The following is a 115,343-nucleotide window of genomic DNA, read 5'->3' on the forward strand; positions in this document are numbered from 1 at the left end:
CTAAATCCTATTTATTTAATTCTCTTGCTAAATAAGAACCTGATGCCCAGCCAACTGTTCCATTAGCTAACTTAACCTTATACCATCCGCTACTAGTAACTGGATTATTGCTTGAGTCTACCACAAGCTCGACATATTGATGGTTTTTTAAAGTTCCTACTGTAGCGGCTGTTGTACTAGCTGATGCACGGACATTCAGCGTGCTGGTACCATTTACACGGGCTAAATTTTTCACAGTCATATATTTATTATAAGTACTTAGGTTAACCGTATTTGTATAATACGTTTTGCCTTTATAACTGATTGTTAGCCAATAATCATTCCATTTTTCCAGTAGATTAAAGGTCTCACCCTTCTTAATCGTTGCGGCCACAGTCGCTGAACTGCTTTTTGAGTTTCTTAGACTAATAGATGAATTGGCAACAGCGATTGTACCTGTCGGGAACACATCCTTGCCGCTTGGATAGCTAGGTTTGGCTGGAACCATTGTATTTGGACTTTGGCTGACTGCCCCCTCATTCCCATAAGCCAGGATGTTAGACATATGTTTGGCAATCTTATTTCCCCAATCGGAATCACTGGCATAGTAAAAATTCATTCCTTTACTTAAATCAGTAATTCGATTTCCATTCGCATCTTTAATTGTATAGCCAAGTGTTGCACCTTTGTATTTCCAGTTAGATGGATTTAAATAGGTGGCTTTCATTTCCTGTGCAATAAAAGCTATATTCTCTTCAATAGAAGAAAATTTAACGGAACCTACAAATGGCGTAATGTCATAGGATCCAAAGCCAAACAAGTTATTTTTTGCTAACGCAATTGTAGATTTTCCATAGTTACTTTCATGAATCGCATGTGCTGCTAAATAGAGGGCATTCACACCATATTTATTAGCCGCTGTAATAAATGCCGAGCCTTTATTGTAGAGAACGCTATTAGCTGATGTTGCATGCTTAGCAATATAAGCATTAATTTGTGCAGCTGTTACAGAGGATTTTTTGCGTAAATCCAAATGCATATAGGAATTCTTATTTGCCTCATAAGAATTCATTTTATCGTAATTCACTTTTGTGATTAAATACTCTCCCGATACAAAACCTGTTACTCCACCATATGTCACTCGGTACCAGCCCTTACTTGTTTTATAGGTAGATTTCACCTGTGTATATTTAGGGATTGAACCAACTTTAGCTGATGAAGTTGAATCGGAAGCACGGATATTCAATTCACTGATTGGCACATACGTTGTTTCAGTTATAGCAGAACCGCTCGGTAAATTTGTTTGATCACCGGCGTTATTACCGGGGTTACTCGTGTACTTTGTCAAATATGCACCGCTTACCCAGCCCTCATGGCCATTGTAGGTAACTTGATACCAATCGCCTGATTGTGCTGTAGCGGTGACAACCGTATTAACGGGCACTGTATCCAGTATTCCACCGGTTGTAGAAGGTGTCTCACGTAAATTCACATTAGCCGTTGTTTTAAACTCCGTAGCCGTAAAAGACGGTGTCGTTGAAGTGACTGTTTTTGTGAATTTAGTCAAATCTATGTAACCTGTTTTTCCGCCATAGGATGTTTTATACCAATCACCAATTCGATAATCAGTGGTTATTTTAGCTCCCTCTGGAATAGTAACCAAAGTTCCGTGCGATGCTCCAGCAAAGGAATACAAGTAAGTATTTTCTTTTGCCGTATAAGATGTACTCGTAACGTTCGCCGCTGTCACCTTACTTACTGAACCGGATTGAATATAATAGTTATTTCCTTTATAGGAAACTCGATACCAGGTTTCTCCTATACTATTCACGACCTGTTGGGTAGAAGTGAACACATTATTCTTTGGTATAGAATAAACAGCTGCCTTATTTGTATTAGGAGCACTATACAAGGAGCTTGCTGCCTTTGTATTATAGTAAGTTGTGCTTGTCGTCGTTGTTTGATTATATTCTTGCAAATAAGAACCACTTACCCAACCGGTCTGACCACTGTAAGAAACCTTGTACCATGAGCCAGATTTTGCAGTAGCTGTGACAATAGTATTCGCAGGAATAGTATTTAATTTCGCACCGGAATCGGAAGCTGTCTTACGTAAAACCAAATTAGTCGTTACCTTAAATTTTGTAGCCTTAATCGATGTTTCCGAAGTAGCAACTGTTTTTGTGAATTTAGTCAAATCAATGTAACCTGTTTTTCCGCCATAGGATGCTTTATACCAATCCCCAATTCGATAATTGGTAGTTATTTTAGCTCCCTTTGGAATGGCAACTAAAGTACCGTGTGTTGCTCCTGCAAAGGAATATAAATAAGTTGCTTCCTTTGCCGTATAGGAGGTGCTCGTAATACTCGCTGCTGTCACCTTATTTACTGAGCTGGATTGAATATAATAGTTTTTCCCTTTATAAGAAACTCGATACCAGGTTTCTCCTATACTGTTCACGACCTTTTGCGTAGAAGTGAATACATTATTCTTTGGTATGGAATAAACAGCTTTTTTATTTGTATTAGGAGCACTATATAAGGAGCTTGCAGCCTTCGTATTATAGTAAGTTGTACTTGTAGTCGTAGTTTGATTGTATTCCTTTAAATATGATCCGCTTACCCAGCCGGTCTTACCACCGTAGGAAACCTTGTACCAAGAACCCGATTTTGCGTTAGCAGTGACAACTTTATTCTTTGGTATAGTCAGCAATAGCTTACCGCTCGTTGATGCTTTGGATCTCATGTTTAATTTATCTGTCGTTTTGTATTTAGTTGCCTTCATCGTTGCAGATGTAGATGTAGACGTAGATGTTGAGGAACTTGTTTTTTTAGTAACTTTTATATATTTGGAGCTAACATATCCTGTTTTTGATGCATATTTCACCTTATACCAGCTTCCACTTTTAGATATATACGTGACTGTTTTCCCTTTTGGAATGGTCAATAACGTGGCTGAACTAGTTGAAGCTTTTTCCCTCAAACGCAACTTGTCCGTTGTTGTATATACAGAAGTACTTGTACTAGATACAGAAGATGATACATTTGAACTCGTCACTTTTTTCAAATACTTAGAACTGACAAATCCCGTTTTTATTCCGTATTTCACCTTATACCAGCTTCCACTTTTAGATATGTACGTGACCTGTTTTCCTTTTGGTATTGTTGTGATTTTTTGTGCCTTCGCACTAGCCGACTTTCTCATATTCAAATTGTCGGTCGTTTTATAATATGTTTCAGCCGCTTCAACTACATGTATACCCGCAATACTATCTGCTGGCCCAATACCGCTTCCCAAAACCAAGCTAGTAGATAAAAGAACGGATGTTGCCATGACCTTGAATGGCAGCGTTTTTCTTTTATTCATTAAGATTCTCCTTTTGTAACGAAATATCGCACATATATATTATTTTTATAAAATTATATTCCGTTTTATTTCTAGAATTATAAATAAATGACATTTAAATTAAACAGTTATTTATTATTTTAAACTAATATTTTAATATAATAAAATGTGTTTTGATGGTAATTTTAAATGTTCGTCCTTAAAGCCAGATAGATAGAAAGATAAACCATTTCACATAATCCCTAACAAGTTTCCAAAGCGACTAAAATCAAACAGGCACGTGACGGATATTAATATATCGATTCCAATCAAAAAAAGATGATTACTGTATAACCCAGTAACCATCTTCATAACAATGCTTTATCGCTTACACCCACCACTATAAGCAGAGTGAGTAAATGCTCTCTATTTTTGTCCATTTTAAATATATCAATATTTTCATAACAAAAGAAGCTATCATCGAGGATGATAGCTTCTTTACGAAATATAACTGTGTCTCTGTTTCTTATTTTGATGTGGTAGTCATGCTGCTTTGTTTTTGAATAGCAGCTTCTCTAAATGCTTTTTGTTGAGCTGGAGTCATAGCTCTGTATTCTTTTAAGAATTTCTCATATTTGGGCACAACATCTTCAACTGTACCAAAGTCTTTTATTTCTCCATACTCAAGCCATAATGCTTTATTACAGAAATCCTTAATTTGTCCAATTGCATGGCTAACAAAGAAAATCGTTTTTCCTTGATCCCTAAAGCTGTACATTTTCTTTTTGGATTTCTCAGCAAAAGCCTGGTCACCCACAGACAAAGCTTCATCAATAATCAAAATATCAGGATCTACAGTAACAGAAATTGCAAATCCAAGTCTTGACTTCATTCCGCTGGAATACTTCTTAACAGGTTGATCAATAAATTTGCCGATATCAGCAAATTCAATGATTTCCGGCTCCAATTCCTTAATCTGCTTCTTATTGAACCCAAGCATTAGGCATTTTAACTCAATATTTTCCCGACCTGTCAGCTGATTATTCAAACCGGAAGCAATTGCAATCAAGGAGGTTTGTCCAACTGTTTTAACTGATCCCATTGTAGGGGGTACAACCCCCGCAATAATATTGGATAATGTTGATTTTCCTGACCCATTAACTCCAATCAGTCCAATAACATCACCCTTACTTGCTGTAAAACTAATATCCTGAAGTGCATAGAAATCATCTCCATATCCTCCCGGAAGAAGAATATCCAATAATTTATCGGAGGTTTTGCTATGCATTTTGTATCTTTTATAAACATTTTTTACAATAACTGTTTCCATAGTAGACCTCACTCCATTTTACAAATAATCCACAAAATGATTTCTAAATTTCAAATGAAGCGCTGATCCAATCATGAGTAACACAATCGTTACTCCCCAAAAGTATAACGTATAGTCTGCATGCTCAATAAAGTACCAGGACTGGCCTAACATCGCTGCACGATACCCTTCCACTAGATACGTAAGTGGATTAAATTTAATAATCATTTGTAAAAATCCTGGCAAACTATCTGAAACCCACAATATAGGCGTTAAATAAATCAACATCCTCATTATAGCTTGGACAATCATCGTTACATCTCGAACAATGGTAGCCAGTGTGGATGTGACAAGTGCGACGGCAAATAGCAATACAATCGCCGCACCCATAAAATAAGGCAACTGTAAATAATAAACGGATATCGGAAATCCGGCAAACTGCAAAATAATAGAAATAAGGATTACGATGACAATATGCTGATAAAATTTCGACATAATGACATACGAGGGTATAGCACTCATAGGGAAACTCATTTTAGAGATAAAGTTAATCCTTGTATAAATTGATTTTGTCCCATCCATAATGGCAGGATTGGCAAAGAACCACAATGATATTCCGGATAGCATCCAAAAGATAAACGGTACATCTCCAATTTCTCTGCCTCCCCGGATTCCCATACCGAAAACTATCCAATATACTCCTATTTGTATCAAGGGATTTAAGAATTCCCATAATATACCTAAATAATTATTGTTATTAGCACTTTTTAATTCAAATACAGACAATCGTTTAATTAAATAAAATGAATGTATTTGTTCTTGTATGACCGTAAACATAGACTTCATAAATTTCGAATATCCTTCCCCACTATTTTACAACAGATACATGTATTGCAAAGAGTCTTTATAGCGCTCTCTGTTTGGATAGTATTGTTTTTTCATCAAACAAATATGAAATTAAGTTTTCACTGGAATGTCCTTTTGAATACTTGTTCCATTTATTTGCATACTCTTCAATCATGTCCATATCAAAACTGTTCTCTTTAATGAGGTCAATAATAGCCTCTGTATTGTTTACTACTGGTCCTGGAACCATTTTTTCATATTGTTCCCAAAGTCCTCTATCTTTTGTGTATTCAACTAAATCATAGGCAAAGAAAATCATTGGTTTCTTTAATAAAGAGAACTCGAATGATATAGAGGAGTAGTCTGTTATTAAAACGTCCGCAACTACCAGTAATTCATTAATATCATACTCTGGTTTAGAATAATTCAGGACAAAATCCGGATAGATTTTAGTATAGTCCGGAATATTCTTTATTGCTGGATGTAAGCGTAACATAACGACATAATCATCATGCAATTCATCATATAGTTTTTTCAAGTCTAATTCTAACTGAAATTCATTCAGTTCGTTATCACGATAAGTTGGCGCATATAATATAACTTTTTTTTCCCAAAGTAATCTGTTTTCCTTAGTCAACTGATTGAATACTCTTTCCTTTTCAGTCTGATTATAAAAAAAGTCAGTTCGGGGGATACCAGTTCTAAGGATATTTTCTCCCTTTAAATTAAATGCATTCATGAAATAAGTGCTCATGATGTCAGAACCCACAACCACTTGATTAAACCGTTTATAAACATCCATGAATCGTTTTACTGCTTGATCAGATCTGTTTTGAACAGAAGCATCCTCCAAGCCAAATTTCTTAATGGCTCCCGAGGCATGCCAAAGTTGAACACACTCCACTTCTGGTCTGAAGTCAGTAGCTGCCAAAAAACCATAATAATTATCAACAAATACATAACTAGATGTGGCCAAATGAAAAATAGATTGAATGAAATCAATCGGGTTTTTATTTTCAATCAAAGCTATAGTGGCATCCTCATATTGCTGAAATCTTTTATAGCTTGTACCCTTACATAAAAAAACCACGTCAAAAGCAATATGTTTTCGACGCATTTCTTCATATACATACTGAGTGTTATCACCAAAAGATACAACAAATGCCACCTTGTTTTTGAGAGGGAATAAATTAAAAATATTAAATACGATTTTAAAAATCAACAAATACAACTGAATAACAAGTTCTTTAACCATTTTTCACCTTAAATAAATCTTTTTTTATTTGAGATGTTGAAATCCCGATTGTTCTTGGCAGGTAAACGACCTGGCAGTGCTCTTTCAGAAAGTCAAAATGGCCTTCCCAATCATCTCCCATGACAAAAACATCTATATCATGTTCCTTAATATCTTTAATCTTTTGTTCCCAATTTTCCTCCGGAATCACTTCATCAACAAATTCAATTGATTCCAAAATCAGTTTTCTATTTTCATAGCTATGATAAGCCTTTTTATTTTTCGCCTTATTAAACTCATCAGTGGATAAGCCCACTACTAAATAATCGCCCATTTCTTTGGCTCTTCGTAAAATATTAATATGACCGACATGTAATAAGTCAAAGGTGCCATACGTAATAATCTTTTTCATTTCTACATCTCCTTACCTAGTTCATTAGCAAACTGGTAACTGACCAAAAAACGGAGCAACGTACAGTGACATCAAAAACATATTCTTAATTATATAACTCATACATAAAACTTTCAAACCTGTGTCGAATACAATCTAAATTATAACGTAATCGTGTATTATTTGTAACATAAAGTTTGCAGTGCTTGATGGTATATATGTTTATAACATGCCAGAGGAGTGAATTCATCTCACAAAAAAAGGAAATCATGATCAAATTGATCATGATTTTTTAATTGGTTTTATTAATGTTTCTACAAAGCGTTTGGACGCTTGTCCATCAAAGACTTCAAAGAATCGTTCTTTAAAAGCTTTTACTTTCTGAATATCAAAGGCATTTTGCTGAATCAAAGAGATAACTTGTTCGGTTTTATCTGCAAGAGGTCCTGGAATAAAGTCCTTATATTCATAATAGAATCCCCTATCCTGCAAATATTCTTCTAAATCATACGCATAGAAGATCATCGGTCTTTCAAGCAGTGCATATTCAAAAATAACGGATGAATAATCACTGATCAGTATATCTGTAATAGAAAGAACATTATTGATATCATTCTTACTTAAATTTAGTACGAAATCCTTTGCTTCTTTCGGTATATTAACACCTTTTGTAACAGATGGATGAAGTTTCAAGATCAATACATATTCATCAGAAAGCTCTTCAGCCATTTTCTTTAAATCAAGCTGGATATTGAAGCTGGAGCGCTTTCCCGGACCTCCTCTGAAGGTTGGGGCATACGTAATAATTTTTTTATTACGCATAGCTGGATAAACCGCCTCATATTTTTTCCTTAAATATTCTATTCCTTCTTGATCAAAAAACACATCGGTTCTCGGTAGACCTACCGAGTATACATTCTTCTCAGAAATATTAAAGGCTTCCGCATAATGTGGAATAATTTCTTTACTTGTAACGGCCACTTTGGTATAGGATCCATGAGCTTGGTTTTCAAATTCTTTTGTGTTACTTTCGCGATACCCAACCGCACTGTGACCAAATTTTTTAAAAGCCCCAGCAGCATGCCAGGTTTGGATCACTTCTGTTCCTTTTCTCGCCTTCAATTTATATAACGGGCGATAGTAATCTTCAACTATAACATATTTTGACGTGGCAATATCATAATATAATTTAACATAATCTTTAAACGATCTTTCCTTTTTAAAATGTCCCACCACTTTATAGTCAGGTCTTGATTTTTCAATTTCATCATAAAGACATTCAAAAGAATCCTGTAGGCTTGCCACTTTACTTGACGCAAATGTAATTTTATCCTGAAGCGGAAGAAGTTTGCATAAAGGAAATACAATGCGTCTAATCACTGCAGTATTAACTTTGGAGTTAAACCTTATGTATTTTCGCTTGTACACATACATCTGGATAGGGAGGAAGCTGTTCTTCTCTCCTGATTTTCGGGCTGCTTTAAATGTTGATTCAAATGCGGGAGATTCCAATAATCTAATTTCAGTTTTAAAAGAAATCTTTTTTAATGCAATATCCAAACACTCTTGATAGCTTTTTCTTCCTGAAGAATCCAATAAATCAAATCGATTTACCAAGTTTTTAAAGATAACCGTATGAAGTGAGTGAATTTCATTAAAAAAATGTTTATCCAAACCTCTTATCCATTCATTGAAAATTCCAAAAGTTTGTACAGTAATATCTCTATTCCTGCTATCCACAGCATTACGTAATGCCGGCCATATATCAGCTGTAACCAAACGATTGTAATAATACCTCTTTACTTGAAAACGCGCCACTTCATTGTCAATGTATTTGTCCCATAAAGAGTCGGAAATAGACATACTCTTCATGATGTCTTTTAATACACTGACTGAATTAACACGAACAGTTTGTGATAAAGAAAGATTATCTTCATTTTCTCTTGAACGGTAATTATAAATCACTTTATCAATTGTATAAATATCACCGCCCGCTCTCAGATATGCTTCAATAACAAACGGCTGATCTTCTGTTACTTTTATTCCCAGGGGGAAAGTAATATCCTTAACTATGTCACGGCGATAAAGTTTGTTGCATGGACCTAAAGAATATAATAATTCTTGATTTGCAATTAAATTCTTCTCACCTTTTTCATACACTTTATTATTGTAATGACTTCCGATAAACCAAGTCTCTGTTTTGTTAAAGCTCAGTGATGCTCCCAACACAATAGCTGATTTTTTAGAAAGAGCAGCTGTATACATACTCTCCAAAGCATCGCGAGGCAAAATATCATCTGAGTCCACAAAACTGATATACTCTCCCCGAGCTATTTTTAATCCGTTATTACGAGCCGCACCGGGACCTGAATTCTCCTGTTTGACAGAAATAATATTAGGATATCTACGGCTATATTCTTTAATAATATCCGGGCTGCGATCGGTCGAACCATCGTCTATCATAATGATCTCTATAGGCGCTAGGGTTTGATTGACTAATGAATCCAGCGTTTCTTCCAAATATTCTTCTACGTTGTATACCGGTGTAATGACACTCACTTTAACCATTTCCATTATTACACCTCCTGGTTAATTTATTGTCCATGAACATCGTCTACATAAGATTGTTCATTTTAACAAACGGACAACTCTCTCACTGGATTTTCCATCAAGCTCATCGAAAAAATACTTTCTAAATTCATTAAGCTTATTCACTTCAAAATGACCATTTTTTATAGTCTTAATCAGCTCCTCCTCAGTAGTAACCATAGGACCAGGAATAAAGGATTCATAGTCATAATAAAAATCTCTTTCTGAAGTATATTCTTCCATGTCCGGTGCATAAAAAATCATAGGTTTATCCAACAATGCAAATTCAAAACATACAGATGAGTAGTCTGTAATCAAGAGGTCGGTAATTAACAACAGGTCATTGATTTCACTATAAAAAGAAAAATCATAAAAAAAAGAGCGATATTCAGGTGGTATTTTCCATTTCACTTTAACAAATGGATGAATCTTAAACAAGAAAAGATATTTTTCATGAAATGCTTGATAAATTTTATCTAAATTAAGGTATTCCAATGGGTAATATGCTGATTGTTGCCCAGGACCACGAAAGGTTGGGGCAAATAAGATAACTTTCTTGTCTTTAAGAAATGGGTATTGCTCATAAAGTTGATTACTCTTATTAGTCTTATAATCCTGATTAAAGAATAAATCTGTTCTTGGAATACCTGTAGCGATTACCTTACTTTCTTCAATTCCAAAACCTTCAGCGTAATGCTTCGCGACATTTTTAGAACTGACAATCGCTTTCGTATAGTTTTTATGATTTAATGAATCAGGTTCAGGACCACCAGGCAACCCTACACGACTAAATCCAAATTTTTTAAACGCTCCAACTGCATGCCAAAGCTGAATTAGTTCAGCGCCCTCTCTAATTTTCAAAGGGTACACCATTGGGTAAAAATCATCAAGTAAGATGTATTTCGATGTTGCTAAATGATAGGATAACTCTAGAATTTCCTTGCAGGTTTTCTTTGCTGCTGTGCCCTCTTTTAACATATATCTATAAGTGAAATCTTTATTTTGCCTTTGTAATTCATCAAATACAAAACGAAAATTCCCCTCCATTTTTGTACGACTATCTGAGGCAAATAAGATTTTCTTTCCATTAATTGGCAAGATAGTAAATACCCGATAACAAAATCTAAATACATAGGTAGAGAAAAATCGATTGAAAATTCTCCCCTTATTCTCTTTGAATTTTGATGTTATTCTTAGAAGTAAATTTGATTTCTCCAAATAGATCACTCACTTTTGTCTATAAAACTAACTTATACACGCATTATTTTTCTTTACTTGCTCAATAAGTGTTTTACAATTCTTTCGCTGGCTCTTCCATCTGTATAATCAAAGAACTCCTGCTGAAATTCCTCAATTTTAGTAATATTATAGCCCTTTTCTTTAATCCAATTAGCTAACGACAAAGTTTCTGTAAAAAATGGGCCTGGTATAAAGTCAAGATACGGATAATAAAAATCCCTCTCTTTTAAATACTCTTCCAAATCATCCGCTATAAAAGCGATAGGACGCTTCAACAGACTATAATCAAAAATAACAGAAGAATAATCCGTAACTAATATGTCCGCTAAAACTAATAACTCTTGAATATTATAACCCTTTTTCATGTGGATTACGAAATCCTCATATTGCTCAATACCACTTAGATGTAATATCATATATGGATGTAAATGAATGATTAAAGCATATTCATCACTTAGCTTTTTTTTCATTAACTCCAAATCCAGAGGAATATCAAATTCTTCCTGATAATGACTTTTACCACGAAAAGTAGGCGCATATAAAACAATTTTCTTCCCACGGAGTTGTGGATATTGTTGATAGAACCGGTCCTTTAAGTTCTTATGCTCCTCTTTGTTATAAAAATAATCCGTTCTCGGTACTCCTAAAGGGAATATTTGCTCTTTATCCATATTAAAGGCTTCAGCATAAGCTGGAATAACTTTCTCAGAACTAACGTACACTCTAGAATAATTGGAGTGTACCTTGACTGTTTTTAAATAATCCTCACTGGGACCAAAATCCTTGCCAACTGTACTCCAACCAAACTTTTTAAAAGCCCCGGCAGCATGCCATAGCTGTACAAATTCAGAACCACAACGTGGTTTAACTACATAAATAGGAAAATAAAAATCATCTACAATAAAAAAACGAGATGTAGCTAAATGATAACTAGCCCTAATAAGATGGAAGAAATAAGTTACTTTTCCCTTAAAGGAGCTATCAAATTTTTTCGCCAGGACAAAATAATTTTTTGTTGAATCAATTGTGTTAATCTCATTAGCTATGTATGATAAATTTCCTTCCAGTTCATTAGAGCGGTATGTAGCAATGGTTATTTTATTTGGGTCAACCTTAAAAAAAAGAGAAGACAAAGCATAAGCAAATTGAATACTATACTTTGTTAATAACGTAGGTATCATCTTCAATTGCTTCATACTTTATCTTCCTGCCTTCCGATATTCAATACTTATATTTTCCACTCCATTACAGTCTTACCCCAAGAGGACGTCAAATCTTTTTCAAACGCAGATAATATATCGCTGATTGTCTTAACCTCTTGTACTTCACCAACTAATGTTCCCAGATACTCAACAACATCCGGGTTTTCTTTTAGGAAGTTAACTGTTCTCACAAAATCTTCACGTCCGCTGCGACTGCTTCCAATTAGTGTGATTCCTTTTTCCAAAATCATTCTTGTATTAACCTCAACAGGGAATTCTGATACCCCCATTAGAGCTATAGAACCTTCTGGATGAAGATGATCGATCATCTGATCAATCGCATATTGGCTTCCTTTCCCACCAACACATTCAAATGCATGATCAATTCTCAAATCCTCTGGGATTTCATCAATTGTATAAACTTCATCTACGAAGGAGAAGTTGTCCAATTTATATCCGGTTTTACCGAAGATAATAACTTTGCAGTCTTTGTACATTTTTTTTAGGAATAGAGTCGTAATGAACCCAAGGTTTCCATCTCCCCATACGCCAAATACATTGCGGCGTTTATGAGACCGACTCTCAAATCTGGATAAAACATGAGTTGTAATGGTCATCAATTCCGTAAATGCAACAACATACGGGTCAATTCCTTCCGGTAATTCGACAATGCGGTCCCGTCCCATAAAGACATAATCCTGCATGAATCCATCATAGCCACTTGAACGGAATTTGCTGGAACGCAAGTAGTTCTCACCAATTACTTCATCTTTCTCTGTCGGTGTGTTAGGTATCATAACGACCATTGTACCATTCTTAATTTCACCCTTAGGATCGTAGACGACCTTACCTATAGCTTCGTGGATTAAAGCCATTGGCAGCTTTTTCGCCATTGCTTCTTTCCCTCGAGATCCAGTATAGTATCGTTGGTCAGCAGCACAAATAGATAGATGCGTTGGTCTAACTACAACAAAATCTTCATGGTACTGTAGTGAACGATCATTATAAGCTACTTCAAATTGCCTAGGAGATACAAGTCTATATACCTGATTAATCATTGTTTATTCGCCCCTGTATAATAGCATTCGCCACTTTCAAGTCATAAGGCGTTGTGACTTTAATATTAAAAACCTCACCACGAACAAGTTTAACTTTTTCTCCTTTTAACGCACAAATTTTACATGCATCTGTTAGGATTTCTTTTTGTTCTTCAGTCAAGGAGTTGTAATGAGTTATTAATGTCTTAATGTTAAAACTTTGGGGAGTTTGCCCTTGGTACATAGTATCCCGTACAGGAATATCAGAAATGACTTCTCCATCCTCTGATTGGATAATAGTATCAATTGCCTCAATTACAGTGTCTACCGCGCCATATTTTATACTCATATCAATATTCTCTTCAATTATTCGATGAGTTAAGAATGGTCTTACTGAGTCATGTGTAACAATAACATCATCATCATTAATTCCTACAGTACGTTCTAAATAACGAATTCCGCTCATAATTGAATCATTTCGGTCTTTTCCACCCTCAACTACTATGAGACGATCATTTATTCCTATGAACTTTTTGATAATATCCTTTGTATGATTAATCCATTCTTTAGGAGTTACCACCAAAATTTTGTCGAATCTGTCATTCAATATAAACTTTTCAATAGTATGAATAATAATTGGCTTTTTATTTAGCGGTAAATATTGTTTAGGCATATTGGTATTTCCCATACGTGTACCTTTGCCACCCGCAAGAATTTCTGCATAAATCATCTTATATACCTACCTCTTTTCTTTTGTAATTGAAATTACCTAATATATTTAAAAAGATAGCATGCTCAAGCATTAAAAAAACTAGAAAATTCCATGTAAAACTATACACTCTTTTATAAATCATTTCAAGTTAGCGTGAGTTTCATCATTTTATAATACATATAATAATCTAAGAAAAGCCTGCAAACACATTAATTAATATTTGCAGGCCTCCAATTAATTATTGTTTTCTTCTAGTTTAATCAATTCGTCATATAATCTTTTCACATGATTTCCTCTATCGACAAAAAAGTTTTCCATTCTTTTTTGATACTTATCTTCAGAACGGTAACCAGATTTAACAATTTTAGTTATTTCTTCAACTAAATCTCTTTCATCAGTGACAAGATTTCCAAAACCATCTTCAAATTTCAGATCAAGTTTTCTATAGGTGTGGTTACCACTTTTGAAAAAGTCTAAATCGGGAACAAAATAAATGATTGGTCGGTTTAATAAGGCAAAATCAAAAACAAATGACGAGAAATCTGTTATAAAAATTTTATATTCATCCAAATTAACTGAATCCTCTTTGATTCTAATTAAATCCCCTGATGGAAGTTCAAACATATCGCTTACACTCTTAAAAATAGGATGCAAATTAAAATCTAATTTTATATTATATTCTTTCAATATCTTTTGTAATTCTTCTGATTTAAGCAAACCATTGATTCGTTTAAAATACTGTGATTTTTCAAAACTATTTCTATCCACTATCCATCTATTGTCTACATGCGCTGCTATTAGGGAGTTTCTCCAAGTGGGTGCAAATAAAATTTTATTTTCAGATGGAATATCATTTTTAATATAGTCCAATCTTGGCATACCAGTTAATATAATATCTTCATCTTTATAGTTATAATTCGTAATTAAATTATTTTTTTCAAATTCACTGGATACCACAAACTTATCAATCCGACTTCTCTCTTTTGAATAAATCCAAGGAGTATGTGCATGTAAAATACCATGTTGTAAATAAATAAGTTTATAATTGAGCATATCACTGAAATTATTTAAGCCTTTAATAGTAAAAGGACAGTATTCATTAAATCCCTGGAATGATGTTAGAATCTGAGTAGAATTAATAAACAGATATTTATGTTTTGCTGAGCCATATTGTATTAACGATTTACTTTCTTCTTCAGTAAAGTATTTCAAAATATCCTGTTTGTCTCCATCAAACACATAATACCTATCAATACCATCCGCTTGCTGTATATCATGTTTGAATTGATAATACGCATTATCGATTACGCCATTCCTGTCATTATATAGCCAAATAGGGTTCTTTACTTCTTTATCCATCAATCTAATTAGAGCTAACTTTTTATTCTTCTTATAGTAGCGTATTAGTGTTTTTGTCTTTAATTTTTTCTTTTCCTTTTTTGTGAGTCTTGTTACAACAAATTCCTTATTTTTACCGTCGAATCTAATTCGATAGTCATTTTTTATTATATCGTAATTTTTCAAATACTTATTAAATATAACATTGTCCATAAAATAATATTTGGATTTATACTCGTACTCGCCTGCACTAACATAAAACTTTATTGTCTCTTCGTCCTGGATATCTTTTAATTTCAAAGTATAATCAAAAGCCAAGAATCTATTAGTACGCATCCTTGTTTTATAATAACCAAAATTCGATAGATAGAGTTTAAGAGGAGTTTTTTCATCATTTATTTCTATATACAATTTAATATCAGTAAAATCTAATATAGGCGCTTTTACAAATCCCGAAATAATTAATTCTTCATTCCTGACATTAAAATTCGTCATAGCAATTTCGAATTCAGTTTGTTTAAGCAAAAGTTGACTGTTTCGATACAAGTATATACCTTTGCTATCATATTTTATATCGACAGGTTGCTCCTTATATTTCAAAAAATAATATTTATGGAATATATCCATATGTTTTTGAGACAATATAACTTTATCATCCATTTTCTTAATAATACTCTTAAATCTGGAAAGCCACTCTTCCTTTTCATCACCCTCTAGATGATCTGGAAATAGAGCTCCTCCTTTAAAGCGCCAATTCATCTCATACAAAACATTACTTTGCACATAAGGATGCGGTTCAGAATTAATTTGATGCTTTTCAAACATTCTTTCGTAGTACTCCAATAACATAGAAGCAGAATTAACAGGGTTTGTAAATCTTCCCACCGCTGATCCAGCTATCTTTCTATATAGATAACTTCCCTTAGAACAAATACCAAGCTTACCTTTTCTCATTATATAGCTTGTGTTAAAAGTTGCATCCTCAGCATATTTAAGATCGGTATCAAATAAGATTGGATTAGGATTTAGATTTTTCACACAGACATTCATTGTTGTTTGATTTAAGTATGGATGAACAAACACATCATATACTCCTGAAACCTTATAATTGCTTGTTCTCGCATGTTTCTTTATTTCTCCATCCACTAATAAATAAAGTGGATAAGCTACAATATCAACATGCTCTTCATTTTGCTCAAAGAACTCAAACACGGAAAGAATCGTATCTTCTTTCAGTAAATCATCTGAGTCCAAGAAGAAAATATACTTACCTGATGAATGTTGTATACCGTTATTTCTAGCTACTGACACTCCGCTATTTATTTGGCTTAGAAAAGTAACATTATTGTATTGTTCATTATATAAAGAACATATATCGGCACTCTTATCAGATGATCCATCATCTACCAATATTATTTCAATATTTAAATCACCTTTTTGATTCAACACAGATAATATAGATTCTTCAAGATATTCTTCAGCATTGTATACAGGTATTACAACACTCACATCGTACTTGTACATCTGTTTCACTCCATTGTCCAAAATGTTGTCAATTTCCTACAGCTACTTAAACATTCAATTATAATATTTATCAACTCAGCTTTAAGCTGAGTATATCCTTCATCATTATGTCAGGTTATACAATTCTAATCAACTATACAAAGATAATGCCAATGAATATAACAGGATTCTTTATAATCCTTGAAAATTTTCTTGTATTTTTTATATTCACCTGTATTTTCTCCCATAACATCCCCAATATATATATAAATATTCACTTACTGGAACACTTAATATCAGGTTCACACCCCCTCATAGTAAAAGGTTTAATTTATTTTCAATTAGCAAATGTGTGTTTTATAGGATAATTCTCTGTAATAATTGTGCTCTATTTCAGCCATGAAAATAGCTGTCAACTTTGTCGACAGCTTGAGGTCGTTATTAATAAGCCCTTTACATGTTAATATAATTCTCGAATAATATGTTTTTTTGATACCCAGCCTTGCTTTCCATTGGATAAAATCACTTTGTACCAATTACCACTACTAACCGGATTTTTTTTCGAGTCAATTGCTAGCTCAACATATTGATATTTTTTTAATTTCACAATTGGTGTTTTCATAGTATTCGGTGTTGGCATTATATTTAGCAAATCGACATCTACTCTTGCCAGGTTTTTTACCGAAAAATATTTGTTATAAGCACTTAAACTATAATTATTCGTATTATAAACTTTCCCTTTAAATATAACGGTTAATTGATAATCATTAGACTTCTCTATAAGGTTAAAACTTTCACCCTTCTTTATTACAGCTTGTGCTTGTTTATTTGATATTTTAATAGCGGTTTTAGCAATTGCATAGGTGTTTTTAGAAAAAATATCTTTGCCAGAAGGATAATTCGGTCTAGAGTATACCGTTGTGTTAGGGTTGCTGTTTTTACCTTCTTCATTTTCATAAGATAATATCTTATTCATATGGGCAGCTATTTTCTCCCCCCACTTAGAATCACTTGCATAGTAGAAATTCATTCCCTCACTTAAATCATCCACACGATTTCCCACGACATTTTTAATCGTATATCCCAAATAGGCCCCGTTATATTTCCAGTTTTCTTCATTTAAGTATGTAGCTTTCATTTCCCTGGCTATATATTTGATATTCTCATCAATTGAACTGAATTTCACAGAACCGATAAAGGGTGTAATATCATAGGACCCAAAACCAAACAAGTTATTTTTCCCATTCGAAATAGCAGATTTACCAAACCCGCTTTCATGTATAGCATGGGCTGCCAAATATAAAGCATTTACTCCATATATATTTGCGGCATTGATAAAGATCTGGCCTTTTCCATATAGCACACTATTACCCTTTGTGGCACCTTTTGACGAAATATAATTATTAATTTGTTCGGCTGTTACGGATGACTTCTTTCTTAAGTCCAGAAAGAGATATGGATTTTGTTTTTTTTCAAAATTTTTAAGGAGATTCAAGTTATCTTCGTCTATTAAATACTCACCAGAAACATACCCTGTTTTTCCCTTATAGTTAATCTCATACCAACCATTATTCGTTTTGTAACTTGTTTTGGTGCTAGTTCTGTTTGGTAGTTTTCCAAGAGATTCAGAAGAAGCCGTATCTGATTGTCGATAATTCAAGTCCTGTGTGATCGTTGTAATGACTCTAGGTGATATTGCCTGACCAATTGGTTTTTTAATTTCGCTAACTTTTGAGAAGTTAGAAATATCAATATACCCTGTTTTTCCTGCATAAGATGTTTTATACCAATTACCTATTCTTGATACAGCTATAACTTGTTTGCCTTTTGGAATTGGAGATAATACACCATGTACAGACCCAGTCAATTTATATAGAGAAGTAGCCGATTTCGCTTGATAAATCGTTTTGCTGATATTTACCTCATTAATCTTACTAACATTCTTTGAGAATATGAAATAGTTTTTCCCTTTATAAGATACTCGGTACCATGTTTCTCCTTTGCTATTGACCACCTTCTGAGTGGAAGCAAAAATATTATTAACTGCTATAGTGTAACTTCTTGCTTTTTTTGTATCAGGTGTTGTATGGAGGTTACTAGCTTTTTTAAAGGAATAATAGGTAGTATTGGTACTCTTATAGCTATAATATTCCTTTAAATAAAATCCACTTACCCATCCATTTTTATTACCATATTTTATTTTGTACCAATCACCAGACTTAGCGGTAGCACTTACAATTTTCCCTTTCGGAATAGTAGTAACAACCTTACCTACAGAAGATGCTGAAGTTCTCATATTTAAGCCAGCAGTTGTCTGATATTTCGTAGTAACTATATTTATTGTCTTAACAGGATTAGTTGGAGTTTTCACTTTGGCAGTTACTTTTTTTACATATTTAGAACTTAAATAACCCGTTTTTGTCCCATATTTCACTTTATACCATGTTCCGCTTTTAGAAAGGTAACTCACCGTTTTCCCTTTAGGTATAGTAGCAAGAATCTTACCCTTAATGGATGCCTTGGAACGTAAATTCAAATTAGATGTTGTTTGATAGGTAACGACGGTTTTAGTAGATGCCGCAGCCTGCTTAGCGACTGATATTTTTTTTAAATAACTCGAACTTATATAGCCTGTTTTAGTACCGTATTTAACCTTATACCATTTACCGCTCCTTGAGATATATGTTACTTGTTTTCCTTTTGAAATAGTTAAAACAACAGCTTTTTTTGTGCTCGCACCAGTTCGCATGTTTACGTTTTCTGTAGTTTGATAATAAGTCACTGCAGCCGCCTCAGTAAGATTAGATTCAAATTGATAAAACGAGGCTAATCCACTCATCAATAAAATCACTGTTGCCAATAAAGATGACTTTACTGCTAAACTCGTTTTCTTTAGTTCGTTCATTTATTATAGTTCATCCTTTCCTTTTTAAGGATTAATTAAATCCCGTGACAAAGGTATAAAGTTCTGTTTTATATAATATCGACATTCTATTTCAATAGTTTAGAATAAAAAAAGAAGTAATAATCAGAAGCTAATTCCATAAGTAACGGTTTCTGATTATTACTTTCAGATGGTTTTCCCGCTCTCTTTTTACCGTTGACCGGAACAACCCCACCCTGCAATTGAATCATAAAACATTGTTCCAACCAATATTAAATAGATTAGTGTTAGTATTTATTATGAGCTTTATAAATTCGAACTTCATAATATGTGATGGTCACTTTTAAATGGTTAAATAAAAACTATAAAGGTATACAAGCTCCAAAAATCAGTCATATAACTAAGGAATTTCCTTTTTAATCTTTAATAAAGTAAAATATAGAAAGAATTATTTTAAGAAGGGCAGACTAGAGGAACATGAAGAACAATGTTGTTTATATAGAGGGAATACCTTTTTATTCATCGACCATGGAAGATTTTGTCCATAACGAGATTAAAAAAAGAATTGATGCAGAGGATAAAACCTTTATCGTTACTGCTAATCCAGAGATTGTCGAATATGCACGCAACCATCATGATTACCGCAATCTCATTATGCAGGCTGACTATATCACACCGGATGGAGTTGGCATTATTATAGCTTCAAAAATTCTCAATAAACCATTAAAAGAGAGAATAACTGGCTATGATATGATGCTTGAATTTTTAAAAATGAATACAACGCGGCCATTACGCATATATATGCTTGGAGCTGAAGCTGAAGTAATCAAAAATTGTGCTGAAAAAATCAAAGCATCCTACCCCAATGTTGAACTGGTTGGATACCATCATGGTTTTATCGATATAGATGATAGTCAATTTGCCGAGAAAATTAGTGCATTAGAACCTGATCTCGTTCTACTTGGCATGGGTTTTCCACGTCAGGAAAACTGGATTACCAAACATTATGATAAGTTTAACAAGGGGGTTTTCATTGGTATTGGCGGCAGCTTTGATGTTTTTTCCGGCAAGCTGAAAAGAGCACCCGAATTTTGGATTAAGCTAAATCTCGAATGGCTGTATAGATTGCTAAAGCAGCCAAGTCGTTGGAAACGGATGCTGGTTCTTCCCTTATTTCTTCTAAGAGTTTTAAAACATAAATTGCTTAAATGAGCTGAAAGGAAATCTTTTCTCTTTCAGCTCATTTTGTTAATTTTTCACATCCCTCTATCCTAGTTCTATAGAGTTAAACTAAAAATAGATATTTATAAGTTACATATTTTGTAAGAACACTGGGGAAAAATCAATTTTTAGTAGAGGTTTTGACATAAACCGTATATAATTGATAGTTGAGGTAGATATATTTATACAACTATTTCAATCTACTATTATATTTACTGCAATTTGGTTTAAAAATAATCATATTGGGTATTTATATTCAGACTTATAAGATAGAGGGTGGACAATTTGTTAATTGCAGCTTTTTTAGTTGCCATATGCCTAACCATACTCATCACCCCATTTGTAATTAAATTAGCGCATAAAATAGGAGCAACCGATGCTCCCAATAATAGAAAAGTGCACAAAAAAGTGATGCCAAGCATGGGAGGATTAGCAATTTTCCTCAGCTTTATTATAACGCTTCCGATTTTTTCACCGGAAATTGCCCGTTCAGACACATTTTCAGCCATGTTTTTTGGTGCAGCCGTCATCTTAATTCTTGGTATATTTGATGACAAATATGAATTGGATGCAAAAGTGAAGTTAATCGGGCAAATTGCTGCCGCTTTAATTATTGTTATTGTCGGCGATATCCAGGTTAACTATATTAATACACCGTTTGGGGAAACGATTGAATTTGGATTTATGGCGATCCCAATCACCGTTATTTGGATTGTGGGCATTACAAATGCTATTAACCTAATTGACGGATTGGATGGATTGGCAGCAGGTGTTTCAACAATAGCTTTATTAACCATCTCCGCGATGGCGGTATTTAGAATTGGCGATATATTCGTTGCCATGATTGCTTTGATTCTTGCTGGAAGTACATTAGGATTCTTGAAATTCAATTTCTTCCCAGCCAAAATATTCATGGGCGATACAGGAGCTATGTTCCTTGGATTCATGATATCCGTACTATCCCTGTTAGGATTTAAAAATATTACGGTAATTTCCTTAATCATACCGATTATAATATTAGGTGTACCAATTTCTGATACGTTCTTTGCAATGGTACGGAGGTTCCTGCAGAAGAAACCATTACATGCACCGGATAAGTCTCATTTGCATCACTGCTTATTGCGATTAGGCTATTCCCACAGAACCACTGTACTGATGATTTATGCAATGGCTGCTGTCTTTGGACTGGCTGCTTTCATCTTTAGTATGGCCACACTATGGGGCGGAATATTCTTCAGTTTTATTCTGCTTATAGCACTTGAATTGATGGTTGAACGAATTGGCCTTCTTGGCGAAAATCATAAACCTTTGCACAAACTTTTAGCATTACGTTCAGCTGATTCAAAAGAAAGATTTTAATAATAATTGTTATAGCTGCCATAAAAATATATGGCAGCTTTTTAATGAGATTTTAATTATTGGACCTGGAAACTGTCGCTTCCTCTTCATTTCATTAATGCACATTAAAAATACCATACGCTTGCTATTCTTTTGAGCTTGCGCATAATGAATACAGTCTTGTACCTACCAATATCTCTTTAAATGCTAAAAACCCCTAATTCTATTTAAGAATTAGGGGTTGATGTTTATTAATCTTTATTCAACTATAACTGAATCATTAGGAATGGAATCTGTTTCCGCATCCTTTTTATAATCAAGATGAGCTTGGAGCTCCTGTTTAATATTTTCCAGGGATTGCTCATCTAATTGATAATAATACGTACCGCCAATGTAAGAATCCTTCCCTTCCAGACTAATGGATTCGATTTGAAGGTTGGATGCTGCCAGTACATAGCTAGAGAAACTCTTCATCTCTTTGAAGGTCATATTGGTTTTCATATTTTTACCGATACCTTCAATGACATCAGCATATTTCGTAATCGATTTAGCTGAAGCTGCCTTGTCAATAATAGCTGTCAGAATCTCCTGCTGGCGTTTACCACGCTCAATATCACTGTCTTTCTTTCTTGTTCTGGCCAATGCCAAAGCTTCTTCACCGTTTAATGTTTGCAAACCTTCTTCAAGGGTGATTGCACCTTGCTCATCATTTGAGTTCTGCTCTGAGAATGTATAAGGTACATTAACTTCGATGCCTTCCAATGCATCAACTACATCAACAAAGGCATTAAAGTTCATTTTCACATAGTAGTCAACTGGAACATCCAGTAATTCTTCGACTGTATCGATTGTATATTTTACCCCGCCATATGCATGGGCATGAGTGATTTTTGAATAGTTATCTTTCCCAGGGATGTATACATATGAGTCACGCGGTATACTTAACAATTTAACTGTTTTTTCTTTATCATTGAATGTAGCAAGCATAAGCGCATCTGTTCTGGAACCTTTTTCATTATTGCGCACACTGCTATCATCTACTCCCATAAATAATACGGATACATTATCTTTAGCAGGATTTACTCCCCGTCCATCGTTTGCAAAATTTTCATCATATGATTCAGAGAGTACATTTTGAGCCTTCACATATAAGTAACCTGCATAACCACCAGCAACTAAAATAACAATAAGAATAGGAAATAAGATGACCGCTGCAATGCGTTTCTTATTTTTCCGTCTACGCCTTACCTTGCGCATATTTTGCCTATTTTGCATTGGTTTTCTCCTTTTATATATATTAAAAAACATAGAAGTCATTTTCAGTCTTACATCATTGTACCCTTTTTCTTATATTGCGTAAATTAATTTTTTCTCCCAAAAAAAGGGTATTATTCTAAATCTCATCAATATAATTCAAAAAAAGACACTAGAATAAACCACTCTAGTGTCTTTCCATTTTTATCAAATTGGCTGACAGTATATAACGCTGCGGCGCATCCCCTATATAATCAAACGGATAACACGTAGTGACTGTCAGAACAGGACGTGACTTAGGCACAATAACGGTCCGATCATCTGCATCTACAATTCGGACGCCAAATACTTTATAGGTAAAAGTCCCCGCCTTTGTTTGAACAATCAATTCATCGCCTTTACCAACCTGCCCGAGTTTACGAAATACTGTATCACGATGGCCAGATAGAACTGAATTATCTTTCATTCCAGGTAGTACACTGTCTGAATAGTGTCCTACACCCTTTTCCAGTTCATCTTCATCTGTTCCTTCAATGATCGGGAGGTGAGCCGATATCTTCGGGATAATTAATTCACCGAATTCTTCACCCTTTTTTGGATAAACTTTATATAAATCATCCGATTGATTCGTAACTTGCGCCTCTGAAACAGGTTCAGGCTCGGCAGTTTCTTCGACTTTTACCTGATCAGGTGATTGAGCTGTCAAAAGTGGCAGGCCATACTTCACAATCATGCCAGCACCTATGATGATGAGAATGCCGGCCAAAAGCACCATTATTCTCGCTTTAGAAATCATGCGGCTTCCTTATTTTTTCGACGGAAAAATAATAGTCCAGCTCCTGCTGCAAGGATTCCTATACCTATCCAAACACCTTCAGCATAATTACCAGCTGTATTTGGCAATTTTCCACCATTAATTGTTTTATTAATAATTTTTCCTGCCTTATTCTCAACTTGTGGCTTTGGAACAGTCTTGACTGGTTCAGTAACCTTATCAATTAAATCCGACCCAAACATGTCAGCTGTAATAATCATATCTGCAAGTAATTCACCTTGTTTATTATAAAGCTCGATTAGCAGATCTGCACCGTCAGTTGATTCAAGTATCATAAGTTCATCAATGGAAATCGCCTTTTTGCTGCCATCTTTCGTTAAATAAAATTTAGCTTCCATTTGGTAAATGTCCAAAACTTCATTAAATAAATCTACAATTTCTTGAATTTGTGCCTCAGTTAATTCAGTTGAGCTTTCAAACTCAGGTAAATTATCAGCACGCTTTTCTAATTCTAGAAGTTTTTCCTCAAGTGCTGGATCTTCAAAATCTAAGGATGAGATATGTTTCGCTAAATTATCCAATTCTTGCCTATCAATACCAAATTCAGCAAGACCTTCTAGTATTGCATCCATAAACATATAACCCAAAATAGCTTCTTCAAGATCCTCAAGGTATTGATAGTTGGATAAGCTATCACTGTGGCTGGTTAGCAATTCATTTAATTCCTCTAAAGTCATTTCGTAATCCCCAAGCCATTGTTTTAAGGATTCATCTGTTATTTCAGTGCCCTCAAACTCTTCCCAGCTTAATGCATGTTTTAAAATATTTATAAAAATATAGGTGTCTTCAATTGAGTTAGATTTGTCATAACCATCCTGGTATTCCAATTCAACCATCAATTCATCCCTGCTGGAAAATCCGTATGTTTCCATAAGCTCATTCAAATTTTCTTCAGTTATTTTTTCACCCAATTCTTCTTTCAAATCATCAATTGAGTTATATTCTGTATATTCTTTACCGAGGTATGTAAGTATGAGTTCTTCTAATGTATCTGGTGAAATCCCCTCTGCTTCAGCAAAATCCCCAAAATCTCCTTCATTAATTTCAGCCAAACCGACCACTGGCTTTATTACTGTAAATAACAGCATAAAAGCAACTAAAGACATAACTATCCGTTTCATCTTTTCCCCCCATAAAGTAATGTTACAAAAATATTACACTCCAAATTTAGTATAGTACTAATTAGAAAATATTACCACACGTTTTTTTTATTAAATGACACATTCGTATATATTATTCTGACATTTAAGGTTAAAATAACCATATAATACGTTATAATTTGTAATATTATATTTTTCAAGGAGGAATCTAGTTTTGCTGGGTACAAGAAGACAGATCTATTCGCCCCTACATGTGAATAAAAGAACGAGGTTCTCTATTTGGCTTTCCATTATTACTATATGTTTTGTATTTCTCCTACCGTTAGCACTCATGATTGTCTGTGAAACTTTAGTCAGAAAAGACCTAAATTTATACACACTCGGTCAATTTTTTGATTTAAAGACGAAAGCTTTCCTATTAAACTATCTAATTTATTTTTCTGTCATTAATCTATTCTATATACTTCCACGTAAATTGTATTACATTACTTCTCTAGTCATAAGCGGTTTATTTATTCTCTTTACGATTGCCAATCAAATGAAACTTGAATTGCGAAATAGCCCCATTATGTTATCCGATATAAGTCTTATTAAGGAATTGCAGGGGTTAGATAATCTAGAATTACCAATGAAACCTATTATATTGGGACTTGTAATTTTAATTGTCGGTATACTGATCATCTACTTCTTACCAAAAGGGAAAGAATTTTGGATTCCCAAGACTCTACTGTTTACTGGTTCATTCGTTTTTCTCCTTATATTATGGAATGAGAAACCGATATCTCCAATGGCCCAGGCTAATCTTTGGTATACACGCTGGCGACCGGAACTGGGCATCAGCGAAAACGGTTTAATAGGCAATTTCACTCTCTTTGCAAAAAAGGCACAAATTCAGTCGCCAGTGGGGTATTCTGAAGCTAAGATTAAAGAGCTTGCTGAAAAATATCAACCTGACACGAAGCAGCAAACTGTCGAAGAAAACGAAAGACCAAATGTGATTTACATCATGAGTGAAGCATTTGTTGATCCATATACTTGGGGAAAGCAATATTTCATAAAGGATCCCACCCCTAATTTCAGAAAAGCCTTCCAGGAATCTATGCACGGATTTATGTATTCACCTGAGTATGGCGGAGGAACGGCAAATGTCGAATTTGAAGCGGTAACGGGGTTAAGCAGACAATTCCTCCCTGGAGATGATGTGGCTTATAATCAATATTTAAATCAACCAGTTCCATCAGTTGCAAGAGCATTTAACAAAGCAGGATATCACACTACGGCGATTCACGCTTTCAAGAACTGGTATTATCAGCGTTCCACCGCTTATAAAAACCTGGGTTTCGATAGGTTTATACCTGGTGATTTTATGAATCTTGATTTTCCATTCAATAGCGGGAAAGGCTACCCCTCCGATCGACATATGACTGATTCTATTTTAAAAATTGTAAAGGAAAATAAAAATCCTTCCTTTATACATGCTGTTGGACTTGAAGGCCATATGCCATATCCAAGAGCAAAAAACGGCTCACCTTTTCTTGATAAATCGAGAATGAAAATGAGCACTTATGAAACCTTTGGTACATATGTGAATAAATTAAACAGTGTGGACAAAGATTTGGGCAGACTGTTGGGGGAACTAAAAAAACTGGAACGACCAACCATTATTGTCTTTTGGGGTGACCACTTCCCTGGGTTCACACCCTTTCAAACAGTGTACGGAAAAGAAGGATTAAATTACACACTCAGTCTAAATGGAAGCTTCGAGGACTTTATGAAGCTTCATAAAGTCCCATACTTCGTTTGGAATAGTAAGGATAATAAGCCGTTGGAACGAGATGTAACACCAAACATGTTCAGCCAAATTGTTACAGAAATGGCCAATATCGAAGGTAATGCTGTAACAAACTTGTTGACTCAGGTCGCGGAAAGCGGAAACTCCTATTTCCCATATAAGCAATTCACAAAAGAAATGGGAGACTTTACAAGTGAAATGAAGGATTTGCAAATGCTTCAATACGATATGCTTCACGGCAAAAGGTACTTCACCAAGACCTCCTTAGCTACAAATTTTTCTTCCGACTCTGACTACATCGTTGGATGGACAGAAAATCCAAAAGTTAATATAACTAAGAGTAATGGGGAAATTCTGATTCATGCAGAAGGAATACCTAAATACGCCAAACTATTTGATGAATCTGATGAAAAGCTAGAGATTACTTGGGTAAAATCAGAAGAGGGTAGCTCAACTTTTAAGGTCCAAGGAAAACCGAAAAAGGTTTATTTTGAGGTACAGGATGATCGTAAAACAACTCTACTAAAAACAAAGAAATATTCTGTTGACTAATGACCGAATTGAACCCCCTCATTATTTCAGAGGGGGTTCATTTAAAAGCAATTATATGCCACTTTTCACTTTTACTCTCAATTTTCTTTTTAAAAAGGTAATAATCGATTCTTTTTTATATTTTTCAAGCTCTTTTTGGTTTTCTTCCTTAGTCATATTAATTATTTCCTGTAATTCCCCTGAAATTTTCATTTCATTTAATAAATTTTGAGATAGCTGTTCATTTTTCAAATTATCATAATGCTTAAAGATATCTACCAAGATTTTATTCACAGCCTGATCTTTAATATGGTTGACGCACACAATCCGATGCAATTTTAATAAAAAGTTATGATAATAATCCTCTGTGTAGTGAACATAAAAAGGTCCCCATGGATGTTCTTTATATGTATGATATTCTTTATCATTTATTTCGATAACTGATACATGATAATGATCAATTACATATTGATCAAGCTCATCCCAGTACCGGTTTAAGAGCTGTACATTTTCTTTTTTGACATGTCCGCTCGTTGCTAAATCGACTAATGTACCATCATCATTGAAAATATTAACATTCCTAGCCTTATGTATTATGACATGACAATTAGGCAATTTCTCCTTTAAAAAAGCGAACAACTTATCCACACTCTGTTTCCACTTCAGGAAATATTCTTCCGTATGATCTATTATCGCTAACCTCTCGATGGCCCCTTTCTCAATTAGGCTTTTATAGTAAGGAGTTTTCCATAACTTCCAGCGATTATCCGTAATACATTGATTGGTCGCCAAAGAAATTACCCCAAAGTGAATATCAGCAAAAAAATCAATAATCAGATAGGATGGTTCCAGCTTAATTAAATCGGTAAGGAAACTCTTCGAGAAGTCCGTCTCTACATTCCATCGATCATATTCGGTTAAATCACCAATGTCATTCTCGGTATAATTCAACGGAGAAGACATCAAACTAATTAGAGATGTTTGATTTTGTGTTAAAATACACTCATAAAACTCTTTATAGTTTGGATTGAACTTTGAGTTAAAATTATCTCTCGTCGCACAGCTACCTAAAACCGCTAATTTTATATTATTCATAATCGACTCCTTTTGTATGTCTCGATAAATGAATTTCATCATAAAAAAATTGCCTATAATAATTATAGACAATTTTGTGTGTTTATCTAATTTCAACCATGCCAATTCCTAAAAATCCCCCAAAATAACTACTCTCCTTACTTCCTTACCGTCAATCGGTAGGAGCTTGTGTTTCCAGCAGCATCAGACAGGTAAACGCTCATGTATCTTTTTATTCGTATTTGCCACGATATCAAATGGCCTAATAATATTTGGAGAAAGATCCGGATGCTTTAAATCAATTCCATTATCAATCACCGCAACGATTGTTTTCTGGGAACCTTTTGTCGTATCCCAAGCTTGCCCTGATTGAATGGCATTATGATGCCATTGTTTATTAAGTAAAGGGTCATTAGACATTCCATCCAGAGTTACTTTATAATCAGGCTCGGCATAGAGAACCCCAGGATTTTTCTTTAACTCCTTCAAAAATGCAGCCATTGATTTACTATTTGGCTTTTGAAGCGTCATGAGGTTAGTCTTCTTTTATAGTATCGAACTTCCGTATTGAAGAAATCGGTTCAAAAGCTTCGAATGGCTGACCTTCACAATAACCCTATCAGTCGTTTCTTTACTATTTTTCGAGTTTTGTATAGCTGCTTCGACAGGAGTTAAAGGCGCCAACACCAAAGCGATAATGCTTAGCGCCACTATCATTCTTTTCATTCTACTGCTCCTCTTTTCACTTATATAAATATATAATTCGACCAATTTCACCATTATATCCTATAAACTCACATAGTTCTTTTTTATCATAAAAATAGAAAAAGTTCCCAAAACCCCTTCCTTGTGTTACCATATTATAGGAGATACTTTCAAAGGGGGAGTCCAAAATGAAATCAAAAGCTGTCGCATTCGCTGCCGTCGCCATACTTTCTGCAACATATGCAGGATCTGCATCTGCCGATTCCAATTCATATACAATAAAAAAAGGAGATACCTTGTCGGCTATTGCCAATAAAAGCGGAACAACTGTAGCTGCTCTTAAACAAGCAAACCAACTAAAATCCGACTTGATTTATCCCAACCAAGTATTAAAGATTATATCTACTAGTCCTACCAAACCGGCAACAACTAAAAAGACCGCCCAAGCCAAAATTCCTTCCCAGACAAGCTCTGCTAAAACATATAAAGTTGTATCAGGAGACAGCCTCTCAAAGATTGCAGCCAAGTATAAAGTCTCCATTAACAATCTAATAGAGTGGAATAATCTAAAAAGTACCATCATTTATCCAAATCAGGTGCTTAAAGTTTCAAGGACTACAGCGGTTATTAATCAACCAGTCACTACATCCCCTAAGTCCCCCTCTACCTCAAAAACTACAGTGTATGTCGTGAAGAGTGGCGATAGCCTAAGCCAAATTGGAAAAAAGTACGGATTAACGGTAGCCAAGCTAAAAACCCTTAACAATCTTAAGTCCGATTTAATTTATGTTGGGCAGAAACTAAAGGTGGCAGTTCTGACTACAACCAATCCACCCAAACAGCCAACTGTACCTAAAACTCCAACTCCATCAACCAATACAACATACTCTGTAAGGGGCGGAGATACGTTGGGCAGAATCAGTCAGCAATATGGAATGACAGTGGCACAGTTAAAATCATTAAATAACCTTAAATCAGATATGATTTATGTAGGACAAACACTAAAGTTATCAGGTAACTCTGCAAGCAAACCAGCTCCTAAACAAGATGAAATTGTACGAGATGATTCAGATAGTCAAATCGGCAATTCCACTTTCACTTCTAGGCTAATCGATGAAAGTAAAAAGGTTATTGGAACCAAATATGTCTTTGGCGGCACCAGCACATCAGGCTTTGACTGCAGTGGTTTTATCTATTATGTATTTAATAAGGCTGGATATGATATTAATCGCTACTCAGCAGCAGGCTATTATGACCGTTCTTATTATGTAGATAATCCGAAGCCGGGCGATTTAGTATTCTTCGAAAATACCTATAAAAAAGGCATTTCACATTTAGGCATTTATATAGGAAATAATCAGTTCATTAACGCAGACAATAGCGGCGTTAGAATTGTAAGCTTAAGTAATTCATATTATAAGAAGCACTTTTCTAGTTTCAAGAGATTCTATTAAACTCAGGATCCAGCCTAATTGTTAGGCTGGATTTTTTTATTACATTATAGGTACTCTTAAATTAATATTAATTAATAAAAGTACTATATGTAATTTCTTCGTTTCAATCATATATAAATATTATATAATATAAATAGATTGTTATATTTTGTAGAAAACGGGGAGCTATATGAGAACAGATAGAACAAAAAAGAAAAAGATGAAAACGTGGAAGAAAATCGTTTTGGGAATTATAGGGCTATTTGTTTTAGTTGGCAGTGTATTTGCCTTTACGGTGTATCGTTCCTTCGACAATGCGTTAGACGCAATGCATGATCCTATCGATCGGGATGGTTCTAAAAAGAGGGTAGAAAAGGTCAGCTTGAAGGATAAGACACCTTTTTCTGTACTTTTATTAGGTGTAGATGAAAGAGAAGGCGATAAGGGACGCTCCGATACGATGATTGTTCTGACGGTAAATCCAATCCTCGAATCAGTCAAAATGGTAAGTATCCCACGTGATACAAGAACGGAAATTATCGGAAAAGGGGTAGATGATAAAATCAACCATGCGTTTGCATTTGGTGGTGTGGAAATGTCTATGGATACAGTAGAGAACCTCCTTGATATTCCGATTGATTATTATGCACAGGTTAACATGGAAGGATTTAAAGATATCGTCGATGCTGTTGGTGGTGTTACTGTTGTAAATGATCTTGATTTTACAGCTGATGGTCATCACTTCGCAGAAGGAACCCTTAATTTGAATGGCGAGAAGGCCCTGGCATATTCACGAATGAGATATGAGGATCCACGCGGTGATTTCGGGCGCCAAATGAGACAAAGGCAAGTGATCCAGGCAGTCCTTAACAAAGGCGCCAGCCTTTCTTCTCTAACCCGCTTTGATGGGATTTTTGAGGCACTCGGTGATAATGTAAAAACAGATATCAGCTTCTCCCAAATGGTCAGCATTCAGCAAAACTACAAGGAAGCAGCAAAGTCATTAGAACAGCTGCAGCTTGAGGGGCAAGGAACAAAAATAAATAAAATTTATTATTATATTCCTTCCGATGAATCTCTGACTAACCTTCAGGATACGTTAAAGAAACATTTACAAATCAATAAGTAAATAAAAGAAACGGATTATGTACTGCACCCTAAAAGTTAGAGTTTGAATCTAAACTTTTGGGGTGTTTATTTATGGCCAAATATAGTGAAAAATTCAAATTAATGATCGTAAAAGAATACCAGGAAGGAAAACTGTCATATAAACTCCTGGCTCAGAAATATAGATTACCTTCCCAATCTCCGATTTTAAGATGGGTTAAACTCTATGAGAAATTTGGACATGAAGGATTAAGAAGAAAGACTCAAAAGGACGTTTATCCTGTTCAATTCAAGATGGATGTATTAAGCTTTATGAAAAGAACAGGTTCTTCAGAAATAGATACTGCCCTGCAATTCGGGATCACGAATCCTCCAATGATTAATTTGTGGAAGAAGGCTTTTCATGAGGGTGGAACTGAAGCACTGGATAAACCGAAAGGACGGCCACCCATGTCTGATAAAGCGAAGAATAAGAGGATAAATAAAAACAAAGAACAAAAAGATATGACGTACGAACAAAAATTGGAGCGAGAAAATGAACTCCTTCGCTTGGAGAATGATTACTTAAAAAAGTTGAGAGCTTTTCGGATGGATCCGGAAGGCTATCTCGAAAAGCACAGGCAGCGTTATCATTCGAACTCAAAGAAAACTACCGATTAATGGATGTATTATGTATAGTAGGCCTGCCAGAGTCCACCTATCATTATCATATAAAAATGATGGAGAAAGAAAATCCAAATCAGGAGCTTGAAGATTGTATCCAAGCTATTTTTGAAGAGAATCATGGCAACTATGGATACCATCGAATCCACCTGGAATTGAGGAACAGGGGGATTCAAGTGAATCATAAGAAAGTGCAGCGCATCATGAAAAAACTTGGGCTCAAAGGAGATAAATTCAGAAGGAAATCACGTCGGTACAGCTCTTATAAAGGGAACGTTGGGACCGTGGCGAAGAACCGCATTCAACGTCGTTTTCACACAAATATTTACCATCAAAAATTAGCCACAGACATCACAGAATTTAAATGCAAAGACGGCGTAAAACTTTACCTAAATCCCATCATGGATTTATTCAATGGTGAAATTCTTTCATATGGTATCAACTTCAGCCCGACTTTAGATTTTGCCCTTCGACCTCTGGAAGAAGCGCTAGAAATTGTGAAAGACTCTCCCTTTAGGACAACAGTTCACTCTGATCAGGGATGGCACTATCAACATATTAAATGGGTGAAAACTCTTAAGAAAAATAAGGTATTCCAAAGTATGTCCCGGAAAGGAAACTGTTTAGATAACTCACCTATGGAGAACTTCTTTGGTTTATTAAAACAAGAAATGTATTATGGGGTAGCGTTATGTACCTATGAGGAACTCAAAATGAAGATTGAAGAATATATTCATTACTATAATTACAAACGTATTAAAGTAAAATTAGCTGGCATGAGCCCGGTTGAATACCGTCTCCACACCAGCCAATTAGCTGCATAATAAAAACTCTAACTTTTTGGGGTCACATCATTAAGCAGTGCGCTTAATCCGTTTTATCATTTATAGATATTTTTGATTTCCGATTTAATTTCTTCGATGAATTCCTTTGTAGTCAATGTTTCATCCGTTGTTCCACGAGTGTAGGCATTTCTGATTAGGTCCATAAATGCTCTTGTCTGAGTATCTTCAGTCTCTCTGTATTTTAGTTCATTTGCCATCATACTTTTCTCCTCCAAAAAACCATTACCTAATTATACAAATTAATCTATATGTTGTAAATATATGAAAGATTTTGACACATAATAGTAATGCTGCTGAAACAACCATCTACTTAGATGACAAAAAATCTACCGGTCTTTTGTTTCTTTCCCTTTTATAATAGAGAATGGCCTCGACAATACGCCTGGATGCTTCCCCATCTCCATAGGGATTGGATGCTTTCGCCATTTCGGCATGCGCCCCTTCATCTGATAAAAGCTCATTTGCCATATTGAATATAACATCCTCATCTGTACCTGCGAGCCTCAATGTACCGGCTTCTATTCCTTCCGGCCGCTCTGTTGTGTCTCTTAAAACCAATACCGGGACTCCAAGAGATGGAGCTTCTTCCTGAACACCGCCTGAATCAGTCAGGATTAAATACGATCTGGATGCAAAGTTATGAAAATCAATCACATCCAACGGTTCAATTAAATGAATTCGTGGATTTTCACCCAAAATTTCAGCTGCCAGTTCTCTAACGACAGGATTTAAGTGGACAGGATAGACCACTTGAATATTCTCGTGAACTTCAGTCAAATGCTGAATGGCTTTAAACATATTACGCATTGGCTGTCCCTGGTTCTCCCGGCGATGTGCGGTCATTAAAACAAGACGGTCTTCGCCCACAGCATCTAAAATAGGATGGGAATAGGATTCTTTTACGGTTGTTTTCAATGCATCAATCGCTGTGTTTCCGGTGATAAAGATTGAATCCTCCGGTTTATTTTCATTTAACAAATTGAGTTTGGATTGATAGGTAGGTGAAAAATGTAAATCACTTAAGACTCCAGTAAGCTGACGATTCATTTCCTCAGGATACGGAGAATATTTATTATGTGTCCGTAAACCTGCTTCGACATGCCCAACCGGGATGGAATGATAAAATGCTGCAAGGCTTGCTACGAAGGTTGTTGTCGTATCACCATGTACAAGCACCATATCCGGTTTAACCTCACCCATTACCTCGTGAAGCCCTTCAAGTGCACGGGTCGTAATTCCTGCCAATGTTTGTTTATCTCTCATAATATTCAAATCATAATCCGGTTTAATATCAAATATATCAAGTACCTGATCAAGCATTTGACGATGCTGAGCTGTTACCGTAACAATCGTTTCAATTTGCTCTGGATACTTTTCTAACTCTTTAACCAAGGGAGCCATTTTAATCGCTTCCGGCCTTGTACCAAAAACAGTCATTACCTTTATTTTTTGAGCCATGGGAATCTCCTTTATCTACGTAAAACGACTTTAACTCTTAACTAATATTTGTTCCTATAACTTATATTATCAAGTAAGCTCATTAGAGACAAAGAAAGTATTGAACTTTATTGATATATCCTAATTCCACTAAATAAATTGGCCTAATTCTGCTCACTCATTAGTCAATTTAATATAACAAAAAGTTAATTAATAAACATTTAAGGAGATATCTTCATGAAACCAAACCTGCATTTCGTATTCTTAATAAAATTATCCTCTGGATTATTGCAATGTAGTTAGCTATTCTATTGAAATAGAAACTTAACAGGACCTATCCAACCATCTAATGATATTTAAATTCCTATATCTTTTGTCTTCATTCATTCAAATGGTAATATAAAGCGCCTACCAAATTAGCTCGATTTTTTAAAGGTGAAATGCAAATTGCTGATGCATCATTATATCCATAAAGTTTCAAGTGAGATGTCAACATAGGTAAGAAGGTTTCACTCAGGGTAATGCCTCCGTTGATAATAATTCTTTCTGGATTAATGATAAAATGTAAATTTGATATAAAGAGGGCAAGGCCGCTGTAAAAATCTGAAACAATTCGGTCAAGTCCGTAATCCCCTTGCCCATACTTATAAAATATTTCTTCTCCTGATACCTCTTCCATTTCTATTCCCAAATAAGCAGCATACCTCCGGCGCACACCTTTTATACCAGAAATTGAATTTAATTTAGAAGTTCCACTCATTGATTGAGTATAGATAGATCCAAATTCTCCTGTCATTAACTCGCTTCCTCTATATAATTTACCATTGAGAAAAATGCCTCCACCCACTCCTGTACCGATCGATATACTGATAAAGTTATCTAACTCTTTAGCTTCTCCCAGCCACTTTTCCGCGTAAACTGCGCAATTCCCATCGTTTTCAATAGTTACTTTCAATTCTGGAACAATATCACCCATCCAGTTTTTAATATGCTTATCTTGAAGATCCTGAAACGCTCCACTCTTTATGATTTTTCCTTCAGTTGAGTCAATAATACCTGCGCTGCTTATGGCAACTCCACTTACTTTATCTTTATTTTGTAAAATAAGCTCTTTTATACTTTCTAATATAGAAGAACCATCTTTCCCTTCAGAAGAAAAATTATTAAATGCAGATATCTGTCCTATTTCATTCATCCAGCAATATTTAACACTTGTTGCCCCTATATCAAACACAAGATACCATGCCATGGTTTTTCACCACCTGATCATAAAATGTAAAGTAATGGTCCAGTATTCATATACTACGAGAAGAAGCTCCCAATATGTCTTACTATATTCTTCCACAATTTTCATTCTATATTTAACCGTTATAAATAAAAACCCCAGAAGTAAGATATATAGTCTAACTTTTAGGCGCAGCAAATTTTACGTATAAATGCTCATTAACTTTAATTTAATCTCTCTTCGGCAAATTCCTGGTTTGTAAAGAGGGACTGTTGTACCCTTTTCATAAGCTGATTTGATTACATCGATAAATGCTATCACATGTCGGTTATCGTGGTCTTTACATTTTCTTTCCTTCTCCATAACTAAAATCTCCCTTTCTGATTACACAAAATTCAGTGTCTTGGTAAATAATTAATTTGGCTATATTGAAAGCTTAACTAATATCTCAAAATTTATTTATGCTTAAGAAAATAACCCATTTCTTATACCCTTATACTGCTTCCAAACCCCTAGAAATATATGGATAATATTTTTTTTATCGCACAACGAGCCAACTTTTAACCAACGACTAAAAAGTTAATACAGGACCATATAACCACTAGTAAATAATTCGTGGCAACTTAGACCTGTTCATAAAATGAGGATTTCGGGGACTCAATAGGACAATGCCTCCCTAAAAAGATTAAAAGATCATATTGCAAAAAATAGATTATAGTATTGGTGCAGTTTTAAAAAAATATAATCACTTTTTTTAAACAGATTTCTACCCTTTCAAAACAACCCTTCCTTAAATAATCTATCCATTTAAAATTCCTATCCTATCAAAATAATTTTCTCGCAGACCAAAACAACTATATCGAACAGGCTATTTCAGACGCTAAAAAACTTACTGAAATAGCCTATTCAGACGGAAACCAACGTGTTAATATTCGGAAAAGAAAGAGGTGAACTATGAAGCGAATATGGATTACTGGTGTAACAGCTCTACTGTGTATTGGATTTTTAGTCTATGGGAATAACCATTATCATGCGGAAATTCAGGAGACCCGTGCAAAAGCGTACAAGCAATACACGGAGGATCAGGCAAACCAGAGCTTAGAAGAAGCACAACTCGAAAAGGAAAGAAAATCAATTAATGGCCAGCAGCAAAAAAAGCTAGTAGAAGCACAAAAAGTGATTAAAAAAGTGTACGATGACTCAAAGTATCAAAGTACTGAATTAAAAGGAGTACTACAGGACCTATCTCCTCTGATTAAACAAAAAGGAGACTGAACTGACTAGACTTTAGAGTGTTCAGTCTTTTTTTCGTAAAAAGAATCCGTCCTTTTACCTATTTTCGGAACGAAAGGATTATTTTAGAATTAGAAAGGAATATACATTTTATATACTGAACAAAATGAGGTGCTAAAATGATAATCCTAAAACATATTTGGTATAAATACAAACTAAAATATCTTATCAATAAAACAGATTCCTGCAATAACCCCAAATTGAAAAAAGAATTAAACAAAAAAATATATAATTTACATTTAAAGCTTAATGAAATCGAGAAATTTTACATTTCAGGCGAACAATACAATAGATGATTCCTTCATTTAAATGGAGTAGAATTCAGGACGCTCTGACCATTCTACTCCATATAACAAACTTACCTTCTCTCCATTTCAATCAACCGAGTAATATATTTAAGAACATCCTCTCTTAACTCTTCATTTTTCAAAGCAAAATCAATTGTTGTCTTAATAAAACCAAGTTTCTCGCCTACATCATACCGTTCCCCTTCAAATTCATAGGCATAGACACGCTGAATTTGATTGAGCTTTTGAATGGCATCTGTCAACTGAATTTCACCGCCCGCTCCTATTTCCATTTCACCGAGAAAATCAAATATCTCTGCCTTAAAAATATAACGCCCAATGATAGCAAGGTTAGAAGGTGCAGTTCCTCTCGCCGGTTTTTCTACAAAGCTGCCTACCAGATGGCAACGCCCATCCATTTGAATAGAATCGATAATCCCATAACGGTGGGTTTCATTTTCAGGTACAGCTTTAATGCCAATAACTGATGAATCAAGTACCTCATACTGTTCAATCAATTGTTGTAAGCACGGCTTACCATGGACAACAATATCATCACCGAGCAATACAGCGAATGACTCATCTCCGATAAAATTTCGCGCACACCAGATGGCATGGCCGAGACCTTTTGGTTCCTTTTGACGGATATAATGGATATTCGCAAGCTCAGAGGGTCTTTGGACCTCCTCCAACAAATCAAATTTGCGCTTTTCCTTCAGATTATGTTCCAATTCAATAGCATGATCAAAATGATCCTCAATGGCTCTTTTGCCCTTACCTGTCACGATGATAATATCTTCAATCCCAGATGCAACGGCTTCTTCGACTATGTATTGAATCGTCGGTTTATTTACAATTGGCAACATCTCTTTTGGCATCGCCTTTGTGGCCGGTAAAAATCTAGTTCCAAGACCTGCTGCAGGTATGATTGCTTTCTTGATTTTTTTCATATGAATCCCCTTTATCATCAGTTTAATCATTCATTCTATAAGATTAATACTCCACATACCGATATATTCCTATATAAATAAAAAAACATTCTGCCTTGATCAGTTTGTTTCGAAGCAAGCAGGATGGTACCGTTATTAAATAGTAATGATAACTCCTGGTACAGTTTGGCGTGATTGAATCTTGTCCTTCACTTAGATCATTTGCAACTCTCTTTTATTTCCATATTATATTGAGATGCAATGTTTTACAGATTTGATTCCTTATATTTGTTATAGGAGCTTATTGGGTAATTAGAAGGGTAAAGTCATGCAAAAAGAATACTGGAATCCGACAGGTACATAATATGAAAAATGTAATATTAACCATCACAAAAACTACATTGACAGTAACTTTAATATATTGATATCGTTAAATTTGAAATAATAAATAAAAATATTTTTTCCTACATTTTGACAAAATGCGACTTTGGTCCCTGTTTTATATTTAATACATTTTGTACCATTATATTAAACGTCGAAATAGCAAAACCAGCGAAAACTGGTGACGCAAAACTTAAGGGACTAAAGCTTATCCATGCTAAGTCAGCCAGTTACCGAAACGAGGAGGCACGAAATTGAATTACTATCAAACTCCTGAGGAAATGTACAGAAAAAGAAAACTAAAAAAGACTGCAACCTATGCAGGCCTAATTGTAGTAGCTGTCGGAATCATTTTAGGATTACAGGTGCTGCTATACAATATGTAAGAAGAATGGAGCATAAATTCCATTCTTTTTTCATTCACCTTACCATTTAATAGCAAACATTCTTCCAATATGACTTGCTTAGTAATTATGTAGTAAAACAGCGGAGAAATCTTAATCAATTTCTCCGCTGTTTTTTTAAAGAATAAAATATATGAACTTTATCCGCTTTACTTCACCACTATTTTCGTACTCTTACTTACATTCCCAGCCTTATCCTTTACTGATACATACAAGGCTTTATTTTTCTTTTGTTTTGGAATTTTTATTTTATATTTACCATATTTGTTGGTGGTTGCTGTTCCAATTACCTTTTTTCCGGCTTTGACCGTAACCGTTGAATGCTTTTCTGCAGTACCGGTTACAGTTGTGTGCGTCCTCTTGACTGTATTTACCTTCGGCTTAGCTGGTGCTGTTTTGTCGATTGTAAATTTGACTTTGGTTTTATTTCCAGCTGAGTCTGTCACAGTCAATGTATATGTCTTTGCATGTTTAACTGTAGACCCACTTTTAAATGCCACTTTATTTAATGTTGCTTTTCCTTCATTAAAAGTAATTTTGACATTTTTTCTATAATGAGCATTATTTTTAACCCCTGATATCTTCGGGGCTGTTTTATCAATTGTGAACTTCACGGTTGTTTTGTTTCCGGCTGTGTCTGTCACTATTAAAGTGTATCTTCCAGCAGCTTTAATGAACGTTCCACTCTTAAATGCTTTTCCATTCAGGCTTGCTTTTCCTTCATTAAATACGACTTTAACATTTTTATTATAGAACGCATTGTTCTTAACTCCTGTTACCTTTGGAGCCGTTTTATCAATTGTGAACTTCACGGTTGTTTTGTTTCCGGCTATGTCGGTCACTGTTAAAGTGTATTTTCCAGCAGCTTTAATGAACGTTCCACTCTTAAATGCTTTTCCATTCAGACTTGCTTTGCCTTCATTAAATACAACTTTAACATTTTTATTATAGGACGCATTGTTCTTAACTCCTGTTATCTTTGGAGCCGTCTTATCTATCGTAAATTTCACGGTTGTTTTGTTTCCGGCTGTATCAGTTACAATCAGTGTATATACACCTGCCGCTTTGACAACAGTCCCGTCCTTAAATGCTTTTCCATTCAGCATTGCGGCGCCTTCATTAAAAGTAATCGTCACATCTTTATTATAATAACCATTATTTGATATACCATTTACTTGTGGGGGACTTTGATCAGCTGGTATAACCGTAACAGTAAAGTCGATTGAACGATTTCCATATGAAACGGATAAGGTTTGTTCACCCAGATTGTAAGGGAAAAATTTTCTCGTAAGCATTTCAGGAGTTACCTGAACCTCATATGTCCTTAGGAAATTTGAATCAACCTCAAGTACAGCACCCGTTAAGTCAAGCTGTTCACCTTCCACATAAACTTGCTTCAATGGGAGACTTTTAAACTTAATGTTTTCTGTTTTTTCAAGAGCTGCAAACTCTGGATCTACCAGAACTGGAAATGGATAATGATCATTCGCCCCCATTTTCCATACCCTATTAAAATCGAAACCTTCGAAGGTGGAAGGATCTTTTAACTCTTCAGCTTCGCGGAAATATGGATCTCCTGTTACTTTGTTTTGTAAACTATTGTAATAATAACTGGATGATAGATCTGTATCAGATACACTGTCTATTAATCCACCAGCCCTAGGACCACTCAATGAGCTTTTCTCTACCTTACCAATACTATAGGCTCTTAAAATCTCAGAGGATGTTGCTGTACTTGATAAAGCACCGGCACTCGGTGGACCGCTCCAACTACCAGCATAAATGTTTCCTAAATTGTAGGCATCAATGAGCTGACTCCTTATTAGCAATCCACTTACTCCTCCAGAGCACGCCTCATAAAAATTAGATTTGGCTTTAACTTTTCCACTGTTATATACTTTTTTAATACTTGAATCTATAGCAGTACCGAGTAATCCTCCAGTATAACTCTCATAGTCTAGTGATTCGGCGTATATGTCACCTATATTTCCACTATTTGATAGGTCACTATTAGAAATTTGTCCAGCTATTCCGCCAGTATAAATGATATATCTCGATCTCAAAGAAATGTTATTGTTAACAGTGATTCCTGATATTTTTGAATCGGTAATAACTCCGGCTAATCCACCGGCATAGACCATCTTCTTAACATTGCTTCTGCTAATCTTAATCTTACTATCAAGTACCTTAACATCCTTTATATTTGAAAAGGCAACATATCCAAATAATCCAGCTGTTATTTCCTTATCAGCAATCATATCAATATTCATACCGGATATGGTGTACCCATTACCATTCAGTGAACCTGCAAATGGAACAGCGGCTGTTCCGATTGGCTCATATGCCGAGATAGGCGATAGATTAATATCATTCACAAGCTCAAAAAAGGAATTTTCCTTTCCTCTAATCGCTTGTAAATGTTCCGGTTTTGAAATTTTATAAGGACTAAACGCAGTTCCCATCCCACCGGCAAAATCTGTGGTGTTCTCACTAAGTTGTAATTGAGTTGATCTGAGTTTTGGAAAGGGATACATAGACTCCTCATCCATTATCCAAACATTTTCAAAATCAAATCCTTGATAGGTTGATTGTTCTTTCAATTGCTCAACAGTTCTGGATAGCTCATCACTGGATGACTCGGAGAGATGATCCTTATGATAATAACTATTTACTACCTTTGGATTTCCCTTCGAAAGAACACCGGTCGTACTATCACACACTTTACCAAAAATAACCAATCTGCCAATACTATAACTATTTATAATTGAGGAAGAGCTATTCGCAATACCAGATAGAGTCCCTGCTGTTAGGTACCCATTCATTTTAGGTTTATTTGCCGTTATATTTCCATAGCTAAAACTATTCTTGATCGTAGAGTTCGTCATATGCCCTGCCAGACCGCCAACAAAGATATTACTTCTCTTGGTTGTTATAGTTACTCCACTATAAGCATTTTCAATATAAGAGTCCGTAATCTTACCTACAAGGCCGCCATAATACGCGTTATCGTAGGCTGTGCTATCCACGTTAATCGCACTTTCAATAATTCCAATATTTTCAAAGACCGCTTGCTTCGCAGCTCCAAAGAGTCCTACATAACCATTACGGTCCTTAATCTGAAGCCCCGATATATTAAAACCATTTCCATCAAGTATTCCTGTAAAAGGATTCCCCTCGTTCCCAATTGGCTCCCAACCAGCTCCGTTATGGTAATACTCCCCATCTTTAGATACAATCTGCGTGAGGTCTATATCATTCATTAAAATATAATGACCACTTAAATCATTACGGATATTATGTAAATCTTCCGGATTATAAATACCAATAAACCCTTCAGGTACTTTTTGTTGAATTGCGGAAGCCTCTGATTTTCCAACGATCAACAAAAAGCTCACTAAGAAAAGAATAAAGATCATTTTGAAATTCTTCACGTACAGCCACTCCTATAAAACCAAAATTGCATACACCTTTTAGTAATACATAAAATAATTTTAAAAACGTCTATATTATACTACAAAATTAACGCCATCATTATTTAACTATATATTTCTACTTTTGTTTACAAATACACTACGAATTTCAATAATGTTTACATTAATTAACCCAAAAATAAATCCTCCATAATAAATGGAAGATTTAAATTGTACCAGGCTTATAAAATGTTGAATTGATTACTGATAAAAAGGGCTTCTCTCCATAAATATGTAAGTTAGTCACAACAATCACCAAGACTTATATATGATTTGCTATTTCAACACAGCAATTCTTTCACGGTATTTTTCAACTAACTGCTCGTTATGTTGATCTGCTCCATCAATGTTTCCACTCAGGAAGATTGGCGGATCAAAGTTATTATCAGCCTTTATTTTAACTGATTCTGCTAGGATCGCATTAATAATAACTACGCCAACTACAGTTGATGTGGGACCAAAAGGGATGTCAACCTTTTCATACGTAAGAACAGCATCTCCCTTTGTTGAGTAATTATCAATGACTAAATCTACAGAATTAAATAAATGGCTGCCGCTTTTATGACTTGAAGGCTGGCTCTTTGAAAATTCCATAGATGTAATTCCAATAACAAAGTCGCCTTTTGCTTTTGCCTCTCTTGCCACATCGACTGGAACCGGATTACGTCCAGAATTAGAAATCACAAACATTACATCGTCTTTACAAATATCTTGATCCTTCATAAATTGGGTAGCCAAGTCATTTTTCTGTTCTAATTGAGAAGAGCCAAGAGCACCTTCATGAAGCATTCGTGGCTCGGGACAAGTCCTCCGGCTCTGTAGCAAACTTCTTCAGTGATAATGTGTGAGTGGCCACAAACAAAAAAGCTGAACAATTCCATTATTTTGTATTGCTTCGGCTACTCTTACAGCTGCTTCTCTCATTTTTATCATTTCATTCTTTTGAACAAGCTCAATCTTTTCCTTAGCCTTTTCAAAATATTGTATTAACATATTTCATTACCCCTTATCATGTAGATAATTTTCTGTCTCATCAAAAATTGTTCTTCAATATTTGATTGTATAAATTATGAAACTCAATCATATTAAAGCTTTCCTAAATATAAACTACCTGGTTTAGAAAAATCTGTTCCCAGTCCAAACTTAATACAATGAATAATGAAAAGAGCTTGTCTCAGTTAACATAAATCACCAGGTTATGATTCTCTTAACAAGCTTGGAATTTCTCTGTAGATTAGTCTATTTCTTCCTTTATTTTAACTATTCTGGAACTTTTTTTGATATATTAAATGAAGAAAGAAGATCGTAAAAAAATGGTGAAAGTAATCCTAACGCAGAATTTCCAGAATTTTAATGCTGATTCTGTTGGGACGCAGGTAAAGACCCAGGATTTATAGATCTTCAGCAAATCTGAAATATATTTTAGTTGAAAGTGGGAAATGAGTATATGTGGTTCGCAAAGTTGAAGAAATATCTCTTTCAAAAGTTATATAAATTTTTCTCCGAAACTCTAATCGAAGTATTTTTTATGTTAATACTACTCCTTTTCATATTCTTTTTATTAGATTTAGATGGGCAAACCTTTTTTAATAAAATTGATATAACCGTATTTTTAGCTGTAGTAATAGCAATTATCGTTAATTCGTTTAATAATTCATTATCTAGAATACTTCGTCAAAAACTCGAAGATTGGAATAAATTGTCGGATGACTACAAACGATTAATCAAGCAATACCCTAGTCAAAAGATGGTTTCTTATAAAAATCCTCAGAAGAAATCAGTCATACATAGAATAAGGATGAAGAGCGAACAACAGAAAGTATTTCCCATTATTTTAGAAAGTATGCTGATTGATTCTAAAATCAAGATTGAAGATACCAAGAAACAATATGAATTACCAGAAATAATAAAAGAAAATTATGAAACGATTATGCAAGCCCATGAGTTTTCTGATGTGTATAATCAATTGAATATACGTTTAGATGACTACAACTATAATAAAAATTTAAATGAATTAACTTTAAAGACATCAAGAACTACATTCTTTGATTCCCTTGTAACAAATCGCGCGATGGATTTTAAATGGGGGCTAAAAAGTACAAATAGGGAATTACTAGAGTTTGGGCCATTTGTAAACCCTTTAAGTGAATCTAAGTTATCGAATCACCTAGGTTTTAATGGATTTATTGAAACCTCCGATCACAAAATAATATTTGTAAACCGCAGTAATAATGTCTCTATAGGCAAGGGCACATTAGGCAATAGTGTGGCAGCATCATTAAAAACTATGTATGCATTAAACAATGAAGAGAGAACGTTCACTCCGGAAGGATTATTAAGGAGTATGATTTTGGAAATAGATGCAGAACTAAAAATCAAAGATGACTGTTTTGAATTCTCGACAAGTAATATTATCGCTATTTATCGGGATTTAGTTGAAGGCGGTAAACCTCAATTATTATTCTATGTTAAAGTAAATAAAACCACTGAAGAGGTTAATGACAATTTCAAAAAGGCACATAAAAGGAAAGAGAAAAACCATTTACCATCCAAGCTGTCAATGGATGGAGACAAATTGGTTTTTATAGACAGAAATAAATTAACTGATCTATTTATTACTCCAGAAATGATTGTTTTTGAAGGAAAATCTTATTTAACTATGCCTAGTGCATCAGCGGCAATTGTGATTTTAATCAATTATTTAAAGGAACGAAAGAGATTACAATATGAAGATTATTGAGAAAACCATTGTAGGTAAGAGGCCTGCTCAATTGTTATGTGAAGATGGTTTGTTTATTGGAGAACATTTTATAGCGGTAATTGATGGAGTAACGTCAAAAGGAGAATTATTGTGGGAAGGGCAAACCAGCGGAGTATACGCAAAAAATCTAGTTATCGATTATTTGAAAAATGCACCCTTCGACAGTAGTGCTCAGCAATTAATAGAAGACATTAATCAGTTCTTTTATGAAGAGATAAAGAAGAAGCAAGTAGCAAATGACATAAAAGAACATTTACGTGTATCTATAATAGTGTTTAGCAAGTATCGCCAGGAGATTTGGTCTTATGGTGATTGCCAGTGTATGATCAACGGACAGTTATTTGATCACACTAAAAAAATCGATGCCCTCATTGCTAATATAAGATCGTTTACGATCCAAGCACTTCTTAAAGATGGAGTTACAATAAAAGACTTGCAAGTAAATGATATAAGCCGCCAATTAATCCTTCCATTTTTAGAGATACAGCAGCTCCTTGAGAATAGCCATGATGAATTTGGCTACCCTGTAATAAATGGAGGACGATTAATCATTGATTATTTACAAAGTTATAAAGTAAAAGCAGGCGATGAAATCGTGTTGGCTAGCGATGGGTTTCCAAGGCTGTTTTCAAGTTTAACGGAGAGTGAATCTTATTTGTCCCGAGTCATAACTGAAGATCCATTATGCTATTCACTATTTAAATCTACTAAGGGTGTATCTAAGGGGAATTACAGTTATGATGATAGGGTGTATGTAAAATTTATGTATAACTAAAGTAACTCATAAAATTGAAACTTCAAACTCTAAAACGTTATAAAACGTCATTAACATCCGACCACTGCTTTGTGCGGATTTTATGAAGATAAAAGGTGGGGAAATGAGTAAATGTTTGATTAAATAGATATATAATTTTTTTATAATGAGTATTAAAGTTATCTTTATAAAGGACCAAATGAACAATTATAATTTACCTTTGAATTTAACTACTCGCATATTCCTAGAATTACTCTCAATCAATCTTTGTTTTATGCTTTGTAGTGTTGTCTTATTTCCCCATAAAAAATGATTATGGGAAGGCTAAACAAAAGCCTTTCCATAATTATTGTTTAACATTCAAAACTTCACTATCATAACCATTCGGGTTCTTCTCTTGCCACCTCCAAGAATCCCTACACATCTCTTCAATTCCTCTTTCTGCTACCCAACCTAGTTCCTTTTTAGCTTTGGAAGGATCTGCGTAACAGATAGCTACATCTCCTGGTCTTCTATCTACGATTCGATAAGGAACTTGTCTACCTGACGCTTTCTCAAAAGCTTTTACCATTTCAAGTACACTATATCCATTACCTGTTCCTAGATTATAAGCTTCTACCCCACTACTTGACATTACCTTCTCTAGTGCTTTTAAATGTCCCATAGCCAAATCAACGACATGGATATAGTCTCTTACCCCTGTCCCATCTACAGTTGGATAATCATTTCCATATACCTGTAATTCTTTCAACTTTCCAACTGCTACTTGAGTGATATACGGCATAAGATTGTTAGGAATACCGTTTGGATCCTCTCCAATTAAACCACTTCCATGCGCCCCAATTGGATTAAAATAACGCAATAAGGCAATACTCCACGAAGGATCTGCAACGTATAAATCTCTCAAAATCTCTTCAATCATTAATTTTGTTCGACCATATGGATTCGTAGCGCTTAACGGAAATTCCTCTGAGATAGGTACTTGATCTGGCATTCCATAAACAGTTGCTGATGAACTAAATACAAGTTTCTTTACACCATACTTTTTCATCACATCACATAAAATCAATGTTCCAGAAATATTATTATGGTAGTAATGAAGTGGTATAGATACAGATTCTCCCACTGCCTTTAAACCTGCAAAATGGATAACTGCATCAATTTGGTTATTTAAAAAGACTTCCTCAACACCTTCCCTGTTAAGAAGGTCTATTTCATAAAATTTAATGTTTTCACCCGTAAGTTCTTTCACACTAGAAAGTGATTCAGGCTTGCTGTTAGAGTAGTTATCTACAATAATAATATCCTGACCAGTATTCAAAAGTTCTATACATGTATGGCTGCCGATATATCCAGCCCCTCCTGTAATTAATACCGCCACTTGGAAAAACCTCCTCTTGCTAACATTTTTTTCTTACCCGCAATATCTAAAAGAAGATATCCTTAATTATGAGTCTTGGAATCTTCTTTTTAAGCCTCACACAATGTCTCTTTTGATACTTCTCTGTTTCAATAAACCTATAAATTATTCATAGGTTAGTTATTCAAATACTTCCCTATCCGAAAAATACTTGAAATAACTTGTTTTTATTAATAATTTTTGCTTGATGTGATAGTGCATCCCATATAAACCCTAATCTATATTGAAAAGTTGTTCATTGGAAGGTCCTTTCACACTTCATTAAGCAATCATAAGTGATTTGTTAAGCCAAATTAGAGAGCTGTCTCCTTTATTGAAGACCCGATTCCTTTATAAATCTTGTTTTTTTCCGTCTCAATTCTTCCTTTTTAAATTTATGGTAGAGTTTCATCCAATTTTCACCCTTTGATATTCATGACAATCATTAATATAAACTCTCACTATTAGCCATATATAAAAACCCCAAAAGTTAGATTTTAACTCTAACATTTGAGGTCCAGTACACTATTGATATTTAATGTTCTATTTCCTTATTAATCTTAACATTTCTCTTTTTACCTTTGATAATCCCATTCTTACCTTGGAAGGGGATACTATCTTATCGTATTCACTTATAATCGGATTCATATAATTAACGAAGGCTTTAAAATCTTGGTTTTTCAACGCCGTCTTATAGGCAATAAAACTCTCCTTGTAAAGTAATTCCCTTTTCTCATAAACCTGTTTTCTCTTTGAGCTAATATTCTTGCTTGGATTCGTCCTTTTATTCGGACGCCATTCTCCCTTTTTATCCTTTAAATATAATCTATAGGCAAGACCTTCTCTTCTATGACGAATACCACTTGCCTGTGATTGATAAATTTTTTCAGTACTTATCTCGTCTAAATGAACTTTATCTAAGTTATTTTCGATAATCTTTTGTAACAATGGATTCCTAACTACTATAATATTAGTACCCAAGCTTTCCTTCACATACTCTGGTAACCAAGCATCTCCAACTGTGATATCTGCTGTCTCCCCTAATATATCATCACAAAATTCACAAGCATTATATTTAAAAAGTCCGTGTCCCCAATTTGTTGTATATAATTCTTTTGTCGGCTTACTTGCAACTACGGTATTCCCTTCTTTCAAACCCACTACTTCTACTCCGTAATCACTGGCATACCTATCCTCTAGTTTTTTTCTAAAATCAATTTCTTTCAATTGTTCAGGCTCTATCCCCAATTCCCAACCAATCGATTTTGCAAACATATCACTTTTCAAATGACCACATACAAGTGCTATGCAGAACTTGATGCTCTCTTTAATTGCTGTATCCTGATCAGCTAAAAGTCGGATTGACTTTATAAAACAAGGTATTCCAACTATGGCATATCTACCTGGATTACTTTTTACAAATTCCAATACATGTGACATTTCTACTGGATAATATCTTGACTTAGTACCTTTTAAGAGTTCTTCTTCATTATAGGAAATTTGATATTCAAATAATATATTTTTTTCTTCATTACTAGATTTAACATGAATAATTGCGTCTACTAAATCTAATTTTAATAGTTGAGCAGTGATCCACGACCCCATTCCGCCAGAACTTCCATTTTTTCTATAATTTCCTTCCGTTACATATCCTGCATAATTTTTTATAAAAAATCCAGTGAACTGATTAAATGTTGCATTATTTTCCTGATTAAATAATTCGTTACCAATTTCTGTTTCCTTTTTACTCTTATTAGAAAATGGGCAAACTGCCAAAACATCAACATCTATTTCTTCTTTTTCACTTTTCCCACCTAAAAATGGTATATATTTCCCATCTTCGTTCAATTTCATTGACAATGGGGATCCTTGCAAACTTGCACAAACGCCACACCCAATACAATAGTCATTTCTAACTACGGTATCCATTAACTCTTTTATATTTTCGTTCATAATTTCACACCCTTTAATCAAAGTTGAAACTATTCCAATAGGATCAATTATCAAAATAGAAACAGTGTCCTAATTAGCTTTCTTTAAATGTAGTCTATGGAAAATACCAACTAGTATATTAATTACTTTTCTATATATAGATAAAAAAGTTTGTTTTTCAAATTGATTAAATCCAATTACCCACATCATGCATAAATAAATAATTGAATATATAATAATCTTTAAAATTAAAATTATTATACCGTCATTTAGCATTACTCCATTTATCCAAAATCCGATTATAGTAGATAATGAAATTGGCACTGATAAGTATCCAATATTCTTCCAAAAAAGCAGCATATTAAGCCCAACTTTTTGTTGGTAATATATATTCAATAAGATTATATTTCCGATAAATAATGAAAATGCAGTAGCAACTGCAGTACCTAAACCACCAAATTTTATTGATAAAGGAATACTAATTACTATTTTAAAGATAGCAATGAATATTAAAATCATTGATCTAAATCCATGTAAATTTTTCGCCTGCAATATAGAAATCCCAATATTTTGAATCAAAGGGATTATTAGTGGTATCATTATTATCATTGTAATATAAAAGGCTTCTTTATAATCACTACCTGCCCAAAAATTGATAAAGGCTTGTCCAAAAAGAACAAACCCACTTAGAATATAAGCCATTATTATAAATTGTAATCTGCCAAATTTAATCATTATTTTTGTTAACTCTAAATTACCAATGTTATTATCCACCATTACCGAAATTCTAGGTAAAAATATTCCACTAATTGATGTAGAAAACATCATATAGAGGTTTATAAACTGCATTGCGATAGCATAAATCGCAACAGGTGCTGTCCCTGATACTATCCCTAAAATAAACTGATCAGTACTCCAATATATTTTATCAACTATTACACCTATAAAGATAAAAAAGGAATAACCAATAATTTCCTTCATTAAGGTATAATCAAATTTTGCAAAGTAAAAATTAATATTTAAATATTTAAAGCAATAATAAACATTATATATTAAACATAAAATATTTACTAGAGTACTAATAGCAACCATAGCCACAGACCCAAATCCTACTAGCAGGAAGGGGAGCGTTGATAAAGGAATTAATAATGATCGAATTATTGATACAATTTTCGTAACTACAAATCTTTCATATGCTTGCATTATTGATCCAAATATCCCCAAGGGAAAAGAAATTGCAAAGTTAAAAGTTAAAAGTAAAACCATAGTTTTTGCTTTTTCCAATTCATTTTTGTTCAAACTTAATTCAAACATATTATCCATATTGTAATAAAGCATTAAGCCAATAATAATAGTCAATATGCCGATGAAGGAATAAATTATCATGAACATTCCATTAAGTTTGGACTCTTCACCTTTATTTCCTATAGTTCTATTTCGAGCTGTATACCTAACAATTGCATTCCCTAAACCCATATCTAGAATACTAAGATATCCCACTACCGATCCTATAAGGGCGTATAACCCATATTCAGATTGGCCTAAAAGCCTGATCATTACTGGAGTATACAATAGAGCAATAGAAATTGTTATAAATATTGATAAATAAGATAACATTGCTCCAGCTTTAAGTTGATTCAAAATTCAACAACTTCCTTACTTAATTTTATTGTTTGTTTCTACTAATTTATTAATGTCTTCCATAGTTTCTACCAATCTCCTTTTGGCCATCCTATTTTTTTCTATCATTGATGCTTGAATTTCTATATATTCTTGATCTATCTTTTCGATAATTTTTTCGAATTTTCCCTTCATCTCATCATACTTTAAATATCTTATATCTATTATATAATCGCCAAGCCCATATCTATCTCCAATAATTCCCCAATATTTTGTGCTATAAGATAATGCTATAGCTGGTATTTCGCACTGAATAGAAGAAACTACAGGATGCATTCTACTGGAAATTGTAAATAAAGATTGTTGGATATAATCTCTAACCTCGAACGGATACATTTCTTCACTTTTAATGATGATTCTATCGCTATATTTATCTTTTACTAAATTATATAATTCATTTGCTATTAAACGATCATCAACATGTTCAGGCTTTATTACATGTGCAAGTAATACTAAACTCTTATTTGGATACTTATTCATTATCTTATCTATCATAAATAAGTTAAAATCTATCCAGTCTTCCCTATTACCTTCCTTTGAATATCTATAAATCAATTCACTTGGACAATAAGTGATGAATTTCTTACTTTTATCTAATTCTTGTTGTTTTGACAGAGGTAGTAAAGCAAGGTCATCAGTGATTTCTATATTTATCAAACCCAAAGTTTTAAGATAGTTTAGAGTAATAGCATCTCTTGGATATATTCGATCTATATTACTCAAAAGTTTTTTCATTATTGGCTTTCTGAAAGATTTATATGGCCCCATTGTTTGCCCCATCATTACAACTTTAAGTCCAGCCTTTTTTAAAATATTAAACTTAATTGCGTTTAATACTGGACCTTTCCACCCGTAATCTTCTGTATAATCGTCCCCACCTAAAACAACTACTAAATCAATATCTCTAGCTAAATTTGAGAGGACTTTAACTCCGTCTAAACCTGCAAGAATAGTTATATAATTATACCGTGTAATGCCTTCATTAAAAAGAGCGCCCATTTTAACAGGGAAAATCTCATCTATATCAGTAGCTTTTTTTAACCTTTTTATATTTATTTCATTATCGGTTTCTACATAGAAGTTATTTTTAGTTTTTGATATTTTGTTAAAATAACTAATAAAATTTTCTCCCATCATCATTGAGCCATAATTAAATGTGTTTGAACAATTATATATATATATATTCATTTTTTCTCCTTATTAATAATCTTTTTTATAATATAACCTTGTTGAAAAATAAAAAATTTCATAAAAGAGCTGTTAATAAATTTTAAGAATAAATTTTAAGTTAATTTCAACCCTATCTACTAACTTAAAGAAAAATAAAATAATCTATTTAAAACTTTATCATTTTAAATAGATTAAATAATGGACGTACATAAGAACGTAGCGTATTTTTAAATTTAAAGAAGCAAATGATTCCATGAGTAAATCTATATTTAATCATCAAACCAATGATACGTTTTTGAATATCACCATTTTCAAAATAATCAATATTACCACCCAAGATATCATCATTAATCATTTTATTTATCTGTGTTTTGGTTTGTTTTAAACTCATATCGCTGTTTTGGTGAAATAAATTTTCGAGACAATTTACTATACTTCCAATGTACTCATTTTCAACCATATATTTATTTTCGAAATTAAAACTATCATTCTCTATTAGAAATTTTTTCACTCTTTCAAATAACATTTTTTGATTCTCATATAAATCTTTTTGAAAACTACTGGTAAGGGAATTATTATTAATAACTAAATAGTTATAGTAATGATTATTAATAATATTTATATTATTACATACTTTGATGTACTCAAGATTAAACAAAAGATCTTCCCCCATTTTAAGATCTTCGATAAACCAAATGTCGAATTCTTTTAATAATTCGACATTAAACAATTTATTCCACAGAGGATTTATCAAATAATTATTATAAAATTCACCAAATCGGTCTATAAGCTGTTTCTTATGATACACTCCAATAATAGAAGGAGTTACCTGCTGAATATAAGAATTGTTCTTATGATTATTTATTAAATTATAACCACAGATAACTAATTGAATATCTTCGTTTATTGCTTTAACTAATTTTTCAGTCATATCAAAACTTATTGTATCATCAGAGTCCACAAACTGTATATATTTCCCAACAGCATTATTTATTCCGGTATTTCTAGCTATTGAAGGCCCACTGTTTGTCTGATGGATAACTTTTACACGAGGATCCTTTTTAGAGTATTCATCACATAAATTCCCGCTATTATCAGTTGATCCATCATTGATTAAAATTAATTCAAAACATTTAAAAGATTGATTTAAAACGCTGTTAATGCATTTTTCTAAATATTTCTCTGCATTATAAACAGGAACGATTATGCTTACGATAATATTATTAATCATATAATTTTCACATTTTCTCCGTTTAAAATTGTTAATGTAATAATAAGCATTTTTCAACTAATTATATTTACCCAGAATACCTACTTTTTTTCTTTACTAGCCTATTTAATACCCAAATCATTGTAGATACCCATATAAATTCTCTAACGCCATCTACAAAATACGCTCTTGTCCACCACAATAAACTAGGTACTAATATTAAATAAATTGATAAGGACACATATTCTTGTTTAAGAATACATTTTTGTATTTTATTAGAGATTAAAGCAATAAACATCCCAATAAAACCAACAAATATATATCCAAATTTCCCGAAACTATAGAATACTTCACCTAAATATGACCCACCCAAGAATACCTTTATATGATTAGGCCAGTTATTTACATAAACCGTTTTTGGAATTATAGAATCAAGGATTCCACCTATATTAGGGATTACAGTGAATAAACCTGCAAGATAATTTGTACCATACTGATAATCTTTTGTTACTTGAAAAATATCTATAGAATGTCCAAGAGTGATAATTGATCCACCAAACTCTGCTAATATATTAAAAAGTGAATACTCCTTAAAGGAATTACTCGCCATTTCCCCAAGCACACTGATATTATTAATTGATAACATACGAATTTGACCAATAAATGTTAGTGCAAAGCCTGATAAATAAACTAAAACAAAAATTATTATCATTTGTTTTAGTCCCATCCTCTTAATTATCTTCAAATAAATAAATAAAATTGTTATCAAATACATTGTTGGTCTTCCGCGATTTCCTGTCAGCATAAAAATAACTTGATAAATGACAATAATAAATAATATAAGATTAACCTTTTTATTATCTTTATTACCTATCAAAAGCATAATTGCTCCTATTTGAGTGAAATTCGCTATAATACCAATAAAACCATATGTGCCCACATTGTAGGTATCTAAGTAGTTACCATTTATATATAATAAAACTTTATTAATATCAATATATAGCATAGGGAAGATACCAATTAATATTAAGATGGTTCCTATAGACCTTACTACATGTAATTGATCTTTTATTTTTATAACGTCATAACTAAATTCATATTTCTTTCTTTTAAAGAGTATAAGACACATTCCAAAAGTTAAGAATGCATGACAATAAATCGAGTAGCTACTTGCATCTTTAAATGTATTTTCCGTTATGGATAGAAGTGGATTCCACGGGAGGTCTACATTAATATTAAAACCAAAAATTATTGAAATACCCAGATGGGTAATATAGGAAAAAATCATAAATAAGATTGTTAATGAGAGAAACGTTCTTTCTAATATAGCAACGGTAATAACATTGAACAAAAACTGGAATAAGACCAAGAGGGCAAACGGAAAAACCCATTCATCAAATGGGATAACATGTATATACGTAACCAATATCATTATCAATAAGTTTATAAAAACATTGAGTAAGATTAATAGCACCTTTTCGTTTGCTATATTCCTTAAACTTTTACTTTTTCTTAATATATCCATGCTGAAACCCCTAAGCGATTATTTATCTCAAAATCATACTATATCAAAAATAAGAAATTATATAATATAATTTCTTATTTGATTTCTCCTCTTTATTTTTCATCTTGATATACTTTCACATATTTACTACATACACTATCCATATCATATTCTTTATTTTTTAAGGATAACAAAATTTTATCCTTTGACACCGTTATTTGTTTATCCAATACTTTCTTTATTTCATCAGTCCATTCTTCAACCTTAAATGTATTACATCTATAAAATAATCCAGCACCTATATCATTGTTTAGTGGTACTCCTGGTGAAACAATACTTGGTACACCATTAATTTGCGCTTCTAATAAGGACATTGACATTCCTTCTGAAAAAGATGGAACTAAATAAACATCAAACATTCTCATTAATTCCATTGCATTTGTTTTGTACCCTAACATGCAAACATAATCAGACAACCCACATTTGCGAAATGATTCCTTTATTGAGATAAATTCTCTTCCATCACCAATAATAACCAAATAAGCTTTAATATCGTCTTTCTTTAAATCATTAAACAGATTAACTAAGTGTTTTGTATTCTTTTCACCTCCAATATACCCAACATACCCTAATATTTTTCCATCTTTAGGTATGCCAAAAGAGTTAATCAAATCAGCTTTATCAAAAGTCGAACAATTATCTATCTTATTAAGATTTATAAAGTTGGGAATAAATTCATAGGCCTTTCCAAAGGTAGCTCTCCCTGATTTATCTGCACATGTTAGCGTCTTAGTACATAGCAATCTATTAAATACTTTAAATATTGGCTGCAACAGTCTAGTAAGTCTGTTCGCACTCCCATCAAAACTTGATCCATGAGCATGGCCCACTCTAACATTAATGCCCTCAGTTTTAGCGGCTAAGCATGCCAACCATATAAACATTGCGGTATGAACATGTATAGCAAGGTATGGTCCATTTTTTCTAATTACTTCTTTTATACTTTTTATATATTTCAATGGATTAGAGTTAAATAATCTATTTATAACAAAATAACGACTCTCAATCGCTTTTAATTCCTCAATTACTTCTTCTGTAGGTTGCATATAGCAAATAAAATCACACTTAAAACCCCTGGTATAAATTCCCTTCGCAATATTTAAAACTACAGAAGCAATCCCTCCTGAGTTTAAGGAATCAACAACTACTAAAATCCGCTTTTCACCTTCCACATTTTCACTCCTGTAAAATTGATTTTTATCTAAATTAAATTATTAAATAACCACTATTTAGTATCTTTTAATATTTGTTTAAAAATATCAAAATGTACCTTAGCCATATTACCAATATTATATTTTTCAATTTCTTTAATACTATTTTTTGAATGTGCTTCAGACAATTCCCTATCTTTTAAGTATAAATTTATAGCATTAGCTAATTCTGTTTCATTATCAATTGAAACAATCTGTCCACATTCATTATTTTTAACAAGTTCAGTAGCTGCAATACAACCAGATGTTGATATAATTGGGAGACCACAAGCCATTGCTTCATTAATAACCAATCCCCAAATATCTTCTCGAGTAGGTAAAACAAATAAATCAGCCGCTCTATAATACTTTTTTAAGTCATCAAACTTAATAAAGTCTAATATCTCTATATTATGCAAATCTAGTTTTTTTATCTGGTTAAAATAATTACTTTTTTCTTCCCCACCACCAATCAATAACAGTTGAACATCTTTTGGAACATGAGCCCACGCATTAATTAATAAATCAAATCCCTTTCGTGGAATAAATTGCCCAACAGATATTACTACTCTATTGTTTTTAATACCAATTTCCCTTCTTAATTCTTGCTTTTCTTTTATTGAAGCTGGTTTTAAATAAATATCTTCCTTTGTTAAAGATGAAAACGGATAAATATATGTTTGATTAAGATTTGCCCCATAAAACTTTAAATAATTGTTTGTTTCTTGCCCCGAACTCAACCACCAACTTGCACTTCCAATAAAATATCTTTTTATTGCTTTTATTAACGGTTTATCTTTCTTTATCACACCACCATCACTATTTAGAATGAAGGGAATCTTTTTCATTCTAAGTGTTTGTATTGCAAGCATACCAGTAGGTGTACTATATCCCCCGACAATAAATAAGTCGAATTTTTTTTTATCAATCCATTTTATTACGGATGGATTAAGTGCTGAATCTTTACCATAGTTATATCCTTTTAAGTAAATACTCTTAAAATTCCTTTCCTTTTCATTGAACCAATCTTTATTACGGTTTGATGCATTTCTTCGCTCAAATAGTACAGTTAAATCACAGTACTTCCCTAATTCATTAAAAAAATCTACTCTATAGGGCGAAGGAACATTGGTCAAAAAAAGTATTCTCATATATCTCCAACCTTTTATATAAATAATAATTATAAAATCGAAAGTTCATACTAACTCTTACTTAACCTTTCGTACAACTCTATATATTCAATAAATTTTTTGTTCTTGTCAAAGCATTCCATAGCTTGATATATGCATTGTCGAGAATACTCTCCTTTTCCCTTACTCTGTATTTCATTAATACCATTCAGTAAACACTTTAAATTTCCTTTGGGTATGATCAGACCACAATCTGAATTAACACTCTCCACACTACCTCCAGTATCGAAAGTAATAACTGGTGTCCCGCATGCCAGGGATTCAAGGTTTGTTGTAGGAAAATTATCTTCTAGAGTAGGATTAACAAAAACATCTGCAGTGGAGTATATTTCAGCCAGCTCTTTAGTACTATTTGTTCTTGTAATCCCTACTATATTACTTGGAAGATTTTTTAATTGAGCTTCTGACAAACCTACCAAAACTATTATATTATCTGAATTAACTTTTTTTGATAGATCAATAAAGTATTGGAGTCCCTTTCTTTTTTCCCACCCACTTGAAACTCCTAATATGATAAATTTATTATTCAGATTATATTTTTCTCTAAATGTACTATTGGTATGTTTAAATGTATTTAAATCTATACCATTGTTAATTACTTCGACTGGATATTCTTTTAAAAATGATTTTTTAACCAATCCAGCAAGCCATTTAGAAGGAGTCACAATAGTCATATTCCTAACTCCACAAAAAATATTTTTTTTATCATTATAATTTTCTTTCGAACTATCCATAAAAATGCTAGCCGGATAACTATTCTTTTGTGGGCAATTATTACATTCATTTACCCACTTATCACAATTAATATAATCAAAATAAGCACAATGTCCAGTAAATGCCCAACAATCGTGTAAAGTCCAAACAACTGGCTTGTCTGCAATTTTTAGATAATCGAAGAGAATCTCAATATTTAAGTAGTACCCATGTAAATTATGCAAATGAATTATATCTGGATTCAAGTCTTCCAGTTCTTTTATAAATTTTTTAGTAGCATATGTTGAAGAAAATCCATGACGATCCAACAACCTTGTTTTAGCTACATGCATGTAATTGTCGAAATTATTCCCCACTTTAATGACAGTATCACATTCATTTACCTGCCCCCTACCAAAAGCTATATAACTTTCATGTCCTAACTTTTTAAGAATTTTATCAATATCTGTTGCAATCCTACCAGTACTTCCCACACCGTAAACTGAATTAATTTGTAAGACTCTCATTATTTACTCCAAACAACCCTATTTACATAATCAGTATATGATAAGATAATACGAACTACTTTATCCGAAACATTTGGCATACTGTAATCATTTACAAGCCTTAGGGTATTACCTTCTTGCCTATCTAATACCTCTAGCCCTTGTAAGATTCTTTCTTTTTTTAATCCTACCATCATTACAGAAGCTTCTTCCATTGCTTCAGGTCTCTCATGAGCTTGTCTAATATTCAATGCTCTAAATCTCAGAATTGAAGCTTCCTCACTAATTGTACCACTATCACTAAGTACAGCCTTAGCTAATGTTTGTAGTTTCACATAATCATTAAACCCTAAAGGTTTCAATATTTTTACTAATGGATTAAACTCTACTTTTTTAGCTTCAATCATTTTTCTTGTTCTAGGATGTGTACTTACTATCACAGGCAGGTTGTATTTATCAACGATAGAATTCAAACTATCAATCAAATCCAGAAAATTTCTTTCTGAATTTATATTTTCTTCCCTATGAGCAGAAACTACAAAGTATTTACCTTCTATTAAATCAAGCCTATCTAAAATATCCGATTTCTCAATATCAGCTTTTCTTGAATTTAAAACTTCAAACATTGGGCTTCCAGTTTTAATTATACGATCAGAAGGGAATCCTTCTCTCAGAAGATATTCTCTCGCTATATCACTATAAGTCAAATTAATATCTGCTGTATGATCAACGATTTTACGGTTCGTTTCTTCTGGTACCCTTTGATCAAAACATCTGTTTCCTGCTTCCATATGGAAAATTGGAATATGTCTTCTTTTTGCAGCAATTGCAGTTAAACAACTGTTGGTATCACCCAATACTAATAATGCTTCTGGCTTTACTTCTTCAAATATTGGGTCAATCTTAATAAGAATATTACCAATAGTCTCGACGGCAGTTCCTGTTGCTGCATTTAAAAAGTAATCAGGTTTTCTTAAATTAAAATCCTTGAAAAACACTTCATTTAATTCATAATCATAGTTTTGACCAGTATGGACAAGTACATGCTCGACGGCTTCTGATTCTTCTAATTTATGAATGACAGCAGATAATCTAATGATTTCCGGGCGCGTTCCCACTACTGTCATGACCTTTAATTTTTTCATATTTTAAACCTCCACAAAATATGTATCCGGATGTTCAGGATCAAACAATTCATTCGCCCACATCACCGTTACCATATCTGTTGTTCCTAAATTTTCAATATTATGTGTATATCCGACTGGAATATCGATTACTTCCAATTTGTTACCATCAACAAAATACTCTATTACATCATCCGTATCAATTTTTCTAAATCGAATAACACCTTCTCCACTTACCACCAAGAATTTCTCATTTTTAGTATGATGCCAATGGTTTCCTTTAGTTATACCAGGCTTAGATATATTAATAGACACTTGTCCCCGATCGGGTGTTTTAATAAATTCTGTAAAAGATCCTCGTTCATCAATATTCATCTTTAATGGGTAGGCAAACTGATCTTCTGGTAAATAGCTGAGATACGTACTATATAATTTTTTTACAAATGGATTACCTAGGTCCGGAACTAGACGTTCATCCCTACTTCTTTTGAATGTCTGAATTAAATGAACAATCGTGCCCAATAATTCTTTATGTTTTACAGGAACTTCATAGAATTGACCGTTTTTTGTTCCCTCGGTTAATGCATAGATTAACTCTTCTACTACATCGTCAATATAAACTAATTCTAACTCTACTTTTGGGTCGTTGACGGTAATAGGTAAATCACGAGAAATATTGTAACAAAACGTTGCAATAGCACTGTTATAATTTGGTCTACACCATTTTCCGAAAACATTTGGGAAACGGTAAATCTTCACTTCTGCACCTGTTTCTTTTGCATAATCAAACAAAATATCTTCTCCGGCTTTTTTGCTCTCGCCATATGGATTCGATAATCTAGCTTGAATAGAAGATGACATCATAACCGGACATGTATTTTGATATTTTCTTAGTGTCTCTAGTAGAGTAGATGTGAAACCATAATTCCCTTCCCTAAATTCCGAAATATCCATTGGCCTATTGACCCCAGCTAAGTGGAAGACAAAATCAGCTTGTTCACAGTATGTCTCAAAAATTTGTACATCAGTATCACGATCTACTTCAAAAATATTAGTGTATCCACAATTTTTTAATTCGATGACTAAGTTTCTGCCAATAAAACCTTTGGCACCAGTTACCAGTATATTCATCTTGTTTGCCATTTCTCTAGCTCCATACGAACATACTCCAATTGCATTAATTTCCTCTTAATCTGTTCTATAGATAGACGTTCAGTATTATTTGAATTATATTCTCCCTCAATTGAAAGCTGGTGATCGCCTTCAACAAAATACTTATCATAATTTAAGTCACGATTATCAGCTGGTACTCGATAATATCCACCCATATCAGTTGAAACAACTTTTTCTTCACGAGTCAGTAAAGTTTCAAATGATTTTTCACCGTGTCTAGTTCCAATTACTTTTATTTCGTTATCTACTTCAAATAATTCTTTTAATGCCTGTGCTAAGTCTCCAATTGTTGAAGCTGGAGATTTTTGAACCATAATATCTCCTGCCTGAGCATTTTGAAAAGCAAAGACAACGAGTTCAACTGCTTCTTCTAAACTCATTAAGAATCGAGTCATAGAAGGGTCTGTTACAGTCAATGGTTGTCCGTTTTTAATTTGCTCTATAAATAATGGAATAACTGAACCACGTGAAGCCATTACATTTCCATACCGAGTTCCACATATTAGTGTTTGCTCTGGATTAACCGTTTTTGCTTTTGCCACAAATACTTTTTCCATCATTGCCTTTGAAATTCCCATTGCATTTATTGGGTAAGCTGCTTTATCAGTAGATAGGCATATAACCTTTCTGACGCCATATTCGATAGCTGCTGTTACCACATTATCAGTTCCAATAATATTCGTTTTTACTGCTTCCATAGGAAAGAATTCGCATGACGGTACTTGTTTAAGTGCTGCTGCATGAAAAATGTAATCAACTCCATACATAGCATTTTTAACACTTGCTAAGTCTCTTACATCACCTATATAAAATTTAAGTTTGTCATTTTTATAGAGTTTACGCATATCATCTTGTTTTTTCTCGTCACGAGAAAAGATACGTATTTCTTTAATATCTGTGTTTAGGAACCTTTCCATTACGGCATTTCCAAAGGAACCTGTTCCTCCAGTAATTAATAAAGTTTTATTTTCAAACATGGTCATACCTCACTTTTTAAAATGACTCTCTAAAATTTCAACCGAACGCAATACATTATAATGATCCTCAATATACTTTCGACCATTGTTACCCATAATATTTAATCTATTAGATTTAGACATTTGTTTAGCTTTTTTTATAAAATCCTTTATATCACCGGACCAAGCCCACACACCATAATCCGTATTCTCTATCAAATCTTTAAGGTCTGTCACCTCATCTGTAGCTGCAATTACTGGCTTTGAGTACTCCATATAGGAAAGGATACGCGAAGGATAATTTGGAATAGTAAATCTAGGGTCTAATACGATTAATCCTATATCACACTCTTTAGTAATTTGTTCATATTCATTCCTTGGCAAGTTTTCAATTACAAGCGCATTAGTAATCTCATTTTCTCTAATAGTCTGCTCCAATTTATATCGGTCTGTTCCCCTTCCAATAAAGAGGAAGTACATATGCTTTTCATTTTTACATTCTTTTATTGTTTCACATAATAAGTCTATATACTGTGGTCTTCCCATATTTCCACCAAAAAGAAAAACCCGTGCATTATTAGGTATTCCATACCTCTTCCTCATTATGAAATCCTTTGGTTTTATATCATTTGTTAACTTTTTAGTATTAGGGAATAGCTCTACCTTTGACGAATCAATCCAAGGATTGTGTTCTAACAAATATTCCTTATTCGCGTTAGACATACAACCAATGAAATCTGCAGTTTGTAATAACTTTTTTTCCTTTCTTCTGAAAAAACGGTATAATATACTACTTTTTTTTATGATTCCTATATCTACTGCATTTTGTGGAAAAATATCTTTGAGCATTAAATAAGCCGGACAGTTAAACTGCTTCTTTGCCCATGCAACTAATGAAGCAATAGTCACTGGAGGAGATTCAAATAAGATAAAGTCGAACTCTCTTTCTCCTAAAAACTTTTTAATCCCTTGCCTCATAAGAACTGGAATCTTTAAGGTAGTAATTCCTTTTTCTATAAACCCTACATCATAATAATTTCCAGTAACTATACGAAGAACTTCGAAACCTCTTTCTTTTTTCATTTCTGTATACTGTTTATTTCTCACTTGTTCTGACACAGCCACAGTAATATCATGACCTGCTTCATGTAAAGTTTCTGCTAAATCAGTGTAAATTGTAGCTCCTTTATCTGGTTCCGGAAATGATGTTGCAATATATAAGACCTTCAAGATAACCTCTCCCCATCTTCAACCATAAAACTTTTTATACAGCCTTATTCCACAAATGAAAAACTTGGTGACAACCAACCTGCTTACATCCAACCTTATGATAAAAGTTTATTGCACCTATGTTTCTAATCTGTGTACCAACTTGAATTTCCTTTGATCCCTGTTTATAGGCTTCTGCTTCTACAGCTCTAAATAATCGCGTACCTGTACCACTATTAGTACACTTTTTAGACACTGCGATTAGCTCAACTATACATACATCATTAGAGTATGAGAATAAAAGGAAACCATTTAATTCACCTTTTTGATTCTTAGAAAGGGCAAAATATTTATCAGGCTTTTCAAAGGCGTTGAGAAGCCATTGTGAATATACTTTTTCTCCACCTCTATTCGCAAATTCAGGATCCTCGGAGAATTTTGAATACTGAAAGTCTGCCAATTCAATAATCAAGTTATTTCTTTCTAAACATGATTGGATTGAAATGTCACTTGGCCCTGTGAATTGTTCTCCTAGTTTTCTTTTGAATTGAACATTAACATCAGCTAAAAAGGCATGTGTATCCTTTCCAATTAACTGTGAGTTACCCGGCTCAGATTGTTCATTCACAATTGATATAAATTGATAGTCTTCGAACTTTACCTTTAATTCTAACCACTCATTTTGTGTAAGAGGTCTATGCAAGGTTGCTCTGGCACTAGATATCCCAAAAAAATCTGTATCCCATCTTAATTCATCAAAAGTTACTGCATTCGTTTTCAAAACAATATCCCCCTTACATTCCCTTTCCAATCTATTTATCAGAATTCGTACTGTTTTCTGTTACAAATACATCTTTTCGTTTCAAAACAGAGATTGCTGTTTTGAAAAAGATTTTCATATCCAACCACCAAGAAAGGTTATCAATGTAATAAATATCATTTTGAATTCGCTCTTTCCACGGTACAGTATTTCTGAAATAGGCCTGATTATACCCAGTAACCCCCGGTCTAATTTCTAATTTTCTTCCCTCATTACCTTCATATAATTCTTGGTGCTCAGGCAAGTCAGGTCTAGGGCCAATGATACTCATGTCACCTTTTATGATATTTAGTAACTGTGGAGTTTCATCCAAACTTGTTTTACGAATAAACTTCCCTACCCTGGTTAATCTAGGATCATCTGCTGCATTAAAAGTCGAGCCATCATCATTTCTAAGGTCAGGAGCATTCATTTTCATAGAGCGCAACTTGTACATGTTAAATACCTTTCCGTCCTTACCAAGTCTCGGTGCATTATAGAAAATAGATCCTTTATCTTGGATGTATATGATTGGTCCTAATATAACAAGGATTATGAACAAAATTGGAAGTGCTAGTAGAGCTAGTAATAAATCGAGCACCCTCTTCAAAAAAGCCTTATACATTATTCACAGTACCTACCTTCATCTCATTCAATATTTTTTTGTAATTTTCAACCACATATAATACATCCTCTTTACTTAATAAAGTATGAAGAGGGAGAGTAATCTCATTAACGTACTGCTTATATGCATTAGGATAGTCCTCAATATAGAAACCTAAATTCTTATAGGCAGTAAACATTGGTAGTGGTTTATAGTGTACATTACATGCAATGCCTGCCTCTGCCATTTTAACAATTATCTCGTTTCGTTGTTCTTCACTGATTCCTGGAATCCTTGTTAAATAAAGATGACCGGATGATGTGAAATCTTCACCGTAATGTTGTAAATGTTGAATTCCTAGCGGTAATAACTCTTTATCATACATTTCGATTATCGTTTTTCGTTTCTCTAATAAGCTCTTATATCTATTAAGTTGAATCAATCCAAACCCAGCCATAATATCGGTCATATTGCACTTATAAGCCGGGTAAATAATATCATATTCCCAAGCACCTTTTTGTGTTTTCGCTAGCGCATCTTTCGATTGTCCATGTAGACTGTATAACATATATTGCTTGTATAACCACTCATCATCTAATCCAAGGTCGTTACGCCAAACAACTGCCCCACCCTCAGCAGTCGTCAAATTCTTTACTGCATGAAAAGAGAAACATGTAAAATCAGCAACTTGACCACAATTCAATCCATTTCTTTGAGCCCCAAAAGCATGGGCGGCATCCGTCATTATAATGACTCTATTAAATAAACTCTGAATTTCATTATTAGGTTTAAATAGCTGTTTTTTGCTTTCTATGATTTCATAGACGAGATCATAGTTACACATCTTGCCTGCAATATCCACAGGTATAATTGCTTTGGTTCTTTCTGTAATTGCATCTGCTAATTTCGAATAATCCATTTCAAAAGAATCGGAAGCTGTGTCAACGAGCACAATTTTTGCCCCGATATGATCAATAACAGAAGCCGTTGCTGTATAGGTATAAGCTGAAGTTATTACCTCATCACCAGGACCAATCCCCAATATACGAAGAGTAAGTTCCATTGCCGCAGTTGCAGAATTTAGACATACAGCTTTATTAGTACCAATATACTCCGCAATTTTCTTTTCAAATTCCTTTGTTTTCGGTCCTGTTGTAATCCACCCAGATTGCATAGCCTTTATAACTTCTTCAATTTCAGCATCTGTAATATCTGGAGGGGAAAATGGGATATTTCTGAATTTAGTATTAATCATTATTATTAGTCCCTCTTTTTTTTAAAAATTTATATCAAAGTAAAAGATAGTTTTAATAGTTTAGTACCTAATTAGATCTCCAATATCCAATGAACTACTAAACCACTAAAATTCCAATATCAAGTTTAGATACCTTGTAATTACCTATAAATACATATTCGAAATGCCTCACCTAACACTCTCAGCTATGTTTCTTCCTATTATTTATTTGCTACCTCATAGAAAGTTGGTTGGCAACTTTTTTCAATCACCAACCAACATTCTGCCCCACAGATAGAAAAGACTATACTTTATCTCCATAACCTTTTCTTAGCAAGTGAGAGGTTATTTACCTTGCAAAATTAGTTTTAAATTGAATATTTGGATAGTCCACTATAAGTAGATTCAGCTTCTTTCTAACTACCAATCACTATCGACTGCTTCTCACCAAACTTTGTATTAGAGATTCCAACAAGCGTTTCTTTCAACTCAATAGAATCCTTATCAAGAAGCTTTTCCATTATTCCATAAAGTTCGTGCTTATCCATCGGCTCCGCTTTCCCAATAAAAATTTTCGGGAACACTTGTCCCTTCTGAACCTCATTTTCATTAAGCAGCTCTTCATACATCTTCTCACCAGGCCTTAAACCTGAGAATTTTATTCCAATTTCATCTACTGTATACCCTGAAAGAGTAATCAGGTTTTTAGCAAGATCTACAATTTTAACTGGTTCACCCATATCCAGAACAAATATTTCTCCTCCACGAGCCAATGCTCCTGCCTGCATCACAAGCCGTGAAGCTTCCGGAATCGTCATAAAGTACCTTGTAATGTCTGGATGTGTAACCGTTATAGGACCACCTGTTTGGATTTGTTTCTTAAATAATGGAATAACACTGCCGCGGCTACCTAACACATTTCCAAACCGTACTGCAACAAACTTCGTCTTACTTTCTTTCGCTAAATTCTGAATAATCATCTCAGCAAATCGCTTTGTTGCTCCCATTACATTAGGGGGATTCACAGCCTTGTCTGTTGAAATCATTACAAAAGTACCAATCCCAAACGTATCTGCCGCTTCTGCTACATTCCGAGTGCCTAGAATATTGTTTTTCACAGCTTCTCTCGGATTATATTCCATCAACGGGACATGCTTGTGTGCTGCCGCATGATAAATAACGTCTGGTTTATATTCGTCCATCACATCAAAAATTCGATTTCGATCCTGTATATCTGCAATAATCGGAACTATTTCAATAGATTCACCATATTGTTTTCTTAATTCCATATCGATTAAATAAATGCTGTTTTCTCCATGTCCCAACAACAGGAGTTTACCTGGAGTAAACTTGCATATTTGACGACATATTTCAGAACCAATCGAGCCTCCAGCACCTGTAACTAGAATAGTTTTTCCTTCCACATATTCAGAAATACTACTAATATCCAGCTGAATTGGTTCGCGTCCTAATAAATCCTCAACTTCTACATCCCTAAACTGTGTGACGGATACATTGCCAGACATGATTTCTTCAATCATTGGCATGATTTGAACCTTCGCCATTGTTTTTGAGCATTCCTCGTAAATACGTTTTATCTCACCCTTTGACAGGGATGGAATTGCAATAATAATGACTTCAATCTCATGTAAGGCAACAGCCATTGGAATAAAGGCCGTATCACCTATCACTGGTAACCCGTGGAATTCAAGTCTTTGTTTATTTGAATCATCATCAATAAAGGCAACAGGTAGTAAATCAGAGTCCACCTTATGAAGCAGTTGTCTTGCTACCATAGTTCCGGCTGCACCAGCTCCAATAATTAACGTACGCTTTTTTGTTGCATCAGATGTGTTGATGTAACGATCTCTGATAACTCTCCAGGAAAATCGTGATCCTCCGATCAAAAGAATATGAATCATCCAGGTGATTCCTAAAGCCCGTACGTACACATCCTGAAAAACGATTAGCTGAATGACAGAAGTCGTTAAAATTGATAACGTAACTGCTGTTACTATCGCAATTAACTCTCGTACACTCGCATATTCCCATGCCTTGTTATAAAGTTTATAGATAAATGCATATACATGATGGCAGATTAATAATGCTAGAGAGGTAATTAATAAGGTTTCCATTTTGAAAATTCCCAAATACGGATGAAGGATAAGGTAACTGCAATAAATAGCTGTCAACACGATAAGGGAGTCTAATAGGACCAATGTGGTCAGCCTTTTCCGGTATGTCACGTTCTAACATCTCTCCTCTAAAAAAGACCGATACAAAGTCCGGTCTTCTCCAAAATAGTTTATTTTTTAATTAAGTTTACTTTTTCTTCCATAAAACGTAATAAATCCGAGCGCAAAGTTTCATCCTGAAGGGCAAACTCAATCGATGTTTCAATAAATCCTAATTTCTCGCCAACATCATATCGTTTCCCATCGAAGTCATAGGCAAATACGCGCTGAATTTCATTTAGCTTTTGAATCGCATCTGTTAGCTGAATCTCTCCACCAGCCCCTATATTCTGCTCACCTAAAAACGTAAAGATTTCGGGACGCAATATGTATCTACCCATGATGGCAAGATTAGATGGAGCCGTACCTTTTTCCGGTTTTTCCACAAAGCTCTTCACCTGATAACGGCGGCCTTTTTGCTCTGTCGGATCAATGATTCCGTAGCGATTTGTTTCTTCCATTGGCACATGCTGTACACCTATAATAGAAGAAAAAGTCTTTTCATATTCATCCATTAACTGACGAAGGCATGGCTTGTCTGCCTGGACAATATCATCACCAAGTAAAACAGCAAATGGCTCATCCCCAATAAAATTCCGTGCACACCAAATTGCGTGACCGAGTCCCTTTGGCTCTTTTTGGCGGATATAATGGATATCGACCTTGGAAGGAGCCTGTACTTTTTCGAGAAGATCAAACTTGCCCTTTTCCATCAAGTTATTCTCTAAATCATACGCATGATCGAAATGGTCCTCGATAGATCTCTTTCCTTTACCGGTCACAATAATGATATCCTCAATTCCAGATTCAATCGCTTCCTCCACAATATATTGAATCGTTGGCTTATCAACAATCGGCAGCATTTCCTTCGGCATCGCTTTTGTCGCAGGCAGGAATCGTGTTCCAAGTCCGGCAGCTGGTATAATTGCTTTCCTTACTTTTTTCAAGGTGTAGCCTCCTTTTCTCAATCACTATATATAACGAATCATATATTTTACATTTACAGGAAAAACATCTAGGTATAAGTTCTTAATTACCAAAAATAACTAAAAATTATTAGACAATTACAATTACTATGTTTCATAATCAATATTAAGGGTATTTAATTTCGTATTTTTATAGTCGTTTTTATTTTTTATCACTTACATATTAATAAATATGGGCATCTAACCCACCCTCACACCATCCTACCGATGACTTGCATCTAAGGAAGTTTATCATACTTCCCACAGCATGGCCGAGTGTCTCCTTTGATAACGGCTAGGAGGCATCACCTAAATTGGTTCATCATTAAAATAACCCTAAAAACTTACGCTGTCTGACTGGCTGCGGCATTTCTCTCATGATTGTCTGCCCGCTAATGAGTAACTCTGCATTTTCTTCAAAATAATAGATTTGGTCCAAACCAAATTGTTTCTCAATTTCATCTAATGCTTGGTTCATCCAAAATTGTCTTGTTGATACATTATGTGCATCGGATGACACAAAATGAATTAAGTTAGAAGATAGTAAATCCATTGATACTTTTTTTATTTTCTTCCCAAACTTACCTGCAATACTGCCGCACGTAAGCTGAGTGCTGACGCCCTTTTGGACAAAGTCATAAAGGAGATTTGGATTTTCAACAATGGCCATATTCCGTTCCGGATGAACCAGAATTGGATTAATACCTTTTTGTTGAAGTTCAAAAAATAATGTACTTGCATACCTTGGTATATGATTTGAAGGAAATTCAATCAAGAGATAAGAGGAATGGTTTATTGTTTGAATCAAACCCTGCTCCAGATCCTCGAGCAATTCACCGTACACCCTGACCTCTTGGCCGGGGAGAACCTTTAATGGAATTTGGTTTTTCTCCAAATGTTCATTTAATTGATCAATCTCGGGTAATAGTTTTGTTCTTATATTTTCGTACGCACCATTTTTATGATGCGGGGTTGCGATGATTGTGTCGATACCTTCGCTCACAGCAAGCCTGGCCATGTCTATTGAATCCTTTAAACTCTGTGCACCATCATCTACACCTGGCAGGATATGACTATGTATGTCAATCATTTCATCAAGCAACCCCAATCGTTGTATATTTATTCCAATCAATGAATCTATCTTACTCACTTTTAATGGAAAAGTCTAGTTAATTTGCTACTTCTTACCGTAATAATAGTACGTATTATCCTTCATTTTTTTGTTATTAAGAACAGCACCTAGGATTTTAGCCCCAGTTTTCAATAATAATTCCTTCGTTTTGATAGCATCGTCTATCTGTGTTCGTCCGCTGCTTACTACTAGAACGACTCCCTGGCAAAGATTCGCAATAATTTGCGCATCGGTTACGGCAGTCACTGGCGGTGTATCAACAATAATGACATCAAAGTGCTCCTTTGCCTGATTAATTAAATCAGTCATCGCTCTTGATGATAGCAACTCTGCCGGGTTTGGCGGGAGCGGTCCGCTTGTCAGTACATGTAAGCCCAAAGGCTCAACAATTTGTAATGCTTTATCAAACTCTATTTGTCTCGTTAATACACTTGTTAATCCTACACTGTTCGTAAATGAGAACGTATAATGCGAAGAGGGTTTGCGCAGGTCGGCATCTATAAATAAAGTCCTTTTTCCCTGCTGAGCAAAAGTCACGGCGATATTGGCAGCAGTTGTCGATTTTCCCTCAGTCGGTCCTGAGGATGTAATCATAATCGTTTGCATTTCCTCGTCTACCGAAGAAAATTGAATATTTGTTCTCAGCGTACGAAACTGCTCCGAAATCGGTGATTTTTGTTCAAAATACGTGACAAGCTTCCTTTGATTGCCGTTACCGATCTGTTTACTTTTCTTACGCGCCATGCTGTTCACCTCTTCCTGATCGCTTCGCTCTTGCTCTTGACTCCATCTGTGTATTGCTTGTTTCAATGACACCAATTACACCAATTATCGGTAAATCGAGGATTCGTTCGATATCCTGCTCGGTTTTAATTGTATTATCCAAATAATCCATTAAGAAGGCTATTCCGACACCAATCATTAATCCGACTACCATCGCAATCGCGATATTAAGTAGTGGCTGCGGTTTTATTGGTGATGCATTCTCTGAAACCGTTGCCTTCGCTAGGATACTGACATTATCGACATTCATGATATCGACAATCTCTTCTTTGAAAATCTCCGCTGTTGTATTAGCTATTTTCGCCGCCATGTGCGGATCCTCGTCTGTAACGGAAACATTCACTACCTGAGAATTTTGTTCACTGGCAACGGTGATTTTATTAGTCAGTTCACCCGCTGATAAATCCAAATTTAATTTCTCAATGACTTTATCTAATATGGCTGGACTCTTCATAATGACGTTGTATGTTTCGATGAGTTGTAGATTCGTTTGAACCTCATTGTAGTTATAAGCAGTTTCTTCACCCTTCGCTTGATTGACAAGCAGCTGTGTGGAAGATTGATAGATTGGAGTTAAAATAAAAAAGCTTGTTACTCCGCTAATCAAAACTGCCAAAACGGTAATCATGATGATGAACCATGCACGTTTTTTTAAGGTTTCAAATAAATCCTTCAAGCTGATAGTTTCTTCCATTTCATCCTCCGATTGACATAATATTAAACATTATACAATAAAACAACAATAACTTATCTGTTTTTTGTTAATTTTATATATTTTTTATAATATTTGCCGTAAATATATTGTGTATCAAATGATATGTCGTTTAGTCTTAAAGCTAGTGAGTAATATCACAGTTTGTGCGAAAATAAAATTCAACGTCTCGTATACTCTACGTTCTGAAAACTTCCATTACTAAGATAATTGAAAATGCGTAATTTTTAAAGTGGAAAATAATACTTAAATTTTAGAAATATGTTTATTGTAATAATACACTTTATTCTCTAATTTTAATACTAAAGAAGACGACTTTTAATTTCTTAATTACTTATCTTTATATATTTATAGTCATTATCTAAATCTTACTTTATGTCAGACTCTTTAAAAAAATCTACGTCTGCGTTAAACTGTAATTGAGTCAACCTACTAACTCCTTTCTACTTTTTGGGTAAATGAAACAGTGATACTAATAGAGGGAATTAGACTTATTTATTCAAAACAATAAAAATCATATTTGTCAGCTGGAGGATGGAACATGAAATATGTCACAATATTTTTCCTTACAATATTCACCGTTCTTGTTATAGTTTTTGGACAGTCATACTGGAGTAATCAAATTGAACAAACTGTTGCTATGGAGAATGAAAAGAAGCAAGCTGAACCCAAAAAAGAAGAGAATCCCTCCTCTCAATTTGAAATTGTAGAAAATGAGGAACTTAAGAGCGCCCTTGAAAAAGGGGTTAGCAACCATAAAAAAGCTAACATCTTGATTGCCGGCTCCAAAGCATTAGGAGATCAGGATAGCGGTTTAGGAAAAACAATTAGCCAGGAAATAAAGGATGAATTTGAAGATAGCGTAAAGGTATCTTACATAGAGTTTGCCGGCACCTCCACCGAATTAATAGAAGAAGGCTTAATCAGTGATTATCAAGAAACGAAGCCAGATGTTCTTATTCTTGAAACTCTGACCCTGGCTGATAATGGCAATGTTGAAGTGGAGGATAATCACGATAATATTTCTACTATCATTGAAGAATTACAATCGATCAATGAGGATCTTTACGTGATTCTTATGCCTACTCATCCTATCCCAAATGCCACTATCTATCCGAAACAAGTGGACGCATTAAAGGAATATGCGGCAGAAAATGATTATACATACATAGATCACTGGGAAGCTTGGCCTGATTATACGAATGAAGCCGAGTTGATGGAATATTTGAATGAGGATAAGAGCGCTCCAAATGAAAAAGGGATAGAGATTTGGAGTAAAGAGGTCTTGAAGTTATTTGGAATATAATAAGAAGAAAGCACTGAAGATAAGATATGTATTTTCGATGTGTATTAATTAAACTTATAGAGTTACTAATTACTTAAGCACCCATTTTGGGTGTTTTTTTGTTTTGAGTCTAATCCAATACAATCACCACATCACTCTTTCCTCTCTCCACTAAAATATATTTCAGGAAATACTGCTCACTAAAAAATTTAGATATCCTATTTTCATCCTAGTTTTTTTACATTCTTTTACAAACCTCTTTAAATCTATTCGATTCATCCGATGAAAAGAAAAGAATAAATAAAAAAAGAGGTGAAAGAACTTTTGGGAAAATATTTTATTAAAGCTGCCAGTTTGCTGATTTTGCTATCATTTATCATTACTCTGTTACCAGAGAAAGCAGATGCCGCTAGCTTTACATCTAAAGTCAACGCTGATGTCCTAAATGTCCGCTCCAAGGCAACTACCAAATCCTCTGTCATCGGAAAAATCAAAAAAGGGAAAGTGGTCACAGTTCAATCTGAGCAAAATAACTGGAGCAAAATTACATACGATAAGAAGACCGGTTGGGTAATGAGCAAATATCTTACATATTCCAATTGGACAGGATATGCAAAAGTAAATAACCTGTCTATTAAGAAAACGGCCTCTTCCTCTGCCAAATCTCTTGCGACTATTAAGATAGGGACAGCCGTTTCAGTAAAAGGTCGAATGGGAAGCTGGGTTAACGTCTATTATTCCAGTAAAAAGGTGACTGGTTGGGTATCTATTTCAAGTCTAACAAAGTCAAATCCTGCGAATGGTACAGCAAACCTCGGAACCTATTATGTCACAGCTACTAGCCTGAATGTACGTGCAACAGCGAGCACAAAAGCAAAGGTCATCACAACTGTGAAGAAAGACGCTGCCCTTACGCTTCAGCAAAAAATTGGTTCTTGGGGGAAAGCAAAAACCTCTAATGGTAAAGTTGGCTGGGTGAGTCTCTCTTATCTATCTACTAAAAAACCGGTTGCGAATCTTGGTACCTATTATGTTACGGCTAGTAGCCTATCTGTTCGCGAAAAAGCCAGCACCAAATCCAAGATCATCACTACTGTAAAGAAAAATGCTGCCGTAACTCTTCAACAGAAGAGTGGTTCCTGGGGGAAAGTAGAAACCTCTAACGGTAAAATTGGGTGGGTATCCCTGACTTATATTTCTACTAAAAAAACGGTCGCGAATCTCGGAACCTATTATGTTACAGCCACTAGCTTGAATGTTCGTGAGAAAGCCAACACTAAAGCAAAGGTCATTACAACAGTAAAGAAAAACGCTACGGTTACTCTTCAGCAGAAAAGTGGTACCTGGGGGGAAGTGAAGACTTCAAACGGTAAAGTTGGCTGGGTGAGTCTCTCTTATCTATCTACTAAAAAACCTGCTGCGAATCTTGGTACCTATTATGTAACAGCTAGCAATTTGAATGTACGTCAGAAGGCGGATACTTCATCCAAAGTCATCACGACTGTGAAGAAAAATGCCGCCCTTACTCTTCAGCAAAAAAGCGGTACCTGGGGAAAGGTGAAAACCTCTAACGGCGAAATTGGCTGGGTTGCTATGAAACATATTTCAACTAAAAAACCGGTCAATACGAAAACACCACAGCCGGTATCAAATAAAACAGAGTATCTGGTTACCAACACCAACACTTCTTTGTATAAAAATGCTGACTCAAAATCTACCGTATTGGCTTCAGTTGCTAAAAACTCTAGTGTGATGAAACTGAATACAAACGGTAGCTTTACACAGGTTAAACTGGCATCCGGCCAGATTGGATGGATTACCAGCAAAACACTAATCGTTTCCAAAAGTGTGCAAGGAAAAGTTATTGTGATTGACCCTGGACATGGCGGGTCTGATACAGGAGCTATAGGGGTAAAGTTAAAAACAAAGGAAAAGACTATTAATTTAAGTACTGCCAATTATTTAGCGACGATACTGGAAAATGCTGGAGCCACTGTTATTATGACACGCAGCAATGATACCTTTATTTCATTAGCCAACAGAGCAGCAATCAGTAACTCAAAAAAAGCCGATGCGTTTGTCAGCATTCATTACAATGCAACTCCAGCCGCATCAGCATCTGGAATTGAGACTTTTTACTATCAAAATAGTAGTTTGGCAAGTGCTATACACGGTGAATTGATTAAAGCAACAGGGTTGAAAGATAGGAAAGTTAAACAAGGTAATTTTCAAGTCATAAAGAGTAATAAACAACCAGCTACCTTGCTAGAACTTGGATTTCTTACAAATGCAGCCGAAGAAAAAACCATTTCCCAATCCAGCTATCACAAGAAAGCAGCACAGGGTATTTTAAATGGCTTAAATGTATATTTCAAAAATAAATAACGTCCAGCCTGAAGCCTCCGATCATCCTCGGAGGCTTTTAATTTTCACTAAAATCCAATCCATCACTAAACCTTCGGAATACACTAAAACGATTATCCATAAATGGATGTGATAGGGTGCCAAATCAATTGAAAGAAATAGTTGGAGCCTGGCTGACGGCTATCGGAGCCATTGTTGTAGCCATCGGCTCTACTCCAAACACTGGATTACCAAACAAAATACAAAGAGAACTTAATTTAGTCGGGAATGCTCTGGAAGCAGTCGGTGCCGGCTTAGCCGCAGACGGACAAGATAATAAATCCTCACTTGAATATGCAGGGAATGTTATATCTAGTATCGGAGCCTTGGAAGTCATTACTGGAATTGCTGTTGATTTCCCTGAACCTACCAATACGAATATTGCGATTCAGGGTAATTTATTACAGGCATTAGGCAGCGGAGTCAGTGCAGCTGATGAATTAGGCGATCAAACCACTTTAGGAGAAACAGAAATCTTAATAGGTAATATTCTCCAAACCATTGGCAGTGTCATCCAAGCATTCGGCGTTAAAATTCAAGTTAATGACCAGCAGGAGGGACAATTCTATGTTGCATTGGGAAGCTGGATTCAAGCCGTTGGCGCTGTTCTATCCGCCATCGTTCAACAACTCGAGGAAGCTCATGAAAATAAACCAGGTATTAACGAATAAGATGCCCTCCTCTGGAGGAGGACATTTTTACATACAGGAATAGCTTTAAATAGTAGGGAGAAAAGCGGAGAATCCAATAGAGGTATATATCGGGACCAGCTTTCTGTGCCCTCCGCTAGATGACGAGCTGATTAGCGACAGTATATTCTGGACAACAAGATTTCCTGAAGTTTGATGGATAGTGGGAGTTGGTTTATAGAATATGTCGGAAAGAAATAGCTGCTATCGTATCACTTGAGAAGATTCCCATGATGACAATAAGTCTAATCCCCTAATAAACGTTCTTTTTTAAATTTCTTAAACTTTTTACCGACACCTTCTGCTATTCAGATAGCCGTTATACAGGTTTCCCTATCACTTTTCCACAGTTGCTGGCTAACCATTTCATTTAAAATGACTATTTGTTGGTATTTGTTTTGTTTCACTTCGTGTTTTTTACGGTATAAATAGAGTACAACCATTCCAAATTATGTATAAAAAAAGGAGGCGCGAAACTATGAGAATCCGAGCAGGCAGTTGGAGAATGCTTTCTAAACAAGAAAAGATCTTTATCCTGAATGCAGTCAGTCAGCGTCGGATATTTTAATCATCGCCAATCGGATGGTTCCTTACCTCAAGTATATTTGTAGGGCAGGAACGTAGGTTAAAGGTCTTTTCCTCTGTTCACTTCTAAAAAGATAAATATACAATCCTTCGCTTTATTTTCTTTCTCACTTTTTCCTCCATTGTTGCTTTCAAGTAACCAATCATCCGTATCTTGACGGGTGATTATTTTATTTGGGCCTATTCATTAATCGATTGATTAATTTGGTCTTCTAACTCCTCCGGGTTGAAAGTATACTATACATATAGATGGTTACTGTATTTTGTCATAAAAAATTCAATATGTATTATTTGAAATTATCTTCAATATGCCGATATAGTAGAAGTAAGTAACCGTTACTTATTACCCAATCCTAAAGGTGGTGTGAGGAAAATGGCGAATCTAAAAATATCCCCACTATTTAAAATATCCCTAATGATTATACTTACTGTCCTTTTATTCGTTAGCCTTTATTTTATAAAGGGACCGTTTCTCGATAAGGATACTCTTGTCAAAAAAGTTGAGACCGCTCTCGCCGATCAAAATGTACATCAGCTCTCCCGGATTCTAACCTCATCAAATGAAGACCTGGTTATTGACGAAGAAAATACAAAGATCTTGATGGATTACCTTCAAAAAAATCCTGATTACACCCAAAGCCTTCTGACAGTTCTCCATGAACAATCCCGATATTATGATGATGATTCATCCAAAACAGGTAAGGAACAGCCCAGGATTGAAGGATTTTTAACACTGAAAAAGAATACGAATTCCTGGCTGCCGGACAACTATTCAATTGAAATCGATCCAGTTTATCTGACGATCACCACAAATTCTAAGCATGCCACCTTAATGGTGAATGGTGAACAAGTCATTAAGGCCAACGAAGCCATTTATGAAAAGAAAGTCGGCCCCCTTCTACCGGGAGAATACAAAGTCGAGGCAAAATTGAAAACAAATGATACGGATATCAACGAAAAGAAGCAGGTTGTTTTGTGGAATAGTGATGAGAAAATCAACATGAATTTAAATGATGAGGAAGTCGGCTTGGATACAAATGAATAATGATAAGAAAGACAAAGATCGGTCTTTGTCTTTTTTTATTTCATTCTTTACAAATATATACTGAAATATCATAAGCAACAAAAAAGAAACTTAGGTCTATTCTCTTATTATATTGTTAAAACTTCTCAGTATACTTTTACAAATAGGAAGTTTGAATCAAGCACAGAAAACGAACATTCGATAATATTGTAGAAGAAAGCCCATTTTTATGATTCGTTTTTCCATATAAAAGTACTGAGAAAATCATTTCCTCAGTACAGAAAAATTATTCTGATGTAAACAGTTTCTTAATATACTGTTGGCAACTCATCCGACGTCTTATCATCTTTTTCCTTCTGTCTCACATATAAAAATTCATCAATATGGTTAGCCAATTGTATTCACTCCGTTACTCAGTTTTACATTATACATGGTTGGTAGTTCAGCTACTTGTGTGGGCTTCACATTATACATAGTCGGCAATTCTGCCACTTGTGTTGGTTTCACATTATACATAGTCGGTAACTCTGCCACTTGTGTGGGCTTCACATTATACATAGTCGGCAATTCTGCCACTTGTGTTGGTTTCACATTATACATAGTCGGTAACTCTGCCACTTGTGTGGGCTTCACATTATACATAGTCGGAAGCTCCGCTACTTGCATTGGTTTTACATTATACATAGTCGGAAGCTCTGCTACTTGCGTTGGTTTTACATTATACATAGTCGGAAGCTCCGCTACTTGTGTTGGTTTTACATTGTACATAGTCGGAAGCTCCGCTACTTGTGTTGGTTTTACATTATACATAGTCGGAAGCTCCGCTACTTGTGTTGGTTTTACATTGTACATAGTCGGAAGCTCTGCTACTTGTGTTGGTTTTACATTGTACATAGTCGGAAGCTCCGCTACTTGCGTTGGTTTTACATTGTACATAGTCGGAAGCTCCGCTACTTGTGTTGGTTTTACATTGTACATCGTTGGGAGCTCTGCAAGATCCGTTTTAGAAATAGTAATTGTCGCTGTCAAAGCACTGATACCTAACACACTAGCACCGATTAACATAATTTTCTTTTTCATACATATTCCCCTTTTCATTCATAAGTTTATAAGTATAATTGGTTTATGTTTATACTTACATTTAACCATATATTTACTTTTAAAGGTTTATTCGATACAGGGACTTTAGATTCAATTTATTCAATATAAACAAGCACATACATACTTTTTTACATATAAATATAACTATAGGAATACTATCGGAAAGGGGATACCATGAATGGATTTCTCCGCAATTGGTCAGCGAATAAGAGATTTGAGGAAATCACTTAAACTATCTCAAGATGAGCTAGCCCAAGGAATATGTACACAAGCACAGATAAGTAAAATTGAAAAAGGTGATGTATATCCTTATGCTAATACCTTATATCTCATTTCACAAAAATTAGGAGTGGATGTTAACTACTTCTTTGAAATTGGTTCTACTCCTAGAGTAGACTATGTTAATGAGGTAAGCAGACAGTTACGGCTGACGCGGCGCCATCTCCTCTACGAAGAGATGAATAGAATTGTAAAATTAGAAGAGGACAATCCGCTCTTTACGCAAAATGGGCGTAACAGACAGCTGATCTTATGGCACAAGGGTGTCTATGAGCATGCTGTAAATAATAATGTGGAAAAATCTATAGAATTGCTTAAGTCAGCAATTGACTTAACACATGTTTTGGATAAAGTTTGGAATGAAAGAGAAATAGAAGTACTCATGTCTATGGGAGCAGTCTATGTTACAGACAATCAGAATGAGATTTCTCTAAAAATATTTTTGGAAGCTAAAGAGCATTTATCACATTTAGTTTTCATTAGTGATCATTCGATTTTACCGCGGCTGTATTATAATATTGCCAGAGTGTATACTCGATTGAAACAATATGATGAATCTATTACATACTGTAAAAACGGTATAAAATATTGCTTAGAAAAAGACAATCTATTCCCATTGGCTGAATTACATTATCAAGTTAGCTACAATCTTGAAAAGCTTGGTAAGTATTCGGATTCCATATATTATTTAAATAAGGCTATTTCGATATTCGAATTAATCGAAGATAAAAAATATATGAACCTTCTGAAGGAAAAAAAGAGTTCCTTGGAATTACACTACGGAGACATAACAAAAGCTGATCATTCTAAAACATGATCAGCTTTTTCTATTATACCATAACAATATTATCACCCGTTAAAGCATCTACATAGATATTTACTTTTCCAAAGAGCTTTTCTGAATGATATATATACATCTTTTTACCGGCGCCTAAGATCAACTAGATTTTAAGAAAGGCGAAGTTGTGTGTATTCAATTCGCCTTTTCTCTTATTTGAAGCTATTATGTTCCAGCTTCTCTCCAATAAATATTACTTTCGAAATTTTCTCCATACAAAATATAAGACAATCCCTGTCAATCCACCCACTGTATCAATCATCACATCATGAAAGAGTGGCGTGCGGTCACCTGTGAATGACTGATGCCATTCATCTGAGCAGGCATATAGAAAGACAATTCCCATCGTGATTGCCGTTACCTTCACCGCTCGCTGTACCCATACTCTGACGATACTGGCCAATATAAACGCCATTACAAAGTAAACGCTAAAATGGGCACCCTTACGGATAAAAAACTCAACAAAACCCGGCAACCCTAACGCTTCCACACTAATCTCTACACCAGCATAAGTGAAGCTTATTTTTGAAAGCAAAGCCACTACCGAATCAGGAAGCTTTAAGTTCTCACTCAGCAACGGTTGAATGTTTTGTTCGGTATAAGGCTGTGAGGAGGAATAAAATACTACTCCCACAACCAACAATAAAAGGATTAAACGGTATATGATCTTTTTCCTGTCATTATTCATATTCCTATCCTAGCGGAATTCATCCGCAAGGTAAATGCCAAAGACTTGCAGAATGGAGATTTTCTCTTAATCAATCGATTGATTAATTCGTTTTGTATGTACTATGTATGCTTGCCTGTATGAAAGATATTAAAACACCATGGCTAATAATCCTATTGCTGAGCTGTTTTACGGTTTTGGCTAATCTTTTAGGGTGGTTACTTTTTAATAGGTATGAAACGGAGAGGCATTATCGGGAATTAGCTCATTTACAGTACAAATCGCTCAATAGATTGCTAATATCCCTAATTTAGTAATATAAGCCGATAAATTAACGTCTCTAGGGACATATGAACAGATCCTGTTTGTTCATTCTTCCCAAAAATCTCTTTTTATGCCTACATTTAAAGAAAGATAGTCTTTTAGTCATTGCATTCTCTCCAATAACAGTATTGCCTTAAAACACCCAGAGAGAACTTTTACCCGGTAATTGCTACTTCATCTCTTATAAATGCAAAAAGACCAAATCCCGCCTCCTAAGAGCAAAATTTGGTCTTACCTTATATGATTTATGCCATACTGGCTAGTCGATTATCTTGGTAACGAATATTTTGGATTCCAATGACGTTTAGAAATTTTTTGATTTCATTAATAGCGGCTGTTTTATGTCCGTCTATGACTGCTAGGTCCGTGACAAAGGCAATTTTCGGGTATTTTGTTTCACGTTTCTTAGGGTTTAGCATCGGCTTTTCTTCAATAAGTTGAGCGTCCATTTCCTCTTCACATGTCAGAATAACCGCTTCACCAATTTTCATGTTTTCCCAATCAAAAGAGAACGAAAATTCAATTGAACACTCACCGTCAATAAACTTTGGTTGTACTTTTACGTTTAACTCCACTATGCCCAGCCTCCTTCATTGGTTATTTGTTCCTAGTATAACAGGAGTGCCTATGAAGGTGGCCTGACCACATATGAGTAAAACACCAATATTCTTACATGTTTATTCAAAAATGCTCGCTCTGGCGCATATTTTTATAACTCCAGGAATATTCCTAGACGAATATTTTATATTCTTTATTCTACCTTTAATCCCTAAAATATTCCATATGTTTTTGTAAAATTCCTTTAATTCTTTTGACCTCTTCCGCGCGAATTACCTCATAATAGATTCCATTTATTTTTTCAGCTGTGCCTTCCATACTGATATGATCAATATGCTGAACTGCCTCCTTATAGTTATTTTTTATTTTTATCATCTCTGAAATTGTGATATTTGTTTTCACATTATTCATTAAGGTAGTAGCGATTTGATCATAGTGAGTTAAGCTTCGGATATTGGCACCTGTTCGAATTACCTCTCCAATGACCTCGTACCGGCGTTGTTGCCGCCCTTCTTCACCATTTGGCTCCAGCTGGCGCATGCGCATATAGGCCAATGCCTCTTCACCATTTAACTGGATTTTACCTTTAGCAAAATGTTGGCCATCATAAGAGAAGTCTAACTGGTTTTCAACGGTAATACCTCCGATGGCGTCCACCAGCTCCTCCACCCCATCCGTATTGATGCTCACATAATAATCAATCGGGATTCCGAAAAACTGTTCAACTGTCTCCATCGACAGTTCCGCTCCGCCTTCTTGATAGGCATCGCTGATTTTATCCCAATTCTTGCTTCTAGCAATTTTTACTCTTGTATCCTGTGGAATACCAAGCATTTTAATGTTATTGTGTTCCGGATTGACCGTTATGACCATTGTTGTATCCGGTCTGCCGTTTGTATCTATACCAAGCAGCAATAATGAAAATGGCTCTTTTTTAGTTAAATCAATCTGTTCTTCTCGATAGGGTGATTGGCGTTCTCGCAGTGGATCCTTTATTGCTTGAAAGGCCTGATAAATCGGATATCCGACAACCAGGACAATTACAATTACGAACCCGGAAATCCATAACCATCTATATTTCTTTCGTTTATCTGCACCTCGATTTACATTCATCGCATTCTCTTCTTTTTAGTTTTTATCTTTAGTCTTCTACTTTCCTCCCCCTTTTCATACGTTTTTTTGATCAGTTTTGTTACAATTAAGATTAAACTTGGTTAAACTGTCTCGTAAGGAGAATGATATATGCACGATGCACTTAAATTCTACGGGGAGCGAATTTCGGATATTCTCTCTCCTAAATCAACTAATGATGTTAATTTAGTTTCGAAGGGTCTTGTTCTTTATCGTCAAGGGACAGTGGTAAAGCTATCAATCGAATCTGATCTTATTCAAGGTGTCGTACAGGACGTGACAAAGGTTAACGTCACTTTGGATTTGAGTTTTCCAAGCAATAGCTCTTGTTCTTGTCCCGCGATTGATTTATGCCGGCATCAGCTGGCTGTATTTTTTGCTGCCTACAGTAAGGAGGCCAGCGTTACGGAATGGGTGGATCATTGGAAGAACAAAGAGGACCCCATGTTCCGTTTAAAGGAATCACTAAAAAATGGCCCAGTATATAAAGAAAAAAGCAAGCCTTCTAAACCGGAGCATACATACAGTGCCTGGAAGGAATTTTTCATCCGTTCCGCACGGGAAGAGTTAGCCATCCCTCCTTACTTTATGGCCGGGATAAACCGCTCTGCTTCTAATTATCAGCGTGCAATCCAGCGCAGCGAGCCCTCCAATCAGCAATGGGTGCCTTTATACCGCAGCATTGCCTATTATATGGGCTTGGTACATTTATTTGATCTGCAGAGCAGTACGAAGGATCACTTTCAGGAGGAACTGCTGGAATCTATGATTCACGAACTGTTCCTTGCCTTTAAGGATGAAGTTCATCGGTTTGAATCCTCTATCCGTCCATTTGATTCAGAGGAGTTTATCCATTCCTGGATTGATGAAACAAAGAATTTGCCAACCGGTGAAATGGGAAGCGGCTATTATCGCTGGGATATCTATCGCACGATTTGGACAAATATCATTACAACAAAAGAAGAACGCGGGGCTGAAATAGATCGTTTGTCAAACCAGCTCCCGGCTCTCGCCGACTCCTTGCAAATTGAGTTGGTCTTTTGGATGATGATTCACATATATATGGTCGATGGCAAGGATGAGCAGGCGTTAGAATGTTTAAATAAGCTTGGTCCGATATCCTGCTTCTTCCTTACCTTTGTGTTAGAGGAACTGCATAATGTAAAGGAACATGCACGAATGGTTCCCTTTGTTGAATTCTTCTCAAAAAATATTAAAGCTTACTTACATGATTATCAGACTCAGGAGTATAAGAGAACTCGATTTTTATATAATGCCCTGCAAATTATTCGTCCTTTTTGCTCAGCCGCCAAACGATTCGACTTGCAAGAGCGTATTCTAAGAGAAACTATCCCTTACTCCCTTATTCCATATTCACACTATTTGTATGAGAAGAAGGAGTATAAAAAATGGGTCGAGCTCCAGGTTGCTGAGCGTGTGGATGTCCTTTATGAATGGTCCAATCAAACGAAGGAAATTCAAAAGGAACAGCCTGAAGTCCTCCTTCCTATTCTGCATCTGCAGGTAGTTAATTTGATTGCGGCTAAAAATCGTTCATCCTACCGGGAAGCGGTCCGTTATTTAAAAAAGCTGAGAACTATTTATAAAAAACTTAAGCGCGTAAACGTTTGGGAATCTTATATTGAATACATCAGCGACGATAATAAACGATTACGCGCTTTTCAGGAAGAACTAAAGAAAGGAAAGTTAATTGATGCAGCTGATTGAAACTCTTCATATTCAAATTGAATTACTTGAAGGCGGACGCGTCTTTATTTATGGAACGGACGAGGGTGAGCCCGTTCCTGCCGAATTGTGGGCAACAAGCTTCTTTCTTTGGGACGCGGATAGTTTCTTTGGGACCAAATTGGATATCCAAACACTGGATGGTAAAAGCGGTGTCCTCATGAGCGCCCATAAATGGATGAAGGTGCTGGCAGAAGAGCCTTTCAATAGCTTTATTAATTGGTCCTGGTCCAATTGGGCATCCATTAGTTTAGCTTTGGCCCAATCCTTATATGAAACCGTTGAAAACGGAACGGTTATGCCTGATTTTAACGATCGGAATCAAGACGGCATTACCTTCCCGCTCCCACAGGAAATTCTCGAAGACTTTCAGGACTCCTTTTGGGAACAGGAAATGGCCAGACACGAGCATGACGGAATCCAAACCATAACGGTTCGGCGCTTTGCGGAGGAATGGTTAAATGAAGCGATTAAAGACCGTCCCGGCAATCATCGCGTAGGTGATTTGCTTGATTTGTTTGCTGAAAAAAATATCTCCACCAAGGTACTCAGCCGCTTCTTTGACGGAGACCGTTGGGAAATATGGACCGGTGCTAAAGAAGATGAATTGCCTTTTTCTATGGGAATGCGCCTGAGCGAGCCTGATTTTGCAGCGGGTGATGAGGTTGACCAATGGAAGCTAGAACCGTTTATGCGCGGCAAGCGAAATGAGGAGCAATTTTTCATATGGGCTGATCGCCATAGGATTCCTTTTGCCTGGAAAAGGCATTTAGAGATGGCTGAAAAGGAAATCGCCCGCTGGAAGGATATTTTCCCTTGGATTGATGATATTGTCACTGAGGATCAGGCCTGGGATTTCTTAACGGATGCTTCCGAGGTCCTACATATGCTTGGCGTAGAAATTCTATTGCCATCATGGTGGCAGGCAATTAAGGATGCGAAAATCGCCATGAAGGCTAAAGTGAAAAATTCGCCAAGCCGCCGAAAATCATTTGTGGGTATGAATGCCTTGCTCGATTATAATTGGCGTTTCTCCGTCAATGGCGCTGAGGTTTCCGAGGAGGAATTTAACAAGCTTGTTGAGGAAAAACGGAAGCTTGTCTATATTAGAGGACGCTGGGTGAAACTGGATCCTGCCTTAATGAGGCGCATGCAGGAATTGAAGAAGGAAGCAGATGAGCGAGGATTGCGTATCAATGATTTACTTCAGCAGGAGTTCGCACAGGATGAGGAGCTTGAGGATGAGAATGAAGGGGATTACGCACGAATTCAATTTGAGCTGAATAGTGACCTGAGACGCTTTATGACTCGCATCAACTCACTTCAGGATATCCCGACTGTCCAGGTACCCGATGCCTTCCAGGGCGAATTGCGGCCGTATCAGCAACAGGGAATGAGCTGGCTGATGTTCTTACGTGAATATGGATTCGGTGCCTGTCTGGCCGATGATATGGGTCTAGGGAAAACGATTCAGCTCATCAGCTATCTGTTAGCGGTGGAGGCGAAGAATGGTCCAGCAAAATCTCCATCCTTGATTGTCTGTCCGACTTCTGTGCTCGGAAACTGGCAGAAGGAGTTTGAAAAGTTCGCTCCATCTATGAACGTCCATCTTCACTATGGTCCAAGTCGTATGAAGGGTGAACAGTTTAGGGATGGGTTTGGCAATGCCGATGTGATTCTGACAACCTTTGGGTTGCTTCATCAGGATGAGGAAGACTTTTTATCCATGCAATGGAATGCTGTTGTGCTCGACGAAGCGCAGAATATCAAGAATTCCCATACGAAGCAATCCCGTTCTGCCCGTAAGCTTGAAGGCATTCATCATATCGCCTTAACCGGTACTCCAATGGAAAATAGACTGAGTGAGCTTTGGTCCATTTTTGATTTTATTAATAAGGGCTATCTTGGCTCACTAACGCAATTTGATAAAAACTTTGCCGGACCGATTGAACGCAATGGTGATAAGAATAAAATTGCCACCCTGCAAAGGCTAATTCAGCCTTTCCTTTTAAGAAGGACGAAAAAGGATGAAGAGGTTGCTCTCAATCTGCCGGATAAATTGGAGCAAAAGGAGTTTATCAGCCTAACAACCGAGCAAGCCGCTTTATACGAACAGCTTGTTAAAGATACGCTTGATCAAGTTGAAAAACTAAGCGGTTTCGAACGGAAAGGGCTTATTTTGCAGATGCTAACCAAGCTGAAGCAAATCTGTAATCATCCTGCCCTTTATCTAAAGGAAGAGGCACCAAAGCATATTCTTCATAGATCCGGGAAAATGGAAAAGCTAATTGAATTGCTCGATATCATTTATGAACAGGATGAAAGTGTGCTTATTTTTACACAATACATTGAAATGGGTAATATGATTAAGCAAATCGCTGAGCGCCGCTATGGTCATGTCGTTCCATTCCTGAACGGCAGCGCCAATAAAAAACAACGGGATACCATGGTGGCCGATTTTCAGGATGGCAAGTATCCGATTCTTCTACTTTCCCTGAAAGCGGGCGGTACAGGGCTTAACCTGACGGCTGCCAACCATGTCATTCACTATGACCGCTGGTGGAATCCAGCTGTTGAAAATCAGGCGACCGACCGTGCCTACCGTATTGGGCAAACGCGCTTTGTACATGTCCATAAGATGGTTTCCTCCGGTACACTTGAGGAGAAAATTGACGTTATGCTGGAGAAAAAACAATCGCTTAACGATGAAATCGTCCAAAGTGACAATTGGATTACCGAGCTATCCTCAGATGAATTAAAGGATTTGCTGGTGCTTGAAAGATAACTTTTTGGCCATCCCCTTCTTAAAAAATAGGGGATGGCTTTTTTGTATCTATTAGAGTCGGAATAATAAAAATTGATTAAACAAATAAAATAATTTACAGTTATTAGTAAAAGGAAATGGAAACAGAGGTGAGAAAACTGAGTTTTAAAGAGGTTGTACAAACTTTTGAGAAGACACAAGAGTTAGCTGATGCACCGCTCACGTATATTGCGGTGATCTGTTGGACAATCATTGGAATAGCTATTTTCTATCATGTCATACGTGATCGGAGATCTTTATCCAGTGTTGCGGTTGGTATAAGAGTGATTTCCTTGGCCGCAGTTGGCTTCATTGCGTTTCACTTATATACGAATATCTCTGAATATGATTATTCACTCGATGAGGAAAAATGGAAACAAGAATATTTACTTGCTTATTTAGATTCACAGCCTGAGGAGAGGCTGGCCATTGAACAGGTAGAGGCAACGAATACAGATAGTGACAAGGCAATTCCTTCAATGCATCTAAAAAAGGGATCACCTACCGTACACGTGAAATTTTTAACGATCGGAAAGAATGGCGACAAGCAGGAGATTTCTACTCCAGTAAAGATTAAACACGTACAGGCAGAAACCGCTCCATATCTCACCTATAAAACTATTGAAGATGAATTATCCAATCAATATAGAGATGATATGTACTATGAAACGACTCTATATATCAATCAAGATAGCAATTTGTATAAGTAAGGAAAGGGGTCTCTCCTCTTTCCTTTTTTAAGCAATTTATTTACTTACCCTCTTTTAAATAATGTCAAACCACTTATTTGACGAAATTTGCTCTTCGTTGTATACTTTTCTACATTATTCCTTCTTTTTCCACATTTTTATATCCATTTATGTAGTAATTTGTTGCGAATGTATAGTCACGGTCCTGGCATATCATGTTATATGCCCAATTAAAACAGCCAGATTAATTAACAGGAGTTGCTTACATTAATGATCGTAGAAGAAAACCTCTCTCTTGAAAGTACCTTAAATCGCCCCTCCAGATTAGCGAAAACAGTTTTACGTAATCATTCAAATATCCTATCAGATTTCCAGCTTAAACAAATACTCAATTTACTTTATGACGATTATAAATACTTAGGAATGACCATTTCCATATACGATCATCCAGATCAAGTCATCGCAGACCGTACCGATTATGGAAAGGAATTTATTGATGATTGGTGTTATGAGGATTCTTTAAATGGCACATTGGGCGGATACCATAAGCTTGGTAAGATTGCATTATTTCCCTTTAACCATAAGGTAAAAAACAAAAAATACGAGCGCGGGCTTATGCAGCTGTTTTTACTACAGGATCTCTTTCATGAAATTCGCCATGCCTACCAGCGTGTCTATATGAAGAGGCAGTATAATACGCCTTATGTCAACACAGGCAGAAATGGCTATCAATCACAATGGGTTGAACGGGATGCTAACATGTTTGCCCAAAGGATGATTGAGAAGCATCGCAACTCTATCAACACCATTTTAAATATCGACTTCTTATGGCAAAGCTGCTGGGGACGTTTTTACGTAACAATTGTACGCCAATAGAAATAAAAAGGAGACTCAGGAATGAGCCTCCTTTCTCTTACAATTTTTCAAGTAGTAACTCGCCTAATTTACGAATCATATCCCCACGGCTAATTACACCCACAACCTCACGATTTCCATTGACTACAGGTATCTTTTTGAAGTGGTGTGTTGCCAGCAGCTTGAGTACATCTTCAAGCTCATCCTCTTCTCGAACAAAGACTACTTTTTTCTTCATAATAGCTTTAACCGGAGATTCACTTTTTGATTTTAAGGTTTCATCCAACTCTTCTATATAAGTGACATAAGAGGAAATGAAGGCTTTTGGGTTCATATATCTCAGGACATCCCCATCTGTTACGATCCCCAACAGTTTATTGTTTGGATCGACCAGAGGAAGTCCTCCGATTTTATGTTTCATTAAAACTTCCAGCAATGTTTTAATACTTGCCTCTTCATTTAAACTAATTACATCCTTGATCATGAAATCCTTTGCTTTCACCTTAAATCCCTCCTGGCTGTAATAAGAAAATATGTATCTACCGTTATCTTACCAATAATTTCAATTCTATTTCTAATAGAAAAAATATCTTTTCAAAAATAGAGCTTGCTGAAGTTGGAATATTAAATTAATAAATAAATGAGATCGGTTCAATGGCGTGGCAACGAAGTACCTTGACCATTATTTGAGCTGGTTACAGTTTCTAAACCAAATCAAACACCGTAATGTTGATACAACTGTCAGTAAGATGATTATTGAAAGCTGTATGTTCTTAACGGAAATGACCTATGATAAACTCGGGTAATTAAAATTTTCCAAATTATGAACGATAGGGGAATCATCTATGAGAAATAGAAGCTCGGTGGTAATAATAGAGAATATGAAGGTTGTTTTAATTCAAAGAATTAGGGATGGTTCTATTTATTATGTTTTCCCTGGTCGTGGAATAGAGAATGGTGAAACACCAGAAGCTGGAGCTAAAAGAGAAGCATTAGAGGATTTAGGGGTTGAAGTAAAAGTTAATGAGTGCATTTCAGCAGTTGAATTCAACGGAAATCAATACTTTTTACTGTCTGAAATTATTTCTGGAACTTTTGGAACTGGACAAGGTGAAGAATACATAGAAAAAATAGAGATAGAGGAACGTACTTGCCAATGTGGGTAGATATAGAAAGTTTATCATCTATTGATGTAAGACCGAATGAAGTTGCTTTAAAGGTTCAATCCCTATTAAATTAATAACTCAAAACAAGGGAACTCCCAGAGAATATGGGTTCCCCCTTTCAAAATCGCAAAAATCAATATTATTCTTTAACATAGCTTTAATTAAAAAAACAATCCCCCCGAAAAAACTACGGATGTATATCTTTATAAAATTCCAAAAAATTTTCAGGGACTTACCATTTTCGTTTTCCACTTGTATTTTTATCCATAATATAAGTAGGTTAGCATTCATAGAAAAGAATTTTATTAACTCGGGGTCATTGCATGATCGGCAGTTAATAATATATTATTTTGTGAATGATATAATCGATGATATAATCCTTTTGCTCTAATTAATTCTGCATGTGTACCTTCTTCTTTCAGTTTACCTTCAGAAAGAACAATAATGCGATCAGCATTCTCTACCGTACTTAACCTATGAGCAATTATTATTTTGGTACCTGAAATCTCGGCCAAATTTTCATGTATAATTTGTTCAGATATTGAATCTAGAGAACTGGATGCTTCATCAAGCAACAGGATGGGTGCCTTATTAACCAAAGCTCGAGCTATTAATAATCTCTGCTTTTGTCCACCTGAAAAGTTGTTTCCATCTTCAGAAATTTTAGTATGGAAATTCAAAGGCAATTTCATTATATCGTCATATATATTAGCTTCTTTACAAGCATTGATTACTTCCTGTATGGTAACATCCTCTTGAAACATACTTATATTTTCATATATTGTTTTATTGAATAGTCTTGACTCTTGTAAAACAGTTGAAATATTTTTTCTCAAATGATTTTTATCATAATCTTCAAGATTTATACTATCTATTAGTATATGGCCATCTGTAGGTCTATAAAAGCCTAATAATAATTTTGCAACGGTACTTTTACCTGAACCTGATGGACCAACAATTGCAACTGTCTCTCCTTTTTTTATTTTTAGTGAGAAGTCTGAAATCACCTCTTGACTGAACTTTGAATACTGAAAAGAAACTTTTTTAAATTCAACCACACCTGTTATAGAGTTTCGTTGGTCTTTACTCTCCTCTATCTTAGTATCAATTACATCAATAATCCTTTGAAAATATGAACCAATTGATAAGATTTGTGTATAGGAGCTACTTAAAGAGACAATAGGTTGAATAAAAGAAACAGAAATTGTACTAAAGGCTAATAAGGCACCTAAAGTCAATTCCCCATTATTCAGAGCAATACTTCCAATCCAGAGCATAAATAAAGGAACAATCATTTGTATTGCTGATGTGAATGACTGTATAAAACTATTCCATAGGTTTAATTTTTGATTAATAGTGACTTGATTAGTAAACTTTTTATACCAGGTATTAAATAGTTTGTTTTCTAACCCTAACATTTTAACATCTATTATTCCATGGATACTGTCAGCTAAAATAGATTGAACTTCTGATTGAATAGATACGTTTTGATCTGAAAGTTTTTGAATTACTTTTGTATTAACAACGAGAAATCCAATAATAACCAGGCCGATAATAAGTAAGATTAAACTTAATTGAACTGAGTATTGAAACATAATAACGGAGTAACTAAAAACCAAGAGAATATCAATAACTACTGAAATACCCGTAGTTGACAAAAGTTGTTTAATTAATGCATTTGAATTAGCCCTAAATAATAGGTCTCCGCTTGTTCTATTATTGAAGTATAAGAAGGGCAGTTTGAATAAGACTGTCATAAATCGGGACATAAGAAATAAATCTAATTTACTTTGTAACCGCGCAATTAAATATCCCCTTATATTTGATATTATAATATACGAAAAAAATATAGACGCTAAGGCGAAGCCTGAAATATACATAAACTGATTCGTAGCATTTACTAATACTCTATCAGTAAATTGTTGTGTTAAAATGGGGATACCCATTGCAATAAGTTGAATTAAAAATGTGACGAAAATTGCTAACGTGATGAACTTCTTTTCGGAGCGTAAATAGTGGTATATAATCGTTTGTCTTTGTGCAGGTTTTTTTTTAAATTTTTCATTTGGTTTACAATATAAAATACTACCTGAAAAAGAAGAAAGGAATTCCTCCTTATTAAGCTTTTTTCTTCCAGATGAGGGATCTACTATGAAGAAATATTTTTTATTTACTTTCTCCAGAACTACGAAATGGCTCATTTCCCAATGAAGTATTAAAGGAAAACCAATCTTAGAAAAATTTGTTTCGCTTAATTTATTGCTGTTCATATCAATATGATATGCCTTAACAACCATCTCTTTGGCTGTTGCAATTCGGTATAAGTCTAAAAAAGAGTAACCATTAGAAGAAGAGCCATATTCATCTCGTAATTCAGCTAAGGTTAGATGATGGTCATAAAATTTCAATAGCATAGCTAAACAAGCTAATCCACATTCACTATGTTCCATCTGAGCAATGTACGGAACTTTTTTAGGCATAATTATCTCCTTATGAAATCTTACTTTACTTTCTTATAGTTTTATTTATATTTTCTTTCCCTCTTGTGAAACTTGAAACAGATAGTACCCCACAGTGAAAAAGATTACAATAACCATACTAAAGAATGATATCTTATTCATAAATCCCATAGTTGCTAGTATTAACAAACTTAAAGGGAACAAAGTAAGGACTAAATTTAACACTTTTGATTTAGCTTTCATACTAATAAGGTTATTTCTCTCATCATTTTCTTCGATTAATTGTTCTTCTGACTTATACCTATCCAAGTCAACGGATAATGCCATAGCAAGTAAAATAGCACCTAGTAGACCTAAACCAATGAATATTAAATCTGAACTAATAATATCTAATCCTGTTGTAAATCTTAATATAATCACCAATAAGATTAAAAAGGCTCCACTTATCCCAAGAGTATACTTACTTCTTTTCATTCAGACGCCTCCTCGTAGTAAAAAATATCTTCAATTTTTACATCAAAATACTGAGCTATCTTAAAAGCCAAAATTAAAGAGGGATTATATTTACCATTTTCAATAGACCCAATTGTTTGTCTCGATACCTTTAAAATTCTACCGAGTTCTTCTTGTCTTAGTCCTCGCTGTTTTCTCATAGTTTCTAGGTCATTTTTCAAAATAATCACCCCCAAAAAGGAAAGTTAACTTAACATTATATTATGACAATCATTTTAAAATGTAAAGCTAACTTTCCGAAGTATGGTAAAGGTGTACTACTTTAGTATCTTTACTTTCTTATCTAGAACTTCCTGAAAACTATCGCACTCAAAAAAGCCATTCTCTCTCCAATAAATATGCTCCACATGGTCTTCTGGATAATTCTCATATATCCACTTGAAAGAAAGGAATGCAGCTTCTAAAGCATCATTACTCTCAGTTACTATTTCTTCTTTAAGGTGCTTGAGAATTGCATGTGTATTATTTGCAATATCCTCCTCCTTAATTTCTGCCCCTGAGATTGCACTTACTCGTCCTATTGTAATAATACCCATATAGGTTGAAACTTTCTCTAAGTAATCTAATACATGGTTTAAACCATTTCCACCAGAAGCAACAACAAGCCCTGGCTTTCCAGCTAACCGAAACAAATGTCCCCAATAGGAAAGACGATCAATAAATGCCTTCATATCTCCTGACACGTTATGTGAATATACAGGACTTGCTAAAATCACAAAATCAGATTCAAGTAATTCCCGCTTTATTTCTTCCATCCGATCATTATGAAGTTGATCTTGAGGACATTTCCCTTTTGTAAAGCATGATTTGCACCCTGTTGAATGAAAGATATTTGTTTCATATGCTTTATAAATAGTAAATTTGATGGATTCATCTTGTAAGGAGATATTTTCAATCAATCTATTCAGATATGTGTATAATATTGAATTATCATTTCGAGAACCAATATAAACGAAAACCTTTTTCATCTTTTCACCTCTTAATTAACTAATTGAAACTCAACACAGAAGGAACACTTTCTGGATTTGCTATTCTTAGTAATTGATAACCAATTCCAGCTATTCCAGTAAACATTCCAACAGATCTGAAGCCTGGAATAGATCGATCTTTATAGCTTCCTCTTTCTTTTGATTCTTGTATTACTTTTAGGGCTAAACTTTTAGCTATTGTCTCATACGACTTATCATTCTTTATTTGAGAAGCATGTAAAAATAATTCAGTAGTCCCCATATTACCGTGGCATAAGCAATCATCTGATTTATAGGGACTATTAAGAGTTATATCTAATGCTTTCTCAATTTCTGTGTTTGTTCTTTCATCATTTATAAACTGTGATATTAGTAATCTACTTATCCCTATACCCTCAGTCCCATGGCACCATTGATGTCTACATATATTGTCATCGGTACTAATATCTAACCAACCATTGCAACCTTCTGAGAATAGAGATTGATCAAACTCTAATAGACTTTTTCCTTTCTCTAAGAATTTCTTTGATTTAGTTATTGTACCTAACCTAATCAATACATATGCTACGGAGCTACTACCGTGCGCAAATCCGCCTAATAATCTATCTGTACTATCCAGCTGTCGTATCAATTTATTTGCCAATTTAATACATAATGCTAAAATCTCAGGATCCTTACTCTCTTCAAAGATATTGATTACACAATGTAAGAAACCAGTAGTTCCCGACATCCAGTCATAACCAATAAAATTATCAAGATTATCCTCTCCTAACTTCAATAGTTTTAATAAACGATCTTTCCATTTAGAATCACCTTTAATTTGATAGGAAATTTTAGCTAATGGGTATAACAAGGAAAGTTGCCCTGTAAATATAGAGTAGTCATCTAAAACAACCATTCTTTCTTCAGCTGAATTTAATAATTTCCTATAGATATCTTCATATCTATCTTCCTTTGTTATTTGATGCAAATAATAATAAAAATGAAACAACCCAGAAAGTCCATCATAAAAGTCAGATGTAATTGGAGTTATGTCAAATGAATCCTTTACTACATTTATACCTAACCAAGACACTGTTTCTCCATTTTCTGAATAAATTGCTTTACTTAAAATGTGGTCACCTATTGCTTTTGCTTCGTTTACAAAAATATCATTATCAATGTTGTTCACATCTACTTTTTTTATCGAGTCTTTTATGGTGCACGATTTCCCTTTCTTTTCTTCATTTTGAATCAATTTTTCATACATACCCGTCTTAACAACAATAACCGAAACCTGCTTCTCCATATCTTCAGCATTCATTTTATTAATTTTATCAAGCAACAGAGAATATCCAGTACTTTTATAAACATCTCTATATATCTTTCCAGTACTATCTATTAAGTCTTTGGAGTTCGTATAGTTAAAAAAAATTGGGATATCATCATTCAGAAGATCTTCATATTCACTTTTAATAATTGATTTAGCTTGATAAGGAACTGACCATATATTTTCAATAACTTGTTCTCTATCTAAAGCATGCCTTAAATAATCTGGGTGATACGTATTATTAATCATATTAAAATATTGTGTTGTACCTCTTGGGATAATTCTTACTTTTAATTTATTAAAATTAGAGAGTACCTTTGTTTCTTTTAATAAAGAATCCCTATTAGCTAAAATAACTGAATAAACAACCTTAAAACCTTTTATAATTTCTTCTATATAATTTGTATAATCAATAGGTTGTCCATTTAACTCAGGTAGATTATTGGCTCCCTTAGTAGTCCATTCAATTAAACCGTATTTCATTTCATCTGAATTTATATTGATTGGACCTGGAACTTTATATGGCAGCTTTTGAGACTTTCCATTTAACCCACTCATATCAATACCTGAATCATTTAAAAGATTCTCTTTTATTTCAATGGGTAACAGCATTGTGCTGCTAACCAATTCTTGAGCTTCATAACTTGCATTAACATACGCAGAATCAGACCAATTAAACAAAATACTATTATGTAATAAAGTCTCAAAATCGACAATAATTGGATTAGAACCACTGGCGATTATATTCTCCATATGCATATCGGTTCCATTTAAGGAATACACTATTGCCAAGAGTTGTCCAAATCTTATGTAAAAATTTCGAACTTCTTCCTCACTATCACAACCCTTTTTCTCCACAATTTCTTCAAACGAGTAATCTTTGTACCCTAATATTCTGTAAGTAGCCATTTCGAGCACATCTTCATATTGATTAATCCAATTAAGATAGTCCTGATAAGCATTTCCAATATCTGTATTCCTCGGTTTATAGAAGAGATGTTTAGTTGATTCAAATTCTATTCTAAAAACATTCCTACCTTGTTGATGCGAATCTCCTTCTCCAAATGTAATCGTCTTAATAAAATCATTAGATGATAAGTTGAATTTAGAATATATTTCTTCCTTATGTAGAAGAAACCTGTCAATGAACTCTATAGTATTTTTGTAAAAAAACAGGGTCTTAGTTGCTAAGATTCTACTCAAAACTTGGTACTCTTCATAGAAGGCGATTAAAATATCTAAGTCATAAAATCTCTCATTGAATGAATGAAATCTTTCTTCGGAGCTAGTTCCAGTTAGTTCATTTCTTAATCTAGATACATTAAGTTCGAGAACTAGACTTTTATGTGCAATTTGGCCAAGACTATCAATAAACCCTGCCATCAATGTATCTAAGTCAAAATAACGAAATACATCTTTACTTTCAATGAATTTGGAGAGTTTATTTCCTAAAAACAGTGTGAAAGGGCGGAGTATATAACTAAATCCAAGGTTTGAATCATATTTAGTATTATTAACCTCAACTAATTCAATTGCCTCTTTGTATAACTGAAACCATTCAGCTTTTAATAGATATTCACATATTTCTCCTGTCTTATCTTCCTCATTTCTCATTAGGCAGTTCGAGAATATTTCTTCTTCATAGTTCCACTCACTTAACATTAATGAAAAAGATTCATCAGACACTATGTTCTTCCTATTCCTCCAGGCTTTATATTCTTTCTCAGATAAAGACGTAGAAGAGTTTTGATATAATGGATATTTTTCTTTGATCCATAATGAATTTAGATAATTAATAGGTAATATTTCTCTTTTTACCAGCATTCTACCACACTCCTCATAAGTAGTATTGATAGAAAAATAAGCTAAAACTAATTATTATTAGTCTAGCTTATTTTTCTAAGTATCTTGGATTACTTACAAAAAACAGCAGTTACTAAATAGGAACCTACAAAACTTGCTAGTGCTGAAATGACTGTAGCAGCTGGAGTACCTTGTGGTTGAATTTCTCCATTTCCCCCACAAACACTAGATATTTCTTTCAAATCTAATTCTTGAAACCCTAGTCCTGATGGATGTGAAATACTTGTACCATCTCTCAACTCTGGATTCTTCCATCTCATAATAATTTCTTCGGAACTCATATATTTGTCTCATCCTTTCATCCATAAATCTTTCCAATAATTATATCTAGATTGTTTTTAGAATGTGTCAATGTAGCTACGTCGAGGTTACACATTAGAAGTGTCGTAGGAGTGTCGTAGGAGTGGCATAGAAAAGTAAATAAAATAATAGATTATATTACATAAACTATGAAGTTGATGAGTCTATGTAATTATCCTAAACAGCCTTTATTAAAAGTAACAATACCACTTATAGCAGAAGCAGTTGCACTAATAGTTGCTGGCACACAGTATTTTACAGAAACTGGTATAGTCACTACACAAACTGGGGTAGTAATAGCATTAGGAGTGTACTCTGAAGCTCCATTAACTCCGATCATTTCATCCAGAGAAAGCTCTTGAAACCCCTTGCCACATGGATGTTCATTAGATAATTCCATTTCTTTTCTCATTGCCGGGTTTTTCCACATCATAATTTTTTGTTCGTTTGTCATTTTACATCTCTCCTTTTTTATTTTTCCTTACAAAACCATAATAGGATAATGTTGGTAATAAATCAATATATTTTTGTTAAGTGTATTTAACATTTTATCTATTCAAAATATTATTGAGTTATTTATTTTTAGTAGTAAATTCTAAATAATACTTGCTAAGTATTCATCTAATTCTATATTTGTAAATTTCATACTTAGGAATTAATCAATTTACATCTAATAGTTTAAAATAAAAGATAATAGTGTATCTTTTCGTTTGAAAAGTCTTTCCAAATCTTTTAGCATGATCTTAAAACAAAAAAACATGTAAATTACTTTAGTAAAGCAATTTACATGGTTTTTTAATAAAAGCCGATAAGATTTTAGCGTCTACTATTAATTATAAATTATAATTACCTTATGATTTACATAAGATATGATGGGTAAGAAGTTATTAAAATTTGTTAATTTTACAGGTGCTGGTTTAATTATATAAATTTTTCAATTCTATTATCAACTCGAGCATTTACATATATAATAAAGGGACAATCATTATATTTTTCTTCGAAGGAATATAGCGAGGTCAGGTAAAATTGCTTATTATTTAAAGTCCTTCTTCCACCTATGCCCCTTTAGTTCAATAAGAACAAGGCTTTGTTATGTCAGAGAACGCTTGAGCCATATGGACAACCGGACTACTCTTATAGTTTACTCACACGTGACAAAAAGAATTGCGTGAAGAAGATATAAAGGCTAAAGTAGAAATATTTTGGTGACATATTATATGCTTAATATATTTGATTAAACGCATGCTGAATTCCAGCGTGCGTTTTATTATTACTCAGTTATAACGGATTTACTAACTGTAAAGTCCCATAAGAAGTTTACCTGAAGTAACAGAGAAGATAATGGATTACCCAGTAGATATCAAGAGAGGCAATTAGGGGAGCTAACAGCACCTATATGAATGAAGGCATGATCTCCTTGTAGCGATTGATAACAAAGAGGCCATTTCTATAAAAATTGTATTTACCCAGCTTTTTTTATTACAGAATTATTGATAATGACACAAAGTCTTCATTACCAAGGGGCTAGCTTCTGTAAATGTGACTCTTTATAGTAAAGTCATGGGACAAAATACAAAAAATCAATGACATTTTATGTTAATTTCCACATATGACATCATATGTTCACATGAAAAAAGCCGCGCAGTGGCGGCTATCAAGAGGGGATAAAACTTTTATAAGTGTATTGGAGGCATTTTGTGTGCAGATTATGTTTGTGAGGGATTAATGTTCGTGGAGTTGATACGTTTGTTCACATAATTGATATTGAAGCTCCTTCATGTTAGACAATTCTTTTATGAGGATTTGCAGAGTCTGTTCGATTTTTCTCAAATCTGACTCACTTTTGGATACACGGCTATTTACACTGCCAACGATTCGGATTAAATCAGCGACTACTTCCCGCTCGTTCATAAAATAGGCACTGCGTTCGTTTCCAGACTGCCTTCATGAAGGTTATTCACCCGTTTACGATCTAAAAAGTTAACACTTTCCACTATAACTTCTGTTACATACGTACGTTTACCTTCTGGATTCTCATAATTACGTGTATGAATTCTTCCAACAATACTGACTACAGAACCTTTTTGACAATAGGATGCTGTATTTTCAGCTGCCCGATTCCAAATTGTGCAGTTTACAAAGTCCGTCCCATACTCGCCATCTGCATTCTTAAAATTCCTCGTAACGGCCAAAGTAATGTTTGATACAGCTTTGCCTTCCGGTGTATAACGCAGATCAGGATCCTTCGTCAGCCTTCCAACAAGCGCAACCTGATTTAACATACTACCTTCACCTCTCTTTTATATAGCTTACAGAGGTATCATAAAAGAGTTATGGTTAAAAGTAAAAGAGGCGATTTGGGACTTTAGAGGGAGATTTTCACTCAAATTTCCTTTTTGAATATATAAATATGGTGTTTGTAATCAATATTTATAATCTGTGAATTATTTAACAAACTCTTCGACAAACAATATAAATATTTTTTCTTTTTTTTACCATGCTATAATGAACATATAATAATTTAAAATTGGAGGTAAGTTGATGAAAACCTTTAAGTTAGTTTCCTTGCAGTTACTTCCAGACAATCAGCATCCAACCGAATTACATATCCTAGACGGATTAATTATTAATAAAGAAAATGAGGCAAACACTTGGCTTATTGAGGCAGTCGTTGATTATGAACATTTCAATCTTTTCAAGGAAATCACTGCTGATACTGACAAGCTTACCGTTAGCTGTATCATCACAAAGAAGGATAATATCCCTGCCTACTTCGATGCAACTATCGCTGATGTCCGCAAGATGGATCAATTCGCCAGCATCCTGTTTCGGGCAAAGATTCGCAATCGCAGAAGAGAAGCCGTTGAATTCCTATTGGATACACTAGTAGATGAAGGATATAATGGTGAGGATTTAAAAAACGCCTTTAAAGAAGGCCTGGGTAATAAATAACAGCTGGCGAGATTACCTCGCCAGCTTAAACTTGTTACTTATTTTTATCTTTACCATTGTTATTGTTGTTATCAAGGATATCGTCTGCGCCTCGATCTGCATCGTTCCTGATTCTATCCCCATCTTCTCTTACATCTGTATCTAACTCAGAATCTTGACCATTATCATTAGTATCATTCATACCATTATTATCATCGTTACCGTTGATACCATTGCCATTATTGTTATTGTTGCCATTCATACCGTTATTATCTTTTGTGCTTTCGTTCGTATCTATCCCATTATTATCGTTCGTTCCGTTATTTTGCTCTTGGTTGTTGTTACGTTCTGGAGGCGGGTTATTGTCATCGTTATTATTACACCCCACCATTAATACAGATGCCAACGCAACCCCCATAATCGCTTTATAAAACTTCTGCATTCGGCATGCTCCTTTCATACATTTATGACCTGATCAGGTCTGTTTTTAGATTACCCAGAAGAGGACAGATTATGATGGGCAAAAAAAAGCAGGCCCAAACATTTGGGCCTTCAAATAGGGAGAAGTGATATGGTTATCCACGTGCCAGTGCATATACACTAGCTTATATTCCTTTAATAACACAAACAGGTAAATTCTAAACGTATTTGCGAAAATTGCCTTCACCGTAAAATAAACTTCTCTTATTTCAGCTTATGCTTACCCTAATTTTTATTGATTGGATGGTTCATACTAATACAGCCAGAGTTCCTGAAAGCATTTTGCATAAAGGCCTCAAGGTAAAAGGCATACATCATAAGCGAGGAAAACTTTATGGATATAAAAAAAGTCGAACAGATGAAAGATCAATCTATGAAGAGACTCCATTTAAAGGACCTGAAAGACCAGGTAATTGTTATTACTGGTGCTTCCAGCGGGATTGGGCTTGTTACGGCACGGATGGCAGCTGAAAAAGGAGCTAAGGTTGTCGTGGCGGCCCGGAATAAAGATGCCCTCCAGGAATTAGTCTACGAATTGAAAAGCAAGGGGCATGAAGCAGTCTGGGTTGCTGCAGATGTTGGAGTTGAAGAGGATGTCCTTAAAATTGCTGAAACAGCCATCTTGAATTATGGCGGCTTTGATACATGGGTAAACAATGCTGGTGTTTCGATTTATGGAACAACAACCGAAGTCAGCATAAAAGATATGCGACGTATGTTTGATACTGTTTTTTGGGGTGTCGTTTACGGATCCAGAATCGCGGTCGAGCATTATAAAACACGTGGTGGCCCTGGTGCCATTATTAATATCGGCAGTTTCTTTGGTGATAGGGGAACCGTTATCCAGTCCACCTACTCCTCTGCCAAATTTGCTTTGCATGGCTGGACGGAAAACCTGCGAATGGAGCTCGAGAAAGAAAACGCTCCAATTTCTGTGACGCTCATTCACCCCGGAAGAATCGATACACCATACAATGAGCACGCTCGCAGTTATCTGGAAAAGCAGCCGACTCATATAGGAATGATCTATGCACCTGAAACAGTAGCCGAGGCCATCCTCTTTGCCGCAGAGCATCCAAAACGTGATATGTATGTTGGATCTCAGGCTAAATTCCTGGCTATGCTAGGCAGGTTTGCCCCAAGGTTTACCGATAAATTTGTGGAAAAGACTATGTACCATACACAGCATGATGACCGTCCATCCAACCCACCGGAGGATAGCGCCCTGTACAAAGCTGGATACGGATTGCATGAACGCGGCACCAATAAAGGCTGGATCCGTGAAACAAGCTATTATGTGAAAGCATCCAAACACCCAGTCCTAACTTCCGTACTGGTAGCCGGGATTGGCGCTTGCCTATTAGCAACCTTCATGCAAAATAAGTAAGCAATATTGAAAAAGCAGAAGGCCTTTGTTGACCTTCTGCTTTCTGATTCTCTTTATGAAAAGAAAAAAAGAAGATGTTAGGACTTCTCATCGCCTAAAGCAAACGTTATTTCGGCTTCACAAGCCAACTCGCCATTCACAGTCGCCCTGCCAATTCCTTTTCCAATCGGACCGCGCACTCTTGTCAATTCTACTTCCAAACGCAGTTGGTCACCAGGACGCACCTGTCTCTTAAAGCGGCATTTATCAATACCGGCAAAAAATGCAAGCCTCCCCTTATTTTCCTCTTTAATCAGAACAGCCACCGCTCCCACTTGAGCCAGCGCCTCCACAATCAGCACCCCCGGCATAACTGGATAATCCGGAAAATGACCATTAAAAAACTCCTCATTCGCCGTCACATTCTTAACCCCAACTGCCCGCTTCCCCTCATCAACCTCCAAAATCTGATCAACCAACAAAAACGGATACCGATGCGGAATAATCTCCTTAATTTGCTGAACATCTAACATATAATTTCCCCCTTTATTTATAAAGCTGAGACGGCTTGCTCAGAAGCGAGGAGCATAAGACAGGACATCGGAAGGAGGTGTTCTTCCTCCTGCCGAGGTCATGCTTATGTCCTGAGCTTCTAGCCGTCGAAGCTGGATTACACTATAAAGCTGAAGGGCCTTATTCAATGAACGAAGACTAAATGCGCTACGTCCTGTGGCAACGTCTTCATGACCTACATCCTGTAGGCTCGCGAGGAGCATAAGACAGGACATCGGAAGGAGGTGTTCTTCCTCCTGCCGAGGTCATGCTTATGTCCTGAGCTTCTAGCCGTCGAAGCTGGATTACACTATAAAGCTGAAGGGCCTTATTCAATGAACGAAGACTAAATGCGCCACGTCCTTTGGCCACGTCTTCATGACCTACATCCTGTAGGCCCGCGACAAGCATAAGACGAATACTCGGAGGGAAGGTTCTCTCCCGTAGAGTATTTGCTTATGACTCGAGCTCCTAGGAGTCGAAGCTGGATTAAATCAAAAAGCTGAAGGCCTTAAACAAGGAACGAAGACTAAATGCGCCACGTCCTGTGACAACGTCTTCATGACCTACATCCTGTAGCCCGCGACAAATGTAATGAGACGCGAAAGTGGTAAGACCACTTTTCATCAAACTTCTCCTACCTAATAAAAAACAGGAAGGGATATATCTTGCCTTCCTGCCCGTATTATTTGTCTTTATTCTCCGTCGTGTCCTTATTGACCAAATCAACGATATGAGTCCATGTAGATTTCTTAAAAACATCCATTGCTTTTCCATCACCCATAACGGAATAGCCAACCATGGCTCCACCAACAAGGGCCATCATCGTCAACACAAGGACAATTATAATACGAGCCCAAAGTGGCACTAACCGGATTTTGATTTTTTGATCATTACCCAGTTTTTTTCTATCTATTCGACTGTTTGGTTCAGACTCAGTCTGCTCACTTTTATTATTAACCAACGCTTGCATTCTTTTACTCCTTTAACGAATACCGTTGACCAACCCCATCATTTGATCGGCCATACTAACCGTCCGTGATTGAAATTGATATAACCTCTGAGTTTGCATCATTTCTGTCATCTCAGTACTAATATCGACATTAGATTGTTCCAAGTTTCCTTGAACCATAGAAATTTCATCTCTAAAAGCACCGGTTAGTTGGGTATATATGTCGTTTTCTGATACATCCAATTGTGCCATATTTTTCGGAAGAGTGAAAGTATTATTATTTATCATTTCCATAAATTGAGGCTTCTTGACGGAGATAATCCCCAGATTAAATGATTGCATCCCATTTTCAGTAGCGACATTTAGCTGGCCTTTATCTGTAAATGTTATGTCACTAGGGTTACCATTTATCCTAATTTCCTGATTATTTTCATCCAATACTGCACTGCCATTTGATGTTACTAGTTGCACATGATTAGATCCATCAGAAGCTGGACTAAGATAAAAAGCCCCATCCCTTGTGTAACCAAGCTGACTGCTAGTGCCATCTGCCGTGCGAATGGCAAAAAATAAATTCTCATTAGTAAGAGCGACATCCAAGTCACGTTCCGTTTTTTGCAGATTACCCTGTGCCAAATTAAGCTGAGACTGAATCATTTTTGCGCCAACACCCACTCGAATACCATTTGGCGTCAATCGGCCTTTTTCCTTCTCAGTTCGCTCCTGATTATTGAATTCCTGAGCAAGCATGTCTGAGAAATAGGTATCTTTTCTTTTAAAACCGGTCGTCGAAGTATTTGAGATATTATTCGAAACTGTTTCCAACTTCTTTTGCAGCTGCCCCATTGTATTTGATGAGGTTATCATCATTCGATTCATCCTTATTTACCCTCCTCTTCATTCAGCTCTTTATCGATTACAGCTTACCTATTTCATTGACGGTTTTTTGCATGCTTTGATCATAGGCTTGTACAATCTTTTGATTGGCTTCAAATGTACGATAGGCAGCCATCATATCAGTCATTGTTTTGGATGAATCCACATTGGACTGTTCAATTGAACCTTGTTGAACAGCAAATTGAACATTATTTAATGTATAGGCAGAAGGCAGCTCTCCTTCATTGATCCGGTATAATCCATCGCCTTCCTTGATGAGCTGTGCCGTTGGAGTAGCGCTAAAGCTTATTCCAATTCGTCCTCTATTCAATGTTCCCTCAGATATCTCACCCTGAGAACTAATCGCAAAATTTTCGGAGTTTAAAAGGATACGTTCCCTATTCTCATCTAGGACATAATAACCGTTAGCAGTTGTTAAATAGCCTGAGCCATCTAATGTAAAATTCCCGTTTCGTGTATATCTCAAGCCATCAGGAGTCTCAACTGTAAACAGGGCCGTACCCGGTTGATTCCTTTCAGGATCAATAGGCATAGCTTGATCTACAATAGCCATGTCCGTAGTATTGTCGGTTGTTTTAACATCACCCTGTGAAAAAGACGGGATAGTCTCTTGTACATAAACACCCGTGTTCAATGCACCCACATATTTTGAATGATTGATGGATACTGATTCCTCAACGGGAAGATTCACTTTTTCATAACTGCTAAGCAGCATTTCTGGAAATGAGCGTACACTCGCTTGATCCTCTTTATATCCGACCGTATTGGCATTCGCTAAATTATTTGCAAGCAGCTCCGTTTTGCGTTGCTGAGCCAGCATACCGGATGCCGCTGTATAGAATCCTTTAAACATTTCTCCACCCCCAAATAGGCCTAACAAACACCCATATTACCATTATATAGGGAATAATTTTATAAGATACGGACTTTTTTCCTAAAAACCGATTTCTCTCGACATAGGGGGAGTATATGTGGACTTTGTAGTGTTAACTGGAGTTGTGTGGAAGGAGAGATGTTGTAGAGGTGTTGCATAGGTCGGGTATAGGCGCTCCATAGCCGGGGCATAGGCGGAGCATAGCTGCTTTCCTCTACCCTTCACCTACCTTTGACCGACCTATACCCGGGTATAGGTGCCTCATAGCCAGGGCATAGGTGGACCATACCTGCTTTCCTCTACCTTTCACCTACCTTTGACCGACCTATACCCGGGTATAGGTGCCTCATAGCCAGGGCATAGGTGGACCATACCTGCTTTCCTCTACCTTTCACCTACCTTTGACCGACCTATACCCGGGTATAGGTGCCTCATAGCCAGGGCATAGGTGGACCATACCTGCTTTCCTCTGCCTTTCACCTACCTTTGACCGACCTTTACCCGGGTATAGGTACCTCATAGCCAGGGCATAGGTGGACCATACCTGCTTTCCTCTGCCTTTCACCTACCTTTGACCGGCCTATACCCGGGTATAGGTGCCTCATAGCCAGGGCATAGGCGGACCATACCTGCTTCACTACAACCTCTCACCTACCTTTCACCTGCCTTTCACCTGCCTTTCACCTGCCTTTACACAGGCACAGGTCGCAGCATAGATGAATCATTCCCACGCACGGCATTGCCCTCCACAAGAGGACATCCCTTACCCATACAAAAAAACCAGTTCATCAACTGAACTGGTTTTATATTGCCTGGTGATTATACTAATTTACGGCGAGTGATTCGATCAATATTATCAAGCATCATACCTGTTCCTATTGCTACGCAATCCATTGGATTTTCTGCGATTAATACAGGTACCTTTAGTTCTTCAGCCAATAACATGTCCATGCCGTGAAGCAGAGCTCCGCCGCCTGTTAGAATTACTCCGCGATCAATAATATCAGCGGATAGTTCTGGAGGTGTTTGCTCCAACACAGATTTTGCTGCATGAACAATGACATGAATGGACTCACGTAATGCCTCTTCGATTTCTTCTGAACCAACTGTGATGGTTTTTGGTAGCCCTGTCACCATATCACGTCCGCGAATATCAATAGTTTCATTACGGGAACCTTTAAAAACGGTCGCAACTTTCACTTTTATATCTTCAGCTGTACGCTCTCCGATTAAAAGCTTGTATGTACGTTTGATGTAATTTAGAATCTCGGCATCAAATTTGTCACCAGCCATTTTTATGGATGCTGATGTAACGATATCCCCCATTGATAATACGGCAATGTCAGTTGTGCCTCCGCCGATATCGATGACCATGTTACCGCTTGGTTGGAAGATGTCCATACCTGCGCCGATTGCCGCTACCTTTGGCTCTTCCTCAAGGTAAATCTTTTTGCCGCCACTTTTCTCTGCTGCTTCACGAATCGCTTTTTGTTCAACGCTTGTAATATTAGTTGGACAGCAAATCAAGATACGTGGTTTTGATAAGAATCCTTTTACGTCCAATTTGTTAATGAAGTATTTTAACATGGATTCCGTTACATCAAAGTCAGCAATCACTCCATCTTTAAGCGGTCGAATGGCAACAATATGTCCTGGAGTACGGCCAACCATACGGCGTGCTTCTTCTCCAACAGCTAATACACGATTAGTATTCTTATCCAAGGCTACGACAGATGGCTCATTCAGCACAATTCCTTTACCCTTTACATAAATGAGTACATTTGCAGTACCTAAATCGATTCCAATATCTCTCGAAAACATAACCTAATTATCCTCCTCAAGGAACTCTACAATTCCTTCTACTGTACTAATTAAAAATTTTATCATATTTTGTAGAACAAAAGGAACTATATTACCAAAAAATCTGCCATATTCAGGAACAGTGTAGGGAATATGACTCAAATTAAAAAGGCCGTTGATTTCCTCCGGCCCCTTCCTCCTGTTATTCAATTACTGAACCGGCTCTTCCTCTGTTTTTTTATACTTCTGCTTGGTTGCTTCTCCGCCTCTTAAATGCCTGATTGATTTATGATAATCAAGTATTTCCTTAACCTCATTAGCCAATTCCGGATTTATATCTGGCAGTCGTTCAGTTAGATCTTTATGGACAGTACTTTTGGATACACCAAACTCCTTCGCGATTACGCGAACTGTTTTTCTCGTTTCCACGATATACTTTCCAATCTTGATAGTTCTTTCTTTGATGTAATCGTGCAATTCCCTCGCCCTCCCTATTTTTTTGAGAAGTACGAGATGTTGATTCGCTGTATTGCAGCCTTTAGTATGTATTTTTATGAATGAGTAATTCATTGTCTTGGATTCCTGATAGATTTAACGAGTCTTCACCTCTTGCATTCTCTATGTGTCAGGTTTGTAAAAGTTTATTAGCTTGGTTCCACTTTTATGCACAAAACATGCAATAAGGACAAGACTTCTTTGGTTTTCGTGCCATTTAAGCCTATTCGACAACTTTTTTTCCTGCACTATTTCCCGAGAAATAACAGGCAATACGTCGAAAAAAATGCCTCCAGACAATAGAGCCTGAAGGCATTTTCTTTATTCGTTACCTGGTTCTTGATTTGGATTGGACTCTTGATTCTCATTTGAGTCCTCAGATGTTTCATTACCTGCATCATCTTGATTTTCAGTTGTTTCTTCTTTTTCTTGATCAGCTGAATCTTTAGCCTTTGTATCGGCTTCCTTTTTCTCAGCTTTCAAAGAACTGATTGGTTTATCAAGATACTCTAACGGGTTGACAGCAACATTATCTTTTCTCACTTCGAAATGGACATGGGTGCCAGCTTCTTCATTAATAGCACTTGTTCCGCCTTTGGCAAAGGTTTCACCTTGTTTAAGGTTGTCTCCCTCTTTTACTTTAATATCCTTAATGGAGGAATAATGAGTTTCTATCCCTTTATCGTGCTCAACAACAACTAAGTTACCGAGTAATGCATCTTCCTGCACACTTTTCACTTTTCCGCTCATAGAAGCCGTAACATCAAAGCCTTTTCCATCCTTCATGGCATAGTCGATTCCTGTGTTAGGCTGATACGTATTATTATAGACAACAAGGGATGCTTCCTGTTGCTTTGTATCTCCATCCACATCATAAAATTCCTTTTTAATGACAGCAGACTCTGCCTCGCTCATTGGAATTGTGAAGGTTTCCAGCGAATTGTTCACTTCAATAGATGGCTCATTATTTTCAGACGTAATGTTTTGTTTGTTCTCAGATGGATCTTGCGTAAATTCATTATCGCTTGCTTGATAAACTAAAATACCTGTCAAAAGGACCGCTGCACTAAAAATATAAACTGCCGGCAAAAACCAACGCTTTTTCATTATACTTTTTACTTTTGACTGAGAAGATCGTTTATTTTCTTCCTCTCTCATTTTCATCACCTCTGTCATCATTCTGAACACTTTTCAGAAAATATATACATGGGCGGTGAAAAAATTTATATCTTTTGTAATACAAGCTGAAATTATGCATGAAATAATTTATTTATAAGAAGAAAATAAAAAAGAGCCTATACAAAGGCTCTGGTCAGTTCACTTCTTCGCTGTATACGTAGGCAGGTAGGCTGTTGCCTGTGATATTTTTACGTCTTTATAATAGTAGGAGATGATATCCTTATAGGATTTACCTGACTGTGCCATTCCGTTCGCTCCATACTGACTCATTCCTACTCCATGACCGTAGCCCTTTGTCGTGATTACAACTTGGTCGCCCTTTTTGTACCAGGAGAAATCACTTGATTTAAGGCCAAGCTGCTCTCTTACCTTTTTACCAGTGAGACGTTTACCGCCTATCTCGATTTCTCCAATTCGATTTCCTTCTGTTCGGCTAATTATCTTGCCAACATCCTCTTTGCTCGCAACCTTCACATTTAGGAGACGTTCAAACTCTGATAACGATATCGTTGTTTCGCTTAAATATTTTGGGGATTTCTCATCCCAGGGACTGGCCACACTGCGCAGGTATGGAAGTGCATTCGGCCAGTAATCTTCTGAGTTCTCGGTGTATCCATTGCTGGTTGAGAAAAAAGATGGAGTAATTAATTCTTCCTTATAGGTTAAAAGCTGCCCTTTCGTTGCGGAAACGGCCTCTTTAATCTTTTGCATATTCGTTTGATATTTATTTCCCCAGGCAGCTTTTAACTCTTTATCATTTAAATAGACCTGATCATTCACAGTATCCGTTATATCGGCACCCTTTGGAATTTCCTTCTTCGTTGTGGCTGTAAGTGCCTTTACGATAAACGTTCTGGCTGTCAGGGCTTGTGCCTTTAATGCCTCTAACTCGAAATTAGCAGGCATTTCAGCCGCAACTACACCAGCTACGTATTCCTCCAAATCTACAGCCTCCACCGTCTTTTGAGTGTTTCTGTACACTTGGATGGTTGTTTGTATCTCGGCCTTTTTCTCCGGCTGCTGTTTCGGTTCCCTTAACACGTGCTGCTCAGCCTCTGCTTCATCATCATTAAAAGGTGCGACCAGGAGTGTGGGAATCATAATAGTAACGGCTGCAACAAGACTAATAGCAAAAATAATCGGTTTCCAATGCTTCATATAGTAGTCTCCCCTCTATTCAGTTAACTGTCCAACACTTCATATGTATGAATTCTCTTATATGAATATGTCTATAAATAGTTAAGAGGGGCAAACTATTTATTAGGAATGATTCTTCTTTTTCTTTTCATAGTTTCTGTAAAGACTAAATAAAATATATAGAATGATTCCAAACAATAAAACATCAAATAAAATCTTAGCTACCTTAAAGATTAAAACCGCTAAGCAAACAATTAAAATAAGTTTTATTATGGTCGATACGCTTTTGTCTTTCAAACTAAAAATCTCCTTTCCTTTATTTTATCAATTATAGTCTATTAAAATTTCAGATTATTTAGTGAGTTACCCCCAGAAGTGATGGAATTGTGTATAAAGTTGTGGATAACTAGTGAACGACCAATATTTTTAATAAAATCTTTAAAAAAACTTGAAAAATAAAGGTTTGAAATGTTGGAGAGCTATTTTCACACCCATCTATGTGGATAAGGCTGTTGATAACCCTGTTACAATTGTGAATAACTTGTTGTTAATTTGTTTATACACCTGTGGGTAACTCTATATACGTTGATATTTATATAAAGGTAACCAATAAATTGTCCACCGTTTTTCGTGAAAACGAAAAAGCCAGACATTTCTGTCTGGCTTTCAACGCACTAAAATTTACGCGTTTTCCGCAATAACTGTAGATTCTTCCTGCTCAGAGGATTCATTAATACGCTCGATATCTGCACCAAGCGCAGCAAGTTTACCATGGAAATTCACATATCCACGATCCAAGTGCTTAAGCTCTGTTACCCGAGTGACACCGTCAGCAACAAGTCCGGATAAAATCAAGGCTGCTGCTGCGCGCAGATCTGTAGCTGCTACTTCAGCTCCCTGAAGGTTTGCTTCTCCAGAAATTATAACAGAACGGCCATCAATTTTAATATCAGCGTTCATGCGACGGAATTCTTCTACATGCATAAAGCGGTTTTCGAAGACCGTTTCAGTAATCATGCTTATTCCATTGGCACGTAACAACAATGCCATCATTTGAGATTGCATATCAGTCGGGAACCCTGGATGCGGCATTGTTTTAATATCTACTGCTTTCATGCTATCTGACCCAATTACACGCAGGCCATCTTTCTCTTCTTTGATTGTAATACCCATCTCTTCCATTTTAGCCACAAGAGAGGATAAGTGCTCCATTACTGCACCTTGCACCAATACATTTCCGCCTGTAATTGCAGCAGCAACCATGAAAGTTCCAGCTTCAATACGGTCAGGAATAATGTAATGTTCAGTACCATATAGCTTTTCTACACCCTCAATACGGATTGTAGCTGTTCCTGCACCCTTAACCTTTGCACCCATTTTATTCAAATAGTTAGCCAGGTCCACAATTTCAGGTTCTTTTGCACAGTTATCTAATACAGTGACACCATCTGCCAATGCAGCAGCCATCATGATGTTTTCAGTAGCTCCTACACTTGGGAAATCCAAATAGATTTTTGCACCTTTAAGACGACCATCAACCTCAGCTTCGATAAAACCGTTGCCGACTCTCACTTTAGCGCCCATTGCTTCAAACCCTTTTAGATGCTGATCAATTGGACGTGAACCAATTGCACAGCCGCCAGGTAAAGCGACGCGAGCTTTTCCGTTTCTAGCCAATAAAGATCCCATTACAAGGACTGAAGCACGCATTTTACGAACGTATTCGAACGGCGCTTCTTCTGCTAATGGCTTTGAGGCATCCACTGTTACAGTATTATTGCTAAAAGTGACTTCTGTATTTAAATTTCGGATTACTTCATTAATTGTATATACATCGGATAGCTCCGGAACGTCTTTAAGAACGCTTTTTCCTTCACTTGCTAATAATGTTGCAGCTAATACAGGTAAAACGGCGTTTTTTGCACCCTCTACACGAACTGTACCTTCTAACCTGTTTCCGCCGCGGACAATGATTTTTTCCAAAGTTATTCCCCTCCGCGTTCAATATCTCTATATTAGTATTCAAATGCTATTATCGGTGTGCCAATGGTAAACTGTGTCCCACTGTTCTTTTGATCCTCTCTGATATCTCGAAAGGCCAGTTGGAGGTTCATTCCATTGGTCATCATATTCTTAAATTGATTGCTTTTTGCAGCAACAGAAATAAAATTACTTTCTATTGCACTTTCCATTGACTTAGCTTCATATTCATTCATCCAGTTTTTTAGTAGAACCTTATCCATATTAGCACCGGTTATCCCTTTGATACAAGAGAAATAGTGAGGGGGGTCCTTAAACATGACCTTTGTCCCATTTTTTAGCCAGTTTTGGATAAAATCAACTTGTCCACGTGTCCACTCAGTCCCTTCTATACTCGTAATTAGGACTGTTTTTTGTGAATCACTGGACATGATTTTAATCTTCGAGGTAATATTCAACTTTTCATTCAGATATGTACCAACCAATGTTTTTCCGTTGCTGCTGGAATCTTCGCTCCAAACATAATTGGTATATTCAGTCTGTATGTCAGCCGCCACTTCAGAAAATTGATTATCAACACTTGCTCGGGCCAAAACAATCCAATCCGTTATTTCTGCTGCTGGATCGACACGCTTTATACCCTCAGCAATCATTAGCAAGTCGCTTTTAGCCAATGCTTCTGTCGTTTTATTCCCCACATATAAAATCATCAAACCAACAATTATTGAAAGAATCACTTTTTTCATGTATGCCACTCTCCCCTATTGCCTTAGTTTTACCTTAGGGAATCATATGCATACAGAAATCCGTTCGTCACTTTCTGACAGCTTCGGTTAATTAAAGAGATTCGTTAATTGCTGAGCATAACTCCAGTAATCAAGAAAAAATCCGCTGACTGCTGAACCGATGGTAATGGTCAGCAATATATACAGCACTCTTGCCTGAAATACTCTTCCTGCTCTCAGCAGCTTATCAAAGTGCAGCGCTTGTAATGCCCACCATGTAACAGCTATAAAAAACAAATGACTCACAATACTGAGCAAAGCTTGCATTCCGAATGAATTCATGGTCTTTTTTCCTTTCAAAACTAAAGATATACGAATTCAGTGTACCATATTTAAAAGGACCGTTCCTCTTTTTCTACAAATTATCGACATTTTCTAACAAAAAGAATCTAAATCGTATGAAATAAACGGATTCTATCAAATAATGTAATAAACAGACATATTTAGGCACGCATAATATTATTTTACAACATAACACCTGTTAATAGCTAGATTCACTTCTTCACAATTTAATGGTAATTATTAAGTTTTCTTTACAAAGAAAACAAATAAAAAGCCAGGAGGTATTTTCCCTCCTGGTCATGTAAATTTATTTTAACATTTGATATATATCCGTGAAGTTCTGATGGAAGAAATCGAGCAAATAATGAGGGAATAATCCGAACAGGATCGATCCCACAGCACAAATTCCGATTACATAGTGGATGACTGATATTTTCATCTTACCCTTTGTTTCTTCTTCCGTCCTCATAAAGAGATGGACGATGATGTTGAAGTAATAGATATAGGAAATTACGGTAGTCACCAGCATGATTGCTGCCAGTATATAATGGCCTTGTTCCTTCGCAAAAAGGTTCATGAAAATATTCAGCTTTGCAATGAATCCTGCCGTACCAGGAATTCCTGCCATGGAGAGAATGAAAATACACATGGAAACCGCCAAAAATGGTGATTTTTTATACAGGCCGGCCATCATATATTGATCCTCGTCCCCAATCTTCCTATCTTCTGCTATGAATTGGATGACGGCAAAGGCCCCGGTCATCATTAGGATGTATGCAGCAAAATAGTACCAAATCGATTCAATCGTATATTCTCCAAAGGCTGTAACCGCAGCAAGCAAATATCCTGCATGGGCAATGCTTGAATAAGCAAGCATTCGTTTCAGATTCTTTTGCCTTAATGCAATTAGATTTCCGGCAATCATCGTTATACTAGCCAGGACAGCCAGATAGTTTTGATTGGCCGTAAAAATCGATAGGAATCCGATATCATCCATTGTTGCTGTTAAAAACACGGTAACAACGATACGAAGTAAAAGCGCAAAGCCTGCTGCTTTTGAAACAATACTCAAGAAGGCAGTCACCGGCGTCGGCGATCCTTCATATACATCAGGTGCCCACATATGGAAAGGCACGGTTGCCAGCTTGAAGGATATCCCGATTACGAAAATAAAGAAGGATAGTCCAGCAATATATTGAAGCTGCGAGTTTTCTTGGGTGGCAAATATAGTTCCAATTTCGAATATATTCGTCGTCCCGCTCACGCCGTACATATAACTCAGTGCAAACAGGATGATGGCTGTCGAGATTCCCCCATTGACCACATATTTCATTGAAGCTTCAGCTGATTTTCGGTTATTTTTCTGCATTCCAGCCAGAATATAGGATGAAACGGACAAAAGCTCTAGCCCCACAAACAATGTAATCAAATCTCCGCTTGATGTCATGATCATGGCACCTAATAAAGCAGTTAGAAGTAAATAATAAAATTCTGCCTGATACGGCTGCATCCCAGCTCTCGGTTTATGTACCACAGCCAGCACCATGACAAAGGCTGATCCAATCAAAAGTATAAGCTTAAATGCTTTGGCAAAGGCGTCCAATCGGAATGTATCATACAAAATCGAGCCAGCCTCCAATGGGAATAAGCCAATTAAAGAAATGATGGCAAGCCCGATACTACCAAAAGCAAACCAGCCAAGTACCTTTCTTCCAAATTGTTTAGGCATGCATAAATCCAATATAGAGAGGATGATCGCTGCACCAAGGATTATAAATTCAGGTATCATTAAATTCCAGTTCATCGACAGTAATGTTTCCATATCCATATCTTAGTCACCTCCCTATCCCTGTCATCATGTCAGCAATTTCAGCCTGAAGCGGTCCTTCCAGGATGGCAGGGCAGACGCCGATCAAAATAATAAAACCAAGTAATACAAATGCCAGTACCGCTTCGTTCGGTTTTAAGTCGGCGATGGATAACTCGTTCTTGGGCGCTCCAAATGTCATATTTAGAACGGCACGCAGCACGTAAACAGCAGTCAATACAATTCCTAACGTACCAATGGCAGCAAGGATTGGTTCGGTCTTAAACAATCCCATGAACGCCATGAATTCACTGATAAAACCGGACATCCCCGGCAAACCGAGTGAAGCCATCCCTCCTGCCAGTAAAATCCCCGAGAAAACCGG

98 protein-coding genes, 3 pseudogenes and 1 riboswitch (1 of these 102 only partly in view) are annotated in these 115,343 nt (G+C 35.4%); of the genes and pseudogenes, 24 read left to right on the plus strand and 77 right to left on the minus strand.

From position 1 onward, the window contains the following. Positions 1 to 7: 7 nt before the first annotated feature. The 13 genes and pseudogenes from F7984_RS17480 to F7984_RS19210 form a co-directional block, all read right to left on the minus strand. Complete coding sequence (locus tag F7984_RS17480) at positions 8 to 3,346, minus strand: SH3 domain-containing protein (protein ID WP_140461815.1); 3,339 nt, start codon at positions 3,344 to 3,346, stop codon at positions 8 to 10. Between the two features lie 508 nt (positions 3,347 to 3,854). After that, positions 3,855 to 4,634, minus strand: a pseudogene (gene tagH / locus F7984_RS17485) (teichoic acids export ABC transporter ATP-binding subunit TagH); the annotation flags it as partial. Between the two features lie 18 nt (positions 4,635 to 4,652). Further along, a complete protein-coding gene (locus tag F7984_RS17490; RefSeq protein WP_140461817.1) occupies positions 4,653 to 5,459 on the minus strand; it encodes an ABC transporter permease in 807 nt (268 codons plus the stop codon). 58 nt (positions 5,460 to 5,517) lie between these two features. Continuing rightward, positions 5,518 to 6,714: a CDP-glycerol glycerophosphotransferase family protein gene (locus F7984_RS17495; RefSeq protein WP_140461818.1), complete on the minus strand. Its 1,197-nt coding sequence runs from the start codon at positions 6,712 to 6,714 to the stop codon at positions 5,518 to 5,520. Further along, complete coding sequence (gene tagD, locus F7984_RS17500) at positions 6,707 to 7,105, minus strand: glycerol-3-phosphate cytidylyltransferase (protein WP_066105967.1); 399 nt, start codon at positions 7,103 to 7,105, stop codon at positions 6,707 to 6,709. The genes F7984_RS17495 and tagD overlap by 8 nt, the downstream gene beginning before the upstream one ends. A gap of 261 nt (positions 7,106 to 7,366) precedes the next feature. After that, the gene (locus F7984_RS17505) at positions 7,367 to 9,658 is read right to left on the minus strand and encodes a bifunctional glycosyltransferase/CDP-glycerol:glycerophosphate glycerophosphotransferase (RefSeq protein WP_140461819.1); all 2,292 of its coding nucleotides are present in this window, start codon (positions 9,656 to 9,658) and stop codon (positions 7,367 to 7,369) included. A gap of 54 nt (positions 9,659 to 9,712) precedes the next feature. Continuing rightward, positions 9,713 to 10,891, minus strand: coding sequence for a CDP-glycerol glycerophosphotransferase family protein (locus tag F7984_RS17510; protein WP_225983628.1), 1,179 nt, complete (start codon positions 10,889 to 10,891; stop codon positions 9,713 to 9,715). A gap of 53 nt (positions 10,892 to 10,944) precedes the next feature. Next, on the minus strand, positions 10,945 to 12,108 hold the full coding sequence (locus F7984_RS17515; RefSeq protein ID WP_140461821.1) for a CDP-glycerol glycerophosphotransferase family protein: 1,164 nt from the start codon (positions 12,106 to 12,108) through the stop codon (positions 10,945 to 10,947). A 32-nt stretch (positions 12,109 to 12,140) separates the two neighbouring features. Continuing rightward, a complete protein-coding gene (locus F7984_RS17520; RefSeq protein ID WP_140461822.1) occupies positions 12,141 to 13,172 on the minus strand; it encodes a ribitol-5-phosphate dehydrogenase in 1,032 nt (343 codons plus the stop codon). Beyond that, positions 13,165 to 13,881: an IspD/TarI family cytidylyltransferase gene (locus F7984_RS17525; RefSeq protein ID WP_140461823.1), complete on the minus strand. Its 717-nt coding sequence runs from the start codon at positions 13,879 to 13,881 to the stop codon at positions 13,165 to 13,167. The genes F7984_RS17520 and F7984_RS17525 overlap by 8 nt, the downstream gene beginning before the upstream one ends. A 216-nt stretch (positions 13,882 to 14,097) precedes the next feature. Next, on the minus strand, positions 14,098 to 16,725 hold the full coding sequence (locus F7984_RS17530; RefSeq protein WP_140461824.1) for a CDP-glycerol:glycerophosphate glycerophosphotransferase: 2,628 nt from the start codon (positions 16,723 to 16,725) through the stop codon (positions 14,098 to 14,100). Between the two features lie 439 nt (positions 16,726 to 17,164). Beyond that, complete coding sequence (locus F7984_RS17535; protein ID WP_192796820.1) at positions 17,165 to 19,555, minus strand: SH3 domain-containing protein; 2,391 nt, start codon at positions 19,553 to 19,555, stop codon at positions 17,165 to 17,167. A gap of 140 nt (positions 19,556 to 19,695) precedes the next feature. Further along, positions 19,696 to 19,839, minus strand: coding sequence for a hypothetical protein (locus F7984_RS19210; RefSeq protein ID WP_181162026.1), 144 nt, complete (start codon positions 19,837 to 19,839; stop codon positions 19,696 to 19,698). A gap of 226 nt (positions 19,840 to 20,065) precedes the next feature. Here F7984_RS19210 and F7984_RS17540 point away from each other — a divergent pair, with 226 nt between their 5' ends. Together F7984_RS17540 and F7984_RS17545 are read left to right on the plus strand one after the other, a co-directional pair. Then, the gene (locus tag F7984_RS17540; RefSeq protein WP_140461826.1) at positions 20,066 to 20,800 is read left to right on the plus strand and encodes a WecB/TagA/CpsF family glycosyltransferase; all 735 of its coding nucleotides are present in this window, start codon (positions 20,066 to 20,068) and stop codon (positions 20,798 to 20,800) included. A gap of 294 nt (positions 20,801 to 21,094) precedes the next feature. After that, positions 21,095 to 22,168 (plus strand): glycosyltransferase family 4 protein, encoded by a 1,074-nt coding sequence (locus F7984_RS17545; protein WP_140461827.1) that lies wholly within the window; start codon positions 21,095 to 21,097, stop codon positions 22,166 to 22,168. A 237-nt stretch (positions 22,169 to 22,405) separates the two neighbouring features. Here F7984_RS17545 and F7984_RS17550 read toward each other — a convergent pair whose 3' ends face one another. The 3 genes from F7984_RS17550 to F7984_RS17560 all read right to left on the minus strand — a co-directional run bounded on the left by F7984_RS17550 (position 22,406) and on the right by F7984_RS17560 (position 25,357). After that, positions 22,406 to 23,422 (minus strand): LCP family protein, encoded by a 1,017-nt coding sequence (locus F7984_RS17550; protein WP_140461828.1) that lies wholly within the window; start codon positions 23,420 to 23,422, stop codon positions 22,406 to 22,408. A gap of 166 nt (positions 23,423 to 23,588) precedes the next feature. Next, complete coding sequence (locus F7984_RS17555) at positions 23,589 to 24,197, minus strand: class D sortase (RefSeq protein WP_225983629.1); 609 nt, start codon at positions 24,195 to 24,197, stop codon at positions 23,589 to 23,591. After that, positions 24,194 to 25,357, minus strand: a complete 1,164-nt coding sequence (locus F7984_RS17560; RefSeq protein WP_140461829.1) for a processed acidic surface protein — start codon at positions 25,355 to 25,357, stop codon at positions 24,194 to 24,196. The genes F7984_RS17555 and F7984_RS17560 overlap by 4 nt, the downstream gene beginning before the upstream one ends. 310 nt (positions 25,358 to 25,667) lie before the next feature. Here F7984_RS17560 and F7984_RS17565 point away from each other — a divergent pair, with 310 nt between their 5' ends. Beyond that, entirely contained in the window at positions 25,668 to 27,680 is a 2,013-nt protein-coding gene (locus F7984_RS17565) for an LTA synthase family protein (RefSeq protein WP_192796821.1), read from the plus strand. A 51-nt stretch (positions 27,681 to 27,731) separates the two neighbouring features. Here F7984_RS17565 and F7984_RS17570 read toward each other — a convergent pair whose 3' ends face one another. From F7984_RS17570 to F7984_RS17580, 3 genes are all read right to left on the minus strand, one after another. Then, positions 27,732 to 28,754: a DUF6270 domain-containing protein gene (locus F7984_RS17570; protein WP_140461831.1), complete on the minus strand. Its 1,023-nt coding sequence runs from the start codon at positions 28,752 to 28,754 to the stop codon at positions 27,732 to 27,734. Positions 28,755 to 28,937: 183 nt separating this feature from the next. Continuing rightward, positions 28,938 to 29,264, minus strand: coding sequence for a hypothetical protein (locus F7984_RS17575; RefSeq protein WP_140461832.1), 327 nt, complete (start codon positions 29,262 to 29,264; stop codon positions 28,938 to 28,940). 15 nt (positions 29,265 to 29,279) lie between these two features. Then, a complete protein-coding gene (locus F7984_RS17580) occupies positions 29,280 to 29,459 on the minus strand; it encodes a hypothetical protein (protein ID WP_140461833.1) in 180 nt (59 codons plus the stop codon). A gap of 167 nt (positions 29,460 to 29,626) precedes the next feature. Between F7984_RS17580 and F7984_RS17585 the strand changes: the two genes are divergently transcribed. The 4 genes and pseudogenes from F7984_RS17585 to F7984_RS17600 all read left to right on the plus strand — a co-directional run. Continuing rightward, entirely contained in the window at positions 29,627 to 30,892 is a 1,266-nt protein-coding gene (locus F7984_RS17585; protein ID WP_140461834.1) for a C40 family peptidase, read from the plus strand. Positions 30,893 to 31,061: 169 nt separating this feature from the next. After that, positions 31,062 to 32,000, plus strand: a complete 939-nt coding sequence (locus F7984_RS17590) for a polyisoprenyl-teichoic acid--peptidoglycan teichoic acid transferase TagU (protein WP_140461835.1) — start codon at positions 31,062 to 31,064, stop codon at positions 31,998 to 32,000. 71 nt (positions 32,001 to 32,071) lie between these two features. Further along, on the plus strand, positions 32,072 to 32,638 hold the full coding sequence (locus tag F7984_RS17595; RefSeq protein WP_140461836.1) for a helix-turn-helix domain-containing protein: 567 nt from the start codon (positions 32,072 to 32,074) through the stop codon (positions 32,636 to 32,638). Then, positions 32,602 to 33,465, plus strand: a pseudogene (locus F7984_RS17600) (IS3 family transposase); the annotation flags it as partial. The gene F7984_RS17595 and the pseudogene F7984_RS17600, both read left to right, overlap by 37 nt. 56 nt (positions 33,466 to 33,521) lie before the next feature. Here F7984_RS17600 and F7984_RS19215 read toward each other — a convergent pair. The 4 genes from F7984_RS19215 to F7984_RS19220 form a co-directional block, all read right to left on the minus strand. Continuing rightward, the gene (locus F7984_RS19215; RefSeq protein WP_181162027.1) at positions 33,522 to 33,686 is read right to left on the minus strand and encodes a YwzD family small protein; all 165 of its coding nucleotides are present in this window, start codon (positions 33,684 to 33,686) and stop codon (positions 33,522 to 33,524) included. 106 nt (positions 33,687 to 33,792) lie between these two features. Beyond that, a complete protein-coding gene (wecB, locus tag F7984_RS17605) occupies positions 33,793 to 34,944 on the minus strand; it encodes a non-hydrolyzing UDP-N-acetylglucosamine 2-epimerase (RefSeq protein ID WP_140461838.1) in 1,152 nt (383 codons plus the stop codon). Positions 34,945 to 35,302: 358 nt separating this feature from the next. Further along, positions 35,303 to 36,172: an ROK family protein gene (locus F7984_RS17610; protein ID WP_140461839.1), complete on the minus strand. Its 870-nt coding sequence runs from the start codon at positions 36,170 to 36,172 to the stop codon at positions 35,303 to 35,305. A 177-nt stretch (positions 36,173 to 36,349) separates the two neighbouring features. Next, entirely contained in the window at positions 36,350 to 36,511 is a 162-nt protein-coding gene (locus tag F7984_RS19220; RefSeq protein ID WP_181162028.1) for a hypothetical protein, read from the minus strand. Positions 36,512 to 37,102: 591 nt separating this feature from the next. Between F7984_RS19220 and F7984_RS17615 the strand changes: the two genes are divergently transcribed. Next, positions 37,103 to 37,423, plus strand: a complete 321-nt coding sequence (locus F7984_RS17615; protein ID WP_140461840.1) for a hypothetical protein — start codon at positions 37,103 to 37,105, stop codon at positions 37,421 to 37,423. Between the two features lie 376 nt (positions 37,424 to 37,799). On the opposite strand, the gene galU (F7984_RS17620) is transcribed toward F7984_RS17615, so the two are convergent. Then, positions 37,800 to 38,678 (minus strand): UTP--glucose-1-phosphate uridylyltransferase GalU, encoded by an 879-nt coding sequence (gene galU / locus F7984_RS17620; protein WP_140461841.1) that lies wholly within the window; start codon positions 38,676 to 38,678, stop codon positions 37,800 to 37,802. A gap of 511 nt (positions 38,679 to 39,189) precedes the next feature. Continuing rightward, positions 39,190 to 39,276: riboswitch (cyclic di-GMP riboswitch) on the plus strand. 16 nt (positions 39,277 to 39,292) lie between these two features. On the opposite strand from galU (F7984_RS17620), the gene F7984_RS19610 reads away from it, so the two are divergent. After that, positions 39,293 to 39,424, plus strand: a complete 132-nt coding sequence (locus tag F7984_RS19610) for a hypothetical protein (protein WP_258188215.1) — start codon at positions 39,293 to 39,295, stop codon at positions 39,422 to 39,424. 167 nt (positions 39,425 to 39,591) lie between these two features. On the opposite strand, the gene F7984_RS17625 is transcribed toward F7984_RS19610, so the two are convergent. From F7984_RS17625 to F7984_RS19615, 3 genes are all read right to left on the minus strand, one after another. Next, entirely contained in the window at positions 39,592 to 42,873 is a 3,282-nt protein-coding gene (locus F7984_RS17625; RefSeq protein ID WP_140461842.1) for an Ig-like domain-containing protein, read from the minus strand. Between the two features lie 315 nt (positions 42,874 to 43,188). Continuing rightward, positions 43,189 to 43,737, minus strand: coding sequence for an SIS domain-containing protein (locus tag F7984_RS17630; protein WP_258188216.1), 549 nt, complete (start codon positions 43,735 to 43,737; stop codon positions 43,189 to 43,191). A 6-nt stretch (positions 43,738 to 43,743) separates the two neighbouring features. Then, positions 43,744 to 43,905: a hypothetical protein gene (locus tag F7984_RS19615; RefSeq protein WP_258188217.1), complete on the minus strand. Its 162-nt coding sequence runs from the start codon at positions 43,903 to 43,905 to the stop codon at positions 43,744 to 43,746. Positions 43,906 to 44,440: 535 nt separating this feature from the next. On the opposite strand from F7984_RS19615, the gene F7984_RS17635 reads away from it, so the two are divergent. Together F7984_RS17635 and F7984_RS17640 are read left to right on the plus strand one after the other, a co-directional pair. Continuing rightward, the gene (locus F7984_RS17635) at positions 44,441 to 45,652 is read left to right on the plus strand and encodes a hypothetical protein (protein WP_192796822.1); all 1,212 of its coding nucleotides are present in this window, start codon (positions 44,441 to 44,443) and stop codon (positions 45,650 to 45,652) included. After that, a complete protein-coding gene (locus F7984_RS17640; RefSeq protein ID WP_140461844.1) occupies positions 45,639 to 46,448 on the plus strand; it encodes a hypothetical protein in 810 nt (269 codons plus the stop codon). Before F7984_RS17635 ends, F7984_RS17640 begins: the two co-directional genes overlap by 14 nt. 325 nt (positions 46,449 to 46,773) lie before the next feature. Here F7984_RS17640 and galE read toward each other — a convergent pair whose 3' ends face one another. From galE to F7984_RS17745, 21 genes are all read right to left on the minus strand, one after another. After that, on the minus strand, positions 46,774 to 47,808 hold the full coding sequence (gene galE / locus F7984_RS17645; protein ID WP_140461845.1) for a UDP-glucose 4-epimerase GalE: 1,035 nt from the start codon (positions 47,806 to 47,808) through the stop codon (positions 46,774 to 46,776). Positions 47,809 to 48,369: 561 nt separating this feature from the next. Continuing rightward, a complete protein-coding gene (locus F7984_RS17650) occupies positions 48,370 to 49,779 on the minus strand; it encodes a Coenzyme F420 hydrogenase/dehydrogenase, beta subunit C-terminal domain (RefSeq protein WP_140461846.1) in 1,410 nt (469 codons plus the stop codon). A gap of 69 nt (positions 49,780 to 49,848) precedes the next feature. Next, a complete protein-coding gene (locus F7984_RS17655; RefSeq protein ID WP_140461847.1) occupies positions 49,849 to 51,399 on the minus strand; it encodes an oligosaccharide flippase family protein in 1,551 nt (516 codons plus the stop codon). Between the two features lie 15 nt (positions 51,400 to 51,414). Then, a complete protein-coding gene (locus F7984_RS17660; RefSeq protein ID WP_192796823.1) occupies positions 51,415 to 52,578 on the minus strand; it encodes a polysaccharide pyruvyl transferase family protein in 1,164 nt (387 codons plus the stop codon). Positions 52,579 to 52,774: 196 nt separating this feature from the next. Continuing rightward, a complete protein-coding gene (locus tag F7984_RS17665) occupies positions 52,775 to 53,839 on the minus strand; it encodes a glycosyltransferase family 2 protein (RefSeq protein ID WP_225983630.1) in 1,065 nt (354 codons plus the stop codon). Positions 53,840 to 53,906: 67 nt separating this feature from the next. Beyond that, positions 53,907 to 55,343, minus strand: coding sequence for an O-antigen polysaccharide polymerase Wzy (gene wzy / locus F7984_RS17670; RefSeq protein ID WP_140461849.1), 1,437 nt, complete (start codon positions 55,341 to 55,343; stop codon positions 53,907 to 53,909). A 92-nt stretch (positions 55,344 to 55,435) separates the two neighbouring features. Beyond that, positions 55,436 to 56,554, minus strand: a complete 1,119-nt coding sequence (locus F7984_RS17675; RefSeq protein WP_140461850.1) for a glycosyltransferase — start codon at positions 56,552 to 56,554, stop codon at positions 55,436 to 55,438. A gap of 53 nt (positions 56,555 to 56,607) precedes the next feature. After that, positions 56,608 to 57,723: a glycosyltransferase family 4 protein gene (locus tag F7984_RS17680; RefSeq protein WP_140461851.1), complete on the minus strand. Its 1,116-nt coding sequence runs from the start codon at positions 57,721 to 57,723 to the stop codon at positions 56,608 to 56,610. A gap of 50 nt (positions 57,724 to 57,773) precedes the next feature. Beyond that, entirely contained in the window at positions 57,774 to 58,982 is a 1,209-nt protein-coding gene (locus tag F7984_RS17685; RefSeq protein WP_140461852.1) for a glycosyltransferase family 4 protein, read from the minus strand. Beyond that, on the minus strand, positions 58,982 to 60,106 hold the full coding sequence (gene wecB / locus F7984_RS17690; RefSeq protein ID WP_140461853.1) for a non-hydrolyzing UDP-N-acetylglucosamine 2-epimerase: 1,125 nt from the start codon (positions 60,104 to 60,106) through the stop codon (positions 58,982 to 58,984). The genes F7984_RS17685 and wecB (F7984_RS17690) overlap by 1 nt, the downstream gene beginning before the upstream one ends. A gap of 3 nt (positions 60,107 to 60,109) precedes the next feature. After that, positions 60,110 to 61,216, minus strand: a complete 1,107-nt coding sequence (locus tag F7984_RS17695; RefSeq protein WP_140461934.1) for a capsular polysaccharide biosynthesis protein CapF — start codon at positions 61,214 to 61,216, stop codon at positions 60,110 to 60,112. Then, complete coding sequence (locus tag F7984_RS17700) at positions 61,213 to 62,235, minus strand: polysaccharide biosynthesis protein (RefSeq protein WP_140461854.1); 1,023 nt, start codon at positions 62,233 to 62,235, stop codon at positions 61,213 to 61,215. The genes F7984_RS17695 and F7984_RS17700 overlap by 4 nt, the downstream gene beginning before the upstream one ends. Before the next feature lie 9 nt (positions 62,236 to 62,244). Beyond that, a complete protein-coding gene (locus tag F7984_RS17705) occupies positions 62,245 to 63,444 on the minus strand; it encodes a glycosyltransferase family 4 protein (RefSeq protein ID WP_140461855.1) in 1,200 nt (399 codons plus the stop codon). Positions 63,445 to 63,478: 34 nt separating this feature from the next. Then, the gene (locus F7984_RS17710; protein WP_225983631.1) at positions 63,479 to 64,204 is read right to left on the minus strand and encodes a GNAT family N-acetyltransferase; all 726 of its coding nucleotides are present in this window, start codon (positions 64,202 to 64,204) and stop codon (positions 63,479 to 63,481) included. Positions 64,205 to 64,235: 31 nt separating this feature from the next. Further along, positions 64,236 to 64,847 (minus strand): sugar transferase, encoded by a 612-nt coding sequence (locus F7984_RS17715; protein ID WP_140461856.1) that lies wholly within the window; start codon positions 64,845 to 64,847, stop codon positions 64,236 to 64,238. Beyond that, positions 64,840 to 66,081, minus strand: a complete 1,242-nt coding sequence (locus F7984_RS17720; protein ID WP_140461857.1) for a DegT/DnrJ/EryC1/StrS family aminotransferase — start codon at positions 66,079 to 66,081, stop codon at positions 64,840 to 64,842. The genes F7984_RS17715 and F7984_RS17720 overlap by 8 nt, the downstream gene beginning before the upstream one ends. A 395-nt stretch (positions 66,082 to 66,476) precedes the next feature. Continuing rightward, positions 66,477 to 68,306 (minus strand): polysaccharide biosynthesis protein, encoded by a 1,830-nt coding sequence (locus F7984_RS17725; protein ID WP_140461858.1) that lies wholly within the window; start codon positions 68,304 to 68,306, stop codon positions 66,477 to 66,479. Between the two features lie 59 nt (positions 68,307 to 68,365). Further along, positions 68,366 to 69,241 (minus strand): UTP--glucose-1-phosphate uridylyltransferase GalU, encoded by an 876-nt coding sequence (gene galU, locus F7984_RS17730; protein ID WP_140461859.1) that lies wholly within the window; start codon positions 69,239 to 69,241, stop codon positions 68,366 to 68,368. 343 nt (positions 69,242 to 69,584) lie between these two features. After that, a complete protein-coding gene (locus tag F7984_RS17735; protein ID WP_140461860.1) occupies positions 69,585 to 70,349 on the minus strand; it encodes a tyrosine-protein phosphatase in 765 nt (254 codons plus the stop codon). Positions 70,350 to 70,436: 87 nt separating this feature from the next. Further along, positions 70,437 to 71,135, minus strand: a complete 699-nt coding sequence (locus F7984_RS17740) for a CpsD/CapB family tyrosine-protein kinase (protein WP_140461861.1) — start codon at positions 71,133 to 71,135, stop codon at positions 70,437 to 70,439. Next, positions 71,125 to 71,868 (minus strand): YveK family protein, encoded by a 744-nt coding sequence (locus F7984_RS17745; protein WP_140461862.1) that lies wholly within the window; start codon positions 71,866 to 71,868, stop codon positions 71,125 to 71,127. The genes F7984_RS17740 and F7984_RS17745 overlap by 11 nt, the downstream gene beginning before the upstream one ends. 559 nt (positions 71,869 to 72,427) lie before the next feature. Between F7984_RS17745 and F7984_RS17750 the strand changes: the two genes are divergently transcribed. The 4 genes from F7984_RS17750 (at position 72,428) to F7984_RS17765 (ending at position 77,893) form a co-directional block, all read left to right on the plus strand. Then, positions 72,428 to 73,192, plus strand: coding sequence for an SGNH/GDSL hydrolase family protein (locus tag F7984_RS17750; RefSeq protein ID WP_140461863.1), 765 nt, complete (start codon positions 72,428 to 72,430; stop codon positions 73,190 to 73,192). 291 nt (positions 73,193 to 73,483) lie between these two features. After that, a complete protein-coding gene (locus F7984_RS17755) occupies positions 73,484 to 75,556 on the plus strand; it encodes an N-acetylmuramoyl-L-alanine amidase family protein (protein ID WP_192796824.1) in 2,073 nt (690 codons plus the stop codon). A 116-nt stretch (positions 75,557 to 75,672) separates the two neighbouring features. Continuing rightward, positions 75,673 to 76,245 (plus strand): DUF6944 family repetitive protein, encoded by a 573-nt coding sequence (locus F7984_RS17760; protein WP_140461865.1) that lies wholly within the window; start codon positions 75,673 to 75,675, stop codon positions 76,243 to 76,245. A 976-nt stretch (positions 76,246 to 77,221) separates the two neighbouring features. Further along, on the plus strand, positions 77,222 to 77,893 hold the full coding sequence (locus tag F7984_RS17765) for a TcaA second domain-containing protein (protein WP_140461866.1): 672 nt from the start codon (positions 77,222 to 77,224) through the stop codon (positions 77,891 to 77,893). Positions 77,894 to 78,259: 366 nt separating this feature from the next. Here the strand turns inward: F7984_RS17765 and F7984_RS17770 are convergent, their stop codons facing one another. Further along, positions 78,260 to 78,952: a hypothetical protein gene (locus F7984_RS17770; protein ID WP_140461867.1), complete on the minus strand. Its 693-nt coding sequence runs from the start codon at positions 78,950 to 78,952 to the stop codon at positions 78,260 to 78,262. A 199-nt stretch (positions 78,953 to 79,151) separates the two neighbouring features. Between F7984_RS17770 and F7984_RS17775 the strand changes: the two genes are divergently transcribed. Further along, positions 79,152 to 80,069, plus strand: a complete 918-nt coding sequence (locus tag F7984_RS17775) for a helix-turn-helix domain-containing protein (RefSeq protein WP_066105763.1) — start codon at positions 79,152 to 79,154, stop codon at positions 80,067 to 80,069. A gap of 214 nt (positions 80,070 to 80,283) precedes the next feature. Here the strand turns inward: F7984_RS17775 and F7984_RS17780 are convergent, their stop codons facing one another. The 3 genes from F7984_RS17780 to F7984_RS17790 all read right to left on the minus strand — a co-directional run bounded on the left by F7984_RS17780 (position 80,284) and on the right by F7984_RS17790 (position 82,752). Beyond that, positions 80,284 to 80,778, minus strand: a complete 495-nt coding sequence (locus tag F7984_RS17780) for a VanZ family protein (RefSeq protein ID WP_140461868.1) — start codon at positions 80,776 to 80,778, stop codon at positions 80,284 to 80,286. Between the two features lie 548 nt (positions 80,779 to 81,326). After that, the gene (locus F7984_RS17785; protein ID WP_066105755.1) at positions 81,327 to 81,656 is read right to left on the minus strand and encodes a hypothetical protein; all 330 of its coding nucleotides are present in this window, start codon (positions 81,654 to 81,656) and stop codon (positions 81,327 to 81,329) included. 187 nt (positions 81,657 to 81,843) lie between these two features. Next, positions 81,844 to 82,752: an LCP family glycopolymer transferase gene (locus tag F7984_RS17790; RefSeq protein ID WP_140461869.1), complete on the minus strand. Its 909-nt coding sequence runs from the start codon at positions 82,750 to 82,752 to the stop codon at positions 81,844 to 81,846. Between the two features lie 129 nt (positions 82,753 to 82,881). Here F7984_RS17790 and F7984_RS17795 point away from each other — a divergent pair, with 129 nt between their 5' ends. From F7984_RS17795 to F7984_RS17810, 4 genes are all read left to right on the plus strand, one after another. Next, positions 82,882 to 84,498: an SWIM zinc finger family protein gene (locus F7984_RS17795; protein ID WP_140461870.1), complete on the plus strand. Its 1,617-nt coding sequence runs from the start codon at positions 82,882 to 82,884 to the stop codon at positions 84,496 to 84,498. Further along, entirely contained in the window at positions 84,485 to 87,301 is a 2,817-nt protein-coding gene (locus tag F7984_RS17800) for a DEAD/DEAH box helicase (protein ID WP_066105744.1), read from the plus strand. The genes F7984_RS17795 and F7984_RS17800 overlap by 14 nt, the downstream gene beginning before the upstream one ends. Positions 87,302 to 87,417: 116 nt before the next feature. Then, positions 87,418 to 88,029, plus strand: a complete 612-nt coding sequence (locus F7984_RS17805) for a hypothetical protein (RefSeq protein WP_192796825.1) — start codon at positions 87,418 to 87,420, stop codon at positions 88,027 to 88,029. Positions 88,030 to 88,278: 249 nt separating this feature from the next. Beyond that, complete coding sequence (locus F7984_RS17810) at positions 88,279 to 88,884, plus strand: DUF3920 family protein (RefSeq protein ID WP_140461872.1); 606 nt, start codon at positions 88,279 to 88,281, stop codon at positions 88,882 to 88,884. Between the two features lie 37 nt (positions 88,885 to 88,921). On the opposite strand, the gene F7984_RS17815 is transcribed toward F7984_RS17810, so the two are convergent. After that, positions 88,922 to 89,365 carry a CBS domain-containing protein gene (locus F7984_RS17815; protein WP_139892095.1) on the minus strand — a complete coding sequence of 148 codons (444 nt, stop codon included), beginning with the start codon at positions 89,363 to 89,365 and terminating at the stop codon, positions 88,922 to 88,924. Positions 89,366 to 89,510: 145 nt separating this feature from the next. On the opposite strand from F7984_RS17815, the pseudogene F7984_RS17820 reads away from it, so the two are divergent. Both F7984_RS17820 and F7984_RS17825 read left to right on the plus strand, forming a co-directional pair. After that, positions 89,511 to 89,669 (plus strand): annotated as a pseudogene (locus F7984_RS17820) (IS1595 family transposase); the annotation flags it as partial. 39 nt (positions 89,670 to 89,708) lie between these two features. Next, positions 89,709 to 90,029 (plus strand): NUDIX domain-containing protein, encoded by a 321-nt coding sequence (locus F7984_RS17825; RefSeq protein WP_308810542.1) that lies wholly within the window; start codon positions 89,709 to 89,711, stop codon positions 90,027 to 90,029. Positions 90,030 to 90,334: 305 nt separating this feature from the next. Here the strand turns inward: F7984_RS17825 and F7984_RS17830 are convergent, their stop codons facing one another. The 9 genes from F7984_RS17830 to F7984_RS17870 form a co-directional block, all read right to left on the minus strand. Next, positions 90,335 to 92,509: a peptidase domain-containing ABC transporter gene (locus tag F7984_RS17830; protein WP_140461873.1), complete on the minus strand. Its 2,175-nt coding sequence runs from the start codon at positions 92,507 to 92,509 to the stop codon at positions 90,335 to 90,337. Positions 92,510 to 92,554: 45 nt separating this feature from the next. Then, a complete protein-coding gene (locus F7984_RS17835) occupies positions 92,555 to 92,962 on the minus strand; it encodes a hypothetical protein (RefSeq protein WP_140461874.1) in 408 nt (135 codons plus the stop codon). Beyond that, positions 92,959 to 93,162, minus strand: coding sequence for a helix-turn-helix transcriptional regulator (locus tag F7984_RS17840; RefSeq protein ID WP_140461875.1), 204 nt, complete (start codon positions 93,160 to 93,162; stop codon positions 92,959 to 92,961). Before F7984_RS17840 ends, F7984_RS17835 begins: the two co-directional genes overlap by 4 nt. 96 nt (positions 93,163 to 93,258) lie before the next feature. Beyond that, entirely contained in the window at positions 93,259 to 93,969 is a 711-nt protein-coding gene (locus F7984_RS17845; RefSeq protein WP_140461876.1) for a flavodoxin family protein, read from the minus strand. Positions 93,970 to 93,988: 19 nt separating this feature from the next. After that, on the minus strand, positions 93,989 to 97,102 hold the full coding sequence (locus tag F7984_RS17850; RefSeq protein WP_140461877.1) for a type 2 lanthipeptide synthetase LanM family protein: 3,114 nt from the start codon (positions 97,100 to 97,102) through the stop codon (positions 93,989 to 93,991). A gap of 89 nt (positions 97,103 to 97,191) precedes the next feature. Beyond that, entirely contained in the window at positions 97,192 to 97,422 is a 231-nt protein-coding gene (locus F7984_RS17855) for a bacteriocin leader domain-containing protein (RefSeq protein WP_140461878.1), read from the minus strand. Between the two features lie 191 nt (positions 97,423 to 97,613). After that, the gene (locus F7984_RS17860; protein ID WP_140461879.1) at positions 97,614 to 97,895 is read right to left on the minus strand and encodes a lichenicidin A2 family type 2 lantibiotic; all 282 of its coding nucleotides are present in this window, start codon (positions 97,893 to 97,895) and stop codon (positions 97,614 to 97,616) included. Positions 97,896 to 99,163: 1,268 nt separating this feature from the next. Then, on the minus strand, positions 99,164 to 99,352 hold the full coding sequence (locus tag F7984_RS17865) for a hypothetical protein (protein ID WP_066105730.1): 189 nt from the start codon (positions 99,350 to 99,352) through the stop codon (positions 99,164 to 99,166). Beyond that, the gene (locus F7984_RS17870) at positions 99,349 to 99,723 is read right to left on the minus strand and encodes a single-stranded DNA-binding protein (protein ID WP_140461880.1); all 375 of its coding nucleotides are present in this window, start codon (positions 99,721 to 99,723) and stop codon (positions 99,349 to 99,351) included. Before F7984_RS17870 ends, F7984_RS17865 begins: the two co-directional genes overlap by 4 nt. Positions 99,724 to 99,982: 259 nt before the next feature. Between F7984_RS17870 and F7984_RS17875 the strand changes: the two genes are divergently transcribed. Continuing rightward, positions 99,983 to 100,393 (plus strand): YwpF family protein, encoded by a 411-nt coding sequence (locus tag F7984_RS17875; protein ID WP_139892094.1) that lies wholly within the window; start codon positions 99,983 to 99,985, stop codon positions 100,391 to 100,393. A gap of 34 nt (positions 100,394 to 100,427) precedes the next feature. Here F7984_RS17875 and F7984_RS17880 read toward each other — a convergent pair whose 3' ends face one another. Next, positions 100,428 to 100,814: a hypothetical protein gene (locus F7984_RS17880; protein WP_140461881.1), complete on the minus strand. Its 387-nt coding sequence runs from the start codon at positions 100,812 to 100,814 to the stop codon at positions 100,428 to 100,430. A gap of 351 nt (positions 100,815 to 101,165) precedes the next feature. Between F7984_RS17880 and F7984_RS17885 the strand changes: the two genes are divergently transcribed. After that, positions 101,166 to 102,239, plus strand: coding sequence for an SDR family oxidoreductase (locus tag F7984_RS17885; RefSeq protein ID WP_375138416.1), 1,074 nt, complete (start codon positions 101,166 to 101,168; stop codon positions 102,237 to 102,239). A 77-nt stretch (positions 102,240 to 102,316) separates the two neighbouring features. Here F7984_RS17885 and fabZ read toward each other — a convergent pair whose 3' ends face one another. The 14 genes from fabZ to F7984_RS17950 all read right to left on the minus strand — a co-directional run. After that, the gene (gene fabZ / locus F7984_RS17890) at positions 102,317 to 102,751 is read right to left on the minus strand and encodes a 3-hydroxyacyl-ACP dehydratase FabZ (protein WP_140461883.1); all 435 of its coding nucleotides are present in this window, start codon (positions 102,749 to 102,751) and stop codon (positions 102,317 to 102,319) included. A 704-nt stretch (positions 102,752 to 103,455) separates the two neighbouring features. After that, complete coding sequence (locus tag F7984_RS17895; protein ID WP_066105709.1) at positions 103,456 to 103,743, minus strand: DNA-directed RNA polymerase subunit beta; 288 nt, start codon at positions 103,741 to 103,743, stop codon at positions 103,456 to 103,458. Between the two features lie 12 nt (positions 103,744 to 103,755). Continuing rightward, on the minus strand, positions 103,756 to 104,601 hold the full coding sequence (locus tag F7984_RS17900) for a flagellar hook-basal body protein (RefSeq protein ID WP_140461884.1): 846 nt from the start codon (positions 104,599 to 104,601) through the stop codon (positions 103,756 to 103,758). Between the two features lie 37 nt (positions 104,602 to 104,638). Then, complete coding sequence (locus F7984_RS17905; RefSeq protein WP_140461885.1) at positions 104,639 to 105,472, minus strand: flagellar hook-basal body protein; 834 nt, start codon at positions 105,470 to 105,472, stop codon at positions 104,639 to 104,641. An 840-nt stretch (positions 105,473 to 106,312) separates the two neighbouring features. After that, positions 106,313 to 107,314: a rod shape-determining protein gene (locus tag F7984_RS17910; protein WP_066103249.1), complete on the minus strand. Its 1,002-nt coding sequence runs from the start codon at positions 107,312 to 107,314 to the stop codon at positions 106,313 to 106,315. A 189-nt stretch (positions 107,315 to 107,503) separates the two neighbouring features. Then, on the minus strand, positions 107,504 to 107,770 hold the full coding sequence (gene spoIIID / locus F7984_RS17915) for a sporulation transcriptional regulator SpoIIID (protein WP_139892089.1): 267 nt from the start codon (positions 107,768 to 107,770) through the stop codon (positions 107,504 to 107,506). A gap of 339 nt (positions 107,771 to 108,109) precedes the next feature. After that, entirely contained in the window at positions 108,110 to 108,967 is an 858-nt protein-coding gene (locus F7984_RS17920; RefSeq protein ID WP_225983633.1) for a stage II sporulation protein SpoIIQ, read from the minus strand. A gap of 138 nt (positions 108,968 to 109,105) precedes the next feature. Continuing rightward, entirely contained in the window at positions 109,106 to 110,125 is a 1,020-nt protein-coding gene (gene spoIID / locus F7984_RS17925; protein ID WP_066103256.1) for a stage II sporulation protein D, read from the minus strand. A 102-nt stretch (positions 110,126 to 110,227) separates the two neighbouring features. Further along, on the minus strand, positions 110,228 to 110,401 hold the full coding sequence (locus F7984_RS19225) for a hypothetical protein (RefSeq protein ID WP_181162030.1): 174 nt from the start codon (positions 110,399 to 110,401) through the stop codon (positions 110,228 to 110,230). A 384-nt stretch (positions 110,402 to 110,785) separates the two neighbouring features. Further along, positions 110,786 to 112,087, minus strand: coding sequence for a UDP-N-acetylglucosamine 1-carboxyvinyltransferase (murA, locus tag F7984_RS17930; RefSeq protein WP_066103259.1), 1,302 nt, complete (start codon positions 112,085 to 112,087; stop codon positions 110,786 to 110,788). A 32-nt stretch (positions 112,088 to 112,119) separates the two neighbouring features. Continuing rightward, positions 112,120 to 112,830 (minus strand): YwmB family TATA-box binding protein, encoded by a 711-nt coding sequence (locus F7984_RS17935; RefSeq protein ID WP_066103262.1) that lies wholly within the window; start codon positions 112,828 to 112,830, stop codon positions 112,120 to 112,122. Between the two features lie 87 nt (positions 112,831 to 112,917). Beyond that, positions 112,918 to 113,151 carry a DUF1146 family protein gene (locus tag F7984_RS17940; RefSeq protein WP_066103265.1) on the minus strand — a complete coding sequence of 78 codons (234 nt, stop codon included), beginning with the start codon at positions 113,149 to 113,151 and terminating at the stop codon, positions 112,918 to 112,920. A 307-nt stretch (positions 113,152 to 113,458) separates the two neighbouring features. After that, positions 113,459 to 114,979 (minus strand): NADH-quinone oxidoreductase subunit NuoN, encoded by a 1,521-nt coding sequence (gene nuoN, locus F7984_RS17945; RefSeq protein ID WP_140461887.1) that lies wholly within the window; start codon positions 114,977 to 114,979, stop codon positions 113,459 to 113,461. 7 nt (positions 114,980 to 114,986) lie between these two features. Next, positions 114,987 to 115,343, minus strand: partial view of an NADH-quinone oxidoreductase subunit M gene (locus F7984_RS17950; protein ID WP_140461888.1) — the final stretch only. The gene runs 1,161 nt beyond the window's last position; only the last 357 of its 1,518 coding nucleotides appear in the window; the start codon falls outside the window, past its right edge; the stop codon is at positions 114,987 to 114,989.

The organism is Pradoshia sp. D12 (assembly GCF_008935075.1).
Classification (GTDB): Bacteria; Bacillota; Bacilli; order Bacillales; family Pradoshiaceae; genus Pradoshia.

What these genes read in the sequence shown, in the direction of transcription:
- F7984_RS17480 (WP_140461815.1), bottom strand. Translation starts at nt 3,346, where the DNA reads ATGAATAAAAGAAAAACGCTGCCATTCAAGGTCATGGCAACATCCGTT.
- F7984_RS17490 (WP_140461817.1), bottom strand. Translation starts at nt 5,459, where the DNA reads ATGAAGTCTATGTTTACGGTCATACAAGAACAAATACATTCATTTTAT.
- F7984_RS17495 (WP_140461818.1), bottom strand. Translation starts at nt 6,714, where the DNA reads ATGGTTAAAGAACTTGTTATTCAGTTGTATTTGTTGATTTTTAAAATC.
- tagD (WP_066105967.1), bottom strand. Translation starts at nt 7,105, where the DNA reads ATGAAAAAGATTATTACGTATGGCACCTTTGACTTATTACATGTCGGT.
- F7984_RS17505 (WP_140461819.1), bottom strand. Translation starts at nt 9,658, where the DNA reads ATGGAAATGGTTAAAGTGAGTGTCATTACACCGGTATACAACGTAGAA.
- F7984_RS17515 (WP_140461821.1), bottom strand. Translation starts at nt 12,108, where the DNA reads ATGAAGCAATTGAAGATGATACCTACGTTATTAACAAAGTATAGTATT.
- F7984_RS17520 (WP_140461822.1), bottom strand. Translation starts at nt 13,172, where the DNA reads ATGATTAATCAGGTATATAGACTTGTATCTCCTAGGCAATTTGAAGTA.
- F7984_RS17525 (WP_140461823.1), bottom strand. Translation starts at nt 13,881, where the DNA reads ATGATTTATGCAGAAATTCTTGCGGGTGGCAAAGGTACACGTATGGGA.
- F7984_RS17530 (WP_140461824.1), bottom strand. Translation starts at nt 16,725, where the DNA reads ATGTACAAGTACGATGTGAGTGTTGTAATACCTGTATACAATGCTGAA.
- F7984_RS19210 (WP_181162026.1), bottom strand. Translation starts at nt 19,839, where the DNA reads ATGATTCAATTGCAGGGTGGGGTTGTTCCGGTCAACGGTAAAAAGAGA.
- F7984_RS17540 (WP_140461826.1), top strand. Translation starts at nt 20,066, where the DNA reads ATGAAGAACAATGTTGTTTATATAGAGGGAATACCTTTTTATTCATCG.
- F7984_RS17550 (WP_140461828.1), bottom strand. Translation starts at nt 23,422, where the DNA reads ATGCAAAATAGGCAAAATATGCGCAAGGTAAGGCGTAGACGGAAAAAT.
- F7984_RS17555 (WP_225983629.1), bottom strand. Translation starts at nt 24,197, where the DNA reads ATGATTTCTAAAGCGAGAATAATGGTGCTTTTGGCCGGCATTCTCATC.
- F7984_RS17560 (WP_140461829.1), bottom strand. Translation starts at nt 25,357, where the DNA reads ATGAAACGGATAGTTATGTCTTTAGTTGCTTTTATGCTGTTATTTACA.
- F7984_RS17565 (WP_192796821.1), top strand. Translation starts at nt 25,668, where the DNA reads ATGATTGTCTGTGAAACTTTAGTCAGAAAAGACCTAAATTTATACACA.
- F7984_RS17570 (WP_140461831.1), bottom strand. Translation starts at nt 28,754, where the DNA reads ATGAATAATATAAAATTAGCGGTTTTAGGTAGCTGTGCGACGAGAGAT.
- F7984_RS17575 (WP_140461832.1), bottom strand. Translation starts at nt 29,264, where the DNA reads ATGACGCTTCAAAAGCCAAATAGTAAATCAATGGCTGCATTTTTGAAG.
- F7984_RS17580 (WP_140461833.1), bottom strand. Translation starts at nt 29,459, where the DNA reads ATGAAAAGAATGATAGTGGCGCTAAGCATTATCGCTTTGGTGTTGGCG.
- F7984_RS17585 (WP_140461834.1), top strand. Translation starts at nt 29,627, where the DNA reads ATGAAATCAAAAGCTGTCGCATTCGCTGCCGTCGCCATACTTTCTGCA.
- F7984_RS17590 (WP_140461835.1), top strand. Translation starts at nt 31,062, where the DNA reads ATGAGAACAGATAGAACAAAAAAGAAAAAGATGAAAACGTGGAAGAAA.
- F7984_RS17595 (WP_140461836.1), top strand. Translation starts at nt 32,072, where the DNA reads ATGGCCAAATATAGTGAAAAATTCAAATTAATGATCGTAAAAGAATAC.
- F7984_RS19215 (WP_181162027.1), bottom strand. Translation starts at nt 33,686, where the DNA reads ATGATGGCAAATGAACTAAAATACAGAGAGACTGAAGATACTCAGACA.
- wecB (WP_140461838.1), bottom strand. Translation starts at nt 34,944, where the DNA reads ATGGCTCAAAAAATAAAGGTAATGACTGTTTTTGGTACAAGGCCGGAA.
- F7984_RS17610 (WP_140461839.1), bottom strand. Translation starts at nt 36,172, where the DNA reads ATGGCATGGTATCTTGTGTTTGATATAGGGGCAACAAGTGTTAAATAT.
- F7984_RS19220 (WP_181162028.1), bottom strand. Translation starts at nt 36,511, where the DNA reads ATGGAGAAGGAAAGAAAATGTAAAGACCACGATAACCGACATGTGATA.
- F7984_RS17615 (WP_140461840.1), top strand. Translation starts at nt 37,103, where the DNA reads ATGAAGCGAATATGGATTACTGGTGTAACAGCTCTACTGTGTATTGGA.
- galU (WP_140461841.1), bottom strand. Translation starts at nt 38,678, where the DNA reads ATGAAAAAAATCAAGAAAGCAATCATACCTGCAGCAGGTCTTGGAACT.
- F7984_RS19615 (WP_258188217.1), bottom strand. Translation starts at nt 43,905, where the DNA reads ATGTTAATACAATATTTTGAAAAGGCTAAGGAAAAGATTGAGCTTGTT.
- F7984_RS17635 (WP_192796822.1), top strand. Translation starts at nt 44,441, where the DNA reads ATGTTAATACTACTCCTTTTCATATTCTTTTTATTAGATTTAGATGGG.
- F7984_RS17640 (WP_140461844.1), top strand. Translation starts at nt 45,639, where the DNA reads ATGAAGATTATTGAGAAAACCATTGTAGGTAAGAGGCCTGCTCAATTG.
- F7984_RS17650 (WP_140461846.1), bottom strand. Translation starts at nt 49,779, where the DNA reads ATGAACGAAAATATAAAAGAGTTAATGGATACCGTAGTTAGAAATGAC.
- F7984_RS17660 (WP_192796823.1), bottom strand. Translation starts at nt 52,578, where the DNA reads ATGATGATGGGAGAAAATTTTATTAGTTATTTTAACAAAATATCAAAA.
- F7984_RS17665 (WP_225983630.1), bottom strand. Translation starts at nt 53,839, where the DNA reads ATGATTAATAATATTATCGTAAGCATAATCGTTCCTGTTTATAATGCA.
- wzy (WP_140461849.1), bottom strand. Translation starts at nt 55,343, where the DNA reads ATGGATATATTAAGAAAAAGTAAAAGTTTAAGGAATATAGCAAACGAA.
- F7984_RS17680 (WP_140461851.1), bottom strand. Translation starts at nt 57,723, where the DNA reads ATGAGAATACTTTTTTTGACCAATGTTCCTTCGCCCTATAGAGTAGAT.
- F7984_RS17685 (WP_140461852.1), bottom strand. Translation starts at nt 58,982, where the DNA reads ATGAGAGTCTTACAAATTAATTCAGTTTACGGTGTGGGAAGTACTGGT.
- wecB (WP_140461853.1), bottom strand. Translation starts at nt 60,106, where the DNA reads ATGAAAAAATTAAAGGTCATGACAGTAGTGGGAACGCGCCCGGAAATC.
- F7984_RS17695 (WP_140461934.1), bottom strand. Translation starts at nt 61,216, where the DNA reads ATGAATATACTGGTAACTGGTGCCAAAGGTTTTATTGGCAGAAACTTA.
- F7984_RS17700 (WP_140461854.1), bottom strand. Translation starts at nt 62,235, where the DNA reads ATGTTTGAAAATAAAACTTTATTAATTACTGGAGGAACAGGTTCCTTT.
- F7984_RS17715 (WP_140461856.1), bottom strand. Translation starts at nt 64,847, where the DNA reads ATGTATAAGGCTTTTTTGAAGAGGGTGCTCGATTTATTACTAGCTCTA.
- F7984_RS17720 (WP_140461857.1), bottom strand. Translation starts at nt 66,081, where the DNA reads ATGATTAATACTAAATTCAGAAATATCCCATTTTCCCCTCCAGATATT.
- F7984_RS17735 (WP_140461860.1), bottom strand. Translation starts at nt 70,349, where the DNA reads ATGATTGACATACATAGTCATATCCTGCCAGGTGTAGATGATGGTGCA.
- F7984_RS17740 (WP_140461861.1), bottom strand. Translation starts at nt 71,135, where the DNA reads ATGGCGCGTAAGAAAAGTAAACAGATCGGTAACGGCAATCAAAGGAAG.
- F7984_RS17745 (WP_140461862.1), bottom strand. Translation starts at nt 71,868, where the DNA reads ATGGAAGAAACTATCAGCTTGAAGGATTTATTTGAAACCTTAAAAAAA.
- F7984_RS17750 (WP_140461863.1), top strand. Translation starts at nt 72,428, where the DNA reads ATGAAATATGTCACAATATTTTTCCTTACAATATTCACCGTTCTTGTT.
- F7984_RS17765 (WP_140461866.1), top strand. Translation starts at nt 77,222, where the DNA reads ATGGCGAATCTAAAAATATCCCCACTATTTAAAATATCCCTAATGATT.
- F7984_RS17770 (WP_140461867.1), bottom strand. Translation starts at nt 78,952, where the DNA reads ATGAAAAAGAAAATTATGTTAATCGGTGCTAGTGTGTTAGGTATCAGT.
- F7984_RS17775 (WP_066105763.1), top strand. Translation starts at nt 79,152, where the DNA reads ATGGATTTCTCCGCAATTGGTCAGCGAATAAGAGATTTGAGGAAATCA.
- F7984_RS17780 (WP_140461868.1), bottom strand. Translation starts at nt 80,778, where the DNA reads ATGAATAATGACAGGAAAAAGATCATATACCGTTTAATCCTTTTATTG.
- F7984_RS17790 (WP_140461869.1), bottom strand. Translation starts at nt 82,752, where the DNA reads ATGAATGTAAATCGAGGTGCAGATAAACGAAAGAAATATAGATGGTTA.
- F7984_RS17795 (WP_140461870.1), top strand. Translation starts at nt 82,882, where the DNA reads ATGCACGATGCACTTAAATTCTACGGGGAGCGAATTTCGGATATTCTC.
- F7984_RS17800 (WP_066105744.1), top strand. Translation starts at nt 84,485, where the DNA reads ATGCAGCTGATTGAAACTCTTCATATTCAAATTGAATTACTTGAAGGC.
- F7984_RS17805 (WP_192796825.1), top strand. Translation starts at nt 87,418, where the DNA reads ATGGAAACAGAGGTGAGAAAACTGAGTTTTAAAGAGGTTGTACAAACT.
- F7984_RS17810 (WP_140461872.1), top strand. Translation starts at nt 88,279, where the DNA reads ATGATCGTAGAAGAAAACCTCTCTCTTGAAAGTACCTTAAATCGCCCC.
- F7984_RS17825 (WP_308810542.1), top strand. Translation starts at nt 89,709, where the DNA reads ATGAGAAATAGAAGCTCGGTGGTAATAATAGAGAATATGAAGGTTGTT.
- F7984_RS17830 (WP_140461873.1), bottom strand. Translation starts at nt 92,509, where the DNA reads ATGCCTAAAAAAGTTCCGTACATTGCTCAGATGGAACATAGTGAATGT.
- F7984_RS17835 (WP_140461874.1), bottom strand. Translation starts at nt 92,962, where the DNA reads ATGAAAAGAAGTAAGTATACTCTTGGGATAAGTGGAGCCTTTTTAATC.
- F7984_RS17845 (WP_140461876.1), bottom strand. Translation starts at nt 93,969, where the DNA reads ATGAAAAAGGTTTTCGTTTATATTGGTTCTCGAAATGATAATTCAATA.
- F7984_RS17850 (WP_140461877.1), bottom strand. Translation starts at nt 97,102, where the DNA reads ATGCTGGTAAAAAGAGAAATATTACCTATTAATTATCTAAATTCATTA.
- F7984_RS17855 (WP_140461878.1), bottom strand. Translation starts at nt 97,422, where the DNA reads ATGAGTTCCGAAGAAATTATTATGAGATGGAAGAATCCAGAGTTGAGA.
- F7984_RS17860 (WP_140461879.1), bottom strand. Translation starts at nt 97,895, where the DNA reads ATGACAAACGAACAAAAAATTATGATGTGGAAAAACCCGGCAATGAGA.
- F7984_RS17865 (WP_066105730.1), bottom strand. Translation starts at nt 99,352, where the DNA reads ATGAACGAGCGGGAAGTAGTCGCTGATTTAATCCGAATCGTTGGCAGT.
- F7984_RS17870 (WP_140461880.1), bottom strand. Translation starts at nt 99,723, where the DNA reads ATGTTAAATCAGGTTGCGCTTGTTGGAAGGCTGACGAAGGATCCTGAT.
- F7984_RS17875 (WP_139892094.1), top strand. Translation starts at nt 99,983, where the DNA reads ATGAAAACCTTTAAGTTAGTTTCCTTGCAGTTACTTCCAGACAATCAG.
- F7984_RS17880 (WP_140461881.1), bottom strand. Translation starts at nt 100,814, where the DNA reads ATGCAGAAGTTTTATAAAGCGATTATGGGGGTTGCGTTGGCATCTGTA.
- fabZ (WP_140461883.1), bottom strand. Translation starts at nt 102,751, where the DNA reads ATGTTAGATGTTCAGCAAATTAAGGAGATTATTCCGCATCGGTATCCG.
- F7984_RS17895 (WP_066105709.1), bottom strand. Translation starts at nt 103,743, where the DNA reads ATGCAAGCGTTGGTTAATAATAAAAGTGAGCAGACTGAGTCTGAACCA.
- F7984_RS17900 (WP_140461884.1), bottom strand. Translation starts at nt 104,601, where the DNA reads ATGAATCGAATGATGATAACCTCATCAAATACAATGGGGCAGCTGCAA.
- F7984_RS17905 (WP_140461885.1), bottom strand. Translation starts at nt 105,472, where the DNA reads ATGTTTAAAGGATTCTATACAGCGGCATCCGGTATGCTGGCTCAGCAA.
- F7984_RS17910 (WP_066103249.1), bottom strand. Translation starts at nt 107,314, where the DNA reads ATGTTTTCGAGAGATATTGGAATCGATTTAGGTACTGCAAATGTACTC.
- F7984_RS17920 (WP_225983633.1), bottom strand. Translation starts at nt 108,967, where the DNA reads ATGATGACAGAGGTGATGAAAATGAGAGAGGAAGAAAATAAACGATCT.
- spoIID (WP_066103256.1), bottom strand. Translation starts at nt 110,125, where the DNA reads ATGAAGCATTGGAAACCGATTATTTTTGCTATTAGTCTTGTTGCAGCC.
- F7984_RS17935 (WP_066103262.1), bottom strand. Translation starts at nt 112,830, where the DNA reads ATGAAAAAAGTGATTCTTTCAATAATTGTTGGTTTGATGATTTTATAT.
- F7984_RS17940 (WP_066103265.1), bottom strand. Translation starts at nt 113,151, where the DNA reads ATGAATTCATTCGGAATGCAAGCTTTGCTCAGTATTGTGAGTCATTTG.
- nuoN (WP_140461887.1), bottom strand. Translation starts at nt 114,979, where the DNA reads ATGGATATGGAAACATTACTGTCGATGAACTGGAATTTAATGATACCT.